Here is a 108,541-nt window from a genome sequence, read left to right on the forward strand (position 1 = left end):
AACTGAGGGATCGACGAAGGCAGGAGCGAGAAAAGCTGAAGGCTGCCCAAGGCAGCCTTCAGCTATGAAACATGTTTACCGGACACTAGTGACGCAGAGCGTGGGAACGATCAGGCAGCAGAGGTTTAGAGCAGGCTGATCGGATAGCTGATGATCACTCGGTTCTCATCGAACTCGTTGTTACTGTAGTCGCGGCGCATCGTCGAGTTGCGCCATTTCACGTTCAGGTCTTTCAGCGCACCGCTCTGTACGGTGTAGCCCAATTCACTTTCACGACCCCATTCCTTGCCATCGGTGATCGTGCCGGTGTGGACGTTATCGCCGCTGATGTAACGGTTCATCAGGGTCAGCCCCGGCACGCCAATGGCAACGAAGTTGTAGTCGTGGCGCACTTGCCAGGATTTTTCCCGGGCGTTGTCGTAGCTGGAGTTGTAGCTATCGTTGGCCAGGGTGCCGCCGCTGGTGCCGTTGACCCGCATCCACGGGCTGTCGCCGGTGAGTTTCTGCAAGCCGACGTAGAAGGTGTTGCCGCCGTACTTGGCCGAGAGCAGGCCGTACAGGGTCTTGTTGTCCAGCTCGCCAGCCCGGGCGCTGCCGTCATCCTTGCCGTAGAAGTAACCGAGGTTGGCACCGAGGGTCCAGGCACCGATCGGTTGGCTGTGGGTCAGGTTGATGAATTGCTGGCTGTAGATGTCCTTGAGTTCTGCGTTCCACACACCGATCTGGGTGCGTTTGTCGTTGAACAGGTATTCGCCGCCCTGGAAGTTGAATCGGTCGGAGGTGAACGCGGCTTTGCCGGTCATCGACATGTCGCCCATGCTGCTGTCGTCGCGCGGGCTGTTTTGGCGGAACTGGCCGCCGTACAGGGTAAGGCCATCGATTTCCTTCGAGGTGAGCTGCCCACCACGGAAGGTTTGCGGCAGCGAACGACCGTCGTCCGAACGCAGGATCGGCAGCACCGGCATCCATTCGCCGACCTTGGCTTCGGTCTGCGACAGCTTGGCCTTGAACACCACGTTGGTGCGGCCGAAGTTGTCGGCCGGGCGGCCGTCACTGTCCAGCGGCAGCAGCTGGGTACCGCCAGTGCCTTTGCCGCCATCGAGTTTCACCGAGTACAGCCCCAGCACGTCCATGCCGAAACCGACGGTGCCTTGGGTAAACCCGGACTTGGCATCGAGAATGAAGCTTTGCGTCCACTCTTCGGCCTTGCCCTGGGCCTTGGTCGGGTTGGTGAAGTTGCGGTTGATATAGAAGTTGCGCAGGTTCAGGTTGACCTTGGCCCCTTCGACAAAACCCGACTCTTCGGCTTGGGCGGGCAAGGCTGCGCTCGCCAGGGCTACGGCGAACAGGCTGGGAACGAAATACTGCGCGCAAGAAGGCGTCATGGGCTCGGGTCTCTCTAATTCTTGGGGATGAAACAGGGTGATGCCGCAACCCGGGGGTTGCAGACGTGCATTCGAAATCAGGACAAACGAGGCGGATCAGCCGGAGAGGGCAGGGCGCGGGAGCATGGCATCGGACCTGTTGTTATTGGTTTTGTGGATCGGATGGTGCGATGTATGTACTAGATGGTTCAATCCGTGGAAACAGGTATTGGGCGATTATCGAACAACAAAAAGCCCACCAAAAGGTGGGCTTCGTGTTTTCACCGCGCTATCAGAACAATTTCAACTTCGGCGCTTCTTCTTTCAACGGCTCGTTTTTCGCCGTCTGTTCATTCCAGCCACCGCCCAGGGCCTTGTACAGGTTGACCTGGCTGACCAGCTGCGCCAGACGGTCGGTGATCAATGCCTGTTGGGCGCTGAATAGCTGACGCTGGGCATCGAGGAAGGTCAGGTTGCTGTCGACACCGATGCGGTAACGACGCTCGGCCAGGCGATAGTAGTCCTGGTTGGCATTGACGAAATCCTGCTGTGCCTGCAACTGCTGCACATAGGTCTGGCGCGCGGCCAGGCCGTCGGCGACTTCCTGGAAGGCCGTCTGGATGGACTTCTCGTAGTTCGCCACGCCAATGTCTTTCTGGATTTTCGAGTAATCCAGGCTGGCGCGCAGGCTGCCGGCGTTGAAGATCGGCAGGTTGATCTGCGGCTGGAACAGCCAGGTGCCCGAGCCACCCTTGAACAGGCCGGACAGGTCCGGGCTCAAGGTCCCGGCGTTGGCTGTCAGGCTGATGCTCGGGAAGAACGCTGCCCGCGCCGCGCCAATGTTGGCGTTGGCGGCCTTGAGGTTGTACTCGGCTTGCAGGATGTCCGGGCGACGCTGCAGCAAGTCCGACGGCAGGCCAGGCGGCACTTCGGCCAGCAGGTCGTCGTTCAGCGGTTTGGCCGCTTGCAGGTTGGCCGGGATACCGGTGCCTAGCAGCAACACCAGGCTGTTTTCATCCTGGGCGACCTGGCGGGTGTACTTGGCCAGTTGCGCACGGGCGTTTTCCACCGAGGTGCGCGACTGTGCCAGGTCCAGGGCCGAAGCGACCCCCACTTCGTTACTGCGGGCGGTGAGCTTGTAGCTCTCCTCGAACGCGGCCAGGGTGTCCTGGGTCAGCTTGTACAGTTCCTTGTCGGCCTGCCAGGTCAGGTAGGCATTGGCGACGCTGGCCACCAGGCTGATCTGGGTGCTGCGGCGGCCTTCTTCGGTAGCGAAGTACTTCTGCAGGGCTTCTTCGTTCAGGCTGCGAATCCGGCCGAACATATCCAGTTCATAGGCGCTGATGCCGACAGTGGCCGAGTAGGAACTGGTGATGCCTGCCTCGCCGGTTTGCGAGGCATTGGCCGGAACGCGCTGGCGGCTGCCGGTACCGTTGGCCGAAACGGCCGGGAACAGATCGGCGCGCGAGATGCGGTATTGAGCCGCAAAGGCATCGATGTTCAAGGCCGCGACACGCAGGTCACGGTTGTTTTCCAGGGATAGCTCAATCAGTTGCTGCAGCGCCGGGTCATGGAAAAACTGCTTCCAGCCCTGCTCGGCAGCCGCCTGCGCCGGTGCCTGGGCCGGCGAATACGCCTGGCCCTGCGGGTATTGACCGGCTACCGGAGCGTCCGGCCGCTGATAGTCAGGTATCAGCGAGCAGCCACCGAGCACGAAGGCGGCGACTGCCAGGGAGAGTAGCGACTTGCTCATTAGCCAGCCTCTTTAGAAGGTTCAATGGCGTCTTGCTGGTCGACGTTTTTACGCTGACCCAGGGCCGACACAGTGACGAAGAACAGTGGGACCCAGAAGATCGCCAACACGGTTGCCGTGATCATACCGCCAATCACACCGGTGCCGATTGCATGCTGGCTACCGGAGCCTGCGCCCGTGGATATCGCCAGGGGTACCACACCGAGCACGAACGCGAGCGAGGTCATGATGATCGGTCGCAGACGCATGCGGCAGGCTTCGATGGCCGCGTCGCGCAGGCTGCGCCCTTGTTCGTGCAGTTCCTTGGCGAATTCGACAATCAGGATGGCGTTTTTCGCCGCCAGGCCGATGGTCGTCAACAAGCCCACCTGGAAGTACACGTCGTTGGACAGGCCGCGCAGGCTGGTGGCCATCAACGCACCGATGATCCCCAGCGGCACCACCAACATCACCGCGATCGGAATCGACCAGCTTTCATAGAGGGCCGCCAGGCACAGGAACACCATCAGCAACGACAGGGCGTACAGCGCAGGCGCTTGCGAACCCGACAGACGTTCCTCGTAGGACAGGCCGGTCCAGGAAATACCGACACCGGCTGGCAGTTTCTTGGCGATGGCTTCGACTTCGGCCATGGCTTCACCGGTGGAGTAACCCGGTGCCGGGGCGCCGAGGACTTCCACCGCTTCCACACCGTTGTAACGGGCCAGTTTCGGCGATCCGTAAATCCACTCACCCTTGGCGAACGCCGAGAACGGCACCATGGTGCCGACGCTGTTGCGCACGTACCACTTCTGCAAGTCTTCAGGGCTCATGCGCGCACCGGGCTGGCCTTGTACGTAAACCTTCTTCACCCGACCGCGGTCGATGAAGTCGTTGACGTAGCTACTGCCCAGGGCGATCGACAGGGTGTTGTTGATGTCGGCGATGGTAATGCCCAGGGCACTGGCCTTCTCGTCATCGATTTCCAGCTGGTATTGCGGCTCATCATTCAAGCCGTTCGGACGCACTTGCGTCAGGATCTTGCTTTGCGCCGCCATGCCGAGGAACTGGTTACGGGCTTCCATCAGCTTGTCGTGACCGATGCCGGCGCGGTCCTGCAGGAACACGTCGAAACCGGTGGCGTTACCCAATTCCAGTACCGCCGGTGGCGCGAAGGCAAACACCATGGCGTCACGGAAGGTGAAGAAGTGTTGCTGGGCGCGGGCTGCGACCTTGAACACGCTGTTGTCGGCGTTACGATCTTCCCATGGACGCAGCATGATGAACGCCATGCCCGAGCTCTGGCCGCGGCCGGCGAAGTTGAAGCCGGTCACGGTAAACACCGAGTTCACCGCATCACCTTCACCGCCATCCTTGCCCGGACGCAGCAGGTATTCACGCATTTCGTCCACGACCACCTGGGTGCGCTGGGCCGTCGAACCGGCTGGGGTCTGTACCTGGGCGAACAGTACGCCCTGGTCTTCTTCCGGCAGGAACGCGGTTGGAATGCGGGTGAACAGCCAGATCATACCAACGACGATGATGATATAGGCCAGCAGATACGGCGCCTTATGGGTGAGCATGCTACCCACGCCACGCTCGTAGCTTTTGACGCCGCGGTCGAAGTTGCGGTTGAACCAGCCAAAGAAGCCGCGCTTCGGGGTGTGGTGCTCGCCCTTCGGAATCGCCTTGAGCATGGTGGCGCAAAGCGCCGGCGTGAAGATCAGGGCAACCAGTACCGACAGGGCCATGGCCGAGACGATGGTGATCGAGAACTGTTTGTAGATCACACCCGTGGAGCCGCTGAAGAACGCCATTGGCAGCAGTACCGCCGACAGCACCAGGGCGATACCCACCAGTGCGCCCTGGATCTGGCCCATGGACTTCTTGGTGGCTTCTTTGGGTGACAGGCCTTCTTCGCTCATCACCCGTTCGACGTTTTCCACCACGACGATGGCGTCGTCCACCAGCAAGCCGATGGCCAGCACCATACCGAACATGGTCAGGGTGTTGATGCTGAACCCGGCCGCCGCGAGGATGCCGAATGTACCGAGCAATACCACCGGTACCGTCATCGTGGTGATGATGGTGGCACGGAAGTTCTGCAGGAACAGGAACATCACCAGGAACACCAGCCCCACCGCTTCGACCAGGGTGTGAACCACGCCCTTGATCGATTCTGTCACCACCGGCGTGGTGTCGTACGGGAACACCACTTCCATCCCTTCGGGGAAGAATGGCTTGAGGTTGTCGATGGTCGTGCGCAGGGCCTTGGCGGTATCCAGGGCGTTGGCGCCGGTGGCCAGTTTCACGGCCAGGCCGGAAGCCGGGGCGCCGTTGAACTGGGCGTTGATGCTGTAGTTCTCACCACCCAGGCCGACGCTGGCGACATCCTGGAGGCGAACCTGGGAGCCGTCCTTGTTGACCTTGAGCAGGATCTTGTTGAATTGCTCGGCGGTCTGCAGGCGGGTCTTGCCGATGATCGTCGCGTTCAACTGGGTGCCGGGCAGGGCCGGCAGGCCACCGAGCTGGCCGGACGACACCTGGACGTTCTGTGCGGCAATGGCGGTTTTGACATCGATCGGGGTCAGGTTGAAGTTGTTCAACTTGGCCGGGTCGAGCCAGATGCGCATGGCGTACTGGGAACCGAACACTTGGAAGTCGCCGACACCGGCGGTCCGCGAGATCGGGTCCTGCATGTTGGACACGATGTAGTTGGACAGGTCGTCCTTGGTCATGCTGCCGTCACGCGACACCACACCGATGACCAGCAGGAAGTTCTTCACCGCCTTGGTCACGCGGATACCCTGCTGCTGCACTTCTTGCGGCAACAGTGGAGTGGCCAGGTTCAGCTTGTTCTGGACCTGGACCTGCGCGGTATCGGAGTTGGTGCCTTGCTCGAAGGTCGCAGTAATGGTCATGGTGCCGTCGGAGTTACTTTCCGAAGACACATAACGCAAGTTGTCGATACCGTTGAGCTGTTGCTCGATCACCTGGACCACGGTGTCCTGCACGGTTTGCGCCGAAGCGCCCGGGTAGGTCACGGAAATGGCGATGGCCGGCGGCGCAATGCTCGGGTACTGGTTGATCGGCAGCTTAAGGATCGATAGAGCCCCGACCAGCATGATCACCAGGGCGATTACCCAGGCGAAAATCGGACGGTCGATGAAGAATTTTGACATGAATTACTCCCCTTGGCCGCTGGAAGCCTGCTCAGCTGGCTTGGCGGAGGCCGGGTTTTTTGTGCTTACGTTGGTGGCGTCAGTGGGCTTGACTTCGATGCCTGGCTTGACGAATTGCAGGCCTTCGGTGATCAGGCGATCGCCGGCCTTCAGGCCATCCTCGATCAACCATTGGTTGCCGACGGTACGGTTAGCCTTGAGCTGACGCAGTTCGACCTTGTTGTCGGGACCCACGACCAGTGCGGTCGGCGTGCCTTTGAGGTCGCGGGTGACGCCTTGCTGCGGCGCCAGGATCGCGGCGCTGTTGACGCCTGCCTGCAACTGGGCGTGCACGAACATGCCCGGCAGAAGCGTGTGATCAGGGTTCGGGAACACGGCGCGCAGCGTCACCGAGCCGGTGGTCTGGTCAACCGAGACCTCGGAGAACTCAAGCTTGCCGTCGAGTTTGTACTGACTGCCATCCTCGAGGGTCAGCTTGACTTTCGCGGCGTTGTCGCCGGCCTTCTGCAGGCGACCGCTTTCCAGTTCGCGGCGCAGCGTAAGCAGCTCGACCGAGGACTGGGTGACGTCGACGTAGATCGGGTCCAGTTGCTGGATCACCGCCATCGCTTCGGTCTGGCCGTTGCTGACCAGGGCGCCTTCGGTGACCGACGAACGCCCGATCCGGCCGGTCAACGGCGCATACACCTTGGTGTAACGCACGTTGATCTGGGCCGTTTGCAGTGCGGCTTCCGATTGCAGGCGATTGGCCACGGCGGTGTCGTATTCCTGGCGGCTCACGGCCTGTTCGTCGACCAGTTGCTTGTAGCGGTCGGAGATCGACTTGGTCGAACGCAGGTTGGCTTCGGCGCTTTTGAGCGTAGCGTCATAAACCGATGGATCGATCTGATACAGCTGCTGGCCGGCCTTGACGTCGCCGCCTTCCTTGAACAGACGCTTGAGAATGATGCCGTTGACCTGTGGGCGCACTTCGGCAATGCGGAACGCACTGGTGCGTCCTGGCAGATCGGACGTCAACGTAAACGTTTGCGTCTGCAGGGTGACGACGCCGACCTGAGGCGGTGGTGCGGCCGCGGGGGCCTCTTCCTTTTTACATCCGCTGAGCAGCGATGCCAGGGCGACGGCGGCGACCAGAGCGGTAACAGCTGGCTTGAATTGCATGAAAATCCTCGGGTCAGGCGCGAAAAAAACGCACAAGAAAAGATTGAAGGTTAAAAAGTGAGGGCCGAGTGGATAAGTAGCATGCTAAGGAATATACTTACATTCATGGCTGTTTGTAAATACCTTGGTCGTGTACCCAAGCCGTTACAAATGCCATTGGAAGGTTCGAATCGTAGGTCCGGGGACGATACCCGAGAGCACTCGCCCCGCTTTTATTCAGCTGATATCCAGACATCGCTGAAGCATCCTGATTGAGGTTGTACTGCCATGGTCCGTCGTACCAAAGAGGAAGCTCAAGAAACCCGCAGCCAGATACTCGAAGCGGCCGAAAAAGCCTTTTCGAGCGGGGTGTGGCGCGCACGACCCTGGCGGACATCGCGACCCTGGCCGGCGTCACCCGCGGGGCGATTTACTGGCATTTCAGCAACAAGGCGGACCTGGTGCAGGCCATGCTCGACAGCTTGCATGAGCCCCTTGATGAACTGGCCAAAGCCGCCGAAAGCGAAGACGAGCTCGATCCGCTGGGCTGCATGCGCCGGTTGCTGATTCATTTGTTTCATGAAGTTGCTCTGGATCCAAAGACCCGACGCATCAACGAGATTCTGTTTCATAAGTGCGAGTTCACCGATGAAATGTGCGATCTGCGTCAGCAACGCCGGACCGCCAGCCTGGAGTGCAACATGCGCATCGGCCTGACCCTGCGTAATGCCGTGAACCGCGGGCAATTGCCGGAGGATCTCGACACCGTCCGTGCGGCTGTCAGCATTCATGCCTATATAGATGGCCTGTTGTACCAGTGGTTGCTTGCGCCGGACAGCTTTGAGCTGCACGCCGAAGCCGAGCGGTGGGTCGATATCGCGCTGGACATGCTGCGTTTCAATCCCAGCCTGCGTAAGTGAAACAAAATGCGTAATCGGCTTCCCGTGTGTCAACCGTTGAAGCCTTAGATGAACAGTTCTTCACGGGGCGCTGTGACGCAAGGGTGCTTTTATATACGCCTGTTCGGTCGGTTGACAGGTAGCAGGCGCAGTATTTTGTAGGGATTTTGTGTCGAGTCCGTAGGAGCGAGGCTTGCCCGCGAAGGCGGCCTGAAGTCCAACCCCACTCTCGCGGATGCATCCAAATCCCTGTAGGAGCGAGCTTGCTCGCGAAGGCGGCCTGATAGCCAGCGTCCGGCCCCCTCGCTAAGGCTCGGCGTTCCTTCGCTCCGGTATCCATCCGGGGGCATCGCCCTCCGGTTGGCTTCGCTGGCACCTACATGCGATGTGTTCGACTGCGTCGAACGGCGCTGCGCGCCAATCCCCGGATGGACACCTCCGCTCAGCCTGCCGAAGGGGCGGGTGGATCAAAATCAAAAGCAGGCGAGGCGAGCTGACACTCGACCTGATGTGGCGGGTGCACTCGATACCCTTTGGGAGCCGGCTCGCTCCTACAGAGGGCGCGTCAAATTCACGATAAATAAAAGGCCTCGGCTCTTTCGAGTCGGGGCTTTTGTGTTCATGAGTTATCGCTATTGCACGGCTTACTTGCGTTTGCGGTCAACCCCTCGCTCCAAAACCTTCGCCACATCATCGATCACCGCTTTGCTCATCGCAGTCAGGTAATACGCGGCACAGGCGTGGTGGTCAGAGTCTCGGGCGTAAGCGGCATCCACGGTCAGGGACTTGGCGAGGAACAGCAGGTCGCAGGCTTGAGCCAGGGCGTCGGCGACGGGGACGTCTCGACAGACGTGGAGCAGAGGTTGATTCGAGAGATACAGGAAGGGTGTGAAGCCGACGGTTTTGGGCACTTTGATGCCTTGTCGCGCTTTTCTTTGACGGGATAGTCTCCGGTTGTTTGCCTACAAGGTCCTAAGTCGTCATCCGATAATTCGACACCTTAGGTAAACGCACATAAACATCTGGCATAAACAAATCGGCGTTTTTGTTTCTGGGTTTTCTGTGATTACGTGAAAACCCAAAAAAAGCCCCGGCTCATAAGAGTCCAGGGCGTTTGCATTTCAACGGCTGACGATTACAACGTCGGGTAGTCGATGTAGCCGACCGGGCCTTTACCGTAGAACAGTTCCGGGCGGGCCTCGTTCAGCGGCGCATCGGCCTTCAAACGTGCCGGCAAATCCGGGTTGGCAATGAATGGCACACCGAACGCCACTGCATCAGCCTTACCACTGGCCAGCCAGGCATTGGCGCTGTCCTTGGTGAAGCGTTCGTTGATGATGTACGGGCCGCCGAAGGCTTCCTTGATCTGTGGGCCGAGGCTGTCGTCGGCTTCTTTTTCACGCGAACAGATGAAGGCGATGCCACGTTTGCCCAGTTCGCGGGCGACGTAGGTGAAGGTTTCGGCGAGGTTGTCGTCGCCCATGTCATGGGAGTCGGCGCGGGGTGCCAGGTGCACACCGACGCGGCCGGCGCCCCAGACTTCGATCGCGGCGTCGGTCACTTCCAGCAACAGGCGGGCACGGTTTTCCAGGGAGCCGCCGTATTGGTCGGTGCGCTGGTTGGTGCTGCTTTGCAGGAACTGGTCGAGCAGGTAGCCGTTGGCGCCGTGGATTTCCACGCCATCGAAACCGGCGGCCTTGGCGTTTTCCGCTCCCACGCGGTAAGCGTCGACGATGTCGGCGATTTCAGCGGTTTCCAGCGCCCGCGGCGTCGGGTAATCGGCCAGCGGACGCACCAGGCTGACATGACCTTTAGGTTGGATGGCGCTCGGGGCGACCGGCTTTTCGCCGTTCAGGTACGACTCGTGGGAGACCCGGCCGACGTGCCACAGTTGCAGGAAAATCTTGCCGCCCGCGCCGTGGATCGCCTTGGTGACGTTGGTCCAGCCGCGCACCTGGTCGTTGGACCAGATGCCGGGGGTGTCGGGGTAGCCGACGCCCATCGGCGTGACCGAAGTGGCTTCGCTGAGGATCAGGCCGGCCGAAGCGCGTTGCACGTAGTACTCGGCCATCAACGCGTTGGGTACGCGGCCTTCGTCGGCGCGGCAGCGGGTCAGCGGGGCCATGATGATGCGGTTGGCCAGTTCGAGGTCGCCCAGTTTGATCGGATCGAAAATAGTCGTCATGAAATAGCTCTCTTGTGAAGATCAGTTGGTAACAGGGGCCAGTTCGGGGTCGCCGCTCTGACGGAAGGTGATCAGGGTCGCCAGCAGGGCGAGTACCGCCAGGGCCGCTGCCGCCAGGGGCACGCTGGTCAGGCCGAAACCGTGGGCGATGACGCTGCCGCCAACCCAGGCGCCCAGGGCATTGCCGACGTTGAAGGCGCCGATGTTGAGGGTCGAGACCAGGTTCGGTGCGGCCTTGCCGTAGGTCACCACGTTCACTTGCAGGGCAGGCACGGCGGCGAAACACGCGGTGGCCCAGAGGAACAGGGTGATTTCGGTCGGGATCAGCGCGACGCTGGTCCAGGTCAATACGGTGGAGACCGCGGCCATGGCGATGAAGACGCCGATCAGCGTTGCCGCCAGGCCCTTGTCCGCCAGTTTGCCGCCGATGATGTTGCCGACGGTCAGGCCCAGGCCGATGAGCATCAGGGTCCAGGTGACGCCGCGGGGCGAGACACCGGTGACTTCGCCCAACAGTGGCGCCACATAGGTGAACAGGGTGAATACCGAGGCGGCGAACAGCGCGGTCATGCTCAGGGACAGCCAGATACCGGCACCCTTGAGCGCACGCAGCTCGGCGCGCATGTCGAGTTTTTCTTCATCGCGCTTGGCCGGCAGGAAGCGAATCAGGCCGATCAATGCGATCACGCCGATCACGGTCACCGCCCAGAAGGTCGAGCGCCAGCCGGCCTGTTGACCGAGCGCGGTGCCCAGCGGTACGCCGAGGACGTTGGCCAGGGTCAGGCCGGTGAACATCAGGGCCACGGCCGAGGCGCGTTTGTTGGCCGGCACCAGGCCTGCCGCCACCACTGAACCGATACCAAAGAACGCACCGTGGCAAAGCGCCGTCACCACACGGGCAAACATCAGTACGTTGTAGTCACTGGCCACCGCGCAGAGCAGGTTGCCGACAATGAAAATGCCCATCAGCGCCACCAGGGCGGCCTTGCGCGGCAACCGCGCGGTGGCCAGTGCCATGAACGGCGCACCAATGGCCACGCCCAGGGCGTAACCGGTTACCAGCCAGCCGGCGCCGGGGATCGACACACCGAGGTCGGCCGCCACATCGGGCAACAAGCCCATGATGACGAACTCGGTGGTGCCGATGGCGAAGGCGCTTAACGCCAATATGAGTAGCGAGAGGGGCATGGGTGGATTCCTTGTCGGCTGGCTGACGTAAAGGGTCAGAGCTCTTTGCTGAAGATGCGGAGGAACTCCTGGATGGTTTCCTCGTTACGTTTGAAGAAGTGCCACTGGCCGACTTTGCGGCTGCTGATCAGGCCGGCGCGTTGCAGGGTGGCCAGGTGTGCGGACACCGTGGACTGCGATAGACCGCAACGTTGATCGATCTGCCCGGCGCAAACGCCGTGCTCGTTGCTGTGGGCCTGATCGGGGAATTCGACGGTCGGGTCTTTGAGCCAGTGCAGGATTTCTCGCCGTACCGGGTGCGCCAGGGCTTTTATTATTTCGTCGAGGTCAAGGTTCATGGTCGGGGGCTCGTGATTAGTAAAACGCTATATCGCGATGAAGCGAACTTTAAATCGGTATTTCGCGATATACCAATATGATTTCGATCTGATGACCGAACAAATCGGTATATCGAGTTATAACGATACGAAGATTGTATAGGGACAAGGGCGCAGTGCTAAGCTGGCGCAATGAACTATCTCGCACATCTTCATCTCGGTGGCCAGCGTCCCGGCCAATTGCTTGGCAGTCTGTATGGCGATTTCGTCAAGGGACGGCTGCAGGGCCAGTTCGATCCGGAAATCGAAACGGCCATCCAGCTGCATCGCAGCATCGACGTGTTTACCGATCGCCATCCGCTGGTGGATACCTCGTTGTCGCGCTTTTCCCTAACACGCCGGCGCTATGCCGGGATCGTGCTCGACGTGTTTTTCGACCACTGCCTGGCACGGGACTGGAAGCTATATGCGGACCGGCCGCTGGAGCTGTTCACCTCGGACGTGTACCGGGTGATGTCCAGTCAAAAGCAGTTGCCGGAGCGACTGGCGAGGATCGCGCCGCACATGGTGGCCAATGACTGGTTGGGATCCTATCGGGACTTCGAAGTGCTGGAGCAGGTGTTGCGGGGGATTTCCCGGCGCTTGACCCGGCCCGAAGAGCTGGCCGCCGCGATGCAGGAATTGCGGGTGTTGTATGAGCCGTTGAGCGAGGATTTTCGGTTGTTTTATCCGCAGCTTCAGGCGTTCGTCCAAAACCGCTGACATCCAGTCTTCCTTGTAGGAGCGAGGCTTGCCGCACCGCTCGCTCCTACATATAGATCGTGTGCGTCAGGCGGCGATCAGTTCGCCGGCACGCCGTGGCTCGACAGGTTTCGCCACTTCGCCAAACAACGCCTTCTGCACCGCCTGCTGCGCCTCGAACGCCAGTGCTGCGCGCTCACGTCCTTCGCAAGCAATCGGCTTGAGCAGATGAATCTCCACCGCGCCACGGTCATTGGCAAACAAGCGCATCAAGTGTGACAACAGATCATCATCACCAATGAACGGCGCCAGCGTGTCGGGCTCGCCGTTGCGCACATATCGGATCGCCACCGGTTGCAGCTGTACCTGCGAATCAATCGCCGCCGACAGCAGGCGACCGTGGAAAGTGCGCAGAGAGCGGCCATCGGTGGTGGTGCCTTCCGGGAACATCAGCAGCGGGTGAGCGTGCGCCAGGTGGCGTGTCATCTGTTTGCGGATCAACTGGCTGTCGCCCGAACCGCGACGGATAAACAGGCTGCCGGCCTTGGCCGCCAACCAGCCGGCCACCGGCCAGGTGCGCACTTCGGCCTTGGACAGGAACGATAATGGCGTGAGCATGCCCAGCAGAGGGATGTCGGTCCAGGATACGTGGTTGCTGACCCAGAGCATCGGCGTCCTCGGCAACTCACCGTGCACAGTTACATCGAAGGGCAGGGCGTTGCTCAGGCGCGCCATGAAAAACCGCGACCAGCGCTGGCGGCGCTCCATCGAATGGCTCAGCCCCAGCCGCTCGAAGACACCAAACACGGTTGCCATGCTCAGGCCGAGCCCGACCACCAGCGACACCCGGGCGATTCGCGCGTACACGCGCAACCGACGCATCACACAGCCGCCTTGAAGTGTTTGGCGTAGCGCGGGCAAAGCTCGTCGCGCTTGAGCAGGATGAACACATCGGCCACCTGGAAATCTTCGTCCCAGCACGGCTCGCCGCAGATCTTCGCGCCCAGGCGCATGTAGGCCTTGAGCAGCGGCGGCATTTCGGCGATCACGTTCGAGGGAATATCCAGGGTCGGCAGCGGTTTTTTCGGTTCGGCCCGCAGGTGTTCGGTGCACAGGTAACGTTCGCGCAGGCGCTGCATGATGGCGTGGGCCTGGATCCCGCCGTCCTGCATCGGAATGCTTGCGCAGCCCATCAGGTAGCTGTAGCCGCCCTGGTTCAGCACTTCCGCCAGCTCACCCCAGAGCACGGCGATGGTGCCGCCGTTGCGGTAGGCCGGGTCGACACAGGTGCGGCCAATCTCCAGGATCGGGCCTTGCAGATGGACCAGGCCGTGCAGGCTGAATTCTTCTTCGCTGTAGAACTTGCCCAGGCTGCTGGCAGCGGTGTGGTCGAGCAGGCGGGTGGTCGCCACCAGGCGCCCGGTGTTCAGGTCGCGCACGCCGATGTGGGTGCAGTGAACATCGTAATCGTCCATGTCCAGACCCAGCTCCGCGCCTTTGAGCTTGGCGTTGAATTCGCCGCTGAAGACGTTGAAGCGCAAGGCCTGGGCTTGCTGCAAAGCCTCGGCGCCTATCAGACGTTCGGCTTGCAGGCGGCGTTCGTTGCCGGTGTCGCTGATGCGGGCGATCTGAGTCATGGCGAATCTCCGTGCGGGCTGCTCACCCGTCTTGGGGGTTACAGCGAATCGACTTTCTTTATCCAGCCGTGTTGTGCAAAGTCAGGCTATGTAGCCCCGGTGTCATCGCCGTTAAACTTTGGTGATGCTTGTATGACAGCCCTCAAGGAGCCTCCTTATGCCCTGGCAAACCCTGTTGAATCGTCACGCTCGCTTGCCCGCCAACCCGGATCTGGGTGAGGGGTTCGCAACGCTGTTGCAGCAGTTGGGAAACGTCACGCCGTTTGAACTGGCCGTGGTCGGTGCACGCTTGATGGCGACGCCGGGGCTGGCGTTCCTGGTGGGCTATCAGGCGGCGTTGCGCATGCTGTGGCCAAGCGCGCCGTTGAGCCTTGGCGCGCTGTGCGCGACCGAGCAACGCAGCCTGCGGGTGGCTGACATGCAGACCCGTCTGCACGATTTGCGCTTGAGCGGACGCAAGGATTTCGTCACCGCAGGCGATGCCGCCGACTGGCTGTTGATTGCCGCCCGCAGCGAACAACCTGGCGAAGCACCGCGCCTGAGCCTGGCGGTGGTCTACCCCGATGAGCCGGGCGTGCGGGTGGAAAAACTGCCGCCGATCCCGTTGATGCCGGACATCAGCCATGGCCGCTTGTTTCTGGATGGCGCACTGTGCGAATTGCTCGCGGGGGATGGCTGGGATGCCTACGTCAAGCCGTTCCGGACCCTGGAAGACATCTATGTCTTGAGTGCCATGACCGCCTGGCTGTACGGCGTCGGCCAGGACAGTGACTGGCCGCAGGCCTTGCAATTGCGCTTGCTGGCGCTGCTGGCGGGGTGTGCGGAGGTCAGTCGACATCCCCCCGCCAGTCCGGCGGGGCATGTGTTGCTCGGTGGGTTGTTTGCGCAGTTCGAGGGGCTCAAGGCTGAAGTGAATCAGGCGCTGGTCGAAGGACCGCCGGAGTGGGCGGCGATGTGGCAGCGCGATCAGGCGGTGATGGATCTGGCGGCGGGGGCCAGGGGGAAGCGGTTGGCCAAGGCATTGGCGGCGATCTGACGGGCCTCATCGCGGGCAAGCCCGCTCCCACAGTGGCTGCGGCGTACACTAGTTTTTGCACACATCCGATCCCTGTGGGAGCGGGCTTGCCCGCGATAGCAATCTCAATGGCAACACCAATCCCGGAACTGTCATCAACCTTGACTAGGCTCAGCAGGTTCATCGCCACGAGCCCCCGCCATGCCCAAAGGCCTGTCCTTGTTATTCATGCTGTTGCTCAGTCTCGCGGCCCACGCCGAAGACTGGCCCACCGAGCAATGGCCCACAGGCCCAACCACCGCGGGGCCGGCGCTTCAGGCGCTAGAGGCATACGCCTTCCCACCCCGCGACGACACCACCCGCCAAGGCATCCGCACCGATGCCTTACTCGTCATCCGCGACGGCCGGTTGATCTACGAGCGCTACGCCGGCCCGACCACCGCCCAGACGCCGCACCTTACCTGGTCCATCAGCAAAAGCCTGATGGCCACGGTCCTCGGCGTGGCTTATGGCGAGGGCCAGTTCCGGCTCCAGGACCCGGTGGCCGAATTTTATCCGCCACTGAAAAAACACCCGGACCTGAGCATGGCCGACCTGCTGCACTGGGCTTCCGGAATCGACTGGCAGGAAGACTACGAATACGCACCGTTGAAGTCTTCGGTGGTGGCCATGCTCTACACCCTTGGTCACTCGGACATGGCCGCGTTCACTGCCGATCACGACACATACGCCGCACCGGGGCAGGCGTTTCGCTATTCCAGCGGTGACAGCAATCTGTTGTCTGCCGCACTGAAAACCATCGTCGGTCCGGATCGCTACGCGGACTATCCGTGGACCGCGCTGTTCGAGCCTCTGGAAATTCGCCAAGCCATCTGGGAAACCGACGCCACGGGAACGTTCGTCGCCTCGTCATATGCCTATCTCACCGCCCGGGATCTGGCCCGCATCGGTCTGTTGATGGCGCGGGACGGTCGCTGGGGCGATAAACAATTGCTGCCCAAGGACTGGGTTGCATTCAATCGCGAACCCTTTGCGGGCTATCGCGCCAATCACGATGATGCGGTGCCCGGCGGCCACTGGTGGCTCAATCGTGCCGCAGACGGGAGCGCCCGTCCCTGGCCCAATGCGCCCGCCGATACATTTGCCGCGTTGGGCCATTGGGGCCAGGCGATGTACGTGATTCCTGGCGCAAACCTGGTGATCGTGCGCTACGGCGATGACCGCGACGGCAGTTACCGGCACAACGAATTGCTCAGGCTGGCGTTCGAGGCATTTGCCGGGAGGGCGCAGCCATGAGCGGTTTCATTCGTCGCCGTCCTTTCAGCTCGCTGCTGCTGGTGCTGTTGCTCGCCTTGCTCGGCTGGATCTGGCACGAACGGCTGGCGCTGTGGGCGTTCCCCGACATCATCAGCGCCTACACCGCCAAAGAATATTGCTCATGCCGCTACGTGATGAACAACGACACCGAGTATTGTCGTGGCTATGTCAAACAGTGGCTGCCCACCAGCGGTTTTGCCGATGATGCCTCCAGCAAGCGCATCACCGTCAGCGGCCTGGGGCGAAGCAACAGCGCCGAGTGGATCGGCGAGCGCCAGGGTTGTCGCCTGAACCGCTGACCTGCAGGTTCCATCTGGTGGAACCACATTCGATTGTCCTCACGCGCGACTCGCGGTTATCTGGTGGCGAACGCGACCTGCCTTTGATCTGTCGCGAAATCACAGCGAACAAAAAGAACGGGAATACACCCGGCCCGAGGAAATCCCATGACCCGACATCAGCACATTCTTGCCTGGCTCAACGACGTCGCCAGTGACCTGCATGCTACCCGCCAGGACATCCACGCTCACCCGGAGCTTGGCTTCGAGGAAAACCGCACTTCGGCGCTGGTCGCCAGGTCGCTTGAAGAATGGGGTTACGAAGTCCACACCGGCATCGGCAAGACCGGGGTGGTCGGTGTCCTGCGCAACGGCAGTAGCCCGCGCAAACTCGGGATACGGGCGGACATGGATGCGCTGCCGATCATCGAGAATACCGGTGCGGCCTACAGTAGCCGGCATCAGGGCTGCATGCATGCCTGCGGGCACGACGGCCACACCACGATGTTGCTGGGCGCGGCGCGTTACCTGGCGGCGACTCGCCAGTTCGATGGCACCCTGACCCTGATTTTCCAGCCCGCCGAAGAAGGCCAGGGCGGTGCCGAAGCGATGCTCGCCGATGGCCTGCTCGAACGTTTTCCCTGCGACGCGCTGTTCGGCATGCACAACATGCCAGGCTTGCCAGCGGGGCACCTGGGTTTTCGCGAAGGGCCGATGATGGCTTCGCAGGATTTGCTCACCGTGACCATCGAAGGCGTCGGCGGGCACGGTTCGATGCCGCACCTGGCAGTCGACCCCTTGGTGGCGGCAGCCAGCGTGGTCATGGCCCTGCAAACCGTGGTCGCACGCAACATCGATGCGCAGCAGGCGGCGGTGGTAACGGTCGGTGCATTGCAGGCCGGGGAGGCGGCCAACGTCATCCCTCAGCAGGCGATTCTGCGCCTGAGCCTGCGCGCGTTGAACGCACAGGTGCGAGAGCAGACCCTCGACCGGGTGCGCGCGATCATCGAGTCCCAGGCCCAAAGCTTCGGTTGCAGTTCGAAAATCGAACACCGTCCGGCCTACCCGGTACTGGTCAACCACGCCGCCGAAACCGAGTTCGCCCGGCAAGTCGGCGTCGCGCTGGTCGGTGCTGATGCGGTCGATGGCAACACCCCTAAACTCATGGGCAGCGAAGACTTCGCCTGGATGCTGCAACGCTGTCCCGGTGCCTACCTGTTCATCGGCAACGGCGTATCGCGGCCGATGGTGCACAACCCTGCCTACGACTTCAACGACGACATCCTGCTGACCGGGGCTGCGTATTGGGGCGCGCTGACCGAGAGCTGGCTAAAGCCGGCCTGACCCTTTCACTTTCTACTGCCGCTGGACCGGGCGTGTCAGGTCGCGCCCGGCATCGCCCAACTGGTTTCTGGAGAGTTCCCCATGCACACTTCGAGCACAGGTGTTTCGCGCACCCGGCAGGTGGTCGCTGCCGTTATCGGCAATGCGCTGGAATGGTATGACTTCATTGTTTACGGTTTTCTGGCGAGCATCATCGCCCGACAGTTTTTTCCCTCCGAGGACGAATACGCGTCGTTGCTGATGGCCCTGGCGACCTTCGGCGTCGGCTTCTTCATGCGCCCGGTGGGCGGCATCCTTCTGGGCATGTATTCGGACCGCAAAGGCCGCAAGGCGGCGATGCAAATGATCATCCGCCTGATGACCGTGTCGATCGCACTGATCGCCTTCGCGCCCAACTACGCGGCTATCGGCATGGGCGCGCCATTGCTTATCGTGGTGGCGCGGATGCTCCAGGGTTTCGCCACTGGCGGCGAATACGCCAGTGCCACGGCGTTCCTGGTGGAAAGCGCGCCCGCGCACCGCAAGGGTTTGTACGGTTCGTGGCAATTGGTCGGGCAGTGCCTGGCAGTGTTTTGCGGGGCGGGCATGGTGGCGCTGTTCACCCATCTGCTGACCCCCGAGGCACTGGACAGCTGGGGCTGGCGGATTCCATTCATGATCGGCCTGTTGATCGGCCCGGTCGGTCTGTGGATTCGCAAGCACATGGAGGAACCGGAAGAGTTTCTCGAGGCACGCAAACAGGCCAAAGGCGAAAGCCCGGGTTTGCTGCAAGTGATCCGCGAACATCGCCGCGCCATTCTGGTATCGATGGGCCTGGCGTGCGGTGCTACCGTGTCGTTCTACGTGGTGTTGGTAAACATGCCGACCTTCGCCCACAAAAACCTCGGTTTGCCGCTGGACCAGGTGCTGCTGGTGCAAATGCTCGCGGTAGCGGTGATGACCGTGGTGATACCGCTGTCCGGCGCGTTGTCCGACCGTCTCGGTCGCCGTCCGGTGTTGATGGCCTTCACCCTGGCGTTTTTCCTGATGGTCTATCCACTGTACGTGTGGGTCGCGGCAGCGCCCTCGGTGGAGCGCTTGCTGGTGATGCAACTGCTGTTGTGCAGTTCGATTGGCGGCTTCTTTGGCCCTGCACCGACGGCGCTGGCCGAGCAGTTTCCGATTGAAGTGCGTTCCACCGGGGTGTCGGTGGCCTATAACGTTGCGGTCATGGTGTTCGGCGGTTTCGCCCCGCTGATCGTCACCTGGCTGAGCAAGGTGCTGGCCACGCCGGTGGCGCCATCGTTCTACGTATTGTTCGCTTGCCTGCTGACGCTGTTGGGCACTTACTGCATGCAGGAAGCACCACGGGCAAAGCGATCCGTTGCCCTTAACCTTGGGGTGAAACCTTGAGCATGAATCCGATTGTTGAAATGGACGCCGATGCGTTGTCCCAGGCCATCCACGGGCGAGAGGTATCCTGCCGTGAAGTGATGCAGGCCTATCTGGCGCAGATCGAACGCTTCAATCCGCAGGTCAATGCGCTGGTGTCGCTGCGGCCTGCCGAGGAGCTGCTGACAGAGGCCGATGCCTGCGACCGACAACTGGACCAGGGCCAGTCCCGCGGCTGGATGCACGGCATGCCGCAAGCGGTGAAGGACCTGGCGGCCACCGCCGGGTTGCGCACGAGCATGGGTTCGCCGTTGTTCGCCGAACAGGTTCCACAGCACGACGCCATCAGCGTGGCGCGGGTTCGTGATGGCGGCGCGATCATCATCGGCAAGACCAACGTGCCGGAATTCGGCCTCGGCTCGCACACCTACAACAGCGTGTTCGGCACCACCACCAATGCCTACGACCCGACGTTGAGTGCCGGTGGCAGCAGCGGCGGGGCGGCGGTGGCGTTGGCGTTGCGCATGCTGCCGGTCGCCGACGGCAGTGACATGATGGGCTCGCTGCGTAACCCGGCGGCGTTCAACAACGTGTTCGGCTTGCGTCCGTCCCAGGGCCGCGTGCCACATGGTCCGCAGCCAGAGGTGTTTGTCCAGCAACTGGCCACCGAAGGGCCGATGGGCCGCACCGTCACGGATGTCGCGCGCTTGCTCGGGACCCAGGCCGGGTATGACCCTCGTGTGCCGTTGTCGTTGAATCAGGACCCGCAGATATTTCATCAGTCGCTGGCGCAGGATTTCAGCGGGGTCCGCGTGGGGTGGCTGGGCGACTACAACGGCTATTTGCCGATGGACCCTGGCGTGATGAGCCTGTGTGAGTCGGCGCTGCAGGACTTTACGACCCTGGGCTGCCAGGTCGAAGCCTGTCAGCCGGACTTCTCCATGGAACGCCTGTGGCAGACCTGGCTGGTGCACCGCCACTGGCTGGTGCAAGGCAGCCTCGGTAGCCTTTATGCCGATCCGCACAAACGCGAACAGCTCAAGCCCGAGGCCCAATGGGAAATCGAGGGTGGCCTGCGCCTGACGGCGGCGGATGTCTATCAGGCCTCGGTCAGTCGCAGCGAGTGGTATCGCGCCTTGAGCGATCTGTTCAAGCGTTACGATTTCCTGCTGCTGCCCACGGCGCAAGTGTTCCCTTTTGATGCACAAACCCCTTGGCCGCGTGTCGTCGGCGGGCAGAGCATGGACACTTATCACCGCTGGATGGAGGTGGTGATCGGCCCCACCCTGGCCGGTTTGCCGAGCATGAACGTGCCGGTGGGTTTCAACCCGGCCGGGCTGCCGATGGGCCTGCAAATCATCGGCCCGGCCCAGGCCGACCGCGCGGTGTTGCAAATGGCCTATGCCCACGAGCAACTGGCCCAGTGGGTCCAGCGGCGGCCGCCCGGTTGTCTGCAACGTGCGTGAAACCGGTGGGCAGGCCCACATCTTGCTGCAAAAACTGATCGTCCATCAGCGCCCAAGGAGATCGGATACATGGACAGCAAGGCAGAAACCGGCAGCGTACGTTCCGTCGAGCGTGCCCTGGCGATCGTCGAGTTGCTGGGAGAGCATCAGGCGCTGGGCCTGGAGGAATTGCACTACCTGACTAGCCTGCCCAAGGCCACGGTGTCGCGCATGCTGCTGACCTTGCAGGAGCAAGGCTGGATCTATCGCGGCTTGAGCGACCGGCGTTACCGCTTGTGTGCCAAACGCCTGTTCGGTGACAGTCGGCAGCGCTTCAAGCGGCGCCTGGTGGAAAACGCCGCGCCGCTGTTGCTGGAATTGAGCGAGCGCACCGGGCTGGTGGCGGACCTGTCTTGCTTCGATGGCGAACGGGTGGAAGTGATGGAAAGTGCGATCCCTTCGAACCTGCGCAAGCGTTACCCCAACAACTGTCAGATCGTGGGCCAGCATGCCAGCCTGTTTCATTCGGCCATGGGTCGGGCTTGCCTCGGTGAGCTGGAAAGTCATGAAGTGCAGCGCCTGGCCGAGCGTGAGCGGCTGAGCGACGAGTCGCTGTTCAGTGCCACGCAACAGGCATTGCATCAAGGTTTCGGCCAGCGCACCGAAGGCTACTGGGAATACCCGGTGCGTTTACCCTTCCTGATTCGCGCGGTGGCCTTGCCGATTCACACCGAGGGTCGGTTGGTCGGCAGCATGGCGTTGCATTGGCCGATGGATCAGGCGCCGGTGGAGCGGGTCCTGAGCCTGCACCTGAACAGCCTCGCCGCCACCATTGGCGATGTGCAGCAGGCGATGGTGTAAACCCGAAAAGATCGCAGCCTGCGGCAGCTCCTACAGGATGTACACCATTGCAATGTAGGAGCTGGCGCAGGCGGCGATCTTTTGATCTTCGGTTTGCAATAGCGCCGTGGGCAGTTAAGGTTCAGCACAGGTTTATCTGCCCCACGAGTCTTTATGTTCAAGCGGTCTGTCACCAAAACCCTTACCTGCCTGCTGTTGGCGGGCGCTTCGCTGTCGGCCCAGGCCAACTGGTACCTGGACGGCGAATCCTCGCGGCTGTCGTTCGTCAGCACCAAAAACGCCAATGTTTCCGAAGTGCAGCGCTTTTTAGTGTTGCACGGCAAAGTCGATCCCAACGGCAAGGCCGAGGTCGAAGTCGAGCTGGAATCGATCAACAGCGGCATTCCCTTGCGTGATGAACGCATGCGCAAGGACTTGTTCGAGGTCCAGACCTTTGCCGAAGCGCTGATCACCACGCAAATCGACCTGCGGCCGATCAATGACCTCGCGCCGGGTGCGCAACTGGAATTACGCCTGCCGCTGACCGTCGACTTGCACGGCAAGCAACACACCTACAACGCTGAACTGCTGGCCACCCGTCTCGATGACCGGCGTTTCCAGGTGGTGACGCTGGAGCCGGTGGTGATCAATGCCGAAGTCTTCGATCTGGCGCCCGGCCTGGAAGCGCTACGCAAGGTCGCCGGCCTGTCGGCCATCAGTCTGTCGGTGCCGGTGGGTGCGGTGCTGATCTTCACGGCGCGTTGACATGGCCGGCCCGATCTTTCCCTGGCGTGAAGGCAATCGCTTCGAGTTACTGGTCGACGGCCCGCAATTCTTCCCGCGCATGCTGGTGGCGATTGCCCGGGCCGAAGAACAGGTCGAGCTGGAGCTGTACCTGGTGGAGGCGAGCGCCTGCGCCGAAGCCATGGTGCAGGCACTGGTCCAGGCCGCCGAGCGCGGTGTGCGGGTGCGCTGCCTGTTCGATGACTATGGCAGCCTCGCCTTTACCCTGACCCTGCGCCAGCGGCTCACGGCCGCCGGTGTCGAGCTGCGCTTCTACAATCGCCTAAGCTGGCGGCGCTGGGTCGGCAACTTCTACCGCGATCACCGCAAGCTGTTGCTGGTGGACCAGAGCATGGCCGTGGTCGGCGGCACCGGTGTGACCGATGAATTCTGGACGCCAAACGAAGACGTCAGCGAGTGGCACGAAGTGATGGTGGAAATCACCGGCCCGCTGGTGCTCGACTGGCAATTGCTGTTCGACCGCCAATGGATCGCCAACCGCCATCGTCGCGCCTGGCGACCGGCCTCGCATTTCGGTCTGCCGCGCTTGCCCCGCGTGCCAGCCATGGGCGAGGGCATGGGCCGGGTCGCCTATGCCGACGCCCGCCAGCACCGGGACATCCTGCAATCGCTGATTCGCGCGTTGAACAGCGGACAGAAGCGGATCTGGCTGGCTACCCCGTATTTTCTGCCGACCTGGAAAGTCCGTCGTTCACTGCGCCGCGCGGCCTCCCGAGGGGTCGATGTGCGGCTGCTGTTGACCGGACCTCGCACCGATCACCCGTCAGTGCGTTACGCCGGGCATCGCTACTACCCGCGACTGCTCAAGTCCGGGGTGCAGATTTTCGAGTACCAGCCGTGTTTCCTGCACCTGAAAATGGTCCTGGTCGATGATTGGGTGAGCATCGGCTCGTGCAATTTCGATCACTGGAATCTGCGTTTCAACCTGGAGGCCAATCTTGAAGCGCTGGACCCTGGATTGACCCGTGACGTGGTGGCGAGCTTCGAAAAGGACTTCTCGCTAAGCCAGGAAGTCAGCCTGGAGGCATGGCAACGCCGGCCGCTGTGGAAGCGGGTCAAGCAGCGGGTGTGGGGGTGGGTGGACCGGTTGGTGGTGAATCTGCTGGATCGACGGGGATAGTCGTCTCACCAAAAAACACTGTGGGAGCTGGCTTGCCAGCTCCCACAGTGGGTGGCGGTGTGACGGGGGTTACAGCAGTTCGAAGCTCTGCTGCGTCACATCCTGGGAGTCCAGGCCGATCTGCACGTTGAACTTGCCCGGCTCGGCGGCGTACTTGAGCTGGGTGTTATAGAACTTCAGGTCGTCTTCGGTGATGGTGAACTGCACGACTTTCTGTTCACCGGCCTTGAGCATGACTTTCTGGAAGTTCTTCAGCTCCTTGAGTGGACGGATCATCGAGCCCGTCTCGTCCTGGATGTACAGCTGAACCACGGTTTCGCCGTCACGCTTGCCGGTGTTTTTCAGCATGACACTGGCGTCGAGCTTGCCGGTCTTGTTCAGCGTGGTCGATGACAGTGCCATGTCGCTCAGGCTGAAATCGGTGTAGCTCAGGCCATAGCCGAACGGAAACAGGGGACCGGTGGTGTCATCGAAGTACTGCGAGGTGTAGTTGCCTGGCTTGCCCGGTGTGAACGGCCGGCCAATGCTCAGGTGGTTGTAGTAGGTCGGAATCTGCCCCACCGAGCGCGGGAAGGTGATCGGCAGTTTGCCCGACGGGTTGTAGTCGCCAAACAGCACGTCGGCGATGGCGTTGCCGCCTTCGGTGCCGCTGAACCAGGTTTCGAGGATCGCGTCGGCCTGTTCTTTCTCTTCGAGAATCGACAGTGGACGGCCGTTCATCAGTACCAATACCAGCGGTTTGCCAGTGGCCTTCAAGGCACGGATCAGCTCGCGCTGGTTTTCCGGAATGTTCAGGTCGGTACGGCTCGACGATTCGTGGGACATGCCACGGGATTCGCCCACCGCGGCGACCACCACATCGGCATCCTTGGCGGCTTTCACCGCTTCGTCGATCAGCACGTTGGCCGGACGTGGATCATCCACTACTTCCGGGGCGTCGAAGTTGAGGAAGTTCAGGTAATCGAGGACTTTCTTGTCGCTGGTGATGTTGGCGCCACGGGCGTAGATCAGCGTCGATTTGTCACCGATCACATTGCTCATGCCATCGAACAGGGTCACCGATTGCGCCGGACGACCGGCGGCGGCCCAGCTACCCATCATGTCGATCGGGGCCTTTGCCAGCGGGCCGACCAGGGCTATTTTCGCGGTTTTCTTCAGTGGCAGGGTTTCGCCCTGGTTCTTCAGCAACACCAGGCTGCGGCGCGCTACATCGCGGGCCTCGGCACGGTGCAGGCGGCTGTCGGCGTAGGTGTCGGCCGGATCGTCCTCGGCCTTGCCGATGCGCAGGTACGGGTCCTTGAACAGGCCCATGTCGTACTTGGCGTCCAGCACCGCACGCACGGCGTTGTCGATGTCGCTCTGCTGGATCTCGCCGGCCTTGAGCAGACCCGGCAATTCCTTGCCGTACAGGGTGTCGTTCATGCTCATGTGGATGCCGGCCTTGATCGCCAGCTTCGCCGCCTCACGGCCATCGCGAGCGACGCCGTGTTTGATCAGCTCGAAAATAGCGCCATGGTCGCTGACTGCCAGGCCCTTGAAGCCCCATTCCTTGCGCAACAGGTCGTTCATCAGCCAGGTGTTGGCGGTGGCCGGCACGCCGTTGATCGAGTTCAGCGCGACCATCACCCCGCCAGCGCCGGCGTCAATCGCGGCGCGATAAGGCGGCAGGTAATCCTGGTACATCTTGACCGGGCTCATGTCGACCACGTTGTAGTCGCGCCCGCCTTCGACCGCGCCATACAGGGCGAAATGCTTGACGCTGGCCATGATGCTGTCGGCGGCGTTGGCACCTGCACCCTGGAACGCCTTGACCATCACCCCGGCAATGCGCGACACCAGGTAGGTGTCTTCGCCGAAGCCTTCGGATGTACGGCCCCAGCGCGGGTCGCGGGAGATGTCGACCATCGGTGCGAAGGTGATGTCGAGGCTGTCAGCCGCGGCTTCCTTGGCGGCGATGCGCCCGGACAGCCCGATGGCGTCCATGTCCCAGCTCGAGGCGAGGGCCAGCGGGATCGGGAAAATGGTGCGGTGGCCGTGGATCACGTCGTAGGCGAAGAACATCGGGATCTTCAACCGGCTGCGCATGGCCGCGTCCTGCATCGGACGGTTTTCCGGGCGGGTGATCGAGTTGAACGTACCGCCGATGTTGCCGGCCGCGATTTCCTTGCGGATCAGCTCCCGGGGCATTTCCGGGCCGATGCTGATCAGGCGCAACTGGCCGATTTTTTCATCGAGGGTCATCTGCTTCATCAGGTTGCTGACGAAAGCGTCCTTGTTCTCCAGGGGTGCGGGCGTCGTGGCGGCCAGTGCGTTATGACTGGCCAGGCTGACGAACAGGCCCAGCAAACACAGCTTCTTCATGAATAGTTTTCTCAAGGGCCCAAGCGGCGATGTACACGCCGGCCAGCCAAAATTTAGGGAGCGACTATTGTTGTTCGGGTGCTGACTCAAAAAACGGCAGCCGAATGCCCGATGCGATTTTTGCGCAGGGCATCTTTTAGCCCATTGCCCGGATGCAATCCAGTGGCGCGGCCGATTATGCCCCAAGAGCCGGCCGAGAGGGTCGCCGGTTGTTTTTTCCATGAAACGTGAAGGGAGTATCACCCTGATGAATGTTCGACAGTCCTACCGGTCGAGGCTGCAAGTTGCCACGTTGCTCATGCTGGCCACGTTGCTGACCGCCTGTGGCATCAACAACATCCCGACCCTCGATGAGCAGGCCAAGGCCGCCTGGGGCCAGGTGCAGAACCAGTATCAGCGCCGTGCCGACCTGATCCCCAACCTGGTGGAAACCGTCAAGGGTTATGCCGCGCATGAAAAGGAAACCCTGACGGCCGTGATCGAAGCCAGGGCCAAGGCCACCTCGATCCAGGTTGACGCCTCCACGCTCGACAACCCGGAAAAGCTCAAGCAGTACCAACAGGCACAGGATCAACTCAGTGGCGCCTTGAGCCGCCTGATGGTGGTGTCCGAGCGTTATCCGGACCTGAAGGCCAACCAGAACTTCCTGGCCCTGCAGTCGCAACTTGAAGGCACCGAGAACCGGATCAGCGTGGCTCGACGCGATTTCATCCTGGCGGTGCAGAAATACAACACCGAGATCCGCACCTTCCCCGGTCGCCTGTGGCACACGGTGATGTACAGCAACCTGCCGGAACGCGAGACCTTCGAGGCTACGCCGGGGTCGGAAAAGCCACCCGAGGTCAAATTCTGATCGTAGCGTCACCACGGACGAGGTAGCCCATGCGCGTGTTGAAAGCTGGCCTGGTGTTGTTGCTGTGGGTGTTTGCCCTGACGGTCCAGGCTCAATTGAAGTTCCCGGAGCTGACCGGGCGGGTGGTGGACAACGCCCAGTTGATCGAGCCTTCGGTGCGCGAGCAGTTGACGCAACAGCTTCAGGCCCATGAAAAAGTCACCGGTGAGCAGCTTGTGATAGTGACTTTGCCAGACCTGCAGGGCGCCGATATCGCCGATTTCGGTTACCAACTGGGCCGCTACTGGGGCATCGGCCAGAAGGACAAGAACAACGGCGCGTTACTGATTGTTGCCCGTGATGAGCGCAAATTGCGCATCGAAGTCGGCTATGGCCTGGAAGATCGCCTGACCGATGCCCAGAGTTCGGTGATCATCCATCAGTTCATCACCCCGGCGTTCAAGGCTGGCAATTTCAGTAAAGGCATCAGCGACGGGGTAGCGGCGATGCTGGTGGTACTGGGCGGCAATCCCCTGGACGAACCCTCGACGGTCTACGAGTCCAGCGGCGATCCCAGTGACGATTTCCTTTCGCGGCACCCGGGGTTGTTCGTGTTTGTGGTGTTGATGTTCATCCTGACAGTATTTGTTTGCCAAATGCTCGGTATCCTTCCAGCCGGACGTGGCGGTTCCGGTGGTTCCGGTGGCGGGTTTGGTGGCGGTGGTTTCGGCGGCGGTGGGGGCGGGGGCTTCAGCGGCGGAGGGGGCAGTTTCGGTGGCGGCGGTTCCTCGGGCGGCTGGTGATGACACAGCGGATAAAAACTATAGCGAGCAGGCATTCAACCCCATGGCATTACTGACTGAACACGAGCAACGCAAGGTCGCCGAGGCGATCGCCCGGGTCGAGCGAAACACCGACGCGGAACTGGTCACCGTGCTCGCGGCTCGCGCCGACGACTATGTGTACATCCCGCTGCTCTGGGCCAGCCTGCTGGCACTGGTGCTACCGGGTATCGTGCATTACCTGACCGGTTGGCTGACCTTGCACAGCCTGCTGCTGGTGCAATGGATCACCTTCATCGTGCTGTGCCTGGTATTGCGCATACCGAAAATCACCACGCACCTGATTCCCCGTTCGGTGCGTCACTGGCGCGCCTCGAACCTGGCGCGCCGGCAATTCCTGGAGCAGAACCTGCACCACACGGTCGGCAGCACCGGAATCCTCATTTTCGTCTCTGAAGCCGAGCGCTATGTGGAAATCCTGGTGGATGAGGGTATTTCCAGTCGGCTGGACAACAGCAATTGGGATGCGATTGTCGCGGATTTCACCCGGCAGGTGCGACAGGGCCAGACGTTGCAGGGCTTTGTCACCTGCGTCGAGGCGTGCGGTGAGTTGCTCAAGGTGCACGTGCCGGTGACGCATGTACGCAACGAGTTGCCAAACCGCCTGGTCGTGCTCGGTTGAGGCTGGCCGTCGCACACTTTTGTAACGCTTGACGGTACAACTGCGGCAGGTTGTCCGGCGCCTGTCTGGTCTTCAACATCTCCCTCCAATAGCGAACGCCCTGTGACGGGCACTCTGACGTAGAGGGAGTATTTATGTCAACGCATCTACCGCTCGACTCTTTTGCCGCTGCCGCGCCGCCGGTCCATCTGACCGCGAAAGAAACACAAGCCTTAATGTGGTGCTTCAGAGGCAAGACTTCCTGGGAAATCGCCAGGATCCAGAATTGCTCGCCAACCACGATCAACTTCCACTTTTCCAACATTCGCCGCAAGTTTGCGGTCAGGTCCCGGCATGCCGCCTTGCTCAAGGCCATTGAGTCAGGAGTTATTGTCATCGACAGCGTCGATGATCGAGGTGTCCATGAACCTGACTGATTCGGCTTACAACAGTATCAGTGGGCTCCTGCTGGGATTGGGGATCGCTACACTGCCTGCGATTGATGGCGAAGCGCTGTTTGGTGCATCGCTCGGGGCGTGGCTGGTTACGACCACTCGCGTTGACTTCAAGGCCTGGCAGCGTATCGGCTCCTGGTTGCTTTCGGCGGGCGTTGGCTATCTGTTTACCCCCGTCGCGCTGCCGCTGGCGCCTTTCCTGACTGCGGGGGTAACGGCATTTCTGTGCGCACTGATCATTATTCCCATCAGCGTCAAGGTCATGCAGTGGGTCGATGGCGCTGGCCTGGGTGAAATCATTGAGCGCCTCAAAGGACGAGGCTGATGGGTATTAACTTGTCATCATCAAGTGCCGCAGCAACATTGCGCGAGTGCTGCGCCTTCAAGTAAACAGCATGACATTATGTTTCGTTCGACTGTTGAAGTGTCGACAGAATAGACGCCATCTCTGAAAGTTTGAGTTCCATTTCACGCAGGCGGCGTTTTTCCTCCAGGGCATTTTGTATGGCGCAGCGATCTTCTTCGCTGAGCAATCGCCACATCGCGAGAATTGTGTTCTCCCGAGTGGCTGTTTCCTGATTGTGTTCAACGGCATTGGCAGCAGCGCTGTCGCGCAGGACCGGCCCTTCACCCAGCAACAACCAGTCGAGTGAAATACCGCGCGACTGAGCGATATCTACGCATAATGAGTATGGCGTGCTGTCGCGACCCTTCCAGCTGCTGAGGGTTTGTGGGCTGACTTGTAGCGCCGAAGACAAAGATGCATCGCTTTTTGTGCCAGTAATTTGCTTTAGTCGCGCTAAAACAGCCTGAGATTTTTTGCTACGCAATTTGAGCCTCTTCCTTTTGACACATGCTGTTTGAGTGCTTAATGTATGCGCAATGAGTATTTCTTTTAAATGAGTAATCAATCTTCAACTATGAGTCAGATGAATTTGATGTCGAAACTTCCTAATGGTAGCAGGGTGATTTCCTACATGTTTGGTTCTCATCCAATGCGCCGATGTTCATTGCACTTTCTTTTTTCTGGTGGGCGTTACTTGCAGTGCCGGGTTGCAGCAATCTTCGCTTCAAGCAGTATTGCGTTTGATTATGTTGATTACCACCCGATGAACAGTGGGATCCAGGCATGAGTACATACAAAATGGTGTGTCCGCACTGCTTGAGTCGGATGCGAATCCGCACCAGCGAGGGGCGTCATATTTTCCTGCGGATAGCCTACTTGCAATGTACGTCGGAAGCCTGCGGCTGGTCGGTACGGGCCGAGTTCGAAATGACTCACGAACTCTCTCCCAGTGGAATGCCCAATCCTGCCGTGCGCCTACCTTTCGCCGGACCCGATTTGCGGCACGCCGCCCGGCCTGTTGCACCAAGTGAACCGACGACGTCGGCGCCTCTGGAGTCATGAACATGAGCGCAATTGTTGAAGACGAGGATTTGAATGAGCAATTGTTGACCATCGCCCAGGGATTCCTGGCCCGTCATGAAAGCGATGCAGCCGTTGATGACCAGGTGCTGTTCTGTCGTGCCGTGAAGCACTTGCAAGGGATTGATGTGCCGATGCACCTGGCGGAACGACTGGTCAGCCACGCCTATGGGGAGCTCAAGTCCTGCAACGATCGACGACGCCTGGACATCGGCGCAAGCTCCGACACCGTCGCGGTCATCACTGACCCGGCCAATGGCTTGACGTGGGCCGTACCGGTGGGATTGATCGTCAGGCATGTGATCAATTCACCGAGCAATCGCAAACTTCGGCTGGTGGAGCCCTGAAGTATCGGCGAATGCAAAGCAGGTCTGGGGGCATATTACCGGGCCTGCGAAAAATAACCCCGTGCCCAAAACCCGCATCCCCCCTAAAATACCGGGCATTCTCCGATTCGTACTGCCCGAGGCCGTTTTTCCATGTCCGTCACCGCCACTCCCGCCAGCCTCGTGCCGGACCATCACGCCCAGTTCATCGACCTGCTGCAATCGAGCCTGGAGCAGAACGCCTTCATCAAGCTGGTGCTGGCCAAGTACGCGGGCAATGAAGCGGATCTGCAGCGGATCATCATCAAGCCGGTGACGGTCAAGGCGCAGTCCTGTCTGTCCTTCGTCTATCGCTACAAGACCCGCGACATCACCAAGAACTTGCCATTGGTCGACGGTGTAGCGCTTATCAAAGACTTGTTGCCGGCATCGTTCAAGAATGCGCATTTGTTGTCATTGACCGATGAAGCCCAGCTCGAATATAGCAAAAAGGGCAAATCTTCACTGTTCAAGAGCAAACCCCAGCAATTGCGCGAAGTGCCGTCCGCCGGGCACAACCGCGAGAAAAACCGCTTTCTGGCGCTGGACCGGCCGTTTCTCGCCGACCTGGGCGTCACCAACACGCAGCATGAATTGATCCCGGCGATGTCGCGCAAGTGGAAGCAGATCAACAAGTTCATCGAAGTCTTCAGCCATGCGCTGACCTCGTCTCCACTGGCGTTGGACCGCCCGGTTCGCGTGGCGGACTTTGGCTCCGGCAAGGGTTACCTGACGTTTGCGATCCACGACTATCTGCGCAATACCCTGAAGACCGAAGCGCAAGTGACCGGCGTCGAGTTGCGTGAAGACATGGTCACCCTGTGCAACGCCGCCGCGGCAAAGCTCGAGCACCCAGGGCTGGTCTTCAAGTGCGGTGATGTGCGCAGCGTGGCACCGAGCGAGCTGGATGTGATGATCGCGTTGCATGCCTGCGACATCGCCACGGACTATGCGATTCACACCGGCATTCGTTCCGGTGCCTCTATCATCATGTGCTCGCCGTGCTGTCACAAACAGATCCGCCTGCAAATCCAGAGCCCGGCATTGCTCAAGCCGATGTTGCAATACGGCTTGCATCTGGGACAGCAGGCGGAAATGGTGACCGACAGCTTGCGTGCGCTGTTCCTCGAGGCCTGTGGCTACGAGACCAAGGTGTTCGAGTTCATCTCGCTGGACCACACCAACAAAAACAAGATGATCCTGGCAGTCAAGCGTGCCGAACCGGGTGATCCGGCCCAGCTATTGGCGAAGATCCAGGAACTCAAGGCGTTCTACCACATCACCGAGCATTGCCTGGAAACCTTGTTGCGGGCTGACGGTTACCTCTGATCACCGCCCGATTCAGGCCGTGGCAATACGTGCAGGCTTGACCGCCGTCCTGCGTCCCAGCACGACGGTCAGGATCACCCCGCCAGCAAACAGCCAGGTGATCGGCTCGACGTGTTCGCCAAAGAACAGCGCCGAAAAGCCGATGGTGAAGAAAATCTGCAGCAGCTGGATCTGGCTGACCCGGGCAATGCCACCGATGGCAAGCCCCGCATACCAGGCGAAGAACCCGATGAATTGCGAAAACAGCGAGACGTAGCCGAAGGCCCACCAGGTCTTGGCCGAGATCTCGCCCTGATGTTGCAACCCAAGGTACAGCACTGGCCCGACCAGCAGCGGCGTCGACAGCACCAGTGCCCAGCAGATCACTTGCCAGCCACCCATTTCCTTGGCCAATCGGCCACCCTCGGCGTACCCCAGGCCGCCCACCGCAATCGCGCCGAGCATCAACAGGTCACCGGCCTGGATGCTGCCGGCCCCGCTGATCAGCGCATAACCGAGCACCAGCGCACTGCCCAGCGCGGCGCAGGCCCAGAAGGCTTTCGACGGGCGTTCGTGGGATAGCCATGCGGCGTACAGCGCCACACACAGTGGCTGCAAGCCATTGACCAGTGCGCCATGGGACGCCGGCAAGGTTTGCATGGCCCACGCCGACAGGACCGGGAACCCGAGGATCACCCCGGCAATGACCAGCGTCAGGCCTTTGACCTGCTTCCAGGTTGGCCATTTCTCACGCCGCCACAACAACAGCAACGCCGCGGGAATAGCCGCGAACAGCGCCCGGCCCAGGCCGTTGAGCAGTGGATGCATTTCCTGCACGACGATGCGTGTGAAGGGCAGGGTGAGGCTGAAGATCACAACGCCGAGCAGGCCCAGGGCCATGCCGGTGTTTTCGCGGGTGGACATGATGGCAACCAGAATCTTGGAAGATGGGAGGTGCTTTCATCTAGCCATAAACCGTTGTTTTTGGCGCTTACAGCTGGGCACAGAATTATCCGTACAGTTGGGAGCGAAGCTGCTGCCAAGTGATCGCCGTAGTAGCTGGTTATTACCCACCCCCACGGATAAGGACTACCTTGAATACTCCTGCATGCCCATGCATTTCCCAGAGGAGTCCTCCCCATGGCGGCGAAAAAAATCCTGATGCTGGTTGGCGACTACGTCGAAGACTATGAAGTGATGGTACCGTTCCAGGCCCTGCTGATGGTCGGTCACACGGTGCATGCCGTTTGCCCGGACAAGAGCGCCGGCCAGACCGTGCGCACCGCCATCCATGACTTCGAAGGCGACCAGACCTACAGTGAAAAACCAGGTCATCTGTTTGCCCTGAACTTCGATTTTGCCAAGGTAAAAGCGGCGGATTACGACGCGGTGCTGATCCCCGGTGGTCGTGCGCCGGAGTACTTGCGCCTGAATGAAAAAGTCCTGGAACTGGTGCGCGATTTCGACAAGGCTGGCAAGCCGATCGCCGCCGTGTGCCATGGTGCACAATTGTTGGCCGCCGCCGGGATTCTCGAGGGGCGTGAATGCAGCGCCTACCCGGCCTGCGCCCCAGAAGTGCGCCTGGCGGGCGGTACGTTTATCGATATCCCGGTGACGGACGGCCATGTTCAAGGCAATCTGGCGACGGCACCGGCCTGGCCTGCCCACCCGAGCTGGCTCGCCGGTTTTCTCGGCTTGCTGGGCACCAAAATCACGCTGTAACGGGAGACCCGTCCATGTGCGAGCTGTACGTCAAAGCAGATCCGATTCTCTACGAATCGCGCTCCCGCTCGCTGCGCATTTGCGGGGTGGTCACCACCCTGCGTCTGGAGAATCAGTTCTGGGACATCCTCAGCGAAATCGCCGAGAGCGACGGCATGACCACCAATCAGCTGATTGCCAAGTTGTATGAAGAGGTCATGGACTACCGCGGTGAGGTGGTCAATTTTGCTTCGTTCTTGCGGGTGAGTTGTACGCGCTATCTGACCCAGCGGCGGGTGCAGGCGCCGGAGTTGTCGGTGGTGCGGGCTGCGGTGAAGTAGCACAACCGTGTTGACCTCTTCGCGGGCATGCCCGCGAAGAGGCCGGTACAGGCGACAAAAATACCGGCCTGGTCTTTACTCTGAAGCGCGCAATCCCCTCATTCGCCAAGGAGAAAGAACATGTCCGGATGGTATGAAGTGAGCAAGAGCAGCAGCGGTCAGTTCAGGTTCGTGCTGAAGGCGGCGAACGCCGAAACCATTCTGACCAGTGAGCTGTACACCACCCGCGCGGCGGCCGACAAAGGCATCGCGTCGGTGCAGGCCAATAGCCCGCTCGATGAACGCTACGAGAAGAAAACCACCAAGGATGGCCATCCTTACTTCAACCTCAAGGCGGGTAACCACGAGACTATCGGCAGCAGCGAAGCCTATTCCTCTGAGTCCGCGCTGGAGAAAGGCATCGCCAGTGTGAAGACGAACGGCCCGACCAAGGTGATCAAGGACAAGACCCTGCCGGTGCTTTGACTGTTAGAGATCGTTCCCACGCTCTGCGTGGGAATGCAGCCAGTGACGCTCCGCGTCACTGGACGCAGAGCGTCCCTTGAGACATTCCCACGCAGAGCATGGGAACGATCAGTGGCGGAACGATCAACGCAGAGTTTTCAACAGGCCTTGCAGTTGCCCAAGTCCTGCGTCATCCAGGGCAAACACCGGCAGCCGTGGATCACCCACCTCCAGCCCGGTTTGGCGCAAACCGGCTTTGATGGTCGCCGGCAAACCACCCTTGAGAATGAAGTCCAGCAACGGCAACTGGCGATAGAACAGTTCACGTGCCTTGTTCAAGTCGTTGGCCAGCACGGCTTCGTACAGGTCGAGATTGAGCTGGGGGATCAGGTTCGGCGCCGCAGTGCACCAGCCTTTTGCTCCGGCCGCGAAGGCCTCCAGCGCCAGTGGGTTGCAACCGTTGTAGAACGGCACCTGACCTTCGCCCAGGCGATACAGTTGATGCATGCGCTGGATGTCACCAGTGCTCTCCTTGACCATGGTCACGTTTTCCACGCCCTTGACGATGCGCAGGATCAGCTCCACCGACATGTCGGTGCCGCTGGTGGCCGGGTTGTTGTAGAGCATGATCGGTACGCCGATGCTGTCGCCGATGGCGCGGTAGTGCGCAAGGATTTGCGCTTCGCTGAGTTTCCAGTATGACGTCGGCAGCACCATCACCACGTCGGCGCCATGGGCTTCGGCGAAGCGGGCGCGACGGACCGCTTTGGCAGTGGTCAGGTCGGACACGCTGACAATGGTCGGCACACGCTTGGCCACGTGCCTGATGCTGAACTCGGCGACCTGGTCCCACTCCGCGTCACTCAGGTAAGCGCCTTCGCCAGTGCTGCCCAGTGGCGCGATGGAATGCACGCCGCCGTCGATCATGCGGTCGATGGAGCGCCCGAGCGCGTCCAGGTCAACGCCTTCGCCATTGGCGGTAAAAGGGGTGATAGTGTAGCCGATGATGCCGTGAATGGTTGCGGTGGACATGGTGTCTCTCCGTTAAAAAAAGATCTGGGTTCAGTTCAGGCAATCGGCGTGTCGACGCAGGTTCTGCCGGGCGGAGTAATTGAAAGCGGCGGCGTGACGCTTGGGCCGGGCAATCCAGTCGTGGGCTTCACGGCCCAGCTCTGGAATGATCGGCTTGATGGTTCCGGCGCTCATCGCCAGCAGCTGCAACCTGGCGGCGCGCTCGATCAGTTGGGCAATCACACAGGCCTCCTCAATGGTGGTGCCGGTGGACAACTGGCCGTGGTGGGAAAGAAGGATCGCCCGTTTGTCGCCCAGGGCGCCGGCAATCAATTCGCCTTCTTCATTACCCACCGGTACACCGGGCCAGCCTTCGAGAAACGCGCAGTCGTCATAGAGCGGGCAGAGGTCCATGTGGGAAATCTGCAGCGGCACTTCCAGCATCGATAACGCCGCGACGTGAGTCGGGTGGGTGTGAATGATGCAGTTCACATCCGGACGGGCGCGGTACACCCAGCTGTGGAAACGGTTGGCCGGGTTGGGCATGCCATGGCCTTCGAGCACGTCCAGGTCTTCGTTGACCAGCAACAGGTTGCCCGCGGTGATTTCGTCGAAACCCAGGCCCAGTTGTTGAGTGTAATAGGTGCCAGGCTGCGGGCCGCGGGCGGTGATTTGCCCGGCCAGGCCAGAGTCATGGCCATTCTCGAACAGAATGCGGCACGTCAGGGCCAGCTTTTGCCGGTCGGTCCACGTATTATCCGTGAGGGTGTTTTGCATCTGGGTCAGCGCTTGCTTGACCAGTTGATCTTTGGGCAGTGCTAATGTCTTCGCCATATCGGTGTCCTCTTTGGCTGGGTCATGCGTATGACACGAAAGATGCTATATGACACTTTGTGTCATAGGCAAGGACAATTCGTCACCTCCTTGATGGATTAATCGCTATACATGTCTATCCGTTTGAAATTATTGAGAAAAAAACTTGGCGTAACCCTTGAGGCCTTGGCGGAAAAATCCGGCATGACCAAGAGTTATCTGTCAAAAGTCGAACGCGGCCTGAATACGCCGTCGATCGCGGCCGCGTTGAAACTGGCCAAGGCACTGAACGTGAAGGTCGAGGAGCTGTTTTCCGAAGACAAGGTCAGCCTCGACAGCTACAGCCTGGTGCGCAGCCATGAGCGCCAGCCACTGGGGGCCAGCGACGACAATCGGGGTTATGCGGTGCTGGCCCATCAGGTCAGCGAACGCAGCTTGCTGCCGTTCATCATTTACCCGCCGACCGAATTCACCGATAGAGCCTTCAAGGAACACCTGGGCGAAGAGTTTCTATTCGTTCACGAGGGGCAGGTGGAAGTGGATTTCGTCAACGAGCGCGTGCTGCTGAGCCGTGGTGATGCGCTGCACTTCAACTCACAGAAACCGCACCGGTTACGCTCGGTGGGCGAAGTGCAGGCGCAATTGCTGGTGGTGGTGCATAGCAGCGAGGAATGAGTTGACTGGGCTGACGCCTTCGCGAGCTGGCTCGCTCCCACAGTGAAATGCATTCCCCCTGTGGGAGCGAGCTTGCTCGTGATGAGGCCAGCCGACGCACCGCTAAACTTCGACTGGAACCGATAGTTTCGGGCTACCCAGCACATGCGTCTTCGAATCAAAAAACCGCAACTCGACACTCGTCCCCTCGAACACCTTCGCGTAATGCCGCTTCTGATGCTGGATGAACGCCTTGCTGCGCGGGTAGATCGAGATCGCCACCACCTTCGGTTTCGCCAGGCGCAAGGCGTGCACGATGTGGCTGTCCTGCTCGCCCAATGCATGCCCGAAAATGCACAAGCCATCGCCATGGCCGAGCAACTGGTCGTAGCAGAACGACAGGTAATCGGAACTGCGGATGGTCTTGAGCTTGTCCGCGCTCGGCCCTTCGTTGATGAACAACGGCACGTCGTCGAGGGTCTTGATCGTGTTGTTGATGGCGAAATTGCCCAGCAACGTGCCCTCGGTCGACATCAGTTTGCGCGCCGTGCCGTCCTGATTGCGCACCAGGTGCAGACCGCCGTGCAGGTACAGCAAGCGGGTTTTTGCGGTGGCGGTAACGCTCAGGTCGAAGGCAGGTTCTGAACCCTGGAACAGATCGGTGATCGCCTCGGGTTGCTGCTGGATCGCCCAGTAATTGAGCAAGTCGTAGTTGGTGGTGAACACCGTGCGATAACGGCCCAGTTCCTGACCAATCGTTGCCAGGCTCGACGCCTCGACCAACCGCCACGGGATGTGTACCGCGTGCACGGTGTTGATCAGCGCTTCCTTGATCGCGTAGTAACGATTACGCGGTGCGGCAGAGCTGACGGCCAAGGCCTTGTTGACCCGGCTGGTGGTTTTCAAGGCGCTGAGCACCTGCTCGAAACTGCGTGTCTGCAGCGCATCGAACACACTCAGCTCGGACGGGCTGAGGGGTTTTTCTTCGACGGTGCGGGCGTTTTCGAACAGCGAGTCGTAGCCGAAGTCGTCCCACACCGCACGGCTGGCCCCATTACCCACCAGCAGACCGTCGAACGCAGCGCTGCTGCGCAAGACGTTCCAGTCTTCAAGTTGGGCGTCGACATCCTGGAAATCGGTCATTGCGGGGCTCGTCTCGAAGCAAAAGGTCTGATGGGCGGCGACTTTATCATGGTCGGGCGTTGAGCCTGGCCCGCATCACGCAGATCATCGCGCCCAAGGCCAGCAAGGTGCAAAGCAGCGATAGCGGCCATGCCTGCGCAGTGGCGATCAGGCTCGCAATCGCGCCAATGGCGGCAGCCATCAGTTGATGGATGAAACCACTTAGCGCCATTGCATAAGCACCGCCCACCGGCGCACCGTCGTTGGCCAGGGATAGACTGATGGGGTAGTTAAGTGACTGGCCGAATACTGCAAAGCAGTAGGGTAGCCAGAACAGAAGTGCTATTGAGGTGCCTGCGACACTCCCCAGCAACATCACCGCGCTTCCAGCCAGCACCAATCCCACACCGATCTTCATCAGCCAATGTCGGCCGGTACGAAGTACCAGGCTATTGACCCCCAGCGCTCCCAGAAAATACGCCGCGCTGATGGGCCAGCCCAATAGCCCATACTCCACGGGCGACCAATTGAATGGTCCTTGCAGGATAAGTGGTGCTGCAGTGTTGAAGGCAATGATTACCCCGTATCCCAACCCCCCGGCCAACGCCGGCAACAGAAAGTCCCGATGACGAAGAATTTGCCAGTAGCTCGGCCAAGTGGTTAACCGGGCGTTTTCCTCAAACCGTGGCGCAAAGGTGATTCGCGCCACGACCACCGCCATCGTGAGACTCACGCCGCCCAACAGGTAGAAAATTGCTGGCCAGCCCAGCGCCACCTGAATGATCGACCCGAGGTACTGGCCGATACCCAGCGCAACCACAAAGGAAATCGAAAGCCAGGAGAACGCCTTGGCCAGCAGGTCACCGCTGAAGCTGTCGCGGATCAACACCCGGGCCATTACCGAAATCCCGCTGGCACCAACGCCTTGAAGCAGGCGTAGGACCAGAAACGATTCCAGGGTCGAGCCCAAGGGCAAGGCGAGATTTCCCAGACCAAACACACCCAATGCCGCAAGCAATACCGGTTTGCGGCCGATATGCTGGGCGAGACTGCCCCAGAACAACATTGGCAGGGCCATACCGATCAGATACACCGCTAGCCCCCAAGACACCTGTGACGCTTCGGCAGCCAGTCCATGGGCAATTTCCGGTAACGCCGGCAGGTAGATGCTCATGCCCAGTTGCGCAAGAAAAACCGTGCAGCAGGTAACGAGGAGGGTGGTGTTGTTTTTCATTGAGTTGTCCCTGGTTTTTTAGCAGTCGACATCCTGTCCGTGAGTACGCAAAAGCTCGGTGACTAGCTTGCAAAAGTGGCGGATCAGCAGTGGATCCATATCGGCGCGCAAGGTGATTCTAATTGCAGCTTTTCCTTGCGCGACTACCGGAAAGAACACCGCCGAAGTGAAGAAGCCTCGGTTGGCCAATTCAGTTGCGATGCTGTTTGCAAGTGTCGCTGCACCACAGTGAACAAGCCGAATCGCCATATTGGAATCGCGTTGTTCAGTTTTTACAAGGCTGTCGAAAAGCCGGATGTTTGTCTGAAGCTTTTGCTGCAATGCAGCAAACTCAGGAGTGCGATGGAGACGGATTGACGCTCTGCCGGCTCCGATAGCAGCACTGTTGAGGCTTTGTGACCAGTTGCTGGGTCCCCCATAACGTTCAATGAGCTTTTTCTGTCGATTGCAACCCAGCATGACCACTCCGCCACTCGCTCCGAATGACTTGGCCAGCGAAGCAACAATCAACGTGTCCTCGTCCAGAGCACCCAATCGAGGGCGAACAAGTCCTGTGCCGAATTTTCCTACGGCGGATAGTGCGTGTGAGTCGTCCAAAAAAAGAAACAAGCCATATCGCTGCTTCAGATACAGCAAGCTATCCAAGTCAGCAACGCCACCCATGCTATAGGCTCCGTCGGCAACATAGGCGACTTTCGTGTTCTGTTTACATAGGTCTTCGAGATAGTCCATGTCGTTATGCGGACATGTCATTACGCGGGTTTCATCTGCACACGCGGCCTTAAGATGGTTCATCGAATAATGCGCCAATCTGTCAAAAACCATTAAAGGTGATTGGTCCTGCGTGAACACGCCACTGGCCAGCAATGGTAGAACTCCGGAGCTGGCTGCACTACATGATAAAGCGCTCAGGCAATTGGCGCCGAACAACTCGGACAACTCGGTTTCGTACTGTTCAAGAATTGTGAGTTTGCAGCGATTTTTCGAGTTTGCGACACGTAAAGTGCCAGTTTCTCTCAGGGTGCTCATGGCACCTTCAAGAAGGGCTGGATGATGATCCAGCCCCAGGTAGGAGGTGGTACAGAAGTGGTGAAAGGAGCGCCCGTACTGGTCAATCATCTGATTCGTGTTTTCAATTTCGACATTGAGGCCGGCAATTTTTCCTGTTTGTGCTGTCTCCCAATCATGATCAGCTAGGGAAACTCTGAAAAAGACTTTCAGATTTGGTGAAATAGCCGTCTGATCCGAATACGACGGTTGAGCCCCGATGAAACAGATGTCCTTCGCCGATGCCGAGTACGCCGGCAAACGTAAGCAGACCCGCCGCGAGCGTTTCCTGATCGAGATGGATCCGGTCGTGCCCTGGAAGGGTCTGATTGCCTTGATCGAGCCGTATTATCCGAAAGGCGAAGGTGGTCGTCCGGCGTATCCGTTGATGGCGATGTTGCGAGTTCATCTGATGCAGAACTGGTTCGGCTACAGCGATCCGGCGATGGAAGAAGCGCTGTACGAGACCACTATCCTGCGCCAGTTTTCGGGACTGCATCTGGATCGGATTCCCGATGAAACCACGATCCTCAACTTCCGGCGCTTGTTGGAGAAACATGAATTGGCCGGCGGGATTTTGCAGGTCATCAACGGTTATCTGGGCGACCGTGGCCTGATGTTGCGCCACGGTACGGTGGTCGATGCGACGATCATTCATGCGCCGAGTTCGACCAAGAATAAAGACGGCAAACGCGACCCCGAAATGCATCAGACGAAGAAGGGGAACATGTATTTCTTCGGGATGAAAGCGCATATCGGCGTCGATGCCGAGTCGGGTTTGGTGCATAGCCTGGTGGGCACGGCGGCCAATGTGGCGGACGTGACGCAGGTCGATCAGTTGCTGCATGGCGAGGAATCATACGTATCTGGCGATGCCGGTTACACCGGCGTGGACAAGCGTCCTGAGCATCAGAATCGCAAGATGATCTGGTCGATTGCCGCCCGGCCCAGCAGCTATAAAAAACACGCGAAAAAGAGTTTGATCGGGCGCCTGCGGCGCACAATCGAATATGCGAAAGCACAAGTGCGGGCGAAGGTTGAGCATCCATTCCGAGTGATCAAGCGTCAGTTTGGCTATACGAAAGTGCGCTTTCGCGGCCTGATGAAAAACACCGCGCAACAGGCCACGCTATTTGCCCTGTCGAACCTGTGGATGATGCGAAAACGACTGCTGGTCGCGGGAGAGGTGCGCCTGTAATGCGGGAAAAGCGCCTTGAAAAGGCGTCGCTCAAGGGTGAAACGATGAGTTAAGAACAGGAAAGGTCTGATTTCTGACCAGCCAGCGTTTTTTGAATCTCTACCAACGAGGGCATCAAAAATCGCTGACTACTTCAGACCTTCCCTAGCGAGATGAGTTTCCGATAGTTGGTGAAGTTGTTTGTCGAAAATCTTGTTTGGTCCATAAGAGTGTGGCTGTCCTTGAGAAGTACTGTTCGTGTTTTCCAGACTTTACAGAGGACGTGACAGCCATAGAATCAGCCGATTCTGGCAACGCTGTGTGTTACAGGAGATATATGTGTAGGACGATTATGTTCGGTTCCTTGTCAGGTTAAATACAAACCGGGCTATCCTGCCGTCTCCGTCGACCCTCACGTCATCGAGCTCTCCATGCTGCAAAAAAGCCTGATCCGCCGTCTCGACCTGATCACCCTGCAACTGTTTGTCGCTGTCCACGAAGAGGGCACGCTTACCCGTGCCGCCGCGCGTGAAGCGATTGCGGTGTCGGCGGCGAGCAAGCGCTTGATGGAGCTTGAGGAGGCGCTGGGGATCAGCCTGTTCGTGCGCCAGGCCAAGGGCATGACATTGACGCCGGCGGGTGAAACCTTGCTGCATCACGCCCGGCAGATGTTGTTCAACGTCGAGAAAATGGGCCTGGAACTGGGCGAGCACAGCCACGGTGTGCGGGGCTATGTGCGGATGCTCGCCAACCTGTCGGCCATCATTCAGTTCCTGCCCGAAGACCTGCGGGATTTTTCCGAGCGCCACCCGCAGGTCAAGACCGACCTGGAAGAACGACCCAGCGCCGGGGTGATCCAGGGGGTGCTCGATGGTGTGGCCGACCTCGGGATCTGTTCCATCGACAGCGACATCAAGGGCCTGCACAGCGTGCTCTACCGTCAGGACAAGTTGATGGTATTGATGTTGCCGGATCATCCATTGGCCAGTCGCTCGAGCCTGGCCTTCGCCGAGACGCTGGACAGCGATTACGTCGGGCTGCATGCGGCCAGTTCGATCAATATGCGCACCCATGCCGCCGCGCGTGAAGCTGGCAGGGTATTGCGAGTGCGTATCCATGTGCCGGGCTTCGACGCCATGTGTCGCATGATCCAGGCCAACATGGGCATTGGCGTCCTGCCGCAGCGGGCTTATGAACTGTTTGGCCGGGCGTTGGGATTGCATGCGGTGCCATTGACCGATGCCTGGTCGGATCGGGCGCTGATTCTGGTGGTGCGCGATGAGGCGTTGCTGTCGCCGGTGAGCCGAATGTTGTTTGAGCATTTGCGCGGTTAAGGCGTTCGCGTTTCGCGAACGCCCGTTGCCAACTGAAGGTTGGATTGCCAAGCCTGCTGTCCTCTAGCCTTGGCACATATTCCAAGAACAAGAGGTACCCCGCGATGACTGCCCCCTTGAGTGCGATCAAAGTGATTGAGATCGGCACGCTGATCGCCGCGCCCTTCGCCGCGCGCATGCTCGCCGAGTTCGGCGCCGAAGTGATCAAGATCGAAGCCATGGGCCAGGGCGACCCCCTGCGTAAATGGCGCAAGCTGCACGAAGGCACCTCGCTGTGGTGGTACTTGCAATCGCGCAACAAGAAATCCCTGGCGCTGAACCTCAAGTCCGCCGAAGGCATCGAACTGGTCAAGCAACTGGCGACCAGCGCCGATGTGCTGATCGAAAACCTGCGTCCCGGCGCGCTGGAAAAACTCGGCCTCGGTTGGGACGTGCTGCATGCCCTCAACCCCAACCTGACCCTGGTACGGATTTCCGGTTACGGCCAGACCGGCCCGTACCGCGACCGTCCGGGTTTCGGCGCCATCGGCGAGGCCATGGGCGGCATCCGCTACACCACTGGCACCCCCGGTTCACCACCGGCGCGGGTGGGCGTCAGTCTTGGCGATTCCCTGGCATCGCTGCACGCCGTGATCGGCGCGCTGATGGCGCTGCTGCGGGTAAAGACCGGGCAGGGCGAAGGGCAAATCGTCGACGTGTCGCTAGCCGAAAGTGTGTTCAACGTGATGGAAAGCCTGGTGCCGGAATACGACATGCTCGGCCATGTGCGTGAGCGCAGCGGCGGCGCCTTGCCGGGCATCGCACCTTCCAATACTTACCTCACGGCCGATGGCGCCTACGTGGTGATCGCCGGCAACAGCGATCCGATCTACAAGCGACTGATGCACACCATTGGCCGAAAGGATCTGGCCGACGCCGCCGAATTCGCCCATAACGACGGGCGTGCGGCCAAGAGCGGCCTGCTCGATGCGGCGATCACCCACTGGACCAGCAGCCTGCCGATCGACGACGTATTGTCGGCGCTGGAAGCCGCCGAAGTTCCCGCCGGGCGCATCTATTCGGTAGCCGACATCGTGGCCGACCCGCATTATCAGGCGCGGGACATGCTGCTCACTGCCGAGCTGCCAGGTGGCACCACGGTGAAGATGCCGGGCATCGTGCCCAAACTCTCGCAGACTCCCGGAGGCGTCAACTGGTCGGGTCCGGGTCTGGGCCAGCACACCGACGGTATCCTTGCGCAGCTTGGTCTTACGCTGGCAGACATCGAACGCCTGAAAGTCGAAGGAGTGGTGCAATGATCACTGATTATTCCGAGCGCCTGATCGTTCAGGAAGTCTCCCCGCGCGACGGTTTACAGATCGAGCCGACCTGGGTTGAAACCGTCGACAAGATCGCGCTGATCAATCAGCTGTCGCAGGCCGGGTTCAGCCGTATCGAGGCCGGCTCATTCGTGTCGCCCAAGGCCATTCCCGCGTTGCGCGACGGTGAGCTGGTGTTCAAGGGCATCACCCGCCAACCGGGTGTGATCTATGTGGCGCTGATCCCCAACCTCAAGGGCGCGCAACGGGCACTGGCCTGCAATGCCGATGAGCTGAACCTGGTGATGTCCGCCAGCCAGACCCACAACCTGGCGAACATGCGTATGCGCTGCGAAGACTCGTTGGCCGCTTTTGGCGAGATCGTGGCGTTCGTGCACGGCACACCGGTGCGTCTCAACGCCAGCATCGCCACCACCTTCGGTTGCCCATTCGAAGGCAAGATCGATGAGGACCGGGTACTGCAAATCGTCGAGGCCTATCAGGAACTCGGCATCCAGGGCATCACTCTGGCCGATACCACCGGCATGGCCAATCCGCGGCAGGTCGAGCGGTTGGTGCGACGAGTGTTGCAGCGTGTATCGCCAGTGGACCTGACCCTGCATTTCCACAACACCCGTGGCCTTGGTTTGTGCAACGTGCTGGCCGCTTACGAGGCCGGTGCCCGGCGTTTCGACGCGGCACTCGGCGGCCTCGGCGGTTGTCCGTTTGCACCGGGCGCCTCGGGCAACATCTGCACGGAAGACCTGGTGAACCTGTGCGATGAAATCGGCATAACGACCGGCATCGACCTGCCGCTGTTGCTCAAGCTGTCCCGAGGATTACCCGCGCTGCTCGGCCACGAGGTGCCGGGCCAACTGGCCAAGGCCGGACGCAATTGCGACCTGCACCCCGTGCCCTCCTGACCACCGCGAACCTGTAGGAGCTGGCTTGCCAGCGAAGAGGTCAGCCCAGTCAATATCAATCTCGACTGACCCACCACATCGCCAGAAAGCCGGCTCCTGCAGAAGAACGTCACATCCAACCAGACAACAAAAACAATCGGACACCCCAAGGGAAGTCCGCCTGGAGAACCGCAATGAGCCTGAATGCAATGGAGGCCGGCGCGAGCCCGGCCGTTAGCCACGATGAAGAAAAAGCCCTGGTCAGCAAAGTAGCCTGGCGGTTGATGCCGCTGATCATGGTCTGCTACCTGTTCGCGTTTTTCGATCGCATCAACATCAGCTTCGCCAAGTTCCAGCTGCAGACCGACCTGAGTCTGAGCGACACCGCTTATGGCCTGGGCGCCGGGTTGTTCGTGGTCGGTTATGTGATTTTCGAAGTGCCGAGCAACATGATGCTGTACAAGGTCGGCGCGCGACGCTGGATCGCCCGGATCATGATGTCCTGGGGCCTGGCCACGGCGATGATGGTGTTCGTCAACAGCGAATGGCAGTTCTACGTGTTGCGCTTCCTGATCGGCGCGATGGAGGCGGGTTTTGCGCCAGGTGTGCTGTACTACCTGACGCTGTGGTTCCCCCAGCACTACCGCGGGCGCATCACCTCGATGCTGTTCCTTTCATCGGCCTTCGCCGGGCTGGTCGGCGCGCCGTTCTCCGGGCTGGTGCTGCAACACCTCGACGGTGTCCTGCAGATGCCCGGCTGGCATTGGCTGTTCCTGCTCGGCGGCGTGCCGTGCATCGGCCTCGGCTTGTTGGTGCTGACCTTGCTCAAGGACCGCATCGAAGACGCCCATTGGCTGACACCCTCGGAGAAAGCCCTGCTGGCCAGCCGTATCGCTCACCATGAACCGCACAAGAGTGGCGGCTCGCTGCTCGCCGCGCTGCGAATCCCCGGGTTCCTGACCTTGGGCCTGATCTACTTCCTGATCCAGGTGGCGTCCTACGGCTTGAATTTCTGGGCACCCCAACTGATCCGCAGCGCAGGCACCGAGAGCCCGGTAATGATCGGTCTGCTGACGGCCATCCCGTACATCTGCGGCGCCATCAGCATGGTGGTGATCGGGCGCTTGTCCGATGCCTCTGGCGAGCGACGCAAGTTTGTCGCCGGCCTGGTCGCTGTCGGTGCAATTGGTTTCTTCTGTGCCGGGATCTTCGCTAACCACACGACTTTCCTGATCGTCGCACTGGGCTTGCTCGGCGCCGGCATCATCGCCTCAATCCCGAGCTTCTGGACCCTGCCGCCGAAACTGCTGGCCGGTGCCGGCGCGGGTGCCGCGGGCGGGATCGCGGTGATCAACACCCTGGGGCAGTTCGGGGGAATCGTCAGCCCGGTGATGGTCGGACGGATCAAGGACCTGACCGGCAGCACCACACCGGCGTTGTACGTCATAGGTGTCTGCGCGCTGATCGCTGTTGCGTTGCTGTTGTGGGGCTTGCCGCAGAAGCTGCGTACGCTCGACAAGTTCTAAGGGCTCGCAGGCTACGGCAGCTCCCCCTAGGACCACGCATCCCTGTAGGAGCTGCCGAAGGCTCGGGCCGCGTTCGGACGATCTTTTGCTCTTCAAGACGTAGCCGTGATCGCTTTTCCAGCCGAATCACCCAACTGAATCAACACCACCCCGCTAATCAGTAACACCGCTCCAGCCAATCGCGGCAAGGTGATTTGCCGCTCCTCCAACCCAAACCACCCAAAGTGATCCAGCACCAGCGACGCCACCACTTGCCCCGCCAACGCCAAGGCCATGAATCCCGAAGCACCAAGCTTGGGCAGCAACACCAGCGCCAGTGAAATAAAACACACCCCAAACGCACCACCGGCCCACATCCACAGCGGCGCCTTGCCGATGAACGCCAGCGACGTCAACGGCAAACGCATCGCCAGCATGATCGGCAACAGCACCATAATGCTCACCACCAATGAAGCGAGGGTCGCCCACAACGGATGACCCAGGCCGCGACCGAGATTGACGTTGATCGCGCTCTGAAACGGCACCACCGCACCGGCGAACGCGGCAAGCAGCAACAGACCCGCCCAATGCAACGTACTCATATTCATTCTCCAACAGGTTTTTCTGGACTCTAGAGTATTCGTCGCGCAGATTTAAATTCCGTTTAGCTATCAAGAACATGCATCAGATGAATGATCTACGGCGCATCGATCTCAACCTGCTGGTAATCCTCGATGCCTTGCTCAGCGAGCAACACGTCACTCGCGCGGCCGAGCGTCTGCATTTGAGCCAGCCTGCCGTCAGCCACGCCCTGGCGCGCTTGCGCGACCTGCTCGGTGATCCGTTGCTGGTGCGCGCCGGCGCCAGTCTTGTGCCAACCCCGCGAGCGCTGGAGTTGATGGCCCCGCTGGGCGAAGTCCTGGCCCAGGTGCAATCGCTGCTGGCCCCCAACGCCTTCGATCCGGCCACGGCAAAACGCACCTTTCGCCTGGCGATGTCTGACTATGGCGCCGCCATCGTCCTGCCGGGATTGATCCGCACGCTGCGTCGCGAAGCGCCGGGCATCGACCTGCAAATCAGCCACGCCAGCCGTGAAGGCATGCTCGAAGGGGTGCTCAACGGTGATATTAATGTCGCCGCCGGGGTGTTTCCGGAAATGCCCAACGAATTGCGCAGCACAGCGTTGTTCGAAGAGCACTACGCCTGCCTGGTAGACCGCCACAGCCTGCCCGGCGACGGCGTCCTCGACCTGCCGACTTACCTTTCGCGCCCGCATGTGCTGCTGGAAATGCGCGGCAGCGGGACCCCGGAAATCGAACGAGCCCTGACAGCCTTGCGTGAACGCCGGCGCGTCGCGATCAGCCTGCCGCACTGGAGCGTGGCCCCGCAATTCATCAGCGGCACCGACCTGATCCTCACCGTCGCGTCCCGGGCCTTGCACGATATCGATGAACAGTCATTGATTGTCCTGCCGCCGCCGTTTGAGATTCCGTCGTTTACCTTTGTGTTGGTCTGGCACAAGCGCCGGGGAGGGGACCAGGCGTTGAATTGGCTGAATGCGAAAATCGAGCGAGCCTCAGCTGATATAGACTGGCGCCCATTCACCCAAACAGCTCAAAAGGACTTCCCATGACCCCCTCCCTGCTAATGGCCGTTCTCGCCTCGGGCTTCATCTATGGCATCACGCCAGGGCCGGGGGTATTGGCGGTGTTCGGCATCGGCGCCGCCCACGGTCGGCGGGCGGGGGCGGGGTTTCTCTGCGGGCATTTGTTGGGGGACGTGATCTGGTGCAGTACCGCGCTGGTAGCCATCGTCGGTGCGCGGGAAATCGGCAGCACGGCCTTCGATGTGCTGGGCGTGCTCAGCGGGCTCTACCTGTTCTGGCTCGGCTGGCGTGCGGTGCGGGCGCGCCAGAGGGTTGGCGAGGCTCCACAGGGGCCGGCGCGGCAACCGTTCTGGCACGGCATCCTGTTCGGCCTGACCAATCCGAAAGCGTACCCGGTGGCTGTGGCCACCTTCACTGCGCTCTTGTCCAGCCGGGCAGAGTTGTTGACCTGGTCGATGTTGCCGTGGCTGATCGTCTTGAGCTTCGTCGGTGGCCTACTGGCCTACGCTATCCTCATCGGCATCGTCGGCGCGCGCCAGGTACGCACCTTGTATCAACGCCATGAACTGGCAATCACCCGGTTGTGCGGGCTGATGTTCATCGGCTTCGCCATCAACGCCTTGGCGCATGCGCTGCCGGGGCTGGTGACGAACAAGGCTTGACGCTGATCGAAGGACACCGTTCGTCGCGGCGATTTCAGCTTTTCTAAACCTTTTGGCGCGTGGAAATTCAGATTCTATGCGGGCGACGGCTCGCCGCGTTCATCATCAAGAGGTAGAGAATCATGCCTAACTCAAGAAACTCGAACTCGGGACATGCCAACGATCGAACGAAGACGTCTGAAGCCGGTCGTAAAGGTGGGAAAACCACGCCCACGACGGTTGATAAAGACTCCTCGAAATCCGAGATGGGCCGCAAACCCGGGCAGAAATCCAAGTAATGGATGCAGATGGTTTTGATTGAGAAGCGGGAGCGAAAGCTCCCGTTTGAATTTTTACTGAGGAGGGCGCGACCATGAACCCTATGGCCACCCGATTACGCAACTGCGGCCTGGCCGCGTTACTGGGCCTGTGTGCCAACAGTGCCTTCGCCCAGACACCCACCGAATTCATCAACGATGCATCGGCCAAGGGCATTGCCGACATCGAAGCCAGTCGCCTGGCGCACCAGAAGTCCGAATCCAAAGAGGTCAAGGACTACACCATCGTCGTGATCAACGACCGCACGACCGCCAACCAGCACCTGGCGAAAATCGCCAAGCAACTGGACTTGCCCGTGGCGCCGCGCGAAGAGGTGATGGAAAAAGCCAAGGCGCTGATGCCGCAAGTCATGGAAGGCGAGACCTTCGACCAGGCCTACGCGGCCAGTCAGGTCAAGACCACCCAGGAAGCCATCGAGCAGCTTGAACAAACGGCCCAGACCACTGACGTGCCGCAAATCAAGGCGTTCGCTGAAGATACGCTGCCAAAGCTGCAGAATCACCTGCAAATGGCCAAGGCCCTGCAGGCCAGTCGCTGACCGTTCTTACGCGGGTGATCCTCGATCACCCGCGTAACGACGATCAGCATTCATTCAGATCCTGCTTGCCTTTCTCTTGCACCACGGTGCCATCGATGGAAATGGTCTGGCCTTCGCCAAGGCTGCGGTAGTGCTTTCTCAAGGCTTCCAGTTCCTTGAGGTCCAGGGCCTCGAGCCCCAGCATCGCGTTCTGCGCTTCTTTCGTCACTCGCAGCAACTCATCGACCTTCAGGTGCAGAATGTCCGTGTCGCGGTTCTGGGTATTCTGGATCAGGAACACCATCAGGAAGGTGATGATGGTGGTCGAGGTGTTGATGACCAACTGCCAGGTATCGTTGAAACCGAAGATCGGGCCACTCAACCCCCACACTAAAATCAGGATGATCGCCCCCAGAAAGGTCGTGGGGCTGCCGGTCCAGAGGGCGAGTTTCTGGGCGATTTTTGCGAATTTCATGGCCGTTTTCCTTATCAGTGGGCGCCTGAATTTCAGACAGTGACGGCGGGGTGAAAATTCGGCTTTTTTCAGATCAAAAGATCGCAGCCTGCGGCAGCTCCTACGGTTTGATCCGATGTAAGAGCTGCCGCAGGCTGCGATCTTTTGACCTTGAAACTTTGCCCATTGAAAGGCTCGCATTGGGTTGCTGGCGTTGTATGGTTACAACTGAAGTTTTGCCCGTGCTGAAAAACAAACGCACCGACAGGAGAACGCAATGAGTTGGTCCGCCAAACAATACGTCGCTTTTGAAGATGAACGCACCCGTCCCGCCCGCGACCTGCTGGCCGCCATACCTGCCGGGACAGTGCGCTCGGCCATCGACATCGGTTGCGGTCCCGGAAACTCGACCGAGTTGCTGGTGGCGCGTTTCGCCGATGCCACCGTACGTGGGCTGGACAGTTCAACCGACATGATCGAGGCCGCACGCAAGCGACTGCCGCAGGTGCGCTTCGATGTCGCTGACATCGACACCTGGAATGACACTGGCCCGTTCGATGTGATTTTTGCCAACGCGGTGCTGCAGTGGGTACCCGATCACGCAACATTGCTGCCGGCGCTGGTGAGCAAACTCGCGCCCGGCGGCAGCCTGGCGATCCAGATGCCGGACAACCTCAATCAACCTTCACACCGCTTGATGCGCGAAGTGGCGGCTGACGGTCCCTGGGCGGGCAAACTTGCCGAAGTCGCTGGGCAGAGGACCGAAATGGCCGATTCCAGCGTTTATTACTCGATGTTGAAAGCCTGTTGCACCCGCGTCGATGTATGGCGCACCACTTATTATCATCCGCTGGCGGGCGGCGCGTCGGGTGTGGTGGAGTGGTTCAAGGGCAGCGGATTGCGGCCGTTCCTCGAACCGTTGGATGAGGTGGAGCGCGTGCAGTTTCTGAAGCAGTATCAGGCTGCAATCGAACAGGTCTATCCGGCATTGGCCGATGGCTCGGTGTTGTTGCCATTTCCGCGGTTATTTCTGGTGGCGACTCGCTGATTTATCAATCAGCGCTGAACACTGATCTGATCGTTCCCACGCAGAGCCTGGGAACGATCAAAAACCTGTGGGAGCGAGCCTGCTCGCGATGACGGTCGCACAATTCCCAAACTATTGTAGGACGTTTGCTTTTTCTAGAAATGGCGTCGCTTGAGATCCGGCAATTCACTAAATTCCGGACACAAAAAAACCGGCCACGCGGGGCCGGTTGATACATCGCTGCAGTAAGGTTGTCAGCTCTGCTGCAATACCTTGAGCGCTGCCGAGGCCAGAAAACCCGAACGACTTTTTTCTTCTGGGTGGTGCAGCACATACTCATCGATACGGTTGAGCAGGTAACCAGGCAGTGTGATGTTGAGCTTCTGGGCTTTACCTAGATATTTGGTAACGTCGATATCCACCAACGCCCACGCACACCCCACGTACTTTGGATTGGCTGCGTGCAATGTCACTTTATTCGCGGGGGGAATGGGTGAACCGTCTTCGGCCAGAATCTCGAAATGACCTTCAATGGCTTCTCGGGCCATCGCCATCGCATCATCCAGATCTTCCCCGGCGGAAAAGCAACCCGGAATGTCGGGGACTTCAACGCCCCAGGAGTGCTCCTCATCTCCCATCGAAATCGCAATCGGGTAAAGCATATTCATTGTCCTCCGAGGACTCGGCGCATAGCGTTCGTCAGAGCAGCGCCTGTTGCAAAATACTGATGGCCGTTTTCTTGAGAAGATCTTTCTTCGGGTGAGGGACTGTCACCAGCCCCGGTTTGGTCGGGTGCTTGAAGTGATGATGGCTGCCTCTGATACGGACCAGATACCAGCCGTCCGCAACGAGTTGGCTAATCAAGAATCGGCTATTCACAACACCTCCCTGTGGCGTGCTTGTGGTTACTATACCTACTGAATTTTATTAATCAACACTATAACCACCAAGCTTCCTGGCTCAGTGAGTCAGCAATAGAAATGGAGTCTAGGAGACCGTTGTGGGCATGGCTTTGGGCGAGCCTGAATGGATGTGGATTGTGTATTGCGAGGTTTTGCGGTCAGGAGTCGGCTTGATACAAGCGCAAAAGGCTAATACCCGATGAAATTTGATAATAAATCCGCGTTTTGAGAAAAAAACGTTAACGGCTTTCAGCGTGGTCCCCCAAATTCCAGGCACAAAAAAACCGGCCCTGATTGAAGGCCGGTTTTTTTCTATACCTGCATCCCCCGTCAAAAAACAACGTGAGACAAAAATTCGGTTGGAGCGGGTGAAGGGAATCGAACCCTCGTTATCAGCTTGGGAAGCTGGAGTAATGCCATTATACGACACCCGCTCAGAGCGGTGACTTTGTACCAGATGTGCGCGTGGAAATGAAGTTTTTCTTTGCGTTTGATGGCTTTAGCTCGGGTGAATCACATACACGGACCCTGTGACGGTCGTTCGCGGGCAAGCCTCGCGCCTACGGGATTACGCAAGGGCAGCGGGGCTTGCTCGCGATGACGCTATTTCACAGGGACAATGCATGGTGGTCCTGAACGTAGTGGTAACGCGGTCGGCTATCGTGCTGTGCCGGCTTCAGGAACCCCAGCAGTGCATTGCGGCTGTCTCGGCAGGCGGCTTTGTGTTCCATGTCGAGAAAGTGGCCGGTAGCGCCCAGGGTAGTGAAGGTGGCGTCTTGTACGTGACCGGCGAACAACCGGGCGCCGTCGGCGGCGGTGTATTCGTCCCATTCGCCGTTCATGAACAGCACCGGTACCTTGATTTTCTGCGCCGCCTGGAAAAAGCACTGGCGGTCGCTGTGCAGCAGGTCGCTGATGTGGAAGTGCATTTGCCCGTATTCGTGATCGGCCAGGCTGCTGACGTGACGATAGTTGAAGCGCTTGAACAGCGTCGGCAGGTGTTTGCCGATGGTGCTGTTGACCAGGTTGCCGACCCGGTCACCGTCACGGCTGCCCAGGTAATCCACACCGCGCTCGAGGTAGTCGAGCATGTGCGCATTGATCTCCGGGGAGAACGAGCTGATCACGGCTTTTTCGATGCGCCGTGGCTGTTGAGCCAGGGCGACCAGGGTTGCGGCGCCACCCCAGGAAAACGACAGCACGTGTTCGGCGGCGAAGTGGTCGATCAGCTCCAGAAGGATCTGCCCTTCGACTTCCTTGGTCAGCAATTTCTCATGCAGGTTGTGGGCTTTTGACCGGCCCGCGTAGGGCTGGTCGTAGCAGACCACATTGAACTGCGGGTGGAGATTTTTCACGGTTTGAGCAAACGACGCAGTCGTGGCCATCGAGCCGTTGACCAGAATAATGGTCTTTTCTGCGGCGTCTGCGCGATAGAACTCCGTGTAAACCCGATACTGACCCTGTATATCCAACACAGCGATTTCTGGCCTCATGTCATAAGACTCCTGGCAAGCGGGTATGCGCGCAAAAGAGATTGCACGAGCTTTGTGACAGGTAGGCATACGCCTTGAAATTGTTAGCCCATGTCGATCCAATGCAGTCCGGTCGACGGGTATTGTTATTGGCGGGCAGTCTGCCGGGTGAGGCTGGAACCCAAGGGTCCCTACCGGCAAAAAGTTTCTTAGATACGTCTTGTGACTCGTCGGTCACATTTCGGCCGACGTCCTGATTCAAGCAGGGGTCACGTCATCGCGCAAGTGCCTTTGACAAATTGTTCGACAACTTCTGCTCAGCGGTAGGCTGCTTAGATCAATTCGATCTCATCACCGCTCAGCGGACGGTATTCGCCCGGTTTCAACGCGTTATCGAGCACCAGCGGGCCCATGGATTCGCGATGCAGGCGCAGCACCTTGTTGTTGAAGTGACCGAACATGCGCTTGACCTGGTGGTAGCGGCCTTCGACGATGCTCAGGCGTGCGCATTTCGGTCCCAGCAGCTCCAGCCCGGCGGGTTGGGTGGTGAGGTTTTCGAAGGCGAAGTACAGCCCCTCGCGAAAAGTGATCGCGTATTCGGGGCCGATGTCCTGCTCGGTTTCAACGTAGTAGACCTTCGCCAGTTTGGTCTGCGGCTGGGTCAGGCGTCGCGACCAACTGCCGTCATTGGTGATGAGCATCAAACCGGTGGTGTTGAAATCAAGGCGCCCGGCGATGTGCAGGTCATCCTTGTCCGGTTCCGCGATCAGGTCCAGTACGGTGCGGTGCTGCGGGTCGCGGGTGGCGCTGACGCATCCGGCGGGTTTGTGCAGCATGAAGTGACGCAGCGGCTTACCGGCTTGCAGCACCTCGTCGTCGACTTCGACGCGGCTGAATTCGCGGACGTCGGCGTGGGGGTCGCTGACGGTCTGGCCGTCGATCCTGACGCGCTTTTCCACCAGCAACAGGCGCACCTGCTTGCGGTTGAAGCAGGGCAGGTTGCTGAGAAAACGGTCGACGCGCATGACGTGAGGATCAGTGAAGAAAAGGGGCGCGCATCTTACTTGATCGACGGCGGCGTTGCTTGCAACTGCGTCTCGACCTCGGCGCAACGCGGACACAGGCAGGCTGCGTTGCGAAGTTCGGCGGGCAGCGCCTGGAGTACCGCCGGGTCGATGCTGACGCCGTAGCACCAGCAGGCCCGGTCAGCGGTTCGCGGGTCGGCCAGGGTGCAGTCGTTGGGGGCGCCGCAGGCCGGGCAGAGGTCAGGCTTTGTCATAGGCAGGATGTGGCAGCTCCACGCAGGTTTGGTTGCGGCCCGATTGTTTGGCCCGGTACATCGCATGATCGGCCCGTGACAGCAGGGTGTGCAAGGTGTCATCGGGTTGCAGGGTGGTCAGGCCGATACTGACGGTAAGTTGCAGGCGGCTGCCATTGTACGCGTAGGGCTGTCGCTCCACATGTTGACGTATTTTCTCGGCGATCACCTGGCCGGTGTCACCGTCGGTGTCCTTGAGCAGCACGATGAATTCCTCGCCGCCCCAACGACAGACGATGTCGGAGTGGCGCAGGCAGCTCTCCAGGTCACGGGCAAAGCCGATCAGCACTTGATCGCCGGCCAGGTGGCCGTAGGTGTCGTTCAAGGCCTTGAAGTGGTCCAGGTCCAGCAGCAGCGCCGTCAGCGGCCTGGGTTCGCGCTGGGCTTCATGCATCGCCTGCGCGGCCAGCAGGTCGAAGCCGCGACGGTTGGGCAGTTCCGTCAGGCTGTCGAGCGTGGCCTGGGTCTGGATCTGCCCCTGATAGCGCTTGATCACGCGGTTGAGCAAGGCCAGCACGATCAGTGTGACCACCACGCAAATCAGCAGGTTCAGGTACAGCGAGCGGCGGATGTCGCTGAGGTCGCCGTCTTCGCGCTTGTCGACGAACAGGTACCAGTTCAGCTCCGGGATGAAGCGCACGTTGAGGAAATGTCCCTGGCCCTGGCCGGAATATTCGTAGCTGCCGCTGTGGGGCTTGGGCAGCTGGCTGAGCAGGTTTTTCATGCTGTCGAGCTCGGCCAGGGTCTGTCCGGCCATGGCGCCTTGCGGCCCGCCCTCGGCCCCGGTGAGCACCAGGCGGCCGAAGGTGTCGACGAAGTACACGCTGCGCTGGTAACGCTTCTGGTATTTGTCGATCAGCTTGATCACCGCATCGACCGTCAGGCCGACACCGGCGGCGCCGATGAAGCGGTTGTGGTAGTCGTAGACCTTGTAGTTGATGAAGACGGTCAGGTTGTCCTTGTTGGCGAGGTCTGGATCGACGTTGATCTCGTAGGGGGCCTTCATGTCACGGACACGAAAGTACCAGGCATCCCGGGGCTCGGTGATCTTGACCTGCTTGAGCACGCCCTTGGCGTGGTAGTAGGTCAGGCTGGCGTCGGAGACGAAAAACGCCGTGTAGGCACCGTAGTGGGTCATGACCTCGTCGAGGTAGCGGGTCATCTGCCCGGTGTCGCGTTCGCCGTTGACCACCCAGTCGCGCATGAAGGTGTCGCGGGACATCATCGAGGAAATCAGGATCGGCCTGACCAGGTCTTTCTGGATTTCCGAGTAGACGGTGTCCGAGGTCAGCGGCAGTTCGGTATTGACGATGTTGTCGCGGATCGACGCGCGCGAGGCGTAGTAACTGAGAAAGGAGGTGGCCAGGAACCCCGCGCCCAGCAACGCGACCAGTGTGAGGACCAACGACCGTTGGGAATACAGCGGCGAGCGAAGTGGCATGGCAGTTCCATTGTCAGCTATCCGGTGGCGAGCATTCTAAGGACTGTCAGGGGAAATAGCTGCTCCATGTGCGTCGCGAATGGTCGCAAAGATAGCGTGTGGATCGCAGATCGTTCCCACGCTCTGCGTGGGAATACAGCCAGGGACGCTCCGCGTCCCCTCCAGAGCCGAACGTGGAGCGTCCGTTGAGGCATTCCTTGGCTGCGCGTGGGAACGATCTCACGTCAGGAGCTGTAGGTAGGCCCTCCAGCCGCCCAGATGACTGATATCCGTTGCCCCCTCCAATCCATAAGCCTCACAGATAAACCCGCTTTCCCAGCGGCCATCCGCCAGCTGCACCTTGCCCAGCCCCAACGGTGCCGGGATGCCGGTCAGGAACGAACCCAGTTCGCTGCTCGGCAGTTCCCAGACTTCCACGGCAATCGCCACGCCGCCGTCCTTGACCCGAACCATGCCCGGACGAAACGGCGGGCCACCGGCCAGGGCATACAGTCGATAGTCGGCTGAGCTGAACGTGCTTTCCACCAGGCGCGCGCCGCGCTGTTGGAGTTGCCAGTTCAATGCCAAGCCATCCAGATGCGCGCCACAGACCACCAGCCGCGCCCGGTCATTGCGCGCAACAGCGGTCGGTGCCGGGGCCGGCAATCCTTGCTGGCGCTGCAAGCCATCGGCCAGGCTCAACAGATACTGATCGGTGAATGCCCGCCCGAACAGGGTCACGCCCCAGGGCAGGCCGTTGTCCATGAAAGCGCTGGGCACGGCGACGGCGGCGTAGTCGAGCAGGTTCATGAAGTTGGTGTAATAACCCAGTTCGCTGTTGCGCAGGACCGGTTCGGCGTCGAGTTCTGCCAGGGTGACCGGGCGGCCAATGGTCGGCGTAACCACGCAATCGAGGCCCTCCAGCGCTTGGTCGCACAAGGCTTTCAGCGCTTGCAGTCGATACTGTGCGCGGAAGGTTTGCACGCCGCTGACCGCTGGCGCCTTGGCCAATACGGCGCGGATCACCGGCAACACGGCTTGCGGGTTTTCGGCCATCAGCTCGCCGGCCACGCTGTAGCGCTCGGCGACCCAAGGGCCTTCGTACAGCAAACGCGCAGCTTCAAGGAATGGTGACAGATCCAGCTCCACGGCTTCGCCGCCCAAGGCCTTGAGTTGCTCGACGGCATTGGCGAACAACAGCGGGCCTTCAGCGCAGCCGAAAAATTCCAGGTCTTGCGCCCGGGGCACACCGAAACGGAAGGCACGCGTCGCGCCGAATGCCGAGCCGTCATTCCACGATGGATTACTGCGGCTGTATGCGTCCCGCGGGTCGAGTTTGGCGGTCAATGCAAGCAACTGACTCGCCTCCCGGGCGGTCGCGGTAAACGTCGTCACGCAATCGAGCGTGCGACAGGCCGGCACCACACCGGCGGTGGAAATCAGGCCCTTGGTGGCTTTCATCCCGACCAGATTGTTCAGCGCTGCCGGCACGCGCCCGGAGCCCGCGGTGTCGGTGCCCAGGGAAAAGCTCGCGACACCGAGCGCCACCGCCAGTGAGGAACCGGCGCTGGAGCCCCCCGACGGATATTCCGGCAGCACGCTATTGGGGCACGCGCCATAGGGCGAGCGAGTGCCGTTGAGGCCGGTGGCGAACTGATCGAGGTTGGTCTTGCCCAGGGGCACTGCACCCAGCGCCAGCAGTTGCTCGACGATGGTCGCCGAACGTTGCGGTACATAGGCAAGCGCCGGGCAGGCCGCCGTGGTCGTTATGCCTGCCAGGTCGATGTTGTCCTTGATCGCGAACGGCACGCCGTACAGTGGCAGGCTGTCGATGTCACGGCCATCGAGGGCCGCGAGGTAGGGTTCCAGTTCTTCGGCGCTGAGCAAATGGATGAACAGGTGATAGTCCGGGTTCAGTGCCGCTGCTTTGTCCCGAAGGCTCAGCAGCAATTGACGAGGCGTGGTGCTGCCGTCGCGATAAGCATTGCGCAGGGCATCGAGTTGCAGATTGATGTTCATGGTAATCATCCTTTCGAAATGGGTTCAGTCGAGTTCCAGCACCACGACGCGTTGTCCGGCACGCACTGCCGAACCCGGCTGCACGCGAATCTCGCGCACCACCCCGGCCATGGGCGCGAGCAGCGGGATTTCCATCTTCATCGACTCCAGGATCACCAGCACATCACCGGCCTCGACCCGGTTGCCGGCCTGCACCTGAACCTGCCAGAGGTTGCCGGCGATGTGGCTGTCGACGCTCTGTTGACCGCTGGCCAGCGGCGCGTCTTCGGTCACCTGCGGGGCGAGTTCTTCGCTGTCGAAATGCGCCTGGCCGCTGGCGATCCAGCGTTCGCGTTCGGCGTTGAATGCGCTTTTTTGCTGATCGCGAAAGGCGTTGATGCCCAGGGCTTCCTGCGCCAGGAAGGCCTGGTAATCCGCCAGGTTCAGCTGACTGTGCTCGATGTTCAGGGGGAAGCGCCCGAGGGGGAAATCCCGGCGAATGCGCAGCAGTTCATCGGCACTCACCGGGTAGAATCGGATCTGGTCGAAGAAGCGCAGCAGCCAGGGTTTGCCATCGAACGCGGCGACTTCGCGGTAGCGATTCCACATCTGCAGCGTACGCCCGACGAACTGATACCCACCGGGGCCTTCCATGCCGTACACGCACATGTAGGCGCCACCGATGCCCACCGAATTTTCTGCGGTCCAGGTGCGGGCCGGGTTGTATTTGGTGGTCACCAGGCGATGGCGCGGATCGAGCGGGGTGGCGACCGGTGCGCCGAGGTAGACATCGCCCAGGCCCATCACCAGGTAGCTGGCGTTGAACACCGTGCGTTGCACTTCATCGAGGTTCGGCAGGTCGTTGATGCGGCGGATGAACTCCAGGTTGCTCGGGCACCAGGGGGCGTCCTTGCGCACGGTGGTCATGTATTTCTCGATGGCCAACTGACAGGCCGGGTCGTCCCAGGACAGCGGCAAGTGGACGATGCGCGAGGGTACCTGCAGGTCTTTGGCGGCGCACACGGCGTCCCATTCGCCGGCCACGATGCCGAGCAAGTCGGCGAGCGGCAGTTGCTCGGGTTGGTAGTGCACCTGCAGCGAGCGGGTGCCTGGTGTCAGGTCGATCACGCCGTGCAGGTGTTTGCTTTCCAGCGCTTGCATGAGGGCGTGGGCGCGAAAACGCAGGACGAGGTCGAGTTCGGGGGCGCCGATTTCGAGAAGAATGTGAGTATCCCCCGACAGCCTCGCGACCAGTTGCGTGTCTCCCTGACCCAACTCCAAAACAACAGGCGACATAGGACCCTGTGGGAGCTGGCTCGCCAGCGATGAAGTTGATGCGGTGTCTTGTCGGCCCTCATCGCTGGCAAGCCAGCTCCCACAGGTATCCCATCTGCGGGCGAGATCGCGGGCGGTTTTGATATCGACGGGGATGAACTGCACTTTGTCCCCGGCCTTCAATTGGCCAAGCTGCCAAAGGTCCGCCTCGATCACCGTCACCGGGCACACGAAGCCACCGAGACTTGGGCCATCCGGCCCCAGGATGACGGGCATGTCGCCGGTGAAATCCACCGCGCCAATGGCGTATGGATTGTCGTGAATATTCGAAGGGTGCAGCCCGGCCTCGCCACCATCGGCACGCACCCACTCAGGCTTCGGCCCGATCAGCCGCACGCCGGTTCGGCTGGAGTTGAAATGCACTTCCCACTGGGTCGCGAAAAACGTGCCGATGTAGTTCTCGGTGAAATATTCCGGTGCACCATGCGGGCCGTAGATCACGCGGATTTGTCGTACGGCAGGCAGCTCAGAGATATCAGACAGTTGCTCACCGGCGCTACGGTCAAGCAGCGCCGGTACGTGCAACACATCCCCGGCGCGTAATGCGCGTCCGCCATGCCCGCCAAACTGGCCGAGGGTAAAGGTGCTTTTGCTCCCCAGATAATCCGGAACCTGCAGCCCGCCACGCACGCACAGATAGCTGCGTGCGCCTGCACCGGCAATCGTGCCGAGGCTCAACGTGGCACCGGCTGGAATGAACAGCGCCGTGTTCATCGCCACGCTTTCGCCGTTCAGCGCCAGTGCAATCACCGCACCCGTGACGGCAATGACCGCGTCGCAATTGAAGCGCAGCAATGGCCCGTTCATGGTGATTTCCAGCGCGGCAAAACCTTCGTCATTGCCCAGCAACAGGTTGCCCAGGCGCAACGCACGACTGTCCATCGGGCCCGATGGCGGCACGCCTACCGCCCAATAGCCGAGGCGACCGGGATAGTCCTGGACGCTGGTCTGGGTGCCAGCGCTGAGCACTTCAAAGGTGTTGGCCTGATACACCAGGCCTTCAAGGCAACGGGTCCACGGCTGACCGCTGGCGAAGGGCGCATCGAGCAGAATCTGCCTCAGGTAATCACGGTTGGTTTCCACCCCGTAGAGCAGGCTTTCGCCCAAGGCTTGATGCAGATCGGCAGCCGCTTGTTCGCGGGTCGGTGCCCAACTGATGAGCTTGGCGATCATCGGATCGAAGTAGGGCGGGATCTCGCAACCGGCTTCGACCCAGGTGTCGATGCGCAGGTGTTTGCCATCGGCGACGGGGAAATTGACCGCGGTGAGTAAGCCGGGGCTCGGTTGGAAATCCCGCCCCGGATCTTCGGCATACAGCCGTGCCTGAATCGCATGACCCTGTGGTTTCAAGCCCTGGCTCAACTCGCTCAGCGGGGGCAGGTCGCCGGCCGCCAGTTGCACCATCCAGCGCACCAGGTCGACGCCCCAGACCTGCTCGGTGACGCCGTGCTCCACCTGCAAGCGGGTGTTCACTTCGAGGAAGTAGAAACGCCGGGCATCGCTGTCGAACACGAACTCGACGGTGCCGGCGCTGCGGTAATTCACCGCCTTGGCCAGTTTAATCGCCGCCGCGCACAGTTCATCGGCCATACCCTCTGGCAGGTTCGGCGCCGGGGTTTCTTCGAGGACTTTCTGGTTGCGCCGCTGCACCGAGCAGTCGCGCACGCCGAGGGCGATCACCTCGCCACGGCCGTCGCCAAACACCTGCACTTCCAGATGCCGGGCGCGCTGGATGTACTTCTCGATGAACACGCCGGCATCGCTGAAATTGTTCTGCCCCAGACGCTTGACCGCTTCGAAGGACTCGCTCAATTCGCCCGCGCTGCGGCACACCCGCATGCCGATGCCGCCACCGCCAGCGGTGCTTTTGAGCATCACCGGATAACCGACGTGCTCGCCGGCGATCAGTGCCGCTTCGAGGCTGTCGAGCAGTTCGGTGCCTTCGAGCATCGGCACGCCGTGTTGCCGGGCCAAGGCGCGGGCGGTGTGCTTGAGGCCGAACACGCGCAGCTGCTCCGGGGTCGGGCCGATGAAGGCAATGTCGGCGGCTTCGCAGGCTTGGGCGAAGGCGGCGTTTTCCGAGAGAAAACCGTAGCCGGGATGGATCGCGGTGGCGCCGGTGGCCTTGGCGATGGCGAGGATTTTTTCCACCGCCAGGTAGGTGCCGGCGGCCGCGCCTTCACCGAGGCAATGGGCCTCGTCGGCTTGCAGGATGTGCAGGCTGGCGGCATCGGCTTCGGAGTACACGGCGACGCCTGCGACATGCAGTTCGCGCAAGGTGCGCAGGATGCGGCAGGCAATGGCGCCACGGTTGGCAATCAGGACTTTTTCGAACATGGCATGACCCCTGGAGGGGATGCGGGCCGTCCCGCAGTTTTTTGACATGCATCGGGGCCGTCCCCGATGACAGATATTCACACCACCCCCTGTAGGAGCTGGCTTGCCAGCGAAGGCGGAGTGTCAGTCGACATCAATGCTGGATGTGACGACCCCTTCGCTGGCAAGCCAGCTCCTACAGAGGGAAGTGGTCACTTAATGCATTGGCTGGAGCGGGCCTGGCACAGGGCGAACAACCATTTACGAAAACGGCTGAGTTTCAGTTCCATACCAGCAGCTCCGCAGGGGTTGGGTTGTAGGCGTTACAAGGGTTGTTCAGTTGCGGGCAGTTGGAGATCAGCACGATCACGTCCATCTCGGCGCGCAGGTCGACGTATTTGCCCGGTGCGGAAATCCCGTCTTCGAAGGTCAGCCCGCCGTCCGCGGTGACCGGCACGTTCATGAAGAAATTGATGTTCGGCCCGATATCACCTTTGGCCAGACGCCCGTCGTGAACGCAGGCGCGCAGGTAGTTGTCGCGGCAACTGTGCATGTAGCGTTTTTCCAGGGCGTAACGCACGGTGTTGCTCTCTTGCGCGCAGGCACCGCCAAGCGTGTCGTGGCGGCCGCAAGTGTCGGCGACGATCGTCAGCATCGGCTTGCCGAGGTTGGAATACAGTACGCTGCCGGTGCTCAGGTACACGCTGTTCTGACGGCGCAGCGTGCGCTGCACGTCGTAGCGTTCCTTCGGATTGGCGACGCTGTAGAACAGGGTGTCGACGGCCTGGTTGCCTTCCAGGTCGAGGATGCGCAGGGTCTGGCCGGCCTTGACCTCCATCAGCCAGGGTTCGCCGGCGGGGATGGTGGCGCGGTAGATCGCGGTTTCGGGCTGCCTGCTTGCAGTAACGTCAGCGGTAGCGATAGCGAGTGACATGGCAGCGATCCTCAAGCGAACAGACGGTCGGTGTTGATGAAGCCGCGCTCGTTTTCCGGGCGCGAGGTGCGGCAGTGTTCGGCGACGCCGGGGTTGGCGTTCATCCAGCTGAGCTTCAGCGGTTTGGGCGCATATTCCGGCGCCGGGTCCATCGGATGTTGCAGGGCGGTGAGCACCACCAGGGTGTCCATCGGCGCGTACAGCTCGATGTAGTCACCGGCCTTCGAGTTGCCTTCGACAAAGTGGAAACGTCCGTCTTCGTCGACGTTCACCCGGCTGAACAGGTTGAGGGTCATCAGCAGGTCGGACAGGCCCAGCCCCCACTTGCCCAGCTCCACCAGCAGGTTGTCGGTACCGTTGCGAAAGAAACCGTTGCGCAGTTCCTGATAGCGGCCCTGGCCATATTTTTCGGCCACTTCTTCAGCACAGAGCACGCCGCCGAGGCTGTCGCTCCAGCCGCAGGTGTCAGCAGTGATGGCGGCCAATACGCGGCCCATGTCCGAGTACAGGCAGTGGCCGGCAGTGAGCTTGGCGGTGTGTTGGCATTTGAGGCTGTCGGGCAGGTTCAGGCGTTCGGTTTTCTCATTGGCGTTGAGCAACGTCAGGCTGACGTTGGCACCGCCGCGCAGGTCGGTCAGGCGCAGCAGTTGGCCGCGTTTGAGCACGAAGGAACGGTGGCCGCCACCGGGCAGCATTTCTTCGGCGAAGGGCGGGAACAGTTGGGTCGAATCAGTCATTTCAAAATTCCTCTAAGCAATACGAAGCGTGCCTGCCAATGGCGCCGGCAGGGCGTCGACGGCGGCACGCTGGGCGCGGCGGTCGCTGTTCAAAGGGATGTCGTAGGTGATGCGTGCGCCATAGGCGCCGGGGGCGTGCGGGTCGACGCGGACCTTGTCGAACACCAGCAAGCGGGTGCCGAGGCTGAAGCCTTCGGACAGGTCATGGGTGACCATGAATACCGTCAGTTGGGTCTCGCGCCACAGCTCCAGCAGCAAGGCGTGCATGTCCTTGCGGATGCCCGGATCGAGGGCGCCGAAGGGTTCGTCGAGCAGTAATACCCGCGGCTTCATGATCAGCGCCTGGGCGATGGCGAGGCGTTGTTGCATGCCACCGGACAGCTGCGCCGGGTACTTGTCCAGCGAATGACCTAGGCCGACTTTGTGCAGCAGTACCGAGGCCTGTTCGCGGGCGTCTTTTTTCGCATTGCCAAACAACCGACCCAGTAGTGCTGAGCGCGGCAATTCAAGACCAAGGGCGACGTTGTCCAGCACGCTCAAGTGCGGGAACACCGAGTAGCGCTGGAACACCACGCCACGGCTGGCATCCGGTTCAGCGGCCAGTGGTTGGCCGTCAAGCAGGATCTGGCCACGACTGGCACGTTCCTGGCCGAGCAACAGGCGCAGGAAGGTTGATTTGCCGCAACCGGAAGCACCCACCAGAGTGCAGAACTCTCCCTCGTTGACGCTCAGGTTCAGGCCTTCGAGCACCACCTGGTCGGCGTATTGCTGCCAGACATTGTTCACCGTGATGAAGCTCATGCCCGCGCTCCTTCATACCAGGGGAATGCCCGCAGGGTCAGGCGTTTGAGGCCCCAATCCATCAGCCAGGCGAGCAGGGTGATCCACACCACGTACGGCAGGATCACGTCCATCGCCAGGTAGCGGCGCACCAGGAAAATCCGGTAGCCGAGGCCGTCGGTGGAGGCGATGGCTTCGGCGGCGATCAGGAACAGCCACGCCGAACCCAGCATCAGGCGCAGCGAAATCAGCAGGCGCGGCATCAGCTGCGGCAGAACCACCCGCAGCATCAGGGTCCAGGTCGAGGCTCCAAGGGTCTGGGCCTTGATCAGCAGTTCCACGGGGATTTCCCGGGCGCGCTGTTCCAGGTCGCGGGCCAGGGCCGGGGTGATGCCGATCACGATCAGCATCACTTTCGACAATTCCCCAAGGCCAAAGACGATGAACAGGATCGGCAGGATCGCCAGTGGCGGCACCATCGAGAGCACGGTCAGCAAGGGTGACAACGGCGCGCCGAACAACGGCAGGGTGCCGGCGGCGATGCCCAGGCACAGCCCGGCCAGCGCACTGATGCCCAGGCCGATGGCCAGGCGTCGCAGGCTGGACGCCGTGTCCTGCCACAGCAGGTAGTCGCCGGTGCGGCTATCGGCCACGAAGGCCAGGCGCTTGACCGCGTCGCTCATCTGCACGGCGCTGGGCAGCAGTTTGTCGTTGGGGTTGTCCGCCAGGCGCTCGGCCGAGCCCATGAAGTAGGCGAACAGCAGCAGGGCGAACGGCAGGATCACCAGCAGCAGGCGACTCGGGCGATCCGGGTGGCGATTGATCAGGCGCATGGCCAAGTCCTCTGGTTACAACTTGGCGTCGGCAGCCATCTGCACGTAACTGGGGTCGAAGCGCAGCTTGAGGTTGCCCTTGTCACCGCTGGTCACCCCGTTGGCGAAGGCCATGCCGACCGCGCTGGTGTCTTTGGCACCTTCACCGAGCAAGCCGTGCTGGAAGGAAAACTCGGCGACCTTGCGCATGGTTTCCGGCAGTTGCTTGCTGGTGCTGAACGCCAGGGCTTCCTGGGGTGTGGCGAACAATCTGGTAGTGTCCAGTTGCGCCTGGAAACCGGCCAGATCGGTGCCCGAGGCCTTGGCCATGTGCTCCAGTGCGGCCTTGCCCGCGGCGTTTTTCGCGTGCATCAACTCGACCACTTCGAACCAGGCGCCGGTCAGCGCCTTGCCCAGGGCCGGGTTGTCTTTTAGGGTCTGGGAGTTGACCACCATCATGTCCATGATCTCGCCGGGTATCTGGCTGGAATTGAACACCTCGGTCACCCCAGGCTTGGCCTTGATGTCCGAAAGCATCGGGTTCCAGGTGGTGACGGCGCTGACCTGATCGGTGTTGAAGGCGGCGGCGATATCGGCGTCGGAGGTGTTGACCACCTTCAGGTCTTTCTCGGTGAGGTCCACCGAGTCCAGGGCCCTGGCCAGCAGGTAATGTGACACCGAAAGCTCGACCAGATTGACGTCCGCACCCTTGAGGTCAGCGACTTTCTTGCCTTCGCCCTTGAGCACGATGCCGTCGTTGCCGTTGGAGAAGTCGCTGACGATCAGCGCGGTGCTGTCGACGCCGCCAGCGGCCGGAATGGTCAGCGCATCCATGTTGGTCATGGTGCAACCGTCGAACTGGCCGGCGGTGTACTGGTTGATCGATTCGACGTAGTCATTGAGCTGTACCACATCGATCTTGATGCCGTACTTGTTCGCCCACTTGTCGACGATGCCTTGGCTGCCGGCGTATTCCCAGGGCATCCAGCCGGCGTAGATCGTCCAGCAGACGCTGAAGTGGTCTTTTGGGGCGGCATGGGACGAGACGCTCACGAGGGCGGCGAAGGCAGCGGCGAGCAGGGCGGGTAAACGATGCTGGGACATGGTGGTTCTCCAGTTGATCAAGGGCGGACAGGAAGGCAGCGGCACCGCGAACGGTGGCTTGTCTCCCGGGCTTTTGTCCCGCCGTGTAACCTCAACTGGAGGTCGCCAACTCTCGGACCAGTCACTCGCGTCAGCGAGCCGGAACCCTAGTCAGCCATTGCAAATTGTGGTGCCGCGAACCTGTGATGACTCCTGCACATCTTTGCTAAAGCGAGAGACGTGCCAAGTTGGTTGGGACGCTCTGGCACGGGCATCGCGCGATTGGCGTGCGCGTGGGGAGAGTGGGGGCCGCCTTGTGATGGTGCGCGGGCGCACCGCAATGGGACGTGTTGGCAACTGATCTGAGACTTGATCCGGAGGCCGTTATTACGGCGATGGATATCGTGTGGTGTCCATCAATCAGCGTGTGAATAGATGAAAAACCTTTCATCGGCGACATGTTTCGGCGTGTTGCAAGAACGCACCAGATCTCGAATTCGATGTCTGATCTTTCGACAGTCGCAGAACATTTGACTGCCGCCTGCCAGTGTCGCTGGTATGGCTCACTCGCGGTCCAGGAGGCCGCTATGTATCGACGAATTCTTCTGATTGCCGTGTTGGGATTGTTCCTTGGTGGATGCGTGCCTTATTCCGACGGAGGAGTCAGTTACTACAGTTCCGAGGTTTACACCTCGCCAGCGCCTTATTACGCCGGCGGCAACTCCTACTACTCCAATGGCGGCGGTTATTACACGCCACCGCGCCGGTATTACGCGCCGCCAGCGCGGTATTACCAGCCAACGCCGCGCTATTATCATCAGCCGCGGGTCTATCAGCCGGCGCCGCGCTATTACCAACCGGCACCGCGCTACCACCAGGCTCGCCCAGATTACCGGGCGCACCAGAGCCAAGGTTGGGACGGCCGTAATCGCGGCGGCTGGAACAACGATAATCGTGGTGGACGCAACAACAACCACCGCGGTCGAAGCGACCATAACGGCCGGGGCGATCACGACGGCCGGATCAACCACCGTTAATCACACATCAATAAGCGGCGCATCAAGCGCCGCTTTTTTTGTGCACAGATTCAGTAATCCGACAAATCCGCCAGCGGATGTCGGCCTTCCCAGACCTTGTGGAAATGCGCCTCCACCACGGCATCCGGCACGTTGTTGACGTCCGGCCAGTGCCAGCGGGGTTTCTGATCCTTGTCGATCAACCGCGCGCGCACGCCTTCGCTGAATTCCGGATGGCGACAGCAGTTGAGGCTCAGGGTGTATTCCATCTGGAAGACTTGCGCCAGTGACAGGTGCCGGGCACGGGCGATCTGTTCCCAGACCAGATGCGCGGTCAGCGGCGAGCCTTCGATCAGGTTGCGCGCGGCGCGGTTGAGCAACAGGTCGCTGTGATCGCGCAGCGTGCCGATGGCCTTCCAGGCGCAACGCACATCGCTGACGTCCAGCAGTTCGTCGATCTGTTCGCGGCGTGGCAGCCACTGGGCCTGGGGCAGCTGCGCAACGGCTTTCTGCTGCAAGGCCTTGAGCAGGCTGTTGAGCTGCATCGGCGTCTGTTCCTGCCAATTCAACTGCAGCAGGCCTTCGATCAGTTCTTGCTGCTGCTCGTCGAGCAGGAAGCGGTCGGCCAGGTCCAGATCGATCGCATCGCGACCGTTCATATGGGCCCCGGTCAGGCCGAGGAACAAGCCAAGCTTGCCCGGCAGGCGCGACAGGAACCAACTGGCGCCCACGTCCGGGTACAAGCCGATACTGATCTCCGGCATCGCCAAACGACTGCTCGGCGTGACAATGCGAATGCTTGCCCCCTGCAACAGGCCCATGCCGCCGCCGAGCACATAGCCGTGCCCCCAGCAGATCAACGGTTTGGGATAGGTGTGCAGGCTGAAATCCAGGCGATATTCCGAGTTGAAGAAGTGCGCGGCCAGCGTCGGCACTTCACCCGGGTGGGCGCGACAGGCCTCGACCAGGCTGCGCACTTCACCGCCGGCGCAGAAGGCCTTGATGCCTTTGCCGCGCAGCATGACGCAAACGATTTGCGGTTCCTTGGCCCAGGCGTGCAGCCGGTCGCGCAGGGCGTTGATCATCGGCAGGGACAGGGCGTTCAACGATTTTTCCGCATCCAGTGTGGCAATGCCGATGCGGGCGCCGTCAGTGCCGGTGAGTTCTTCGAAGTGCAGATTCATCGTGACCTCGCTCGGGAATTTGAGGGTTAAGTATGATCGCTGTGTGGGAAAGTGCCGGATCGGCGTCAGATCAATTGACAAGCGTGATGGGCTTTCCTAGGGTTCGCCCCATTGTTTTTGCCGGATGTAACCATGACTGCTGACGACCGTATCAAACTCGAACCGAGCTGGAAGGAGGCACTGCGTGCCGAATTCGACCAGCCCTACATGGCAGAGTTGCGAAAATTCCTCCAGGACGAGCGGGCGGCGGGCAAGGAAATCTATCCGCCGGGCCCGATGATCTTCAACGCGCTCAATTCCACACCGCTGGACAAGGTCAAGGTGGTGATTCTCGGCCAGGACCCTTATCACGGCCCAGGCCAGGCCCATGGCCTGTGCTTTTCGGTGCAACCGGGCGTGCCGGCGCCGCCGTCGCTGGTCAATATCTACAAAGAGTTGAAGCGCGACCTGAACATCGACATCCCCAGCCACGGCTACCTGCAAAGCTGGGCGGAGCAGGGCGTGTTGATGCTCAATACCACCATGACCGTGGAGCGTGCCAACGCCAACGCGCACAAGGACAAGGGCTGGCAGTTTTTCACCGACCGGATCATTGAAGTGGTCAGCCAACAGCAGCCGCACCTGGTGTTCATGCTGTGGGGCGCCCATGCCCAGAGCAAACAGAAGCTGATCGATGCCACCAAGCATCTGGTGCTGACCTCGGTGCACCCGTCACCGCTATCGGCCTATCGTGGCTTCCTCGGGTGCGGGCACTTCAGCCGGACCAACAAGTTCCTGGAGCAGAATGGCGAGACGCCGATCGAGTGGCGGTTGCCGCCGATTTGATGGGCTGACCGGACTGGCCCCATCGCGGGCAAGCCCGCTCCCACAGTGACCGCGTCGAACGCAAATTATTCGAACGACACCAAACCTGTGGGAGCGGGCTTGCCCGCGATGAAGTCGACTCGGTCTTACTCTGGATTACGATTCCAATACTTGAACAACGGCTCCGCCAGAAACAACACGAACAACAACCGCATCACCTGCATCGCCGTCACCAATGGCACCGACAGCTGCAAGGTTTCGGCCGTCAGGCTCATCTCGGCAATCCCGCCGGGCATCATGCCCAGGGTCAGTGAGCGCAAGTCCAGGTGGGTCAGCGCACTCAATCCCAGCGCAGCCGCCGTGGCGATCAGCATGGTCAGCACCGTGCCGATCAATGTCCGCCCCATGAACGAAGGCGCGCGACGGAAAAACTGCCGATTGAAGTGGCAGCCCAAGCCGCTGCCAATCAGCCATTGGCCGATCTGGCTGCCGCCGTTGGGCAAGCCGATGTGCAGGTCCCAACCGATGCTCACTGCTGCACTGACCAGCAACGGGCCGAACAGCCAGGGATTGGGTTGGCGCAGGCGCTCCCAGATCCAGGCCGCCGCCGCCCCTGCCGGAAACAACACCGCCAGCCAGCGCCAATCGATGCTGCCAGCGTGGGAAATCGGTGCACCGTCACCCAGCAGGTATTTGAACGCTGCCGGCACGCAAAGGACCACCACCAGTACCCGCAAACTCTGGCCCGCGGCCACCCGGCTGAGCACCGCGCCATTGCGTGCGCCGAGGTTGACCATCTCCCCGGAACCGCCGGGCATGCTGGAAAAAAATGCAGTGGCGCGATCTTCACCGGTGCGGCGCATCAGCCAGACCCCAACCACCGCCGAGAGGCTGGTGACCAGCGCACCGAAGAAGATCAAGCCGAAATGACTCAGCACCTGTTCCATCACCACCGGGGTGAAGTGCAGGCCGATGCCGATACCGACGATCCACTGGCCGCACTTGCGCCCGCCAGGGATTTCCGCCAGTTGCCAGGGTGTCAGGCAGCGCACCAGGATGATCGCCAGTAACGAGCCGACCATCCACGGTAAAGGCCAGCCGACCTGGCTGGCGAGGTAACCGCCAATCAGGCCGACCAGCGGGGTTCCCCACCAGAGGTTGAAGGGGGACCGATCAGACATCGGCGATAGCGCGTTGTGCGGCCGAGCGTTTGCGCCAGATGCGGATAAGTGGCATCAACAGCATGATCGCCGTCAGGACCCAGCAACCGAAAGTGATCGGGCTCGACCAGAGGATTTCCAGCGCACCGTTGGAAATCGACAGGGCGCGACGCAGGTTCTGCTCCATCAGGCCGCCGAGAATGAACCCCAGCAATACCGGCGACAGCGGGAAGTCCAGCTTGCGCAGAATGTAGCCGAAGATGCCGATACCGATCATCAGGAACAGGTCGAAGGTGGTGGCGTGCACTGCGTAGACGCCGATCCCGGTAATGATCGCGATCACCGGCACCAGTGCCCAGTTCGGCACGGCGAGGATGCGGGTGAAGATGCGGATCATCGGAATGTTGAGGATCACCAGCATGATGTTGGCGATGAACAACGAAGCGATCAGGCCCCAGACGATGTCCGGCTGTTGCTGGAACAGCAGTGGCCCCGGCGTGATGTTGTACAGCGACAGGGCGCCGATCATCACCGCCGTGGTGCCCGAGCCCGGTACGCCGAGGGTCAGCATCGGCACCAACGCACCGCAGGCCGCGCCGCCGATGGCGGTTTCCGGGGCCGCGAGGCCGCGCATGTCACCCTGGCCGAACGTGCCCTTGGCGCCCGCCATGCGTTTTTCGGTCATGTAGGCCACGGCGCTGGCCAGGGTCGCACCGGCACCCGGCAACACGCCCATGATGAAACCCAGGACGCCGCAACGAAGGTTCACCACGAACACCGACGCCGCTTCCTTGAAGTTGAACATCATGCGCCCGGTGGCTTTCACCGCTTCCTGGCCGTGGTGGGTTTTCTCCAGCAACAGGAGGATTTCACTGATGGAGAACAGACCCAGCACCAGTACCACGAACTGAATGCCGTCGGTCAGGTGGATGTTGTCCCCGGTGAAACGGTACACGCCGCTGTTGGCGTCGATGCCGACTGTTGACAGGAACAGGCCGATCAGCGCCGCGATAAAGGTTTTCAACGGACGGTCACCGGCCATGCCGCCCAGGCAGACAATCGCGAACACCATCAGTACGAAGTATTCCGCCGGGCCGAAGGCAATCGCCCATTTGGCCAATAGTGGAGCGAACAGCACCATGCCGCAGGTCGCGATAAAGGCACCGATGAACGAACTCCACGCCGACAGCGACAACGCCACACCGGCCAGGCCCTTGCGGGCCATCGGGTAACCGTCGAGGGTGGTCATCACGGTGGAGGCTTCGCCCGGAATGTTCAGCAGGATCGAGCTGATCCGGCCGCCATATTCGCAACCCAGGTACACCGCCGCCAGCAGGATCAGCGCCGACTCCGGCGGCAGACCCAGGGCGAATGCGATGGGGATCAGCAGCGCCACGCCGTTGATCGGCCCCAGGCCCGGCAGCAGGCCCACCACAGTGCCGATCAGGGTGCCACACAGCGCGGTCACCAGGTTGTACGGGCTCAGCGCGACGCCGAAGCCCTGACCCAAATAGCCAAGAGTATCCATATCAGTTCTCCAGAACGTCGAGCACGCCAAGTGGCAGCGGCACGTCCATCAACTTGTCGAACAGCAGGTAGAGGCCCACGGCCATCAAACTGATGATCACGATGCTTGGTACCCAGCGACCGCCATACAGACGGGCCATGGGCACGCCGATCAGGATGCTGGCGACGATGAAACCCAGCGGTTCGAAGGTGCCGGCGAACACCAGTAGCAGCGCTACGCAGATGCCGATCTTGGTCAGGGTTTCGCGATCCAGCGGCGGCTCGTCATCGTTGTGCTTGATCGGAGCGGGGCGAAACACCATGTACAGCAGCGCTGAGCCCATCAGGCCAAGCATCAGCAGCGGAAAGGCCCTGGGCCCCACCGGTTCGTAGGAAAAAGCCGCTTCATACGGCCAGGCCATCAGCGCGAGGCCGACGCAGGCCAGCAACAGCACCGAAGCAAAAATGCGTTGTAAGAGCATGGGGAACTCCTGGGCCGCGGCTCCGCCAAACGGAGCCGTGGCCGCTAGACAGAGACGATCACTGGATCAGGCCGAACTCTTTGGCCAGCACTTTGTAGTCCGCTACCTGCTTCTTCACGTAGGTGTCCAGCTCCGGGCCGGTCATGGCGAACGGGAACAGTTCACGCTGGTCGCGCAGCTTGGCGAACTCAGGCGAGGCCAGCAGTTTGTCGAAGGAGTCTTTCCACCAGGCGTAGTCTTCATCGCTGACTTTTGGCCCGAGGTAGAAACCGCGCACCACCGGCCAGACGATGTCGTAGCCTTGCTCGCGGGCGGTTGGAATGTCTTTCATTTCCGGCTCGTCCAGGCGCTTGTCGGAGAACACCGCCAGCAGACGCATGTCGCCGCTCTGGATGTGCGGCATGGAGTCGGAGATGTCGGTGCTGCCGACCTGGATGTGGCCGCCGAGCAGGGCGGTGGCGATTTCACCGCCGCCTTCGAGCGCCACGTAACGCAGGTCGCGCGGGTTGATCCCGGCGGCCTTGGCGATCAGGGCGGTCTGCATCCAGTCCTGGCTGCCGACGGTGCCGCCGGAACCGATCACCACTTTGCTCGGATCTTTTTTCAGCGCCTGGACCAGATCGTCCAGGGTCTTGTAGGGCGAATCGCTCTTCACGGCGATGGCACCGTAGCTGGTGCCAACGGCGGCCAGCCAGCGCACGTTGGTTTCATCGAAGCGACCGAACTTGCCCTGGGCCAGATTGAGCAGCGAACCGCTGGACCAGGCCACCAGCGTGCCGGCATCCGCCGGGCGCTGGGCGACTACCGCGTTGTAAGCCACCGCGCCGACACCGCCAGGCATGTAGGTCACGCGCATTGGTTTGGTCAGCAGCTTTTCGTTGACCAGCGCGCTTTGCGCCAGTTTGCAGGTCAGGTCGAAACCGCCGCCGGGCGAGGCCGGTGCGATGCATTCCGGGCGTTTGGGCTCGGCCATCAGTGGGCCGGCGAACAGCATCACGCTGGCGGCGAGGGCGAAACGGCGCAGTGATCGATTCATTGTTGTCTCCACAGGAGTTGTTGTTTTTTGGGATGTTTCAGATGCAGCGGTTTCGCTTCGCGCAGCCGTTAACTGCGCCGGCAAGCGTATACGAGGGGGTGCGAGAAAAGGGGCGGGACGGACAAATGTGGCGCTGGGTGGACAGCATGGCGACGTACCTCGTTATTGTTCTTATTGGCGAAAACGCATCGAGGCGTTTTTCGGGAGCTACATTTCAAAGCACGATCGATGGCTGCGAGATAAACCATCCGTAGATCGACTCTAACGGTCCAACCTTTCGCTAACCTTTCATCGGGCTTTCACGGTTTTTCAGGCTTCACAGCGGCGGATGCCGCTGTAAACTCCGCGCCAAAGAATGGCGTCGACCATCCCTGAACGAGGTAATGATCCATGCGTGTCCTGCTCGTCGAAGACCATCTTCAGCTCGCTGAAAGTGTTGCTCAGGCGCTCAAGAGCACCGGCTTGACCGTGGATGTGCTGCACGACGGCGTGGCGGCCGACCTGGCGCTGGGTAGCGAGGAATACGCCATGGCGATTCTCGATGTCGGCTTGCCGCGCATGGACGGTTTCGAAGTGCTGGCGCGCTTGCGTGCCCGGGGCAAGAATCTACCGGTGTTGATGTTGACCGCTCGCAGCGACGTCAAGGACCGGGTCCATGGCCTGAACCTGGGGGCCGACGACTACCTGGCCAAGCCTTTCGAGCTCACCGAGCTTGAAGCCCGGGTCAAGGCTTTGTTGCGCCGCAGTGTATTGGGTGGCGAGCGTCTGCAGCGCTGTGGTGTGCTGGCCTACGACCTGGAGACCCGGCGCTTTACCCTCGGTGAGGAACTGCTGACCCTGACCTCCCGCGAGCAGGCGGTACTCGAAGCCCTGATCGCTCGCCCTGGCCGGGTGATGAGCAAGGAGCAACTGGCCTCGCAAGTCTTCGGCCTGGACGAGGAGGCCAGTCCCGACGCCATCGAAATCTACGTGCATCGCCTGCGCAAGAAACTCGACGGCCATCCGGTGGCCATCGTGACGTTCCGCGGTCTCGGTTATTTGCTGGAAAGCCGTGATGCATAAGGCCAGCAGCCTGCGTTGGCGGTTGCTGTGGAACCTGGCGCTGTTGCTGGTGGTATTGATGCTGGCCAGCGGCTTGAGCGCTTACTGGAACGGTCGCGAAGCGGCCGACACGGCCTATGACCGCACGTTGCTGGCCTCGGCGCGGACCATCGCCGCCGGCCTGTCCGAACGTGATGGCAGCCTCAGCCTGGACGTGCCTTACGTGGCCCTCGATACGTTCGCCTACGACAGCGCGGGGCGGATTTTCTACCTGGTCAACGATATCAATCAGAAGCTGATCTCCGGCTATGAAAACCTGCCACCCCCCCCTCCCGGTACACCTCGCACCGACAACTACCCGGCGCTGGCGCGTTTCTACAACGCGACTTATCAGGGGCAGAATGTGCGCGTGGTCAGCCTGCTCAAGGCGGTCAGCGAGCCAAACATGAACGGCATGGCGGAAATCCGCGTGGCGGAGACCGATGAGGCACGCGTCAGCATGGCCCGCAGCCTGGCCGGCGATACCTTGCTGCGCCTGGGCATGCTGGCGGTCGGGGCACTGATGATCGTGTGGTTTGCGGTCAGTGCGGCGCTACGTCCGCTGGAGCGTTTGCGCACCGCAGTGGAGGAACGTCAGCCGGATGACCTGCGGCCGCTGCCCCTGGTAGAAGTGCAACGCGAGTTGTGGCCGCTGGTGCGTGCGCTCAACCATTTCACCGAGCGCCTGCGCGGGCAGTTCGAGAAGCAGGCGCAATTCATTGCTGATGCCGCCCACGAACTGCGCACGCCGTTGGCAGCGCTCAAGGCCCGGCTGGAATTGGGCTTGCGCTCGAACGAGCCGCAAACCTGGCGCAGCACGCTGGAAACCGCTGCCCAAGGCACTGATCGCCTGACCCATCTGGCCAATCAATTGCTCTCGCTGGCCCGGGTGGAAAATGGCGCCAGGGCGATTGCCGAGGGCGGCGCGCAGCTGCTCGACCTCAGTCAATTGGCCCGTGAGCTGGGCATGGCCATGGCGCCGCTGGCCCATAAACGCGGCGTGGCCTTGGCGCTGGAAGCTGACGAGCCGGTCTGGTTGCGCGGTGAACCGACCTTGTTGAATGAGCTGTTGAGCAATCTGGTGGACAACGCCCTGGCCCATACGCCACCGGGCGGCAACGTCATTTTGCGGGTCCTGGCGCCGGCGGTGCTGGAAGTCGAGGACGATGGGCCAGGGATTCCCCTTGATGAGCGTGATCGGGTGTTCGAGCGCTTTTACCGGCGTAATCAGCAGGTGGCCGGGTCGGGGCTGGGGCTGGCGATCGTCGGCGAGATCTGCCGCGCGCACCTGGCGCAGATCAGCTTGCATGATGGGGAGCGGGCGGGGTTGAAGGTTCGGGTGAGTTTTATGGCTGGGGAATGATGGTGCCTGTTCTGGCCTCTTCGCGAGCAAGCCCGCTCCCACATTGGATCTGTGCAGCACCACAAATCCCTGTGGGAGCGAGCTTGCCCGCGAAAGGGGCGACGCGGTGTTAGATCAGTAAAACATCAACCGCGTTTCTTCCAGATCGGCGCACATCGCCTTGTCGTCCGGATCGATCCCCAGCTTGACGAAGGCCGGTACGCTGAAGGGGTCGATTCGCGAGATCGGATGCTCGGTGTCTTTGTAGCAGTACAGGCTGGCCACCTGCACCAGGTCGACGTAATCGATCTGCGCGGACTGTCGCTTGAAGTCCAGGTAAAGCTGCGGCACCTGCACCAGTGGCTCTGGAAACTCCCAAACGCGCAGCAGCTTGTCGCCGAGCAATGGATGTATGCGGTCAATCACATGATTTAGGCTGACCGGATCGGACAACAGTTCATAGTGATCTTCGGCGTAGGTCAGGATCGGCAATATACCGATCTGGTGCACCAGCCCGCCAAGGGCCGCCTTATCGGGCTTGAGCTGGGTGTAGTTGCGGCACAGCGCATAGCTGACGCCGGCGATTTCCAGGCTTTTGCGCCAGACCTCGCGCATTTTCTGTTCCACCACCGCGGAGCGGGCATGGAAAATCTGTTCCATGACCAGGCCGATCGCCAGGTTGCTGCTGTAGTTGATGCCCAGGCGGGTGATTGCCGTGTGCAAATCGGTGACTTCCTGCGCTGCGCGCAGCAGTGGGCTATTGACCACCTTTATCAGCCGCGCCGACAGCGCGGCATCGCGGCCAATCACTTTGCTCAAGCTACCAATACTGATTTGCGGGTCTTCGGCGGCCTTGCGAATCTGCATGGCCACTTCCGGTAACGTTGGCAGAACCAGGTCATCGTTATCGATGGCCTCAACCAAATCCTGTTGGACCTTTTCCGCCAGCTCACTCATTACGCTTCTCTAGGTGTTGCAAAAAAGTACTGCGCTTAACGCTGGATTTCGCGATCGCGGTCCAGTGGGTACGGCAGGTCGAGCAAGTGCAGGGCCGGGCCGTCGAGTGCGCCCAGATGAATGTCGCCAGCTTCGGCTGCTTCCGCTTGCAACACGGCCAGCAGTTCGATGTGACCGGCAGCACTGGCGGCCAGCACCACCTCACCGATCGAGCTGCCGTGACTGGGGGCGAACAGTTGGGTGCCGGGTTCCGGTAGTTCGTCGGCATCCAGTTGCAGGCGATACAGGCGGCGTTTGAGTTTGCCCAGGTACTGCATGCGCGCGACGATTTCCTGGCCGGTATAGCAGCCTTTCTTGAAACTCACGCCACCGACGGCTTGCAGATTGAGCATTTGCGGGATGAACAGCTCACGGGTGCTTGGCATCACCTGGCCGATTCCGGCCCGAACCTGGCCCAGAAGCCATTGATTGAGTTCGCCTTCGCGCAGCAGGGCGGACAGCTGTCCCTTGATGCCATTGGCTTGATCGGCGGCCACCCACAGCTCGGCGCGGTCGGGCGAGACACGAATGGCGATCAAGCGGTCATTACGCACGACGCTGTCGGTGTCTGCCGGCAGTTCAAGACCGAGGCTTTTCAAGGCCCCATCGCCCTGCTCAATGCCGAAACGAACCCAGGCAGCGCTTTCATCGGTCAACTTGGACTTGGAAAACACCGCGTATTTTTTCAGGTCCGCCAATTGCGGTTCCAGCAACTCGCTGGCCATGGCCAGGAGTACACCGTCACCTTCGAGCAGGATGCGGAAGCTCGACTGCATCCGGCCTTTCTGCGTGCAACGCGCGCCGAGGCTGGCCCGAGTGTCGCTCAGGTAGTTGAGGTTGCAGGTCAGTTGGCCTTGCAGGAATTTGCCGGCGTCCGCACCGCGGACCGCCAGGACACCTTCATGAGACAGCGTGCAGAAAAAAGCAGAATCGGCCATGGGTCATCGCAGGGTAAAGAGTCTGGCGGACATGATAAGGGGCTGCCCTTGAAATGGGTAGTTCACAAAGGATCGTCGGTGCCCGACCAAAGCCGACTGTTCGATGAGGCGCGGGGCTGTATACTTGCGGCCTATTTGAGGAGCGCTCCATGGTCGAAGATGTTGAACTGAATCGCCTCTACTGGCACAGCCGCCGCGGCATGCTTGAGCTTGACGTGTTGCTGGTGCCGTTTGTGAAAGAGGTTTATCCGCACCTCAACGAAGTTGATCGCGCCTGCTACGTCAGGCTGCTCGAATGCGAAGATCAGGACATGTTCGGCTGGTTCATGGAACGCGCTGAATCGGAAGATCCGGAGCTTCAGCGCATGGTTCGCATGATCCTGGATCGTGTCCAGCCCAAGTAACGGGTTCGAATGCCGCTGGCATGCCTCACGGCAGTTGCTGGCGGCGTATCTTGTGGCCCAGCTGTTCGCGCTGGGTTCGCTGTTTCTTCTCTCCGTGCCGCTCTGGGCCAGTCTGCCCGGCGTTTTTTGCTGCCTGCTGCATGGTTTTTGGGTATTGCCTCGTCAGATCCTGTTGACGCACCCGCAAGCATTTTGCGGTTTGCGGCGCGATGCCGATGGCTGGCAGTTATGGAATCAGGCGCGGGGATGGCAACCGGTGCAACTGCGCCCGGACAGCCTGGCATTGCCATTGGCGGTGGTGCTGCGTTTTCGCCTGCGGGGCGAGCGGCGCGTCAGGACACTTTGCGTGCCCCGGGATTCGCAGGCGGCGGATGTGCACCGACGCCTGCGGGTGCGGCTCAAGTTCACTCGGCGTAGGTGGACGGCACCAGGATAGTGTCCAGGGCAACCGGCAGCATCTGCGGATAATCGAGGGTGTAATGCAGGCCGCGACTTTCCTTGCGCTCCATCGCTGAGCGAATCATCAGTTCGGCCACCTGGGCCAGGTTACGCAGTTCGATCAAGTCCCGGCTGACCTTGTAGTTGCTGTAGAACTCGTCGATCTCGTCGAGCAGCAATCGCACGCGGTGCTGGGCCCGTTGCAGGCGTTTGCTGGTGCGCACGATGCCGACGTAGTCCCACATGAATCGCCGCAGCTCATCCCAGTTGTGCGCAATGATCACGTCTTCATCGGAATCGGTAACCTGGCTTGCGTCCCAGACGGGCAGGGCTGCAGGTGCTGGCACCTGCGGCAACTGTTCCAGGATGTCAGCTGCTGCCGAGCGGGCGTAGACAAAGCACTCCAGCAACGAGTTGCTGGCCATGCGATTGGCACCGTGCAGGCCGGTGAAGCTGGTTTCGCCAATCGCGTACAGCCCCGGCACATCGGTGCGGCCCCGTTGATCGACCATGACGCCGCCACAGGTGTAGTGCGCCGCCGGAACCACCGGGATCGGCTGTTTGGTGATGTCGATGGAAAATTCGAGGCAGCGCTCGTACATCGTCGGGAAGTGCGACTTGATGAACGCTTCGGACTTGTGGCTGATGTCCAGGTACACGCAGTCGACGCCCAGTCGCTTCATCTCATGGTCGATGGCCCGGGCGACGATGTCCCGTGGCGCCAGTTCGGCCCTGGGGTCGAAGCGCTGCATGAAGCGCTCGCCATTGGGCAGCTTCAGGTGTGCACCTTCTCCGCGCAACGCTTCGGTGATCAGGAAACTCTTGGCTTGCGGGTGATACAGGCAGGTGGGGTGGAACTGGTTGAATTCCAGGTTCGCCACCCGGCAGCCCGAGCGCCAGGCCATGGCGATGCCATCACCGCAGGCGCCATCGGGGTTGCTGGTATAGAGGTAGACCTTGGCTGCGCCGCCGGTGGCAAGGATCACGAAGCGGGCGCCGTAGGTGTCGACTTCCCCGGTGCCGCGATTGAGCACGTAGGCGCCCAGGCAACGATCACCTTCAAGGCCCAGGCGCTTTTCGGTAATCAGGTCGACCGCGACCCGCTGCTCCAGCAACTCGATGTTGGGCCGTTGTTGGGCCTGGGTGAGCAAGGTTCGGAAAATCGCCGCGCCAGTAGCGTCGGCTGCATGGATGATGCGGCGATGGCTGTGACCGCCTTCACGGGTCAGGTGGAACTCGAATCCGCCGTCTTCGGTGCCGGACTGTTCGTCGCGGGTGAAGGGTACGCCCTGGTCGATCAGCCATTGGATGGCCTCTTTGCTGTGCTCGACGGTGAAGCGCACGGCGTCTTCGTGACACAGCCCGCCGCCGGCGTTTAGCGTGTCATCGACGTGAGACTCGACGGTGTCGGTGTCATCCAGAACGGCGGCGACCCCTCCCTGGGCCCAGAACGTCGAGCCATTGGCGAGGTCGCCTTTGCTCAATACGGCGATGCGCAGGTGACCGGGCAGGGTCAGCGCAAGGCTCAAGCCGGCAGCACCGCTGCCAATTACCAGGACATCGTGTTGAAACTGTTGGCTCATTTCAGGATTCCGCTCAAAGCGACCCGGGTCGGGGTAGGCGCCAGACATCTGGACAGGCATGCCCGGCAGCCGCACAGCCCACTAGTATATAGAGGGGGGGAGCGGCACAATAGCCGAGCCGATATGGCATTGTGAAACTACTGTGACGGAAAACCGCTGACGTTTCGTCGGATGTTTTTACCACCGGTTCGGTGACAAGCGAACTGTATCGTGGATTTAACACTCTTTTTCGCTTCAGGGTTGCACAATGTCGGTTCTGCGCAGCTATAAATATTTGAACTTTTGCCAAAGGCCCAAGATCAATAGACGGTTGCCTGAATCAAGGGACAGTGTCGGTTTCATCGCAGGATCGCGGTTTGATCCATGCCGGTCGAACCGATGACAAGATTATTCGCGCAGCCGGGGAATCTCGCGCTGCGTTTTTCGTGCGTGCCGAATCAGAGCCCGCAGGAAACTTGCCTGGAGGGGGAGAACTTTTGCGAAAAGCCCGAGTCTATGTTTGCAAGCCCGGTCGTTTAGTAATGCAAGCCTCCTCTGAGCTTATCGAGGAGTGTTCATGCTAACCCAGGAAGAGGATCAGCAGCTGGTCGAACGCGTTCAACGCGGCGACAAGCGCGCATTCGATCTGCTAGTGCTGAAATATCAGCACAAAATTCTCGGGTTGATCGTGCGATTCGTGCACGACACCCATGAAGCCCAGGATGTAGCGCAGGAAGCCTTTATCAAGGCCTATCGCGCACTTGGTAATTTTCGCGGAGACAGCGCGTTTTATACGTGGCTTTACCGCATCGCCATCAACACGGCGAAGAACTATCTGGTTTCACGCGGCCGTCGGCCGCCGGATAGCGATGTCAGTTCCGAGGATGCAGAGTTCTACGATGGCGATCATGGCCTCAAGGATCTCGAGTCGCCAGAACGGGCTTTGCTGCGGGATGAGATCGAAGGCACCGTCCATCGAACCATTCAGCAACTGCCAGAAGATTTACGTACGGCTTTAACTTTACGTGAATTTGATGGTCTGAGTTACGAGGACATCGCGAGCGTCATGCAATGTCCGGTGGGTACCGTGCGCTCCCGGATCTTCCGCGCCCGGGAGGCCATCGATAAAGCCCTGCAGCCGTTGTTGCAGGAAAACTAAAGACAGCGGCGACAGCCAAGAGAGGAACGCCATGAGTCGTGAAGCCCTGCAGGAATCGCTGTCCGCAGTGATGGATAACGAAGCGGACGAATTGGAATTGCGTCGGGTATTGAATGCCTGCGACGATGTTGAAACCCGTGAAACCTGGGCTCGTTATCAGATCGCTCGGGCGGTGATGCACAAGGACCTGCTGCTTCCACGCCTGGATATTGCCGCAGCTGTTTCTGCTGCATTGGCTGACGAAGCCGTACCGGCAAAAGCCACCCGTGGTCCATGGCGCAGCCTGGGTCGTCTGGCCGTGGCCGCCTCGGTGACCCTGGCGGTGTTGGCAGGTGTTCGTCTGTACAACCAGGACGAGATCGCTGGCGTCGAACTGGCGCAGCAATCCACTCAACCTGGCCTGGCTGTTCCACAAGTCAAGGGCCCGGCTGTTCTGGCAGGCTACAATGAGAGTTCGGAAGCCACGGGCCCAATGGCCAATGGCGTATTGCAAGGTCAGCCAGGCTGGAACGATCAGCGTCTGCCAGGCTACTTGCGCCAACATGCTCAACAGGCTGCACTGAAAGGTACTGAGAGCGCTCTGCCTTACGCTCGTGCAGCAAGCCTGGAAAACCGTTAAGGAGGATCATGCGCGCCATCCCTCTACTTACGCTATTGCTCAGTGGCTGGTTCGTTGTTCCAGCCCATGCCGATCAGGCTCAAGACTGGTTGACCCGTCTGGGCCAGGCCGAGCAGCAGCAAAGCTTTCAAGGTACTTTCGTCTACGAGCGTAACGGTAGTTTTTCTACCCACAACATCTGGCACCGCGTCCAGGATGGCCAGGTCCGCGAGCGCTTGATCCAGCTCGACGGCTCCGCTCAGGAAGTCGTACGCATTGATGGACAGACTCAGTGCGTCAGCGGCAACCTGATGGCAGGGCTGGGGGATTCCTCCAACTCCGCAACTCGTGCACTCAATCCCCAGAAGCTCAAGAATTGGTATGACCTTGCTGTCATCGGCAAGTCGCGCGTGGCCGGTCGCCCGGCCGTCATCGTCTCGCTGACGCCACGTGACCAGCACCGCTACGGTTTTGAACTGCATCTTGATCAACAGACCGGCCTGCCCCTCAAGTCATTGCTGCTGGATGACAAAGGGCGGCTGCTCGAGCGCTTCCAGTTCACTCGACTCGATCCCGTCGCGCTTCCGACCGACAGTGATTTGCAGCCGGGCGCCGACTGCAAGCCGGTGAAGCTCGACAGCGACAAGGCTTCCACGGTCAAGCAAGCACGTGTCTGGCATTCGGACTGGTTGCCACCAGGTTTCGAGCTGACCAGCAGTACGGCCCGCAAGGATCCAGAGACCAAGGCCCTGGTCAACAGCTTGATGTATGACGATGGTCTCGCGCGGTTTTCAGTGTTCCTCGAGCCCTTGAGTGGAGGCGGGGCCGCCGATACCCGTACTCAACTGGGTCCCACCGCCGCCGTTTCCCGGCGCCTGAGCACCCCGCAAGGCGAGATGGTGGTGACTGTGGTGGGTGAGATCCCGATCGGCACCGCTGAACGGATTGCCTTATCCATGCGCGCCGACGCCACTGCAACCCAGCAATGACGTGAAATCGAAATGTTTCGTGAGCATTTCAATTTGCAAATCCCCCCAATATTTTTTATAGGTCAGAGCCCCTCGGCTCTGGCCTTGTTTGTTGTTCCCGGAACAAAAATACCGGCGTATCGTTCCCGGTGTTCCTTGCTCCATATCGCTTAACCATGCTCGTCGTAACGGGAGCCGTATGTCGATACCACGCTTGAAGTCTTATCTCTCCATTTTTGCCACCGTGCTGGTGCTCGGTCAGGCGGTCGCTGTTCAAGCGGTCGAATTGCCTGACTTCACGCAACTGGTCGAACAGGCGTCGCCTGCGGTGGTGAACATCAGTACCACGCAAAAGCTGCCTGACCGCAAAGTGAGCCAGCAGATGCCTGACCTCGAAGGCTTGCCGCCGATGCTGCGCGAGTTTTTCGAGCGCGGCATGCCGCCGCAGCCTCGGTTCCCCCGTGGCGATCGTCAGCGCGAAGCGCAATCGTTGGGCTCAGGTTTCATCATTTCGCCTGACGGCTACATCCTGACCAATAATCACGTGATCGCCGATGCCGACGAAATCCTCGTGCGTCTGTCCGATCGCAGTGAAATGAAGGCCAAGCTCATCGGCACCGATCCTCGATCCGATGTGGCGTTGCTGAAAGTCGAAGGCAAGGATCTTCCGGTCCTGAAGCTGGGCAAATCCCAGGATCTGAAAGCCGGGCAATGGGTCGTGGCCATCGGCTCGCCATTCGGTTTTGACCATACCGTGACCCAGGGCATCGTCAGTGCCGTCGGCCGCAGCCTGCCGAATGAAAACTATGTGCCGTTCATCCAGACCGACGTGGCGATCAACCCGGGTAACTCGGGTGGGCCGCTGTTTAACCTCAACGGTGAGGTGGTCGGCATCAACTCGCAGATCTATACCCGTTCCGGCGGCTTCATGGGCGTATCGTTCGCGATCCCTATCGACGTGGCGATGGACGTTTCCAATCAGCTGAAAAGCGGTGGCAAGGTGAGCCGTGGCTGGTTGGGTGTGGTGATCCAGGAAGTGAGCAAGGACCTGGCCGAATCGTTCGGCCTGGACAAGCCGGCCGGTGCGCTGGTCGCGCAGATCCAGGATGACGGCCCGGCTGCCAAGGGTGGTCTGCAGGTAGGCGATGTGATCCTGGCCATGAACGGTCAACCGATCGTCATGTCCGCCGACCTGCCACACCTGGTGGGCGCATTGAAGGCCGGCTCCAAGGCCAATCTGGAAGTGATCCGCGAAGGCAAGCGCAAGAATGTCGAACTGACGGTTGGCGCTATCCCGGAAGAAGGCAAGGAGCTGGACGACCTCCCGCTGTCGAGCATCGAGCGCAGCAGCAACCGCCTGGGCGTCTCCGTGGCGGAGCTGACGGACGAACAGAAGAAAACCTACGACCTCAAAGGTGGCGTGGTTATCAAGGAAGTTCAGGACGGTCCTGCGTCAATGATCGGCCTGCAGCCTGGCGATATCATCACCCACCTGAACAATCAGGCGATCGGCTCGGCCAAGGAGTTCACGGACATCGCCAAGGCGTTGCCGAAGAACCGCTCGGTGTCGATGCGCGTACTGCGCCAGAACCGTGCGAGCTTCATCACCTTCAAGCTGGCTGAATAATCCGCTGGTCGGCTGAGTGAAAAAAAAACCGCCTCGAAAGAGGCGGTTTTTTTTTTGCGGCGCAAACCTGTCAGCCCATCATGTCCTTGATCATGCGCTCCTGCTCCATCAGCTCTCGCTGGCGGGCATCGATTCGCGAGGACAGCGGGAAATTGGTACCCGCTTTGCGCTTGGCAAAATCCAGTTGCTGAATGGCCTGGCGATAGTCGCCCACCAGCGCGAAATACTCGGCACGGGCCTGGTGCAGGCCAATGATATTGCCTGACAGTCCGCGGGTTTCGGCCACTTGATACCACACGTCCGGATCGTCCGGGCGCGACTTGAGCAGGCCTTCGAGGGCTTTTTCGGCATCGGCGGCGCGGTTCTGTTTCAGCAGCAGGTCGACCCGTACCTGGTTCAGCGGGTAATTGCCGGGGTATTGCGTCAGCATCCGGTCAACCCGGGACTGTGCATCGGGCAGTCGATTGTTGGTGATGTCCAGATCGACCTGAGCGAGGTTGTAGATAATCTCGTTCGGCGCCTTGGCCAGCAGCGATTTGAGGTTTTCCCGTGCTTCGTTCAGCTGGCCGCCCTTGATCTGGGCAATGGCAAGACCGTAGCGCGCCACATCGTTTTTCGGATTCTCCTCCAGCAGGGCGCGGAAGCGCTTGGCGCCCAGGCCTGGGGTTTCTTCATAGATCAGCTGAACCCGCGCACGAATCAACTGGTAACGCAGGGAATCTTCGATGCCGCCCTGGGGAGCCTGCTCGGCACGGTTGCGGGTATCGGCGATCCGCGATTCGGTCACCGGGTGAGTCAGCAGGAATTCCGGTGGCTTGGCGTCGAAGCGGTACTGACGACCCAGGCGTTCAAACATGGTTGGCATGGAGCGCGGGTCGTAGCCGGCCTTTTCAAGATTGAGGATGCCGATGCGGTCGGCTTCCTGTTCGTTCTGGCGAGAGAATCGCCGCTGTTCCTGGATGGCCGCTGCCTGCGTCCCGGCAATCGCCGCAATACCGGCATCGCCGGCACCGGCGGCCGCAATCACGATGCCGGCCAGCAATGCGGCCATCATCGGCACTTGCATGCGTTGCTGGGCCTCGACGCCACGGGCAAAGTGGCGCTGCGACAAGTGCGCCAATTCGTGGGCCAGCACCGAGGCATATTCGCCTTCGGTCTGCGCATTGAGAAACAGGCCGCCGTTGACCCCGACGATCCCGCCGGGTGCGGCAAAGGCGTTGAGCTGCGGGCTGTTGATCAGGATGAATTCCAGGCGCCGGTCATTGACCTGGCTGGTCTCCACCAGTCGGTAGACGCTGGATTCGACGTAATCCTTGAGCTGCGGGTCGTTGAGCTGAGCTACCTGGCTGCGCAACAGGGCAAGCCAGGCGCGACCCAGCTGATACTCCTGTTGCGGCGAGACGATGGCAGAACTGGCGTCACCGAGTGACGGCAAGTCGTCGGCGAAGCCCGGTGAGGCGAGCAGGCAAGCGAGCGTCAGCAGGGTGGGGCGCAAAAAAGTCATGCACAAAGCCTTAGTCGACAAAGAGCTTACTGTAGCCGGACACCAGCCTTGCGACCAGATATTCTAGGCAACTCAACCCCCTGAACCGGAGTGATGCAATGATCGACGCTGTAGCCCATGACGTAGAGCTCGACGCCAGTGGCCTCAATTGCCCGCTGCCGTTGCTCAAGGCCAAGATGGAACTCAACCGGATGGCCAGTGGCGCGGTGCTCAAGGTCATTGCCACCGATGCGGGTTCGCAGCGTGATTTCCGCACCTTTGCCCGATTGGCCGGTCATACGCTGCTTCATGAAGAAGATGAAGCGGGCATTTACCGTTACTGGTTGAAAAAAGCCTGAAACCTGCTGCGTTCGTTCCTAAGGAATATTGATGTTCAAAGTGTTGCGCGACTGGATTCAGCGCTACTTCTCCGATGAAGAAGCCGTGGTTCTGGCGGTCCTGTTGTTTCTGGCGTTCACCGCTGTGCTGACCCTGGGCGGCATGCTTGCGCCCGTGCTGGCCGGGATGGTGCTGGCCTACCTGATGCAGGGCCTGGTGGTGAGCCTGGAGCGAGTGCGCGTGCCGGGCGGGGTCGCGGTGGGGTTGGTCTTCGCCCTGTTCATGGGATTGCTGTTGGTGTTCATCGTGGTCGTGGTGCCGTTGCTCTGGCATCAACTGATCACTTTGTTCAACGAATTGCCCGGCATGCTCGCCAAGTGGCAGACGCTGTTGCTGCTGTTGCCGGAACGCTATCCGCATCTGGTGTCCGACGAGCAGGTGCTGCGGGCCATTGAAGTGGCGCGGGGCGAGATCGGCAAGTTCGGCCAGTGGGCGCTGACGTTTTCGCTGTCGAGCCTGCCGTTGCTGGTCAACATCATGATCTACCTGGTGCTGGTGCCGATCCTGGTGTTCTTCTTTCTCAAGGACCGGCAAATGATCGGCGAGTGGGTGCGAGGCTACCTGCCCCGTGAACGGGCGCTGATCACCCGCGTCGCCCGCGAGATGAACCGGCAGATCGCCAACTACATTCGTGGCAAGGTCATCGAGATTTTCATTTGCGGCGGGGTGACCTACATCGCCTTTGTCGTCCTGGGGCTCAACTATGCGGCACTGCTCGCCTTGCTGGTGGGCATCTCGGTGGTCGTGCCCTACGTCGGGGCGGTGGTGGTGACCGTGCCGGTATTCCTGATTGCGCTGTTCCAGTGGGGCTGGAGCGATCAGTTCATCTATCTGATGGCGGTCTACGGGATTATCCAGACGCTGGACGGCAACGTGCTGGTGCCACTGTTGTTCTCGGAGGCGGTGAACCTGCATCCGGTGGCGATCATCTGCGCGGTGTTGCTGTTTGGCGGGCTGTGGGGCTTCTGGGGGGTGTTCTTTGCGATTCCCCTGGCGACGCTGTTCAAGGCCGTACTGGATGCGTGGCCGCGCAAGGAACCGATCGTGGCGCCGTTGCTTTAAATACTGGCCTTGAGGGCCTATTCGCTGGCAAGCCAGCTCCTGCAATGGGTCACGCGTACCTTTGTAGGAGCCGGCTTGCCGGCGAAGGCGTTGGACCAGGCATCGAAGGGATCAGGCCTTGTTCAGCGCCTGAGCCGCCGCCAAAACCGCATCCACATGCCCCGGCACCTTCACGCCACGCCATTCCTGGCGCAACACACCATCTTTGTCGATCAGGAAAGTGCTGCGATCCACGCCCATGTATTCCTTGCCATAGAGCTTTTTCAGCTTGATCACATCAAACAGCTGGCAGAGCGCTTCTTCCTTGTCGCTGATCAGCTCGAAGGTGAAGGCCTGCTTGGCCTTGAAGTTTTCGTGGGACTTCAGGCTGTCGCGGGATACGCCAAACACTTCGGTGTTGGCGGCCTTGAAGGCGTCCAGCTGATCGCGAAAGCCCTGGCCTTGGGTGGTGCAGCCCGGCGTGCTGTCCTTGGGGTAGAAGTAGATCACTACCTGCTTGCCCTTGAGGTCCGCCAGGCGCACGGTTTGCCCACTGGTGGCGGGTGCTTCGAAATCGGCAACCGGTTGGTCGAGTGCAACGGCCATGAAATGCTTCCTTACATTGGGTTCTGTGGGCGCCACGGTTCGATCAAGGCATCGAGGTTCAGCGCGTCGGCGAAGTCCAGGAACTGATCGCGCAACCAGCTGATCTGTACACCGGCCGGCAAGGTCACGGTAAACGTGGCATTGAGCATGGTGCCGCCGGTCTGGGGTGCCTGATAGGTGTCGCAGGTCAGGTTTTCCAGTTCGACATTGTGGTCCATGAAGAACTGGCACAGCTCGTTGATGATGTCCGAGCGGTAGGCCGAGCTGACATACGCCACGTAAGGCAGGGCCTGGGGACGGTTCTCCAGGGCGGCGCTGCGCACCACGTTGACGGTGAAGGCATGTCGTTTTGCCAGGGTGGGCAGGCTGCCCTCCAGGCGAGCCAGGGCGTCCCAGCTGCCGGAGATTTCGAGGACCAGCGCACTGCACTCGCCATGACGCGTCAGGCGGGAAGTGACCACGGCGCAGCGGTTTTCATGGCTGGCGCGGCACAGCACGTTAGTCAGCTCCATGGGGTTGGCGCCGAGGGCACTGATGACAAGGAATTGTTCGCGAACTGTGGGGGTGGACATGCAGCATTCCTAAAGCGATGAGCGGTCGGTACTTCTATCGGCTGGTTTTGCCGGGAACGAACCTGCGCATGCGAATCATCAAAGCCCCGGGCACAAGGTCGCAACGTGGCTCCAGAGCGGCAGGAGCGGGGGTGGCGACGCTGGATCGGGGGCTTGAGATGTCGAAAATGGAGGCGCGAACCCGAAATACGAGCTTAGCAGTATCGATCAAAGTCTGAAGGGTAGCGAAAAGCGGCGCCAAGGGGAATGGCGGCAGCGCAGTACTTCGCTTGTGCAAGCATCTTGGCGCCAGTACCATTACGGCTCTCTTTTTCCGGCAGGAGCGGTTGCATGATTGCGGGCAGTATGGTGGCACTGGTCACACCCATGGATGCACAAGGTCGTCTCGACTGGGACAGCCTGAGCAAACTGGTGGACTTTCACCTGCAAAACGGCACCCACGCCATCGTGGCGGTCGGCACCACAGGTGAATCGGCCACCCTTGATGTGAGCGAACACATCGAAGTGATCCGTCGCGTAGTCAAGCAGGTCAACGGTCGCATTCCGGTCATTGCCGGCACCGGCGCCAACTCGACCCGCGAGGCGATCGAGCTGACCACCAATGCGAAGACCGCGGGCGCCGATGCTTGCCTGCTGGTCACGCCGTACTACAACAAACCGACCCAGGAAGGCTTGTACCAGCACTTCAAGGCGATCGCCGAAGCCGTCGACATCCCGCAGATCCTCTACAACGTGCCAGGCCGCACCGCCTGCGACATGCTGGCCGAGACCGTGATCCGCCTGTCGACCGTCAAGAACATCATCGGTATCAAGGAAGCCACCGGCGACCTGCAGCGCGCCAAGGCAATCATCGACGGTGTCGACAGCAACTTCCTGGTGATCTCCGGTGACGACGCCACCGCTGTCGAACTGATCCTGCTGGGCGGCAAGGGCAACATTTCGGTGACCGCCAACGTCGCCCCGCGTGACATGGCCGACCTGTGCATTGCCGCGCTGAACGGCGAAGCCGAGAAGGCGCGCGCCATTCACCAGAAGCTGATGCCACTCAATAAAACCCTGTTTATCGAGTCCAATCCCATTCCCGTGAAATGGGCGCTGCATGAGATGGGCCTGATGCCGGACGGTATCCGTCTGCCGCTCACCTGGCTCAGCGATGAATGTCACGAACCGCTGCGGCAGGCCATGCGCCAGTCCGGCGTCCTGGTTTAATTGAGGAAGTACAACGCATGAAGCGAATGGCCGGACTTTCCGCACTTGCCTTGATCATCTCCAGCACCAGTGGCTGTGGATGGGTCTGGGGCCCGGAAGGTTATTTCCGTGACCGTGGTAGCGATTACCTGGAAGCGCAACAGACTGCACCCATGCAATTGCCGCCGGATGTCACCACCGCCAAGCGTCTGGATCCGCTGCTGCCGATTCCGCGCAACGTCGCCGATGACACCGCCAAGGGCGAATACGTCGTGCCTCGTCCGCAGCCGTTGTCAGCCGCCGCCGACGCCAGTGCCTACTCTCTGCAAAAGAGCGGCGACTCGCGCTCGATCCTGGCGCAGAACCCCGCGGCTGAAGTCTGGCCCGTGGCCGTGCAGTTCTTCCAGGACAACGGTTTCCGCCTGGACGAGCAGCGCCCGCAAACCGGCGAATTCACCACCACTTGGCAGCGTTCCGATGAACTGTCCGCGGCCATGGCCAAGCGCCTGAGCGCCGCCGGCGTCAGCACCGACAGCGAAACCCGCGTGCGGGTGCGTATCGAGCCGGGCGTACAGCGCAATACCAGTGAGGTCTACGTGGTCAGCGCCGAGCGTCCTGCCGGCAGCACGGCCGACGTCGCCTTCACCAACCGTTCGGTCAACACTGGCCTGGACGCGGCGCTGGTCGACGACATGTTGGCGAGCATGAGCCGTATTTCCGAAAAGGGCGGTTCGGTCTCCATGCTGGCCTCTCGCGATTTCGACGCGCCAAGCCGCGTCAGCCTCAGCGAAGACGGTAGCGGCAACCCGGTACTGAACGTCGGTACCGACCTGGATCGTGCCTGGTCGAGCGTCGGTCGTGCGCTGGAGCAGGGCGAATGGCGCGTTGAAGACATCAACCGCAGCCTGGGCCTGTATTACATCAACCTCGCTGAAAAAGCCGAGAAGAAGGACGACAAGCCAGGGTTCTTCAGCAGCCTGTTCGGCAGTGCGCCGAGCAAGGAAGAAGTCGAATCCCGTGCCGAGCGCTATCAGGTTCGCCTGAGCAAGGTGGGCGAAAACGTCCAGGTCACCGTGGAGAAGAACATCAATACCGTGGCGCCGGCTGACGTGGCGCGCAAAGTGTTGAGCGTGATTCAGGACAACCTGGGCTGATCACATGCGTTTTGCCGTTCTCGGCAGCGGTAGCCAAGGGAATGGCACGCTGATAGCCAGCGCTGATACGTACGTGCTGGTGGATTGTGGTTTCTCCCTGCGGGAAACCGAAAAACGCTTGCTGCGCCTGGGTGTAGACCCTGCGCAGCTAAGCGCGATACTCGTGACCCACGAACATGCCGACCACGTGCATGGCGTGGGTTTGCTGTCTCGGCGTTACAATCTGCCTGTCTACCTCAGTCGCGGGACCCTGCGCGGGATGCGCAAACCGATCGAGCCCGCGGGCTTCCTGGCCGGTGGCGAACAACTGCAGATCGGCGACCTGAGCATTGGTGTCATTGCCGTGGCCCACGATGCGCAGGAGCCGACGCAATACGTTTTCAGTGACGGTGAGCGGCGCTTCGGCCTGCTGACCGACCTGGGCTCGTATTGCGACAAGGTGCTGGACGGCTATCGCGACCTCGATGCATTGATGATCGAGGCCAACCATTGCCGGGACATGCTGGCTCGCGGTCATTACCCGTACTTTCTCAAGCAGCGGGTGGGCGGTGAGCTGGGACATTTGAACAACCATCAGGCGGCATTCCTGGTGTCCGAGTTGGGCTGGAAAGACCTGCAACACCTGGTCCTGGCCCATCTGAGCAGCAAGAACAACCTGCCGCGGCTGGCCCGGCAATGTTTTGTCGACACCCTCGGGTGCGACCCGGACTGGCTGCAACTGGCCGATCAAGATTCAGGGCTCGACTGGCGACACATCGCCTAGCCCACCTACTTAGCAAGCGGAGCCCATCATGGAAAAACGTGAAGAACTGTACCGCGGCAAAGCCAAATCGGTTTACAAGACCGACGACGCCAACCGCTTGATCCTGCTGTTTCGCAACGACACTTCGGCGTTCGACGGCAAGCGCATCGAACAGCTCGACCGCAAAGGCATGGTGAACAACAAGTTCAATGCCTTCATCATGCAGAAGCTCGAAGCTGCCGGCGTACCGACCCAGTTCGACAAACTGCTGGGCGACAACGAATGCCTGGTGAAGAAGCTCGACATGATCCCGGTCGAGTGCGTCGTGCGTAACTACGCCGCCGGCAGCCTGGTCAAGCGCCTGGGTGTTGAAGAAGGTTTGAAGCTCAACCCTTATACCTTCGAACTGTTCCTGAAGGACGACGCCAAGGGCGACCCGTTCATCAATGAATCCCACGTCGTGGCGTTCGGTTGGGGCACTGCCGAGCAACTGGCGCGCATGAAAGAGCTGTCGCTCAAGGTCAACGAGGTCCTGAGCAAACTGTTCGACGATGCCGGCCTGCTGCTGGTCGACTTCAAACTGGAATTCGGCGTATTCCACGACGGCTCCATTGTCCTGGGCGACGAATTCAGCCCGGACGGCTGCCGCCTGTGGGACAAGGCTACCAAGAAGAAAATGGACAAGGACCGCTTCCGCCAGGGCCTCGGTGACGTCATCGAAGCCTACGAAGAAGTCGCCAATCGTCTGGGCGTACCGCTTTAATCGACGCAAGCATCTGATAGCACAGAAAAAATTTGCGAAAGAGGGTTTGCTTTCGGCAAAAGTGTTGTTATGATGCGCGCCGTTGGAGAGATGCCAGAGTGGCCGAATGGGACGGATTCGAAATCCGTTGTACCTTCACCGGTACCTAGGGTTCGAATCCCTATCTCTCCGCCATTACATAAAAAAAGCCCCGTAGCTGAAAAGTTACGGGGCTTTTTTGTTTGTGCTGCAAAAAACTGTCAGGGTTTTAACCGCACGGGAAACGCAGGGCCAATCAATTACCCATGGTGACGTGGGTAATGATTTCGTTTTCGACCAGCAGATTGATGCGTGCTGGGTTGTAGTCTTTGGTCATGATGAAACCAATACCGGTCGGTCGTACTGCCAGGCAGGTCTTGTTGGCGAGTTCTGCGCGAAGCTCCTCGGTGTATTGCTTGCCGATGTATTGCTTGGCAGTGTCCAGGTGTTGATTCAAATCCATAGTCATGTATTGCTTCCTTGCGATAATTGAATTGAGCGGAAGTGCTCCCGTCATCCGGCTTGGATGACGCAGGAAATACTGAATGAATTGCGCTGCTTTATCATCCGTTGGACTGTGTCGCGATGTTTGCCTCCTCCTTCAACAGAGGAGGCCGCGTAGGCCCAACGCGTGCGCCTGTTGGCATTAACCACAAATCCTCGAGGCATTCGTCCAGTTGCGTAGACGCCGATTGTTACAACTCCCTAAACTGTCGCTTGTTTTTGAGTGCGGGGTCAGTGGATGAATCGCAACGAGCTACGCAAGGCCGACATCAACCTGATGGTGGTGTTTGAAGCGCTAATGCTGGAGCGCAACGTCACCAAGGTGGCGAAGAAGCTGTTTCTCGGTCAGCCAACCATCAGTTCGGCACTCAACCGCTTGCGTACCATGTTCAACGATCCGTTGTTCATACGCGTCGGCCATCGCATGGAGCCGACGGCGCGGGCTGAAGAGATTTTTCGGCACTTGTCGCCGGCGCTGGATTCGTTGTCGGTGGCGTTGAGCCTGACCCATGAGTTCGATCCAGGCAGCAGCACCATGACCTTTCGCATCGGGATGTCCGACGATGTCGAGTTCGGCCTGTTGCCGCCGTTGCTGCGGGCGTTGCGCCAGGAAGCGCCGAAGGTGGTGTTCGTGGTGCAGAATGTCGATTACTGGCGCATTCCCGACTTGCTGGCGTCTGGCGACATAACGGTCGGCGTCAGCCAGACCCGTGGCCTACCCGCCAACGCCAAGCGCAAGTTGCTGCGGCACATCCATCCATGCGTGTTACGAGCCGATGCCAGCGATACACCGCTGACGGTCGATGAGTACTGTTCGCGCCCCCATGTGCTGGTGTCCCATATTGCCAACGTCAGTGGTTTTGCTGACGACTGGCTGGCAGCTATCGGCCGCACGCGCCAGGTGGTGCTCTCGGTGCCGCAATACAGTTCGTTGCCGGCCTTGATCGCCGGGACCGACCTGATTGCCAGCCTGCCGGATTACGCCGCAGAGGCCATGGCGGCGTCCGGTCAGTTGTTCAAGGAGCCGTTTCCGTTCAGGACACCGACCCTCGAGTTGTCCATGGTCTGGCTCAGCCATGTCGACAGCGACCCTGCGGAGCGCTGGTTGCGCTCACGACTTGAAGCCTTCATGGGCGAGCGCAATCTGTTGTCGCTGCACCAGTGAACAAGGCAGCGCTGTGCTATATGTAAGAGCTTTACGTCAACCTACAGGAGTTACGCCATGCCTCACCTGCACCTGGAATACACCGCCAACCTGCCTGCCCTGAACGCCGATGTGGCGTTGATGCGCCTGAACAATACGCTGGTGGGGTCCGGTCAGTTCGGTGCCGAATTGGACATCAAGAGTCGCGCGGTGAAGGTCGAGACGTTCAAGGTTGGCACGGCATTGGCCGAGCGGGCGTTCGTGCATGTGAAACTGGCGGTGCTGAGCGGTCGCTCCGCGGAAATCAAGAAGCAGCTGTCCGAAAGCCTGCTGGCGGTGGTCAAGGAGTTGTGTGAATGGCCGGCTGGGGTGGAGGTGCAGTTGTGCGTGGAGATTCTCGACATCGATCGCGAACCCTATGCCAAGGCCACCGTCGGCGCCTGAGTTTCAGGCCGTATCGGCTTCAGCGCAGGCCTCGATCACTTGCTCACGCAACCAGCTGTTGGCGCTGTCCTGATCGGCGCCTGGGCTCCACTGCATGTCCAAGGTGAATCCCGGCAAGCCATTGGGTGCTTCACAGCACTCGAAGGCGGTCTCATCGGCCAGCAATTGCTGGATCCGCCGGGGCAGGGTGAGGATGAAGTCGGTGCCGGTGATCATCTTCAGGGCCGCGCTGTAACTATTGGCCCGTGCGACGATCTGCCGTTGTCGGGCTTGCTGCGCCAGCCAGCCGTCGACCATGTTGCTGGTGGATGTCCAGGGTGTCGGGAACACATGCCGGCGCTCGACGAAGGTTTGCAGGCTCAGGCGTGGTTGCGGCGCAGTGGCGCGTTTGTCGAAGACGCAGACGAGGTCATCTGCAAGCAGCGTGCGCACATTGCAGTCACCGTGGCTTCGGTGAAAGTCCGGACCGAAACCTATCGCCAGGTCGAGGCTGCCATCACGCAGTGCTTCGGCCGGGATGTCGGTTTCGAGCTTGTGCACATTGACGGTCACCGCAAGCTCGGCGAGCGCGAAACGCTTCAACAGGCGCGGCAGAATCAGTTGCTCGAAGTATTCCGGTGCGCAGAGGTTGAAAACCGTCGGTTGCACGGTCGGATCGAACGCCGACGCGGCGGCGTGGCACAGGTTGATGCTGTCGAGGATCTTCAGCACCTGGGGGTACATGCTGCCGGCTTTGTAAGTGGGGCGCATCCCGGTGCGGGTATTGATGAACAATTCGTCTTCAAACCCGGCGCGCAGTTTTTTCAGGCAGTAACTCACGGTGGACTGACTGACGCACAGCGTCTCGGATACGCCGGAGACGCTGTTTTGCTCATACACGGCGACGAATACCATCAGGTCCTGCATGTCGAGCTTTCGTAGCACGTTACTGTTCAGCATCCTTTCTGGCTCATGCGCAAACTTGAGCGAATGATCCTTGCGTAATGAAGGCAGCAGGAGAATGTCCCTCAGGCATTCGAAGCGGGCTGCGAGTCAGTGCATGCGCCTGGCGTAATGCCGTGGATCGAAGCGCAAGGCCATCAGGATCATCAATGCCATGACCCCGGTGAGCGACCACCAGGCCCATTCGAAACTGCCCAGTTGATCGCGGATCATCCCGGCAATCAGTGGCGAGAGACCGGCGATCATATAGCCGATGCCTTGCACGAACGCCGTGAGCCCGCCCGCGCGCCGGGGATCGTCCAGATGATCCAGCGACACGATCAGGCTCATCGGGAACAGCCCGCCGATTCCCAACCCCAACAGGGATGGCCACAGCAGGCCCAGGTTTCCAGGGCTGAGAATCAACCCGCAAAAACCGGTCATGATCAGCGCCAACAACACCACGAGAACCAGGCGCCGATCACGGCTACGGTTGGCGATGGCCGGAACCAGCAGGCCGGACAACACCTCCATGGCGGTCAGGAAGCCGAGCAACAACCCGGCGCCTTGTTCACTCCAGCCCTTTTCCACGTAGTACGGCGCCAGCCAGGCCAGTACGCAGGTGTAGGACGCCGTGCCCAGGCCGAAAAAAGCCGCGAGCAACCAGGCGCGGGGATGGCTGAAGAAGGAGCGGTTGCTCGTTGAACCCGGTGTCGGCGCTGTCGTGCGTTGGGTGCGCCAGAACAGCAGTGCGAGCACGGCCAGTCCCGCCCAGATTGCCAGGCCCAGGCGCCAACTGCCTGTACGGACCATCACCAGCGGGGCGAAGGAGGCTGCAATGGCGGCGCCGCCCATGATCGACGTGACGTAGAGCCCCATGCACAGGGCCACGTTGTCGCTGAATCGGGATTTGATCAGCGTCGGCATCAGTGCCTGGATCAGGGCGATGCCGATGCCGGCCAGCACGGCGCTGAGGATCAGTTCCAGGGCAGAATCGAGGAACAATCGCGAAGTAGTGGCCAGGCCGATGACCAGCAGCGATATCACGACCGTGCGTCGCTCGCCGATGCGTTGGCTGATCGCCAGGCCAAAGAACATCGCCAGCCCCATGGTCATCACCGGCAACAGGGTCAACAACGATGCCAGGCTGAAACTCAGCGGTATGTCGCCGCGAATTGCCGACAGCAACGGTCCGACCGCGGCCATGGAAGGCCGCAGGTTCAGGGCCACCAGCATGATGCTGAACATCAACCACAGGGCAGGGCGGGAAGTTGCGCGAATGTTTTCCATGATCGGACCTTGATGAATCAGGAGCCAATTAGGCGCGAGTGGTTGGCGGGCGGCAAATCAGAAAGTCTTGGGCAGTATCGGGAAATTAAATATCGCTGGCATAGTCACCGGCCTCACTGAACCAGACCTGAACCATTCTCAAATAAGTAGAAAGTTTCATCGAGTGTAAGGTTGGCAACTAATCGTTGGCTTCTTTTTCACGAAAAATTGATGGTTGGCTGCCTAGAGTTAGTGTTGTCGCGATAAATGAAATTTTCACATTTATCGAAGGCACTTTCTTTCAGGGATAAGCCTTTCACCATGTTGAAGATTAAAGCCGTGCGCCCGGAATGGGTGACACTGATGGCCAGCGCCTTTTTATTGACTGCATTCAATTTTGTATTGTGGCAGCACCTCTTCGAGATCACCGCGGCTGACGGTAAAGGCATCGTCATGCGCGTGGCGTTCGGGGCGATGATCTTCGCGGCCTTCAACATTATCCTGACCTTGCTGGCGTTCCGGCCGGTGCTCAAGCCCGTGCTGACCCTGCTGTTCATGATAAGTGCGGGCGTGGCTTATTTCATGGGCCAATACGGCGCCTTGATCGATATTGGCATGTTGCGCAACTTCGCACAAACCAATGCCACGGAAGTGCGTGACTTACTGTCAGTAAAGTTGCTGGCGTATATTGTTTTCCTCGGTGTGCTGCCGTCCTGGTTGTTGTGGAAAACCCCGGTTAATTATCGTCGCTGGCACCGTGAGTTATTAAGCAAGGTGGTCATGGTTTTTGCTTCGGTAGCGGTCATTGGTGGTGTCGCGCTGGTTAACTATCAAGGCCTGTCTTCTCTGTTTCGCAATCACCATGAACTGCGCCTGATGGTGGTTCCGAGCAACTACGTGGGTGCCTTTGCCGGTTACTTGCGCGAGCAGGTCGCTTCAGCACGCCAGCCCTTTGTCAAAGTCGGTGAAGATGCGCAACGCAATCCGGCCTGGCAAACCCATGGTCGCAAGTCCCTGACGGTGCTGGTGGTCGGTGAGAGTGCCCGGGCCGAGAACTTCGGCGTGCTTGGCTACAATCGCGACACCACGCCGAAACTGGAGAAGGAAGCCGGGCTGATCGCGTTTACCGATGTGAAATCTTGCGGCACTGAAACAGCGGTGTCCGTGCCCTGCATGTTCTCCAATATGGGGCGCAAGGATTACAACGCGAGCAAAGCCAAGAACGAAGAAGGCCTGCTCGATGTACTCAAGCGTGCGGGCCTGGATGTGATCTGGCGTGACAACCAGTCTGGCTGCAAGGGCACGTGCGACCGCGTCACCCTCGACGACGTCAGCAATCTGAAAGACCCGGTGCTGTGCGCCAACAGTGAATGCCGCGATGAAATCCTGCTGCAAGGTTTGCAGCATTTCATCGATACCCTGGACAAGGACACGGTACTGGTACTGCACCAGATGGGCAGTCACGGCCCAGAGTACTACAAACGTTATCCGAAGGAATTCGAGCGCTTTACCCCGGTCTGCCAAAGCAATGCGCTGAACAACTGCAGCCGCGAAAGCATCATCAATGGCTATGACAACACGCTGGTGTACACCGACCATGTGCTGTCGACGTTGATCGATCTGTTGCGCAGCAACCAGGACAAAGTCGATACCGCGATGCTGTATCTGTCGGACCACGGCGAGTCTCTGGGCGAATACAACCTGTTCCTCCACGGCACCCCTTACATGCTGGCACCGGAGCAACAGAAGCATGTGGCGATGCTGGCCTGGTTCTCTGACAGCTATCAGAAGTCGTTCTCGGTGGACACTCATTGCCTGCAGCTGAGTCGTGAAAAGCCCTTGAGCCAGGACAACCTGTTCCATTCGATGCTGGGACTGCTGGAGGTCAACAGCAAGGTTTATAACCAGGACCTGGATATGTTTTCCGGGTGCCGCAGGGCGGCAATCGATGGCGTACTGGCCAAGGATTGAGTGCTGCCACCCGCTACTCAAGCCACGGCCTGCGGCCGGCACATCCACGCTCAAGAGCCCTTGCACATGTCTGCCCAGTTCCCATCCGCCATAGAGCTTGAGTTCGCCCGGCAATATGACCAGGAGCACGCCCGCGTCTGCCTGCAGCCGCGAGCGCAAGGCCTGGGCGAGCGCCTGGCGTTCTGGCGCGACGAGCAAATGGTGCGCCGGGCACTCAAGGTCGCCAGCGAACCGGGCCTGGTCCTTGATGTGGCGTGCGGTGTCGGGCGCTTCTGGTCGGTGCTGGGCGAGCGGGCGAACCGGGTGATCCTCGCCATGGACCCGTCCCAGGGCATCCTCGAACATGCCCGGACCCACCACTCCCAGAGCCTGATGCAGCGAGTCAGGACCTTTCAAAGCTCGGCCTTCAACATTGGCTTGTCGGAGAATGCGGTTGACTGCATTTTTTGCATGCGGCTGTTTCAGTACATTGCCAGTCCCGAGCTTCGTCTAGCGATGCTGGATGAGTTTTGCCGGGTCAGTCGCGATACGGTGATTGTGGCGGTGCGGGTCGGTGGCCCTCTCAAGGGGCGGCGCATCGACGGGCAGGTGCCTGCGGCTCGACCGCTGGTCAGCAAGGCCCAGGTCGAGGCTGAATTCAAGCAGGTGGGATTGCGCGTCATCAGCCATCAGGATTTTCTGCCCGGTTGCGCCCCGCGGCGGGTTTACGTGCTGGGTAAGGTCGGTTAGGCCATGTTTGTCCGACTATTCTTACAGTCAGGCAGGCATTTTCGCTAAAGCTCTTGTTCAGTGGATGCGCGGAAATCGTCGGGGGCGATATATACTGCGCGCCATTCTTCAAGGGAGAGCCGTGTGGCCATCGATATTCACTGGATTCGCGACAACGATAGCCTCGGTCGGTTTTGCACCGAGTGGCAGCAGCTGCCGTTCGTTGCCCTCGACACCGAATTCATGCGGGTCGACACCTTCTACCCGATCGCAGGCCTGCTGCAGGTCGGCGATGGCGAACGTGCGTACCTGATCGATCCGCTGACCATCGACAACTGGCAGCCCCTGGCCGCCTTGCTGGAAAATCCGGCGGTGGTCAAGGTTGTCCATGCGTGCAGCGAAGACCTCGAAGTCCTGCTGCGCCTGACCGGTAGCCTGCCGGCACCGCTGTTCGATACGCAACTGGCCGCCGCTTACCTGAACCTGGGTTTCTCCATGGGCTATTCGCGGTTAGTGCAGGAAGTGCTGGGGATCGACCTGCCCAAGGGCGAAACCCGTTCCGACTGGCTGCAACGCCCGCTTTCCGAGACCCAGATCAGCTACGCCGCCGAAGACGCCGTGCACCTGGCGGAAGTTTTCGTCAAGTTGCGCCCGCAACTGTCCGATGACAAATACGCCTGGGTCCTGGAAGACGGGGCGGAGCTGGTGGCCAACCTGCGCCGCGAAATCGACCCGTTCGAGGTCTATCGCGACGCCAAGCTGGCCTGGAAGCTTTCCCGCGCGCAGCTCGCCGTGTTGCGTGAACTCTGCGCCTGGCGCGAGCAAGAGGCGCGTGCCCGCGACCTGCCGCGCAACCGCATCATTCGCGAGCATTCGCTGTGGCCGCTGGCGCGCACGCAGCCGGACAATCTCGGGGCATTGGCGAAGATCGAAGACATGCATCCGCGTACCGTGCGTCAGGACGGCGAGTTCCTGCTTGATCTGATCAAGCGCTCTGGCAGTGTGTCGCCGGAGCAATGGCCGCCCGCCGTGCCGGAGCCGTTGCCGGTGGACGCCGCCGCGCTGCTCAAACGGCTCAAGGCCATCGGCCAGGCCGAAGCCGAGCGCCTGAACATCGCGCCTGAGCTGATGCTGCGCAAGAAAACCCTGGAAGCCTTGCTCAAGAGCGGCTTCCCCAATGGTCCCTACCAATTGCCTGATTCATTGCGTGGCTGGCGCCGCGAATTGATGGGCCAGGCGCTGCTCGACAGCCTGGCCACCGCCGGAGAACAGCCTTGAAACGTATTTGCTCGATCTACCGCAGTTCGAAAAGAAATGAGATGTACCTCTATGTGCTCAAGAGCGATGCTCTGGAGCGTGTACCGGAACCCTTGATGGCCGCCTTCGGCAAAGCTATCCACGCGTTCGACCTGGTGTTGAGCCCCGAGCGCAAGCTGTCGCGCGAGGACATCACCGTCGTGCTGGAAAACCTCGAAAAGCAGGGTTATCACCTGCAAATGCCGCCAGCTGAAGATGAATACATCGAGCACTTGCCGGAAGAATTGCTGCGACGCAACGACCCCATGTGATCGACAGACGGGCTTCGGTTCGAAGCCTTGATCAACACTGGAATGATATTGGCGATGGCTGCAGGGACGGAGCAGGGCTCTGTCGGCGGCCGTCTGCACTGTTTTTCGAAAGGTTTGAAGCATGCGCGTCCTGATTGCTGAACACGACCACCCGGTATACGCCCGACTTTTGCAAGAGGCGGCGCCTGATGTGGAAGTACTGACCAGCGGCGATTCCGCTGAACTGGCGAGCCTGGCTGCCGATTGCCCGGTCTGGCTTGGCCAGCCTGATTTGCTGGCGACCCTGCTGCGTCAGGGCCATCAGCCGCAATGGCTGCAGTCGACCTGGGCGGGCATCACGCCGCTGCTGGCCGATGGCTTGCCCCGGCATTATCGCCTGACCCGCGCGGTAGGGATTTTCGGTCAGGTCATGGCCGAATACGTGCTCACCTACATGCTCGGCCACGAACGTGAGGTGCTGGCACGGCTGGTCAGCCAGGTCGAGCGCAAATGGGACAGCCGTCACGGCCAGAGCCTGGCGGGGCGCAAGGTATTGATCGTCGGTACCGGTGATATCGGGCAGACGGTGGCGCAGTTCCTCGTACCTTTTGGTGTTGAGCTGTATGGCATCGCCAGTGAAGCCCGTGAGCAGGCGCCCTTCATCGAAGTCGGTTCGCTGGCGGATCTGCCACGCCTGGTCGGTGAGGTGGATTATGTGGTCAACCTGCTGCCAAATACCCCGAACACCCACGATATCTACGATGCGGCGCTGTTCAAGCAGTTCAAGCCGAGCGGATTGTTCATCAACGTCGGGCGCGGTGTGGCGGTGGTCGATGCGGATCTGGTGGAGGCCTTGAAGGAAGGGCATCTGGTGGGCGCTGTGATCGACGTCTGTCGCCAGGAGCCGCTGCCGCAACGTCATCCGTTCTGGACGGCTTTTGGCCTGCTGCTGACGGGGCACAGTTCGGCACCGACCTCGCCATCGCTCATGGTGAATCTGTTTGTCGAGAACTTGCGGGCGTATCAGGCCGGTGAAGCGTTGCGCGGGGAAGTGGATTTCAATCGCGGGTATTGAGCAGCTGGCTCTGATCGTTCCCGCGCAGAGCGTGGGAACGATCAGGTTCAGCACGCCTTAGAGGGTGAAATCGCCTTCAGCGGCGAGTTCGTTCAACGGCCGCCGCGGGCTTGGCTCTTCACGCGCTTGCAGGTAATCCGCCAGCGTCGCTTTATCCCCCAGCTTGCCCACGGCCACGGCTGCATGCAGGGCGTAGCCTTCAGGGATGTTCAGCTCCTTGCGGGTCAGTTCCTGATCGAAACCGGCCATGCCGTGGGTATGCCAGCCACTGATGCTGGCTTGCAGCGCCAGGTGGCCCCAGGCGGAACCGGTGTCGAAGGTGTGCCACAGCGCCGGGGTTTCTTCGCAGGCGCCAGGCGCGGTGAAGGTGGTTTTCGAGATCACGATCACCAATGCCGAGGCGTGTTGCGCCCAGCTGCGGTTGAATTCGTTCAACAGGCCCAGGTAACGCTCCCAGTTCGGCGTATCGCGACGCGCATAGAGAAACCGCCAAGGCTGCGAGTTGTACGCCGACGGTGCCCAACGTGCGGCTTCGAAGAAGCTCAGCAGGGTTTCTTCAGGAATGCTTTCGCCGGTGAAGGCGCGGGGCGACCAGCGATCGGTAAACTGCGGATGGATGGCGTAATCGGCAATGCGTGGATTTGCACTCATCAAGAGATTCCTTGCTACGTTTGAAGGTGGGAGCGACGCAAAACCCTACTTGGCGACGCAACAACTGACAAGCGTGTTCTACCGACAGTCGCCAATGCTTGGCCCGCAGGGCTGCGGGCACTAGACTGGCGGCCTTTTCACCACCTGATGTCGATGCTCGAACCATGGCCGCCAAAGTAGAACCGTTCTGGATACGCAAAACCCTCGATCAACTCGATCAGCAGGAATGGGAATCGCTGTGCGACGGCTGTGGCCTGTGCTGCCTGCAAAAGCTCGAAGACGAAGACGACAACAGCGTCTATTACACGCGCATCGCCTGCAAACTGCTGGATTTGAAAACCTGCCAGTGCAGCGATTACCCCAACCGTCGCGCCTCCGTGCCGGACTGCATCCAGCTCACACCGGGCAAGGCCGACGAGTTCAAATGGCTGCCACCAACCTGTGGCTATCGCCTGGTCAGCGAGGGCAAGGACCTGCCCTTGTGGCATCACCTGGTATGCGGTGATCGCGACGCGGTGCACCACGAACGTATTTCCCAGTCCGGGCGCATGCTAGCCGAAGGCAGTGTGGCCGAAGAGGATTGGGAGGATCATCTGATCTTCCGCGCGGGTTAAGGTTTTACAAAGGAGTGGGTATGGCTGTGGGATGGCGGCGGGCGCTGGCCGTTGGGTTATTGACCCTGAGTTCTCCCGCGTGGGCGGCGACGAAGAAGGTTGATCTGGATTATCACGTGCGCCTGTTGCCGCAAAGCGATCAGGCTGAGGTACGACTGACCCTGGCCCAGGGCTCGGCCGTACGCAGCCTGGATTTCGACCTTGGCGACGGCAGCCACTACAGTGATTTCAAGGCCGACGGCCAATGGCAGCTGACCGAAGGCAAGCAGGCCCGTGGTGTCTGGCGCCCGGCCACCGACAAGTCCAGCCTGACCTACCGAGTGCGCATCAGCCATGGCCGCAAGAGCGGCAGCTTCGACACGCGCATGACCCCGGCCTGGGCGCTGATGCGCGGCGACGATCTGGTGCCGCCCGCCAAACTCGATCAGCAGGACGGTATCGAGTTGGTATCACGCCTGGAATTCGAGTTGCCCAATGGCTGGCAAAGCGTCGAAACCGCCTGGCCGCGCATCGGCAAGAACAAGTTTCGCATCGATAACGTTTCCCGGTTGTTCGACCGGCCCACGGGCTGGATGCTGGCGGGTCACCTCGGTAGCCGGCGCGCCCGGTTGGGCGAAACCGAAGTCACTGTCACCTCGCCACGAGGCCAGGGCATGCGGCGCATGGACGTGCTGACGCTGCTGACGTTTGTCTGGCCGCAGGTGCAAGCTGTGTTTCCTCGTCACCCGACCAAGTTGTTGATTGTCGGCGCCAACGATCCGATGTGGCGCGGCAGCCTGTCGGCGCATGAATCCATTTACCTGAATAGCCGCCTGCCGCTGGTCAGTGAAAGCGGTACGAGCGCATTGGTGCGCGAGTTGGCCCAAGTGTTCGGCCGGATCAACGATCAGCAGCGCAGCGACTGGATCAGCGAAGGGTTTGCCGAGTACTACGCCATCGAACTGGTGCGCCGGGCCGGCGGTATGAGTGACGAGCGGTATGAGGACTTGCACAGGAAGCTGCTCAAGGACAGCCAGAAAGTCACCAGTTTGCGTGGCGAGCAGATCAATGCTGCGCAGGTATCCAAGGCGGTGCTGTTGCTGCAGGAGCTGGATCGCGAGATTCGCCTGAAGACCCGCAACAAGCGTTCGCTGGATGATGTGTTACGTGGGGCGATGCATCTGGGGAGCATTGATACCAAGGAATTCGTGCAGCTCAGTGAGAGCGTGATTGGCGAGTCATCCAAAGTTCTTGATACCGAGTTGTTGTAAGAGCGAGGCTTGCCCGCGAAGGGGCCATAAACCTCACTCCATATATGGAAGGATCAAACCCCGGTTTTAGGCGACTTCAAAGAATCGTTACCCGTCACCGTCGCGGTTTTGGTCGCCGCTTCGGCATTGGCCTTCAGCGTCTTCAATTCTTCCCCCGCACGTTCAATCTTCGCCCGCACGTTGTTCATGTCCTGACGGCTTTTTTCCAGCAGGCTTTTCGCCGAGCTGTGGCCGGTGATGCCGCGGGCCAGGGCCACACCGCCGATGGCCACCTGAATCAGGCCGAACAGGCCGCCGCGACGCAAACCTTTGCCGACCATGACTACGCCGCCCGCCAGTGAGCCGATGCGTTCCCAGCCATGGACGTTCTGCTCGGAAGAGGTCTGGAACGGTGTGGATTCGATGCGCTCTACGCGTTTGAGTTCGCTCATGATCTGACTCCAGGCTTGGGTAATGGATAGATTAGGTGACTGCCACAGCACCTCACTTGTTCCATCGGATGTGCGGCGATTCAGCGGAATTTCGGCCCCGAGCGGGTGTTGAGGCCCTTGGCCATGCGGTCGTAGAGCACGACGTTGACCGTCGCGGCCAGGTTCATGCAGCCGGTGGTCGGGATGTAGACCACGTCTTCGCACCAGTCTCGGATCTCCTGGTCCAGCGAGCCGTCTTCCGGGCCGAAGATGTACAGCGCGCGGTCCGGGTGGGTGTATTCCGGCAACGGGCGAGCACCTTCGACCAGTTCAACGGCAACGGGTACGCAATTGAGGGGCAGGATTTTCTTCAGGTCGTCGATGCCGATCAGCGGGATGTCGTAATGGACGCGCTTGGTATCGGTGACGAAGTCGGCGGCGCGCTCATAGCGCTTGCCGGTGTAGAACACCGACGCCACGCCATAACAGCCTGCGGCGCGCATCACCGAACCGACGTTCTCCGGTGATTTGGGGTTATACAAACCAATGCAGCTGTACCGTTTGTCTGCCACGAGCGGGGTGCCTTTTGGAAAAAAGCGCGATTATACGGGGATTGGGCGACAGCGGTCAGTTTGGAGATTGGCGGTGGCAGGGCTATTGCTATCGCGAGCAAGCTCGCTCCCACAGGTTCTCTGGTATACACAAAATTTGTGAACGACAGATACCTCTGTGGGAGCGAGCTTGCTCGCGATGGGGCCAGGTCAGGCAATGAAGATCTTCAGTCTTCCTTCTTCATCAACCCGGCCAACGCCGCAAACGGGTTGTGCGTCGCCTTGGCGATTTTCGGCGTGCTCAGCGAGCCTTCGCCAAAATACTGCTGGTCGGTATAACGCGAGTGTTCGTTATCGTGGCAGTACAGGCACAACAACTCCCAGTTCGACCCGTCCTGGGGGTTGTTGTCGTGGTTGTGGTCGCGGTGGTGCACGGTCAGTTCGCTCAAGCGCTTGCCGGAGAATTCACGGGCGCAGCGGCCGCACACGTGCGGGTACATCTTCAGGGCCTTGTCACGGTAGCCCATTTCCTTGTCGCGCTGGTTGTCGGCGAGGATGCGGTCCAGCTTGGAGGTGTTGGTCGGGGTGGACGAACTCATGGGTTCACCTTTGTTGAATGACTAATGACGGTATACACGCAGTTTAGCTCAGCCCTTGAGCTTCTCGGCAATCCAGATGGTGTGGCGGGTGCCCTTGTTGCCGTGGGCGAAGACCTGCACTTCCTCGGCCTTGAAACCGGCTTTTTTCAGTTTGTCGGAAAACTGCCGGTCTGCGCTGGCCGACCAGACCGCCAGCACGCCCTTGGGGCGCAGGGCCTTGGCGCAGGCGCTCAGGCCCCCGGCAGAGTAGAGCCAGCTGTTGGCCCTCTGGGTCAGGCCTTCGGGGCCGTTGTCGACGTCGAGCATGATCGCGTCGAAACCTTGCGGTTCTGCCTGCAGGACCTTGGCCACGTCTTCCAGGCGAATCACCGTGCGCGGGTCTTGCAACGGGTTTCCGGCCTTTTCGCCCAGCGGTCCGCGGTTCCACTCGACCACACCCGGCACCAGTTCGGCGACCACCACTTGCGCGGACTTGCCCAGGTGCTTGAGCGCCGAGGCGAGGGTGAAGCCCATGCCAAGGCCCCCGATCAACACCCGCGAGTTCGGACGGCCCGCGACCTTGCGGCAGGGGATCTCGGCCAGGGCATCCTCGGAGCCGTGCATGCGCGTATTCATCAATTGCCCGCCGTCACCGCCCTGGATCTTGATGACGAAATCTTCGCCGTACTCGAACAGGCACAGGGCACCGCCGTTCTCGGGAATAGGGGCGGTATCGAGCAGAACAAAACGTTTCATGGGGCTCACTTGAGGAAAAATGGCAGCACAGGGGAAGGCAAACGGGCGCAGTTGGGAGTAGCCTGCAAATGACTACCAGGCCAACGGAGCCATTGATGAAGCGCACCATTCTAACGGCCATTGCCTTGGCCGCGCTCTCGATAACTGCAGTGTCGGCCCAGCCGCTACAGACCACGCCGATCAGTCCCGCGCCAATGCCCGGTTCGCCGGGCACTGCAACGCCCACGCCTTATCCGCAAATCAGTCCGGTACCGTTGCCTAAAGTGGGCCCGGGCAGTGGCGGCCCGCCGTTGGTGCCGATCGAGAGGCCGAGTCCGCCGACCAAGGACCAGCCGGTGCCAGGGATCGAGCAGAACCCGCCGAAGGTCAAGTCGCCTGGCGTTTAAACCTGCTGCGACAGCAATTGCCCATCAACCATGCGCAAGCGCCTGGAGAGCGAGACGGCGAGGGCGCGGATGATCTTGGCAGCGATTTTCGGGGCGTCGTTGAGCATCTTTTCCAGCGAATCCTTGCCCAGGTTGAGCAACTGGCAGTTGCTCGCGGCCACGCAACTGGCCGAACGCCGCTCGCCGTCGAGTACGGCCATTTCGCCGAACGAGCGACCGCTGCGCAGTGTCGCGATGGTCACCTGCTGGCCGTCGCTGGCGGTCTTCTGCACCGCCACCTGGCCCGTGTGGATGATGCACATGAAGCTGCCGGCATCGCCCTCGTGGAAAATTTCTTCGCCCTGGGCAATGGTGCTGAGGTTGAAATAGCCCGAGGCAGCGGCGAATTCCGCCGGCAGCAGTTGGTTGAACAGGCCGCAGTCCATCAGCCAGTTGCGAATTTCGTTGTTCAGTAAGGTGGGTTCTGACATGTCGTGCGGTCTTTTTTGTTGTGTCTGTTGTTCTGGACTATACGAATCCCTTGTAGGAGCGTGCCACGCTCCTACAAGTTCTTTCTTAAGACTGAGTCATCTCGCCAAGTTCCTCAGGCAACACCCAATACCTTGAACAAAAATGCATATTCGAGTGCCACGTCACGCAATCCCTGGTATCGACCGCTCATCCCGCCATGCCCGGCGCCCAATTCGGTCTTGAGCAGCAGCGGATTGCTGTCGGTCTTTGTGGTGCGCAATTTCGCCACCCATTTGGCCGCTTCCCAGTACTGCACGCGGCTGTCGTTGTAGCCGGCGATCACCAGCATCGGCGGATAGGCTTGCGCGGTGACGTTTTCGTAAGGCGCGTAGGCCTTGATCCGCTCATGAACGTCCGGCTCTTGAGGATTGCCCCACTCGTCGTATTCCGTGACGGTCAATGGCAGCTCCGGGTCGAGCATGGTGTTGAGCACATCGACGAACGGCACTTCGGCAATCGCCGCGCCAAACAGCTGCGGGCGCTGGTTGAGCACCGCCCCGATCAGCAGGCCACCGGCACTGCCGCCGCTGATTGCCAGCTGTGGCGCGTTGGTAAAGCCATTGGCGATCAGGTGTTCGGCACAGGCAATGAAGTCGCTGAAGG

At 60.5% G+C, this 108,541-nt stretch carries 112 protein-coding genes, 2 tRNA genes, 1 pseudogene and 1 riboswitch (1 of these 116 cut by a window edge); of the genes and pseudogenes, 60 read left to right on the top strand and 55 right to left on the bottom strand.

Going from position 1 to position 108,541, the window contains the following annotated elements; genetic code table 11:
* Positions 1-125: 125 nt before the first annotated feature.
* The 4 genes from ACIO0C_RS04915 to ACIO0C_RS04930 all read right to left on the bottom strand — a co-directional run bounded on the left by ACIO0C_RS04915 (position 126) and on the right by ACIO0C_RS04930 (position 7,439).
* Positions 126-1,385 carry an OprD family porin gene (locus ACIO0C_RS04915; protein ID WP_401308575.1) on the bottom strand — a complete coding sequence of 420 codons (1,260 nt, stop codon included), beginning with the start codon at positions 1,383-1,385 and terminating at the stop codon, positions 126-128.
* A 271-nt stretch (positions 1,386-1,656) separates the two neighbouring features.
* Positions 1,657-3,117, bottom strand: coding sequence for an efflux RND transporter outer membrane subunit EmhC (gene emhC / locus ACIO0C_RS04920; protein ID WP_401308578.1), 1,461 nt, complete (start codon positions 3,115-3,117; stop codon positions 1,657-1,659).
* The gene (gene emhB / locus ACIO0C_RS04925) at positions 3,117-6,278 is read right to left on the bottom strand and encodes an efflux RND transporter permease subunit EmhB (RefSeq protein ID WP_401308580.1); all 3,162 of its coding nucleotides are present in this window, start codon (positions 6,276-6,278) and stop codon (positions 3,117-3,119) included. Before emhB ends, emhC begins: the two co-directional genes overlap by 1 nt.
* 3 nt (positions 6,279-6,281) lie before the next feature.
* Complete coding sequence (locus ACIO0C_RS04930; protein ID WP_401308582.1) at positions 6,282-7,439, bottom strand: efflux RND transporter periplasmic adaptor subunit; 1,158 nt, start codon at positions 7,437-7,439, stop codon at positions 6,282-6,284.
* Between the two features lie 267 nt (positions 7,440-7,706).
* On the opposite strand from ACIO0C_RS04930, the pseudogene ACIO0C_RS04935 reads away from it, so the two are divergent.
* A pseudogene (locus ACIO0C_RS04935) lies at positions 7,707-8,338 on the top strand (TetR family transcriptional regulator).
* A gap of 623 nt (positions 8,339-8,961) precedes the next feature.
* Here ACIO0C_RS04935 and ACIO0C_RS04940 read toward each other — a convergent pair.
* The 4 genes from ACIO0C_RS04940 to ACIO0C_RS04955 all read right to left on the bottom strand — a co-directional run bounded on the left by ACIO0C_RS04940 (position 8,962) and on the right by ACIO0C_RS04955 (position 12,028).
* Complete coding sequence (locus tag ACIO0C_RS04940; RefSeq protein WP_401308585.1) at positions 8,962-9,228, bottom strand: DUF3077 domain-containing protein; 267 nt, start codon at positions 9,226-9,228, stop codon at positions 8,962-8,964.
* A gap of 224 nt (positions 9,229-9,452) precedes the next feature.
* Positions 9,453-10,502 carry an alkene reductase gene (locus ACIO0C_RS04945; RefSeq protein WP_401308588.1) on the bottom strand — a complete coding sequence of 350 codons (1,050 nt, stop codon included), beginning with the start codon at positions 10,500-10,502 and terminating at the stop codon, positions 9,453-9,455.
* A gap of 21 nt (positions 10,503-10,523) precedes the next feature.
* The gene (locus ACIO0C_RS04950) at positions 10,524-11,690 is read right to left on the bottom strand and encodes an MFS transporter (RefSeq protein WP_401308591.1); all 1,167 of its coding nucleotides are present in this window, start codon (positions 11,688-11,690) and stop codon (positions 10,524-10,526) included.
* Between the two features lie 35 nt (positions 11,691-11,725).
* A complete protein-coding gene (locus ACIO0C_RS04955; RefSeq protein ID WP_401308593.1) occupies positions 11,726-12,028 on the bottom strand; it encodes an ArsR/SmtB family transcription factor in 303 nt (100 codons plus the stop codon).
* Positions 12,029-12,199: 171 nt separating this feature from the next.
* Here ACIO0C_RS04955 and ACIO0C_RS04960 point away from each other — a divergent pair, with 171 nt between their 5' ends.
* Positions 12,200-12,769, top strand: a complete 570-nt coding sequence (locus tag ACIO0C_RS04960; RefSeq protein ID WP_401308596.1) for an ACP phosphodiesterase — start codon at positions 12,200-12,202, stop codon at positions 12,767-12,769.
* A gap of 66 nt (positions 12,770-12,835) precedes the next feature.
* Here the strand turns inward: ACIO0C_RS04960 and ACIO0C_RS04965 are convergent, their stop codons facing one another.
* Both ACIO0C_RS04965 and olsB read right to left on the bottom strand, forming a co-directional pair.
* Positions 12,836-13,630, bottom strand: coding sequence for a lysophospholipid acyltransferase family protein (locus ACIO0C_RS04965; RefSeq protein WP_401308599.1), 795 nt, complete (start codon positions 13,628-13,630; stop codon positions 12,836-12,838).
* On the bottom strand, positions 13,630-14,385 hold the full coding sequence (gene olsB / locus ACIO0C_RS04970; protein WP_401308601.1) for an L-ornithine N(alpha)-acyltransferase: 756 nt from the start codon (positions 14,383-14,385) through the stop codon (positions 13,630-13,632). Before olsB ends, ACIO0C_RS04965 begins: the two co-directional genes overlap by 1 nt.
* Positions 14,386-14,542: 157 nt before the next feature.
* On the opposite strand from olsB, the gene ACIO0C_RS04975 reads away from it, so the two are divergent.
* The 9 genes from ACIO0C_RS04975 (at position 14,543) to ACIO0C_RS05015 (ending at position 23,919) form a co-directional block, all read left to right on the top strand.
* Positions 14,543-15,421, top strand: a complete 879-nt coding sequence (locus ACIO0C_RS04975) for an acyl-CoA dehydrogenase (protein ID WP_401308604.1) — start codon at positions 14,543-14,545, stop codon at positions 15,419-15,421.
* A 180-nt stretch (positions 15,422-15,601) separates the two neighbouring features.
* Positions 15,602-16,696 carry a serine hydrolase domain-containing protein gene (locus ACIO0C_RS04980; protein WP_401308607.1) on the top strand — a complete coding sequence of 365 codons (1,095 nt, stop codon included), beginning with the start codon at positions 15,602-15,604 and terminating at the stop codon, positions 16,694-16,696.
* The gene (locus tag ACIO0C_RS04985) at positions 16,693-17,016 is read left to right on the top strand and encodes an amidase (RefSeq protein WP_401308610.1); all 324 of its coding nucleotides are present in this window, start codon (positions 16,693-16,695) and stop codon (positions 17,014-17,016) included. The genes ACIO0C_RS04980 and ACIO0C_RS04985 overlap by 4 nt, the downstream gene beginning before the upstream one ends.
* Positions 17,017-17,163: 147 nt before the next feature.
* Positions 17,164-18,339, top strand: coding sequence for a M20 aminoacylase family protein (locus tag ACIO0C_RS04990; RefSeq protein ID WP_401308613.1), 1,176 nt, complete (start codon positions 17,164-17,166; stop codon positions 18,337-18,339).
* Positions 18,340-18,420: 81 nt separating this feature from the next.
* The gene (locus ACIO0C_RS04995) at positions 18,421-19,731 is read left to right on the top strand and encodes a citrate-proton symporter (protein WP_401308616.1); all 1,311 of its coding nucleotides are present in this window, start codon (positions 18,421-18,423) and stop codon (positions 19,729-19,731) included.
* Between the two features lie 2 nt (positions 19,732-19,733).
* On the top strand, positions 19,734-21,176 hold the full coding sequence (locus tag ACIO0C_RS05000) for an amidase (protein ID WP_401308619.1): 1,443 nt from the start codon (positions 19,734-19,736) through the stop codon (positions 21,174-21,176).
* Between the two features lie 69 nt (positions 21,177-21,245).
* A complete protein-coding gene (locus ACIO0C_RS05005) occupies positions 21,246-22,016 on the top strand; it encodes an IclR family transcriptional regulator (RefSeq protein ID WP_401308622.1) in 771 nt (256 codons plus the stop codon).
* A gap of 153 nt (positions 22,017-22,169) precedes the next feature.
* Positions 22,170-22,760: a YceI family protein gene (locus ACIO0C_RS05010; protein WP_401308624.1), complete on the top strand. Its 591-nt coding sequence runs from the start codon at positions 22,170-22,172 to the stop codon at positions 22,758-22,760.
* 1 nt (position 22,761) lies between these two features.
* Positions 22,762-23,919, top strand: coding sequence for a phosphatidylserine/phosphatidylglycerophosphate/cardiolipin synthase family protein (locus ACIO0C_RS05015; protein ID WP_401308627.1), 1,158 nt, complete (start codon positions 22,762-22,764; stop codon positions 23,917-23,919).
* A 69-nt stretch (positions 23,920-23,988) separates the two neighbouring features.
* Here ACIO0C_RS05015 and bglX read toward each other — a convergent pair whose 3' ends face one another.
* On the bottom strand, positions 23,989-26,280 hold the full coding sequence (bglX, locus tag ACIO0C_RS05020) for a beta-glucosidase BglX (RefSeq protein ID WP_401308630.1): 2,292 nt from the start codon (positions 26,278-26,280) through the stop codon (positions 23,989-23,991).
* A 247-nt stretch (positions 26,281-26,527) separates the two neighbouring features.
* Here bglX and ACIO0C_RS05025 point away from each other — a divergent pair, with 247 nt between their 5' ends.
* From ACIO0C_RS05025 to ACIO0C_RS05045, 5 genes are all read left to right on the top strand, one after another.
* On the top strand, positions 26,528-27,133 hold the full coding sequence (locus tag ACIO0C_RS05025) for a LemA family protein (RefSeq protein ID WP_008055581.1): 606 nt from the start codon (positions 26,528-26,530) through the stop codon (positions 27,131-27,133).
* A 29-nt stretch (positions 27,134-27,162) separates the two neighbouring features.
* A complete protein-coding gene (locus ACIO0C_RS05030; RefSeq protein WP_401308633.1) occupies positions 27,163-27,915 on the top strand; it encodes a TPM domain-containing protein in 753 nt (250 codons plus the stop codon).
* Positions 27,916-27,958: 43 nt separating this feature from the next.
* A complete protein-coding gene (locus tag ACIO0C_RS05035; protein WP_401308636.1) occupies positions 27,959-28,576 on the top strand; it encodes a TPM domain-containing protein in 618 nt (205 codons plus the stop codon).
* 134 nt (positions 28,577-28,710) lie between these two features.
* Positions 28,711-28,992, top strand: coding sequence for a helix-turn-helix domain-containing protein (locus tag ACIO0C_RS05040; RefSeq protein ID WP_401308638.1), 282 nt, complete (start codon positions 28,711-28,713; stop codon positions 28,990-28,992).
* Complete coding sequence (locus ACIO0C_RS05045; RefSeq protein ID WP_401308641.1) at positions 28,979-29,335, top strand: putative holin; 357 nt, start codon at positions 28,979-28,981, stop codon at positions 29,333-29,335. Before ACIO0C_RS05040 ends, ACIO0C_RS05045 begins: the two co-directional genes overlap by 14 nt.
* A gap of 76 nt (positions 29,336-29,411) precedes the next feature.
* Here the strand turns inward: ACIO0C_RS05045 and ACIO0C_RS05050 are convergent, their stop codons facing one another.
* A complete protein-coding gene (locus tag ACIO0C_RS05050) occupies positions 29,412-29,840 on the bottom strand; it encodes a helix-turn-helix domain-containing protein (protein WP_401308643.1) in 429 nt (142 codons plus the stop codon).
* A 299-nt stretch (positions 29,841-30,139) separates the two neighbouring features.
* Here ACIO0C_RS05050 and ACIO0C_RS05055 point away from each other — a divergent pair, with 299 nt between their 5' ends.
* The 3 genes from ACIO0C_RS05055 (at position 30,140) to ACIO0C_RS05065 (ending at position 32,130) form a co-directional block, all read left to right on the top strand.
* Positions 30,140-30,418 carry an ogr/Delta-like zinc finger family protein gene (locus ACIO0C_RS05055; protein ID WP_401308646.1) on the top strand — a complete coding sequence of 93 codons (279 nt, stop codon included), beginning with the start codon at positions 30,140-30,142 and terminating at the stop codon, positions 30,416-30,418.
* Positions 30,419-30,420: 2 nt separating this feature from the next.
* Positions 30,421-30,783, top strand: a complete 363-nt coding sequence (locus ACIO0C_RS05060; protein ID WP_401308649.1) for a hypothetical protein — start codon at positions 30,421-30,423, stop codon at positions 30,781-30,783.
* A 132-nt stretch (positions 30,784-30,915) separates the two neighbouring features.
* Positions 30,916-32,130 (top strand): class I SAM-dependent methyltransferase, encoded by a 1,215-nt coding sequence (locus ACIO0C_RS05065; RefSeq protein WP_401308651.1) that lies wholly within the window; start codon positions 30,916-30,918, stop codon positions 32,128-32,130.
* 12 nt (positions 32,131-32,142) lie between these two features.
* Here the strand turns inward: ACIO0C_RS05065 and ACIO0C_RS05070 are convergent, their stop codons facing one another.
* The gene (locus tag ACIO0C_RS05070; protein WP_401308654.1) at positions 32,143-33,033 is read right to left on the bottom strand and encodes a DMT family transporter; all 891 of its coding nucleotides are present in this window, start codon (positions 33,031-33,033) and stop codon (positions 32,143-32,145) included.
* A 216-nt stretch (positions 33,034-33,249) separates the two neighbouring features.
* Here ACIO0C_RS05070 and ACIO0C_RS05075 point away from each other — a divergent pair, with 216 nt between their 5' ends.
* From ACIO0C_RS05075 to ACIO0C_RS05085, 3 genes are all read left to right on the top strand, one after another.
* Positions 33,250-33,831: a DJ-1/PfpI family protein gene (locus ACIO0C_RS05075; RefSeq protein ID WP_008055591.1), complete on the top strand. Its 582-nt coding sequence runs from the start codon at positions 33,250-33,252 to the stop codon at positions 33,829-33,831.
* A gap of 14 nt (positions 33,832-33,845) precedes the next feature.
* A complete protein-coding gene (locus ACIO0C_RS05080) occupies positions 33,846-34,151 on the top strand; it encodes a ribbon-helix-helix domain-containing protein (RefSeq protein ID WP_401308656.1) in 306 nt (101 codons plus the stop codon).
* 120 nt (positions 34,152-34,271) lie between these two features.
* On the top strand, positions 34,272-34,616 hold the full coding sequence (locus ACIO0C_RS05085) for a YegP family protein (protein ID WP_401308659.1): 345 nt from the start codon (positions 34,272-34,274) through the stop codon (positions 34,614-34,616).
* Between the two features lie 123 nt (positions 34,617-34,739).
* Here the strand turns inward: ACIO0C_RS05085 and ACIO0C_RS05090 are convergent, their stop codons facing one another.
* Positions 34,740-35,627, bottom strand: a complete 888-nt coding sequence (locus ACIO0C_RS05090; RefSeq protein ID WP_401308662.1) for a dihydrodipicolinate synthase family protein — start codon at positions 35,625-35,627, stop codon at positions 34,740-34,742.
* Positions 35,628-35,657: 30 nt separating this feature from the next.
* On the bottom strand, positions 35,658-36,440 hold the full coding sequence (locus tag ACIO0C_RS05095; protein ID WP_401308664.1) for an aldolase: 783 nt from the start codon (positions 36,438-36,440) through the stop codon (positions 35,658-35,660).
* Between the two features lie 111 nt (positions 36,441-36,551).
* On the opposite strand from ACIO0C_RS05095, the gene ACIO0C_RS05100 reads away from it, so the two are divergent.
* Positions 36,552-37,094 (top strand): helix-turn-helix domain-containing protein, encoded by a 543-nt coding sequence (locus ACIO0C_RS05100; RefSeq protein WP_401308667.1) that lies wholly within the window; start codon positions 36,552-36,554, stop codon positions 37,092-37,094.
* A gap of 102 nt (positions 37,095-37,196) precedes the next feature.
* Here ACIO0C_RS05100 and ACIO0C_RS05105 read toward each other — a convergent pair whose 3' ends face one another.
* The 3 genes from ACIO0C_RS05105 to ACIO0C_RS05115 are packed head-to-tail and all read right to left on the bottom strand — an operon-like array spanning position 37,197 to position 40,662.
* Positions 37,197-38,216, bottom strand: a complete 1,020-nt coding sequence (locus ACIO0C_RS05105; RefSeq protein WP_401308670.1) for a DUF4917 family protein — start codon at positions 38,214-38,216, stop codon at positions 37,197-37,199.
* A gap of 46 nt (positions 38,217-38,262) precedes the next feature.
* Positions 38,263-39,429: an MFS transporter gene (locus tag ACIO0C_RS05110; RefSeq protein WP_401308673.1), complete on the bottom strand. Its 1,167-nt coding sequence runs from the start codon at positions 39,427-39,429 to the stop codon at positions 38,263-38,265.
* An 18-nt stretch (positions 39,430-39,447) separates the two neighbouring features.
* Positions 39,448-40,662: an aminotransferase class I/II-fold pyridoxal phosphate-dependent enzyme gene (locus tag ACIO0C_RS05115; protein ID WP_401309236.1), complete on the bottom strand. Its 1,215-nt coding sequence runs from the start codon at positions 40,660-40,662 to the stop codon at positions 39,448-39,450.
* Between the two features lie 34 nt (positions 40,663-40,696).
* On the opposite strand from ACIO0C_RS05115, the gene ACIO0C_RS05120 reads away from it, so the two are divergent.
* From ACIO0C_RS05120 to ACIO0C_RS05140, 5 genes are all read left to right on the top strand, one after another.
* Entirely contained in the window at positions 40,697-41,674 is a 978-nt protein-coding gene (locus ACIO0C_RS05120; RefSeq protein WP_401308676.1) for an IS5 family transposase, read from the top strand.
* 410 nt (positions 41,675-42,084) lie between these two features.
* Entirely contained in the window at positions 42,085-42,987 is a 903-nt protein-coding gene (locus ACIO0C_RS05125) for a LysR family transcriptional regulator (protein ID WP_272604986.1), read from the top strand.
* A 104-nt stretch (positions 42,988-43,091) separates the two neighbouring features.
* Positions 43,092-44,285, top strand: a complete 1,194-nt coding sequence (locus ACIO0C_RS05130; protein WP_401308680.1) for a CaiB/BaiF CoA transferase family protein — start codon at positions 43,092-43,094, stop codon at positions 44,283-44,285.
* Positions 44,282-45,208 carry a hydroxymethylglutaryl-CoA lyase gene (locus ACIO0C_RS05135; protein WP_401308683.1) on the top strand — a complete coding sequence of 309 codons (927 nt, stop codon included), beginning with the start codon at positions 44,282-44,284 and terminating at the stop codon, positions 45,206-45,208. The genes ACIO0C_RS05130 and ACIO0C_RS05135 overlap by 4 nt, the downstream gene beginning before the upstream one ends.
* A gap of 173 nt (positions 45,209-45,381) precedes the next feature.
* Positions 45,382-46,713: an MFS transporter gene (locus ACIO0C_RS05140; protein ID WP_401308685.1), complete on the top strand. Its 1,332-nt coding sequence runs from the start codon at positions 45,382-45,384 to the stop codon at positions 46,711-46,713.
* A 92-nt stretch (positions 46,714-46,805) separates the two neighbouring features.
* Here the strand turns inward: ACIO0C_RS05140 and ACIO0C_RS05145 are convergent, their stop codons facing one another.
* The gene (locus tag ACIO0C_RS05145) at positions 46,806-47,294 is read right to left on the bottom strand and encodes a DMT family transporter (protein ID WP_401308687.1); all 489 of its coding nucleotides are present in this window, start codon (positions 47,292-47,294) and stop codon (positions 46,806-46,808) included.
* A 77-nt stretch (positions 47,295-47,371) separates the two neighbouring features.
* On the opposite strand from ACIO0C_RS05145, the gene ACIO0C_RS05150 reads away from it, so the two are divergent.
* The 4 genes from ACIO0C_RS05150 (at position 47,372) to ACIO0C_RS05165 (ending at position 49,816) form a co-directional block, all read left to right on the top strand.
* Complete coding sequence (locus ACIO0C_RS05150; protein ID WP_401308690.1) at positions 47,372-48,325, top strand: LysR family transcriptional regulator; 954 nt, start codon at positions 47,372-47,374, stop codon at positions 48,323-48,325.
* A complete protein-coding gene (locus ACIO0C_RS05155) occupies positions 48,322-48,960 on the top strand; it encodes a LysE family translocator (RefSeq protein WP_401308693.1) in 639 nt (212 codons plus the stop codon). Before ACIO0C_RS05150 ends, ACIO0C_RS05155 begins: the two co-directional genes overlap by 4 nt.
* Before the next feature lie 122 nt (positions 48,961-49,082).
* The gene (locus tag ACIO0C_RS05160) at positions 49,083-49,238 is read left to right on the top strand and encodes a stress protein (protein ID WP_401308696.1); all 156 of its coding nucleotides are present in this window, start codon (positions 49,083-49,085) and stop codon (positions 49,236-49,238) included.
* A gap of 74 nt (positions 49,239-49,312) precedes the next feature.
* Positions 49,313-49,816, top strand: a complete 504-nt coding sequence (locus tag ACIO0C_RS05165) for a DUF4142 domain-containing protein (RefSeq protein ID WP_401308699.1) — start codon at positions 49,313-49,315, stop codon at positions 49,814-49,816.
* 43 nt (positions 49,817-49,859) lie between these two features.
* Here the strand turns inward: ACIO0C_RS05165 and ACIO0C_RS05170 are convergent, their stop codons facing one another.
* Positions 49,860-50,270: a low affinity iron permease family protein gene (locus ACIO0C_RS05170; RefSeq protein ID WP_401308702.1), complete on the bottom strand. Its 411-nt coding sequence runs from the start codon at positions 50,268-50,270 to the stop codon at positions 49,860-49,862.
* A 256-nt stretch (positions 50,271-50,526) separates the two neighbouring features.
* Between ACIO0C_RS05170 and tam the strand changes: the two genes are divergently transcribed.
* Complete coding sequence (tam, locus tag ACIO0C_RS05175) at positions 50,527-51,297, top strand: trans-aconitate 2-methyltransferase (RefSeq protein ID WP_401308705.1); 771 nt, start codon at positions 50,527-50,529, stop codon at positions 51,295-51,297.
* 233 nt (positions 51,298-51,530) lie between these two features.
* Here the strand turns inward: tam and ACIO0C_RS05180 are convergent, their stop codons facing one another.
* The 14 genes from ACIO0C_RS05180 to ACIO0C_RS05245 form a co-directional block, all read right to left on the bottom strand.
* Complete coding sequence (locus tag ACIO0C_RS05180; RefSeq protein ID WP_401308708.1) at positions 51,531-51,938, bottom strand: type II toxin-antitoxin system HicB family antitoxin; 408 nt, start codon at positions 51,936-51,938, stop codon at positions 51,531-51,533.
* Positions 51,939-51,975: 37 nt separating this feature from the next.
* The gene (locus ACIO0C_RS05185) at positions 51,976-52,155 is read right to left on the bottom strand and encodes a type II toxin-antitoxin system HicA family toxin (protein ID WP_077184214.1); all 180 of its coding nucleotides are present in this window, start codon (positions 52,153-52,155) and stop codon (positions 51,976-51,978) included.
* A gap of 383 nt (positions 52,156-52,538) precedes the next feature.
* Positions 52,539-52,612 (bottom strand) — tRNA-Gly (locus tag ACIO0C_RS05190).
* 174 nt (positions 52,613-52,786) lie between these two features.
* Positions 52,787-53,671 carry an alpha/beta fold hydrolase gene (locus ACIO0C_RS05195; protein ID WP_401308711.1) on the bottom strand — a complete coding sequence of 295 codons (885 nt, stop codon included), beginning with the start codon at positions 53,669-53,671 and terminating at the stop codon, positions 52,787-52,789.
* A 311-nt stretch (positions 53,672-53,982) separates the two neighbouring features.
* Entirely contained in the window at positions 53,983-54,675 is a 693-nt protein-coding gene (locus tag ACIO0C_RS05200; RefSeq protein ID WP_401308713.1) for a pseudouridine synthase, read from the bottom strand.
* 35 nt (positions 54,676-54,710) lie between these two features.
* Positions 54,711-54,929: a cysteine-rich CWC family protein gene (locus ACIO0C_RS05205; RefSeq protein ID WP_401308716.1), complete on the bottom strand. Its 219-nt coding sequence runs from the start codon at positions 54,927-54,929 to the stop codon at positions 54,711-54,713.
* Positions 54,916-56,409, bottom strand: a complete 1,494-nt coding sequence (locus ACIO0C_RS05210) for a diguanylate cyclase domain-containing protein (protein ID WP_401308719.1) — start codon at positions 56,407-56,409, stop codon at positions 54,916-54,918. Before ACIO0C_RS05210 ends, ACIO0C_RS05205 begins: the two co-directional genes overlap by 14 nt.
* 219 nt (positions 56,410-56,628) lie before the next feature.
* On the bottom strand, positions 56,629-58,407 hold the full coding sequence (atzF, locus tag ACIO0C_RS05215; protein WP_401308722.1) for an allophanate hydrolase: 1,779 nt from the start codon (positions 58,405-58,407) through the stop codon (positions 56,629-56,631).
* A gap of 24 nt (positions 58,408-58,431) precedes the next feature.
* Positions 58,432-62,058 carry an urea carboxylase gene (gene uca / locus ACIO0C_RS05220; RefSeq protein WP_401308725.1) on the bottom strand — a complete coding sequence of 1,209 codons (3,627 nt, stop codon included), beginning with the start codon at positions 62,056-62,058 and terminating at the stop codon, positions 58,432-58,434.
* A gap of 259 nt (positions 62,059-62,317) precedes the next feature.
* Positions 62,318-62,971, bottom strand: coding sequence for an urea amidolyase associated protein UAAP2 (locus ACIO0C_RS05225; RefSeq protein ID WP_401308728.1), 654 nt, complete (start codon positions 62,969-62,971; stop codon positions 62,318-62,320).
* A gap of 11 nt (positions 62,972-62,982) precedes the next feature.
* The gene (locus tag ACIO0C_RS05230) at positions 62,983-63,708 is read right to left on the bottom strand and encodes an urea amidolyase associated protein UAAP1 (protein ID WP_401308731.1); all 726 of its coding nucleotides are present in this window, start codon (positions 63,706-63,708) and stop codon (positions 62,983-62,985) included.
* Between the two features lie 12 nt (positions 63,709-63,720).
* Positions 63,721-64,509 (bottom strand): ABC transporter ATP-binding protein, encoded by a 789-nt coding sequence (locus ACIO0C_RS05235; protein ID WP_401308733.1) that lies wholly within the window; start codon positions 64,507-64,509, stop codon positions 63,721-63,723.
* Positions 64,506-65,321 (bottom strand): ABC transporter permease, encoded by an 816-nt coding sequence (locus ACIO0C_RS05240; protein WP_401308736.1) that lies wholly within the window; start codon positions 65,319-65,321, stop codon positions 64,506-64,508. Before ACIO0C_RS05240 ends, ACIO0C_RS05235 begins: the two co-directional genes overlap by 4 nt.
* Before the next feature lie 15 nt (positions 65,322-65,336).
* Complete coding sequence (locus ACIO0C_RS05245) at positions 65,337-66,404, bottom strand: putative urea ABC transporter substrate-binding protein (RefSeq protein WP_401308739.1); 1,068 nt, start codon at positions 66,402-66,404, stop codon at positions 65,337-65,339.
* 60 nt (positions 66,405-66,464) lie between these two features.
* Positions 66,465-66,565: riboswitch (guanidine-I (ykkC/yxkD leader) on the bottom strand.
* Positions 66,566-66,970: 405 nt separating this feature from the next.
* On the opposite strand from ACIO0C_RS05245, the gene ACIO0C_RS05250 reads away from it, so the two are divergent.
* Positions 66,971-67,420 (top strand): hypothetical protein, encoded by a 450-nt coding sequence (locus tag ACIO0C_RS05250; RefSeq protein WP_401308743.1) that lies wholly within the window; start codon positions 66,971-66,973, stop codon positions 67,418-67,420.
* Positions 67,421-67,470: 50 nt separating this feature from the next.
* Here the strand turns inward: ACIO0C_RS05250 and ACIO0C_RS05255 are convergent, their stop codons facing one another.
* The gene (locus ACIO0C_RS05255) at positions 67,471-68,583 is read right to left on the bottom strand and encodes an enoyl-CoA hydratase/isomerase family protein (RefSeq protein WP_401308746.1); all 1,113 of its coding nucleotides are present in this window, start codon (positions 68,581-68,583) and stop codon (positions 67,471-67,473) included.
* A gap of 132 nt (positions 68,584-68,715) precedes the next feature.
* Between ACIO0C_RS05255 and ung the strand changes: the two genes are divergently transcribed.
* Positions 68,716-69,408, top strand: a complete 693-nt coding sequence (gene ung / locus ACIO0C_RS05260) for a uracil-DNA glycosylase (protein ID WP_274073507.1) — start codon at positions 68,716-68,718, stop codon at positions 69,406-69,408.
* A 125-nt stretch (positions 69,409-69,533) separates the two neighbouring features.
* Here ung and ACIO0C_RS05265 read toward each other — a convergent pair whose 3' ends face one another.
* From ACIO0C_RS05265 to ACIO0C_RS05280, 4 genes are read right to left on the bottom strand one after another with little or no spacing between them, the layout of a single operon-like run.
* On the bottom strand, positions 69,534-70,568 hold the full coding sequence (locus tag ACIO0C_RS05265) for an AbrB family transcriptional regulator (RefSeq protein WP_401308750.1): 1,035 nt from the start codon (positions 70,566-70,568) through the stop codon (positions 69,534-69,536).
* A complete protein-coding gene (locus ACIO0C_RS05270; RefSeq protein WP_401308752.1) occupies positions 70,561-72,075 on the bottom strand; it encodes a tripartite tricarboxylate transporter permease in 1,515 nt (504 codons plus the stop codon). Before ACIO0C_RS05270 ends, ACIO0C_RS05265 begins: the two co-directional genes overlap by 8 nt.
* A 1-nt stretch (position 72,076) precedes the next feature.
* Entirely contained in the window at positions 72,077-72,535 is a 459-nt protein-coding gene (locus tag ACIO0C_RS05275; RefSeq protein WP_401308755.1) for a tripartite tricarboxylate transporter TctB family protein, read from the bottom strand.
* A gap of 58 nt (positions 72,536-72,593) precedes the next feature.
* Positions 72,594-73,571, bottom strand: a complete 978-nt coding sequence (locus ACIO0C_RS05280) for a Bug family tripartite tricarboxylate transporter substrate binding protein (protein WP_401308758.1) — start codon at positions 73,569-73,571, stop codon at positions 72,594-72,596.
* A gap of 390 nt (positions 73,572-73,961) precedes the next feature.
* On the opposite strand from ACIO0C_RS05280, the gene ACIO0C_RS05285 reads away from it, so the two are divergent.
* Both ACIO0C_RS05285 and ACIO0C_RS05290 read left to right on the top strand, forming a co-directional pair.
* The gene (locus ACIO0C_RS05285; protein ID WP_008055965.1) at positions 73,962-74,633 is read left to right on the top strand and encodes a response regulator; all 672 of its coding nucleotides are present in this window, start codon (positions 73,962-73,964) and stop codon (positions 74,631-74,633) included.
* Positions 74,626-76,014, top strand: a complete 1,389-nt coding sequence (locus ACIO0C_RS05290) for a sensor histidine kinase (RefSeq protein WP_401308762.1) — start codon at positions 74,626-74,628, stop codon at positions 76,012-76,014. The genes ACIO0C_RS05285 and ACIO0C_RS05290 overlap by 8 nt, the downstream gene beginning before the upstream one ends.
* A 114-nt stretch (positions 76,015-76,128) precedes the next feature.
* Here the strand turns inward: ACIO0C_RS05290 and ACIO0C_RS05295 are convergent, their stop codons facing one another.
* On the bottom strand, positions 76,129-76,950 hold the full coding sequence (locus ACIO0C_RS05295) for an HDOD domain-containing protein (protein ID WP_401308765.1): 822 nt from the start codon (positions 76,948-76,950) through the stop codon (positions 76,129-76,131).
* Positions 76,951-76,985: 35 nt separating this feature from the next.
* Positions 76,986-77,927 (bottom strand): YgfZ/GcvT domain-containing protein, encoded by a 942-nt coding sequence (locus ACIO0C_RS05300; protein ID WP_401308768.1) that lies wholly within the window; start codon positions 77,925-77,927, stop codon positions 76,986-76,988.
* A gap of 149 nt (positions 77,928-78,076) precedes the next feature.
* Between ACIO0C_RS05300 and ACIO0C_RS05305 the strand changes: the two genes are divergently transcribed.
* On the top strand, positions 78,077-78,331 hold the full coding sequence (locus tag ACIO0C_RS05305; RefSeq protein WP_007898624.1) for a succinate dehydrogenase assembly factor 2: 255 nt from the start codon (positions 78,077-78,079) through the stop codon (positions 78,329-78,331).
* Positions 78,315-78,767 (top strand): protein YgfX, encoded by a 453-nt coding sequence (locus ACIO0C_RS05310; RefSeq protein ID WP_401308770.1) that lies wholly within the window; start codon positions 78,315-78,317, stop codon positions 78,765-78,767. The genes ACIO0C_RS05305 and ACIO0C_RS05310 overlap by 17 nt, the downstream gene beginning before the upstream one ends.
* On the opposite strand, the gene nadB is transcribed toward ACIO0C_RS05310, so the two are convergent.
* The gene (gene nadB, locus ACIO0C_RS05315; protein ID WP_401308773.1) at positions 78,736-80,352 is read right to left on the bottom strand and encodes an L-aspartate oxidase; all 1,617 of its coding nucleotides are present in this window, start codon (positions 80,350-80,352) and stop codon (positions 78,736-78,738) included. The genes ACIO0C_RS05310 and nadB overlap by 32 nt on opposite strands.
* A 556-nt stretch (positions 80,353-80,908) precedes the next feature.
* Between nadB and rpoE the strand changes: the two genes are divergently transcribed.
* The 4 genes from rpoE (at position 80,909) to ACIO0C_RS05335 (ending at position 84,683) form a co-directional block, all read left to right on the top strand.
* The gene (rpoE, locus tag ACIO0C_RS05320; protein ID WP_003172477.1) at positions 80,909-81,490 is read left to right on the top strand and encodes an RNA polymerase sigma factor RpoE; all 582 of its coding nucleotides are present in this window, start codon (positions 80,909-80,911) and stop codon (positions 81,488-81,490) included.
* A 31-nt stretch (positions 81,491-81,521) separates the two neighbouring features.
* Entirely contained in the window at positions 81,522-82,109 is a 588-nt protein-coding gene (locus ACIO0C_RS05325) for a sigma-E factor negative regulatory protein (protein ID WP_008055970.1), read from the top strand.
* Between the two features lie 8 nt (positions 82,110-82,117).
* Entirely contained in the window at positions 82,118-83,077 is a 960-nt protein-coding gene (locus tag ACIO0C_RS05330) for a MucB/RseB C-terminal domain-containing protein (RefSeq protein ID WP_401308776.1), read from the top strand.
* A 178-nt stretch (positions 83,078-83,255) separates the two neighbouring features.
* Positions 83,256-84,683: a DegQ family serine endoprotease gene (locus ACIO0C_RS05335; RefSeq protein WP_401308779.1), complete on the top strand. Its 1,428-nt coding sequence runs from the start codon at positions 83,256-83,258 to the stop codon at positions 84,681-84,683.
* A gap of 70 nt (positions 84,684-84,753) precedes the next feature.
* Here the strand turns inward: ACIO0C_RS05335 and ACIO0C_RS05340 are convergent, their stop codons facing one another.
* Positions 84,754-86,187, bottom strand: a complete 1,434-nt coding sequence (locus ACIO0C_RS05340; protein ID WP_401308782.1) for a M48 family metalloprotease — start codon at positions 86,185-86,187, stop codon at positions 84,754-84,756.
* A gap of 98 nt (positions 86,188-86,285) precedes the next feature.
* Here ACIO0C_RS05340 and ACIO0C_RS05345 point away from each other — a divergent pair, with 98 nt between their 5' ends.
* Together ACIO0C_RS05345 and ACIO0C_RS05350 are read left to right on the top strand one after the other, a co-directional pair.
* Complete coding sequence (locus tag ACIO0C_RS05345) at positions 86,286-86,525, top strand: sulfurtransferase TusA family protein (protein WP_180203039.1); 240 nt, start codon at positions 86,286-86,288, stop codon at positions 86,523-86,525.
* A 31-nt stretch (positions 86,526-86,556) separates the two neighbouring features.
* The gene (locus ACIO0C_RS05350) at positions 86,557-87,627 is read left to right on the top strand and encodes an AI-2E family transporter (RefSeq protein ID WP_401308786.1); all 1,071 of its coding nucleotides are present in this window, start codon (positions 86,557-86,559) and stop codon (positions 87,625-87,627) included.
* Positions 87,628-87,738: 111 nt separating this feature from the next.
* Here the strand turns inward: ACIO0C_RS05350 and ACIO0C_RS05355 are convergent, their stop codons facing one another.
* Both ACIO0C_RS05355 and ACIO0C_RS05360 read right to left on the bottom strand, forming a co-directional pair.
* A complete protein-coding gene (locus ACIO0C_RS05355; protein ID WP_008055978.1) occupies positions 87,739-88,212 on the bottom strand; it encodes a peroxiredoxin in 474 nt (157 codons plus the stop codon).
* Positions 88,213-88,223: 11 nt separating this feature from the next.
* Positions 88,224-88,784: a glycine cleavage system protein R gene (locus tag ACIO0C_RS05360; RefSeq protein WP_008055980.1), complete on the bottom strand. Its 561-nt coding sequence runs from the start codon at positions 88,782-88,784 to the stop codon at positions 88,224-88,226.
* Between the two features lie 330 nt (positions 88,785-89,114).
* On the opposite strand from ACIO0C_RS05360, the gene dapA reads away from it, so the two are divergent.
* The 5 genes from dapA (at position 89,115) to ACIO0C_RS05385 (ending at position 92,805) form a co-directional block, all read left to right on the top strand.
* Positions 89,115-89,993, top strand: coding sequence for a 4-hydroxy-tetrahydrodipicolinate synthase (gene dapA / locus ACIO0C_RS05365; RefSeq protein ID WP_401308790.1), 879 nt, complete (start codon positions 89,115-89,117; stop codon positions 89,991-89,993).
* A gap of 17 nt (positions 89,994-90,010) precedes the next feature.
* Positions 90,011-91,126, top strand: a complete 1,116-nt coding sequence (gene bamC, locus ACIO0C_RS05370) for an outer membrane protein assembly factor BamC (RefSeq protein ID WP_401308793.1) — start codon at positions 90,011-90,013, stop codon at positions 91,124-91,126.
* A gap of 4 nt (positions 91,127-91,130) precedes the next feature.
* Positions 91,131-91,889, top strand: a complete 759-nt coding sequence (locus tag ACIO0C_RS05375) for an MBL fold metallo-hydrolase (RefSeq protein ID WP_401308795.1) — start codon at positions 91,131-91,133, stop codon at positions 91,887-91,889.
* Between the two features lie 28 nt (positions 91,890-91,917).
* Positions 91,918-92,631 carry a phosphoribosylaminoimidazolesuccinocarboxamide synthase gene (purC, locus tag ACIO0C_RS05380; protein ID WP_008055992.1) on the top strand — a complete coding sequence of 238 codons (714 nt, stop codon included), beginning with the start codon at positions 91,918-91,920 and terminating at the stop codon, positions 92,629-92,631.
* An 84-nt stretch (positions 92,632-92,715) separates the two neighbouring features.
* A tRNA-Ser gene (locus ACIO0C_RS05385) sits at positions 92,716-92,805 on the top strand.
* Positions 92,806-92,905: 100 nt separating this feature from the next.
* On the opposite strand, the gene ACIO0C_RS05390 is transcribed toward ACIO0C_RS05385, so the two are convergent.
* Positions 92,906-93,118 (bottom strand): hypothetical protein, encoded by a 213-nt coding sequence (locus ACIO0C_RS05390; RefSeq protein WP_401308799.1) that lies wholly within the window; start codon positions 93,116-93,118, stop codon positions 92,906-92,908.
* 273 nt (positions 93,119-93,391) lie between these two features.
* Between ACIO0C_RS05390 and ACIO0C_RS05395 the strand changes: the two genes are divergently transcribed.
* Together ACIO0C_RS05395 and ACIO0C_RS05400 are read left to right on the top strand one after the other, a co-directional pair.
* Positions 93,392-94,318 carry a LysR substrate-binding domain-containing protein gene (locus ACIO0C_RS05395; RefSeq protein WP_401308802.1) on the top strand — a complete coding sequence of 309 codons (927 nt, stop codon included), beginning with the start codon at positions 93,392-93,394 and terminating at the stop codon, positions 94,316-94,318.
* Positions 94,319-94,375: 57 nt separating this feature from the next.
* Complete coding sequence (locus ACIO0C_RS05400) at positions 94,376-94,741, top strand: 5-carboxymethyl-2-hydroxymuconate Delta-isomerase (protein ID WP_401308805.1); 366 nt, start codon at positions 94,376-94,378, stop codon at positions 94,739-94,741.
* Between the two features lie 3 nt (positions 94,742-94,744).
* Here the strand turns inward: ACIO0C_RS05400 and ACIO0C_RS05405 are convergent, their stop codons facing one another.
* The gene (locus tag ACIO0C_RS05405; RefSeq protein WP_401308808.1) at positions 94,745-95,680 is read right to left on the bottom strand and encodes a LysR family transcriptional regulator; all 936 of its coding nucleotides are present in this window, start codon (positions 95,678-95,680) and stop codon (positions 94,745-94,747) included.
* A gap of 93 nt (positions 95,681-95,773) precedes the next feature.
* Positions 95,774-96,952 carry a cyanate transporter gene (locus ACIO0C_RS05410; RefSeq protein ID WP_401308811.1) on the bottom strand — a complete coding sequence of 393 codons (1,179 nt, stop codon included), beginning with the start codon at positions 96,950-96,952 and terminating at the stop codon, positions 95,774-95,776.
* Between the two features lie 300 nt (positions 96,953-97,252).
* On the opposite strand from ACIO0C_RS05410, the gene ACIO0C_RS05415 reads away from it, so the two are divergent.
* From ACIO0C_RS05415 to ACIO0C_RS05435, 5 genes are all read left to right on the top strand, one after another.
* Positions 97,253-98,902, top strand: a complete 1,650-nt coding sequence (locus ACIO0C_RS05415; RefSeq protein ID WP_401308814.1) for a phosphoethanolamine transferase — start codon at positions 97,253-97,255, stop codon at positions 98,900-98,902.
* Between the two features lie 66 nt (positions 98,903-98,968).
* Complete coding sequence (locus tag ACIO0C_RS05420; RefSeq protein ID WP_401308817.1) at positions 98,969-99,631, top strand: class I SAM-dependent methyltransferase; 663 nt, start codon at positions 98,969-98,971, stop codon at positions 99,629-99,631.
* Positions 99,632-99,754: 123 nt separating this feature from the next.
* A complete protein-coding gene (gene rnd / locus ACIO0C_RS05425) occupies positions 99,755-100,888 on the top strand; it encodes a ribonuclease D (RefSeq protein ID WP_401308820.1) in 1,134 nt (377 codons plus the stop codon).
* Positions 100,885-101,178, top strand: coding sequence for a YcgL domain-containing protein (locus ACIO0C_RS05430; protein WP_033041871.1), 294 nt, complete (start codon positions 100,885-100,887; stop codon positions 101,176-101,178). The genes rnd and ACIO0C_RS05430 overlap by 4 nt, the downstream gene beginning before the upstream one ends.
* A 121-nt stretch (positions 101,179-101,299) precedes the next feature.
* Complete coding sequence (locus tag ACIO0C_RS05435; protein WP_401308823.1) at positions 101,300-102,232, top strand: D-2-hydroxyacid dehydrogenase; 933 nt, start codon at positions 101,300-101,302, stop codon at positions 102,230-102,232.
* 57 nt (positions 102,233-102,289) lie between these two features.
* Here ACIO0C_RS05435 and ACIO0C_RS05440 read toward each other — a convergent pair whose 3' ends face one another.
* Positions 102,290-102,883, bottom strand: a complete 594-nt coding sequence (locus tag ACIO0C_RS05440; RefSeq protein ID WP_401308826.1) for a nitroreductase family protein — start codon at positions 102,881-102,883, stop codon at positions 102,290-102,292.
* A gap of 164 nt (positions 102,884-103,047) precedes the next feature.
* Here ACIO0C_RS05440 and ACIO0C_RS05445 point away from each other — a divergent pair, with 164 nt between their 5' ends.
* Positions 103,048-103,497: a YcgN family cysteine cluster protein gene (locus tag ACIO0C_RS05445; protein ID WP_020797823.1), complete on the top strand. Its 450-nt coding sequence runs from the start codon at positions 103,048-103,050 to the stop codon at positions 103,495-103,497.
* Positions 103,498-103,517: 20 nt separating this feature from the next.
* Positions 103,518-104,747, top strand: a complete 1,230-nt coding sequence (locus ACIO0C_RS05450) for a hypothetical protein (RefSeq protein ID WP_401308829.1) — start codon at positions 103,518-103,520, stop codon at positions 104,745-104,747.
* 53 nt (positions 104,748-104,800) lie between these two features.
* On the opposite strand, the gene ACIO0C_RS05455 is transcribed toward ACIO0C_RS05450, so the two are convergent.
* The 4 genes from ACIO0C_RS05455 to ACIO0C_RS05470 all read right to left on the bottom strand — a co-directional run bounded on the left by ACIO0C_RS05455 (position 104,801) and on the right by ACIO0C_RS05470 (position 107,042).
* Positions 104,801-105,178: a DUF2892 domain-containing protein gene (locus ACIO0C_RS05455; protein WP_401308832.1), complete on the bottom strand. Its 378-nt coding sequence runs from the start codon at positions 105,176-105,178 to the stop codon at positions 104,801-104,803.
* Between the two features lie 80 nt (positions 105,179-105,258).
* The gene (locus ACIO0C_RS05460) at positions 105,259-105,729 is read right to left on the bottom strand and encodes an RNA methyltransferase (RefSeq protein ID WP_095060636.1); all 471 of its coding nucleotides are present in this window, start codon (positions 105,727-105,729) and stop codon (positions 105,259-105,261) included.
* Positions 105,730-105,935: 206 nt separating this feature from the next.
* A complete protein-coding gene (locus ACIO0C_RS05465; RefSeq protein ID WP_007944009.1) occupies positions 105,936-106,307 on the bottom strand; it encodes a YajD family HNH nuclease in 372 nt (123 codons plus the stop codon).
* A 48-nt stretch (positions 106,308-106,355) separates the two neighbouring features.
* Positions 106,356-107,042, bottom strand: a complete 687-nt coding sequence (locus ACIO0C_RS05470; RefSeq protein ID WP_401308836.1) for a spermidine synthase — start codon at positions 107,040-107,042, stop codon at positions 106,356-106,358.
* A gap of 95 nt (positions 107,043-107,137) precedes the next feature.
* Here ACIO0C_RS05470 and ACIO0C_RS05475 point away from each other — a divergent pair, with 95 nt between their 5' ends.
* Positions 107,138-107,428 (top strand): hypothetical protein, encoded by a 291-nt coding sequence (locus ACIO0C_RS05475; protein WP_401308839.1) that lies wholly within the window; start codon positions 107,138-107,140, stop codon positions 107,426-107,428.
* Here the strand turns inward: ACIO0C_RS05475 and ACIO0C_RS05480 are convergent.
* Both ACIO0C_RS05480 and ACIO0C_RS05485 read right to left on the bottom strand, forming a co-directional pair.
* Positions 107,425-107,898: a cyclic nucleotide-binding domain-containing protein gene (locus ACIO0C_RS05480; protein ID WP_401308842.1), complete on the bottom strand. Its 474-nt coding sequence runs from the start codon at positions 107,896-107,898 to the stop codon at positions 107,425-107,427. The genes ACIO0C_RS05475 and ACIO0C_RS05480 overlap by 4 nt on opposite strands.
* A 113-nt stretch (positions 107,899-108,011) precedes the next feature.
* Positions 108,012-108,541, bottom strand: partial view of a S9 family peptidase gene (locus tag ACIO0C_RS05485; protein ID WP_401308845.1) — the final stretch only. Its footprint extends 1,525 nt past the window's final position; the window shows 530 of its 2,055 coding nt (coding positions 1,526-2,055); the start codon falls outside the window, past its right edge; it ends in the stop codon at positions 108,012-108,014.

The organism is Pseudomonas sp. NPDC087336, assembly GCF_044744285.1.
Taxonomy (GTDB): domain Bacteria; phylum Pseudomonadota; class Gammaproteobacteria; order Pseudomonadales; family Pseudomonadaceae; genus Aquipseudomonas.

What these genes read in the sequence shown, in the direction of transcription:
- ACIO0C_RS04915 (WP_401308575.1), bottom strand. Translation starts at nt 1,385, where the DNA reads ATGACGCCTTCTTGCGCGCAGTATTTCGTTCCCAGCCTGTTCGCCGTA.
- emhC (WP_401308578.1), bottom strand. Translation starts at nt 3,117, where the DNA reads ATGAGCAAGTCGCTACTCTCCCTGGCAGTCGCCGCCTTCGTGCTCGGT.
- emhB (WP_401308580.1), bottom strand. Translation starts at nt 6,278, where the DNA reads ATGTCAAAATTCTTCATCGACCGTCCGATTTTCGCCTGGGTAATCGCC.
- ACIO0C_RS04930 (WP_401308582.1), bottom strand. Translation starts at nt 7,439, where the DNA reads ATGCAATTCAAGCCAGCTGTTACCGCTCTGGTCGCCGCCGTCGCCCTG.
- ACIO0C_RS04945 (WP_401308588.1), bottom strand. Translation starts at nt 10,502, where the DNA reads ATGACGACTATTTTCGATCCGATCAAACTGGGCGACCTCGAACTGGCC.
- ACIO0C_RS04950 (WP_401308591.1), bottom strand. Translation starts at nt 11,690, where the DNA reads ATGCCCCTCTCGCTACTCATATTGGCGTTAAGCGCCTTCGCCATCGGC.
- ACIO0C_RS04955 (WP_401308593.1), bottom strand. Translation starts at nt 12,028, where the DNA reads ATGAACCTTGACCTCGACGAAATAATAAAAGCCCTGGCGCACCCGGTA.
- ACIO0C_RS04960 (WP_401308596.1), top strand. Translation starts at nt 12,200, where the DNA reads ATGAACTATCTCGCACATCTTCATCTCGGTGGCCAGCGTCCCGGCCAA.
- ACIO0C_RS04965 (WP_401308599.1), bottom strand. Translation starts at nt 13,630, where the DNA reads ATGCGTCGGTTGCGCGTGTACGCGCGAATCGCCCGGGTGTCGCTGGTG.
- olsB (WP_401308601.1), bottom strand. Translation starts at nt 14,385, where the DNA reads ATGACTCAGATCGCCCGCATCAGCGACACCGGCAACGAACGCCGCCTG.
- ACIO0C_RS04975 (WP_401308604.1), top strand. Translation starts at nt 14,543, where the DNA reads ATGCCCTGGCAAACCCTGTTGAATCGTCACGCTCGCTTGCCCGCCAAC.
- ACIO0C_RS04980 (WP_401308607.1), top strand. Translation starts at nt 15,602, where the DNA reads ATGCCCAAAGGCCTGTCCTTGTTATTCATGCTGTTGCTCAGTCTCGCG.
- ACIO0C_RS04985 (WP_401308610.1), top strand. Translation starts at nt 16,693, where the DNA reads ATGAGCGGTTTCATTCGTCGCCGTCCTTTCAGCTCGCTGCTGCTGGTG.
- ACIO0C_RS04990 (WP_401308613.1), top strand. Translation starts at nt 17,164, where the DNA reads ATGACCCGACATCAGCACATTCTTGCCTGGCTCAACGACGTCGCCAGT.
- ACIO0C_RS04995 (WP_401308616.1), top strand. Translation starts at nt 18,421, where the DNA reads ATGCACACTTCGAGCACAGGTGTTTCGCGCACCCGGCAGGTGGTCGCT.
- ACIO0C_RS05000 (WP_401308619.1), top strand. Translation starts at nt 19,734, where the DNA reads ATGAATCCGATTGTTGAAATGGACGCCGATGCGTTGTCCCAGGCCATC.
- ACIO0C_RS05005 (WP_401308622.1), top strand. Translation starts at nt 21,246, where the DNA reads ATGGACAGCAAGGCAGAAACCGGCAGCGTACGTTCCGTCGAGCGTGCC.
- ACIO0C_RS05010 (WP_401308624.1), top strand. Translation starts at nt 22,170, where the DNA reads ATGTTCAAGCGGTCTGTCACCAAAACCCTTACCTGCCTGCTGTTGGCG.
- ACIO0C_RS05015 (WP_401308627.1), top strand. Translation starts at nt 22,762, where the DNA reads ATGGCCGGCCCGATCTTTCCCTGGCGTGAAGGCAATCGCTTCGAGTTA.
- bglX (WP_401308630.1), bottom strand. Translation starts at nt 26,280, where the DNA reads ATGAAGAAGCTGTGTTTGCTGGGCCTGTTCGTCAGCCTGGCCAGTCAT.
- ACIO0C_RS05025 (WP_008055581.1), top strand. Translation starts at nt 26,528, where the DNA reads ATGAATGTTCGACAGTCCTACCGGTCGAGGCTGCAAGTTGCCACGTTG.
- ACIO0C_RS05030 (WP_401308633.1), top strand. Translation starts at nt 27,163, where the DNA reads ATGCGCGTGTTGAAAGCTGGCCTGGTGTTGTTGCTGTGGGTGTTTGCC.
- ACIO0C_RS05035 (WP_401308636.1), top strand. Translation starts at nt 27,959, where the DNA reads ATGGCATTACTGACTGAACACGAGCAACGCAAGGTCGCCGAGGCGATC.
- ACIO0C_RS05040 (WP_401308638.1), top strand. Translation starts at nt 28,711, where the DNA reads ATGTCAACGCATCTACCGCTCGACTCTTTTGCCGCTGCCGCGCCGCCG.
- ACIO0C_RS05045 (WP_401308641.1), top strand. Translation starts at nt 28,979, where the DNA reads ATGAACCTGACTGATTCGGCTTACAACAGTATCAGTGGGCTCCTGCTG.
- ACIO0C_RS05055 (WP_401308646.1), top strand. Translation starts at nt 30,140, where the DNA reads ATGAGTACATACAAAATGGTGTGTCCGCACTGCTTGAGTCGGATGCGA.
- ACIO0C_RS05060 (WP_401308649.1), top strand. Translation starts at nt 30,421, where the DNA reads ATGAGCGCAATTGTTGAAGACGAGGATTTGAATGAGCAATTGTTGACC.
- ACIO0C_RS05065 (WP_401308651.1), top strand. Translation starts at nt 30,916, where the DNA reads ATGTCCGTCACCGCCACTCCCGCCAGCCTCGTGCCGGACCATCACGCC.
- ACIO0C_RS05070 (WP_401308654.1), bottom strand. Translation starts at nt 33,033, where the DNA reads ATGTCCACCCGCGAAAACACCGGCATGGCCCTGGGCCTGCTCGGCGTT.
- ACIO0C_RS05075 (WP_008055591.1), top strand. Translation starts at nt 33,250, where the DNA reads ATGGCGGCGAAAAAAATCCTGATGCTGGTTGGCGACTACGTCGAAGAC.
- ACIO0C_RS05080 (WP_401308656.1), top strand. Translation starts at nt 33,846, where the DNA reads ATGTGCGAGCTGTACGTCAAAGCAGATCCGATTCTCTACGAATCGCGC.
- ACIO0C_RS05085 (WP_401308659.1), top strand. Translation starts at nt 34,272, where the DNA reads ATGTCCGGATGGTATGAAGTGAGCAAGAGCAGCAGCGGTCAGTTCAGG.
- ACIO0C_RS05090 (WP_401308662.1), bottom strand. Translation starts at nt 35,627, where the DNA reads ATGTCCACCGCAACCATTCACGGCATCATCGGCTACACTATCACCCCT.
- ACIO0C_RS05095 (WP_401308664.1), bottom strand. Translation starts at nt 36,440, where the DNA reads ATGGCGAAGACATTAGCACTGCCCAAAGATCAACTGGTCAAGCAAGCG.
- ACIO0C_RS05100 (WP_401308667.1), top strand. Translation starts at nt 36,552, where the DNA reads ATGTCTATCCGTTTGAAATTATTGAGAAAAAAACTTGGCGTAACCCTT.
- ACIO0C_RS05105 (WP_401308670.1), bottom strand. Translation starts at nt 38,216, where the DNA reads ATGACCGATTTCCAGGATGTCGACGCCCAACTTGAAGACTGGAACGTC.
- ACIO0C_RS05110 (WP_401308673.1), bottom strand. Translation starts at nt 39,429, where the DNA reads ATGAAAAACAACACCACCCTCCTCGTTACCTGCTGCACGGTTTTTCTT.
- ACIO0C_RS05120 (WP_401308676.1), top strand. Translation starts at nt 40,697, where the DNA reads ATGAAACAGATGTCCTTCGCCGATGCCGAGTACGCCGGCAAACGTAAG.
- ACIO0C_RS05125 (WP_272604986.1), top strand. Translation starts at nt 42,085, where the DNA reads ATGCTGCAAAAAAGCCTGATCCGCCGTCTCGACCTGATCACCCTGCAA.
- ACIO0C_RS05130 (WP_401308680.1), top strand. Translation starts at nt 43,092, where the DNA reads ATGACTGCCCCCTTGAGTGCGATCAAAGTGATTGAGATCGGCACGCTG.
- ACIO0C_RS05135 (WP_401308683.1), top strand. Translation starts at nt 44,282, where the DNA reads ATGATCACTGATTATTCCGAGCGCCTGATCGTTCAGGAAGTCTCCCCG.
- ACIO0C_RS05140 (WP_401308685.1), top strand. Translation starts at nt 45,382, where the DNA reads ATGAGCCTGAATGCAATGGAGGCCGGCGCGAGCCCGGCCGTTAGCCAC.
- ACIO0C_RS05145 (WP_401308687.1), bottom strand. Translation starts at nt 47,294, where the DNA reads ATGAGTACGTTGCATTGGGCGGGTCTGTTGCTGCTTGCCGCGTTCGCC.
- ACIO0C_RS05150 (WP_401308690.1), top strand. Translation starts at nt 47,372, where the DNA reads ATGCATCAGATGAATGATCTACGGCGCATCGATCTCAACCTGCTGGTA.
- ACIO0C_RS05155 (WP_401308693.1), top strand. Translation starts at nt 48,322, where the DNA reads ATGACCCCCTCCCTGCTAATGGCCGTTCTCGCCTCGGGCTTCATCTAT.
- ACIO0C_RS05160 (WP_401308696.1), top strand. Translation starts at nt 49,083, where the DNA reads ATGCCTAACTCAAGAAACTCGAACTCGGGACATGCCAACGATCGAACG.
- ACIO0C_RS05165 (WP_401308699.1), top strand. Translation starts at nt 49,313, where the DNA reads ATGAACCCTATGGCCACCCGATTACGCAACTGCGGCCTGGCCGCGTTA.
- ACIO0C_RS05170 (WP_401308702.1), bottom strand. Translation starts at nt 50,270, where the DNA reads ATGAAATTCGCAAAAATCGCCCAGAAACTCGCCCTCTGGACCGGCAGC.
- tam (WP_401308705.1), top strand. Translation starts at nt 50,527, where the DNA reads ATGAGTTGGTCCGCCAAACAATACGTCGCTTTTGAAGATGAACGCACC.
- ACIO0C_RS05180 (WP_401308708.1), bottom strand. Translation starts at nt 51,938, where the DNA reads ATGCTTTACCCGATTGCGATTTCGATGGGAGATGAGGAGCACTCCTGG.
- ACIO0C_RS05195 (WP_401308711.1), bottom strand. Translation starts at nt 53,671, where the DNA reads ATGAGGCCAGAAATCGCTGTGTTGGATATACAGGGTCAGTATCGGGTT.
- ACIO0C_RS05200 (WP_401308713.1), bottom strand. Translation starts at nt 54,675, where the DNA reads ATGCGCGTCGACCGTTTTCTCAGCAACCTGCCCTGCTTCAACCGCAAG.
- ACIO0C_RS05205 (WP_401308716.1), bottom strand. Translation starts at nt 54,929, where the DNA reads ATGACAAAGCCTGACCTCTGCCCGGCCTGCGGCGCCCCCAACGACTGC.
- ACIO0C_RS05210 (WP_401308719.1), bottom strand. Translation starts at nt 56,409, where the DNA reads ATGCCACTTCGCTCGCCGCTGTATTCCCAACGGTCGTTGGTCCTCACA.
- atzF (WP_401308722.1), bottom strand. Translation starts at nt 58,407, where the DNA reads ATGAACATCAATCTGCAACTCGATGCCCTGCGCAATGCTTATCGCGAC.
- uca (WP_401308725.1), bottom strand. Translation starts at nt 62,058, where the DNA reads ATGTTCGAAAAAGTCCTGATTGCCAACCGTGGCGCCATTGCCTGCCGC.
- ACIO0C_RS05225 (WP_401308728.1), bottom strand. Translation starts at nt 62,971, where the DNA reads ATGTCACTCGCTATCGCTACCGCTGACGTTACTGCAAGCAGGCAGCCC.
- ACIO0C_RS05230 (WP_401308731.1), bottom strand. Translation starts at nt 63,708, where the DNA reads ATGACTGATTCGACCCAACTGTTCCCGCCCTTCGCCGAAGAAATGCTG.
- ACIO0C_RS05235 (WP_401308733.1), bottom strand. Translation starts at nt 64,509, where the DNA reads ATGAGCTTCATCACGGTGAACAATGTCTGGCAGCAATACGCCGACCAG.
- ACIO0C_RS05240 (WP_401308736.1), bottom strand. Translation starts at nt 65,321, where the DNA reads ATGCGCCTGATCAATCGCCACCCGGATCGCCCGAGTCGCCTGCTGCTG.
- ACIO0C_RS05245 (WP_401308739.1), bottom strand. Translation starts at nt 66,404, where the DNA reads ATGTCCCAGCATCGTTTACCCGCCCTGCTCGCCGCTGCCTTCGCCGCC.
- ACIO0C_RS05250 (WP_401308743.1), top strand. Translation starts at nt 66,971, where the DNA reads ATGTATCGACGAATTCTTCTGATTGCCGTGTTGGGATTGTTCCTTGGT.
- ACIO0C_RS05255 (WP_401308746.1), bottom strand. Translation starts at nt 68,583, where the DNA reads ATGAATCTGCACTTCGAAGAACTCACCGGCACTGACGGCGCCCGCATC.
- ung (WP_274073507.1), top strand. Translation starts at nt 68,716, where the DNA reads ATGACTGCTGACGACCGTATCAAACTCGAACCGAGCTGGAAGGAGGCA.
- ACIO0C_RS05265 (WP_401308750.1), bottom strand. Translation starts at nt 70,568, where the DNA reads ATGTCTGATCGGTCCCCCTTCAACCTCTGGTGGGGAACCCCGCTGGTC.
- ACIO0C_RS05270 (WP_401308752.1), bottom strand. Translation starts at nt 72,075, where the DNA reads ATGGATACTCTTGGCTATTTGGGTCAGGGCTTCGGCGTCGCGCTGAGC.
- ACIO0C_RS05275 (WP_401308755.1), bottom strand. Translation starts at nt 72,535, where the DNA reads ATGCTCTTACAACGCATTTTTGCTTCGGTGCTGTTGCTGGCCTGCGTC.
- ACIO0C_RS05280 (WP_401308758.1), bottom strand. Translation starts at nt 73,571, where the DNA reads ATGAATCGATCACTGCGCCGTTTCGCCCTCGCCGCCAGCGTGATGCTG.
- ACIO0C_RS05285 (WP_008055965.1), top strand. Translation starts at nt 73,962, where the DNA reads ATGCGTGTCCTGCTCGTCGAAGACCATCTTCAGCTCGCTGAAAGTGTT.
- ACIO0C_RS05290 (WP_401308762.1), top strand. Translation starts at nt 74,626, where the DNA reads ATGCATAAGGCCAGCAGCCTGCGTTGGCGGTTGCTGTGGAACCTGGCG.
- ACIO0C_RS05295 (WP_401308765.1), bottom strand. Translation starts at nt 76,950, where the DNA reads ATGAGTGAGCTGGCGGAAAAGGTCCAACAGGATTTGGTTGAGGCCATC.
- ACIO0C_RS05300 (WP_401308768.1), bottom strand. Translation starts at nt 77,927, where the DNA reads ATGGCCGATTCTGCTTTTTTCTGCACGCTGTCTCATGAAGGTGTCCTG.
- ACIO0C_RS05305 (WP_007898624.1), top strand. Translation starts at nt 78,077, where the DNA reads ATGGTCGAAGATGTTGAACTGAATCGCCTCTACTGGCACAGCCGCCGC.
- nadB (WP_401308773.1), bottom strand. Translation starts at nt 80,352, where the DNA reads ATGAGCCAACAGTTTCAACACGATGTCCTGGTAATTGGCAGCGGTGCT.
- rpoE (WP_003172477.1), top strand. Translation starts at nt 80,909, where the DNA reads ATGCTAACCCAGGAAGAGGATCAGCAGCTGGTCGAACGCGTTCAACGC.
- ACIO0C_RS05325 (WP_008055970.1), top strand. Translation starts at nt 81,522, where the DNA reads ATGAGTCGTGAAGCCCTGCAGGAATCGCTGTCCGCAGTGATGGATAAC.
- ACIO0C_RS05330 (WP_401308776.1), top strand. Translation starts at nt 82,118, where the DNA reads ATGCGCGCCATCCCTCTACTTACGCTATTGCTCAGTGGCTGGTTCGTT.
- ACIO0C_RS05335 (WP_401308779.1), top strand. Translation starts at nt 83,256, where the DNA reads ATGTCGATACCACGCTTGAAGTCTTATCTCTCCATTTTTGCCACCGTG.
- ACIO0C_RS05340 (WP_401308782.1), bottom strand. Translation starts at nt 86,187, where the DNA reads ATGACTTTTTTGCGCCCCACCCTGCTGACGCTCGCTTGCCTGCTCGCC.
- ACIO0C_RS05345 (WP_180203039.1), top strand. Translation starts at nt 86,286, where the DNA reads ATGATCGACGCTGTAGCCCATGACGTAGAGCTCGACGCCAGTGGCCTC.
- ACIO0C_RS05350 (WP_401308786.1), top strand. Translation starts at nt 86,557, where the DNA reads ATGTTCAAAGTGTTGCGCGACTGGATTCAGCGCTACTTCTCCGATGAA.
- ACIO0C_RS05355 (WP_008055978.1), bottom strand. Translation starts at nt 88,212, where the DNA reads ATGGCCGTTGCACTCGACCAACCGGTTGCCGATTTCGAAGCACCCGCC.
- ACIO0C_RS05360 (WP_008055980.1), bottom strand. Translation starts at nt 88,784, where the DNA reads ATGTCCACCCCCACAGTTCGCGAACAATTCCTTGTCATCAGTGCCCTC.
- dapA (WP_401308790.1), top strand. Translation starts at nt 89,115, where the DNA reads ATGATTGCGGGCAGTATGGTGGCACTGGTCACACCCATGGATGCACAA.
- bamC (WP_401308793.1), top strand. Translation starts at nt 90,011, where the DNA reads ATGAAGCGAATGGCCGGACTTTCCGCACTTGCCTTGATCATCTCCAGC.
- ACIO0C_RS05375 (WP_401308795.1), top strand. Translation starts at nt 91,131, where the DNA reads ATGCGTTTTGCCGTTCTCGGCAGCGGTAGCCAAGGGAATGGCACGCTG.
- purC (WP_008055992.1), top strand. Translation starts at nt 91,918, where the DNA reads ATGGAAAAACGTGAAGAACTGTACCGCGGCAAAGCCAAATCGGTTTAC.
- ACIO0C_RS05390 (WP_401308799.1), bottom strand. Translation starts at nt 93,118, where the DNA reads ATGACTATGGATTTGAATCAACACCTGGACACTGCCAAGCAATACATC.
- ACIO0C_RS05395 (WP_401308802.1), top strand. Translation starts at nt 93,392, where the DNA reads ATGAATCGCAACGAGCTACGCAAGGCCGACATCAACCTGATGGTGGTG.
- ACIO0C_RS05400 (WP_401308805.1), top strand. Translation starts at nt 94,376, where the DNA reads ATGCCTCACCTGCACCTGGAATACACCGCCAACCTGCCTGCCCTGAAC.
- ACIO0C_RS05405 (WP_401308808.1), bottom strand. Translation starts at nt 95,680, where the DNA reads ATGCTGAACAGTAACGTGCTACGAAAGCTCGACATGCAGGACCTGATG.
- ACIO0C_RS05410 (WP_401308811.1), bottom strand. Translation starts at nt 96,952, where the DNA reads ATGGAAAACATTCGCGCAACTTCCCGCCCTGCCCTGTGGTTGATGTTC.
- ACIO0C_RS05415 (WP_401308814.1), top strand. Translation starts at nt 97,253, where the DNA reads ATGTTGAAGATTAAAGCCGTGCGCCCGGAATGGGTGACACTGATGGCC.
- ACIO0C_RS05420 (WP_401308817.1), top strand. Translation starts at nt 98,969, where the DNA reads ATGTCTGCCCAGTTCCCATCCGCCATAGAGCTTGAGTTCGCCCGGCAA.
- ACIO0C_RS05435 (WP_401308823.1), top strand. Translation starts at nt 101,300, where the DNA reads ATGCGCGTCCTGATTGCTGAACACGACCACCCGGTATACGCCCGACTT.
- ACIO0C_RS05440 (WP_401308826.1), bottom strand. Translation starts at nt 102,883, where the DNA reads ATGAGTGCAAATCCACGCATTGCCGATTACGCCATCCATCCGCAGTTT.
- ACIO0C_RS05445 (WP_020797823.1), top strand. Translation starts at nt 103,048, where the DNA reads ATGGCCGCCAAAGTAGAACCGTTCTGGATACGCAAAACCCTCGATCAA.
- ACIO0C_RS05450 (WP_401308829.1), top strand. Translation starts at nt 103,518, where the DNA reads ATGGCTGTGGGATGGCGGCGGGCGCTGGCCGTTGGGTTATTGACCCTG.
- ACIO0C_RS05455 (WP_401308832.1), bottom strand. Translation starts at nt 105,178, where the DNA reads ATGAGCGAACTCAAACGCGTAGAGCGCATCGAATCCACACCGTTCCAG.
- ACIO0C_RS05465 (WP_007944009.1), bottom strand. Translation starts at nt 106,307, where the DNA reads ATGAGTTCGTCCACCCCGACCAACACCTCCAAGCTGGACCGCATCCTC.
- ACIO0C_RS05470 (WP_401308836.1), bottom strand. Translation starts at nt 107,042, where the DNA reads ATGAAACGTTTTGTTCTGCTCGATACCGCCCCTATTCCCGAGAACGGC.
- ACIO0C_RS05475 (WP_401308839.1), top strand. Translation starts at nt 107,138, where the DNA reads ATGAAGCGCACCATTCTAACGGCCATTGCCTTGGCCGCGCTCTCGATA.
- ACIO0C_RS05480 (WP_401308842.1), bottom strand. Translation starts at nt 107,898, where the DNA reads ATGTCAGAACCCACCTTACTGAACAACGAAATTCGCAACTGGCTGATG.